We start from the raw sequence: 115,343 nt of genomic DNA on the forward strand, positions 1-115,343 counted from the left end.
TGGGCTGGAAAAGCCGCGAAACTGGCTGGCATCGGCTTTCACCACCCGCGAGCCGCGCATCAACTGGCTATCGAAAAACACACTGACACCTGCAAGGCCAGTCTGGGCGGCTGCTACCGCACCACAGACATTTTGAAAGGCGTCACTATTGAACGTCATGCCGGAAATCACCCCCGGCGTGGGGGAATGAAACAGCGGCACTTGTGAGCCGGTGAGGATCACCGGCTTGCTGAGCTGCGCCAGCACAGTGCCATCGGCACTGAAGCGCGAGAGCAGCATGGCCAGGGCTGTGCCGCTGTAATCCATGGTATCCGTGCCATGCAATACGATCCAGCCGTCCACCGTGTCGTAGCGCTCCAGGATATGGCGAGCAATCAAGCACCAGTCGGAGGGTTGCAGATTGGTGCTGTCCAACATGCCGCTTTCGCTTTCAGGAAAGGCGAGGTCGGTCACATAGTCCAGCACCAGATCGGCAAACTTCTGCTTGAGAATCGGGTCGAGATGGGACTGGCAGGCTGCCTTGAATTGCGTGCTGGTCATCGGAGCCAGTGGATTGCCGACGCAGCTGATCGTGCCGCCGGTATTGATGACGCCAATTTTCAAGACATGTCTCCTTGCAGTGCTTAGGGCCTGTCAGGTTTTCCCGGACTAACTCTAGGCGGTTTCCAATCCCTCCGGCAGATCTTCGCCCACCGGGGTCCGCTCGATCCTGCATTGAAAGCAGTTGTTGCGAGCGGACCGGACATGCACATAGGCGATTTTTTCGTCCTGGAGAAGCTCTTGCGCGCGCGCCGCTATCCGCGATGTCTCGGTAACGGCGCCGGTGCCATAGACGATACGGTCGTCATCGCCATAGCCACGCACGATATAATCGGGGCTTTCGAAGATTGGCGGCAAAGTATCGCCTTCATCGTAAGCCGCGCATTCCTCGGCATGAAGAAAGATCGGTCCGGTCTCGGCATAGGGCTGTAGATGCGGGAAGGGCCGATAGGCCAGGGTTAGATAAGGCGCACCTTCGGCAATCGGCGCCAGGCAATGGCGGCATTGATAGCTGCCACCAGGCGAGGTGCGGCGCTCCGGCACGCATCCATAGGCATCCGGCGCACCGCTCCGGTAGGCTTCGGCAAGGGTGGAGGGCATGGGGGTAAAGCGGATGGTCTGCATTGTCCGGCTCCTGTTTGACGTGAATGCGCCAAACTCTTGCCTGGACGGTGGAGCGAAGCCACCCGGTTCTTGCCAACGCGCAAAGAAACTTAAAGCGGACGTTCAATCTTGTCGTAAACGCTCTTCAATGCCTTCAACCGAGCATCATAGGCCTTGGTAATGCAGTCGTTGTCGGCATTGCAGGACTGGCGGGTTTTCAGCCAAACCGTCTGCTGGTCCTGCAATTCGCCGCGATTGCCCATTGGCAGCAGGCCGGAAATCAGCTCGAAAGTGGTGACCATCTTCACGTCGAGATCGTTCAGATCGCGATTGTCGCAAATCGCTTTTTCGTCAGCCTTCAGATCGGTTTTGGTACAATCGAAGCTCGCGGCATCGCCGTGGCGCGGCATCATGCCTGCAATCACCAGGGTGCTGAGAAACAAAATCGAGGTGGTGGCAGACGCGGTTTTCATGGTCATGGCTTTCCCGTCATTCGACGCGGCAGGCTTTTCGCCGTCAAGGCTATCAAGAATGCACTTCACCAGCAAATGTTCCCCTGGGTGGTGGGCCGGTGCGTCTTGGTTTTCATTATTGTCGTTGCGCCGAACCGTCGGCGCTTGAAATGACGATGCTTTGCCACAATTTTCACCCAAGAGCCTATTTTGCTTTGCGAAAACCTCCCATAAGACTTGGCCGTCAAGTTTTGGGAGAATGAAAAGGAAACCCGTATGCGTGGCCTGAAATCGATGTCTCCCGCTGTCATCGTCCTTGCATGTCTGGCCGGTTCGCCGGTACTGGCGCAGGACGCGAAAAGCCTGCCCCAAAGCCGGGCGGATATGCAGATGTCCTTTGCCCCTCTGGTCAAGCAGACCCATGGGGCTGTCGTAAATGTCTATGCCGAGCGGATCGTCCAGAGCCGCGTCAATCCTTTTGCCGGCGATCCATTCTTCCAGCAATTTTTTGGCCAGCGGTTTCCCAACCGCACGGAACGCCAGACCTCGCTGGGCTCCGGGGTGATTGTTGAGGCGAACGGCACGGTGATGACCAATTTTCACGTCATCGCAGGGGCAGACGATATCAAGGTGGCGCTGTCCGATGGCCGGGAATATCCGGTGAAAGTTGTTTTGAAGGATGAGCGGCTGGATCTGGCTGTCTTGAAAATCGACGCCAAGGAAAGCTTGCCGACGCTGAAAATCGCCGATTCGGATAAGATCGAGGTCGGCGATCTTGTGCTGGCAATCGGCAATCCCTTTGGTGTTGGCCAGACGGTAACCAGCGGCATTGTCTCCGGCCTGGCGCGCAACCAGGTATCGGAAGGCGATTTCGGCTTCTTCATCCAGACCGATGCGTCGATCAATCCCGGCAATTCCGGGGGCGCGCTGATGAATATGAATGGCGAGTTGATCGGCTTGAATACCGCGATCTTTTCCAAGGGCGGCGGCTCGAACGGCGTTGGTTTCGCCATTCCCGCCAATCTGGTCAAAGTGTTCCTGGAGGCGGCTGACAAGGGTGCATCATCGTTCGAGCGGCCTTACGTTGGCGCCACATTCGAGCCGGTCACGTCAGATGTCGCTGACGCACTTGGTCTGAAACAGGTTTTAGGTGCGCTGGTGACGAAGACGGTGGAAGGCGGCCCGGCCGATAAAGCTGGCATCAAGGCCGGGCAGGTGATTACGGCGGTGGATGGGGTGATTGTTGAGCATCCCGATGCCCTAAACTACCGCCTGACGACAACAGGCCTTGGTAAGTCGGTGACGTTGAACGTGATTGACAATGGCAAGCCCAAGGACATTACCTTGACGCTGGCCGGTGCGCCGGAGACCCGTCCGCGCGACGAACAGGTGATCAAGGACAACAGTCCGTTTGAAGGTGCAACGGTCGGCAATCTGTCGCCACGTCTTGCCTATGAGCTGAAACTGAACACGCAGACAAGTGGCGTGGCGATTACCGCTGTCGCTGATGGTTCGGTTGCGCAGCGGCTTGGCTTCCAGCCCGGTGACATCATCGTCTCCATCAATGGCACCGAGGTTACCTCGTCGCGGGATATGGTGAAGATCGCAGCTGGCTCGCCTGCCTATTGGCGGATTGAGATCGATCGCAATGGCCAGCGGCTGCGGCAGATGTTTCGATGAGCGATCTGTTTGCCCCGAAACTGGATGAGGACATGGCGGCCCGCAGGCCGCTGGCGGATCGGCTAAGGCCGAAAACGCTCTCCGATGTGACGGGGCAGGATCATCTGACCGGGCCAGACGGTGTTCTGGCCCGGATGATTGCGTCCGGCTCGTTGGGTTCTATGATCTTCTGGGGGCCGCCCGGCACCGGCAAAACTACTGTAGCCCGGCTGCTATCGGGGGAGGCAGATCTGGCCTTCGAGCAGATTTCGGCGATTTTTTCCGGCGTGGCGGATCTGAAACGGGTGTTTGAGGGGGCTCGCGCCCGGCGGATGTCTGGCCGCCAGACATTGCTATTTGTCGATGAAATCCATCGCTTCAACCGCGCGCAGCAGGATAGCTTCCTGCCGGTCATGGAGGATGGCACGGTTATTCTGGTGGGCGCCACCACGGAAAATCCGTCTTTCGAGCTGAATGCCGCGCTTTTGTCTCGCGCCCGCGTGCTGACCTTCAAGCCGCATGACGAAGAGAGTATTGAGACGCTACTAAAACGGGCCGAAGCGACTGAGGAAAAGCCCCTGCCGCTGGACGAGGCCGCCCGTATCAGCTTGATGCGCATGGCGGATGGCGATGGCCGGGCGGCCCTGACGCTGGCCGAGGAAGTCTGGCGGGCAGCGCGGCAGGGAGAGGTCTTCGATACCGAGGGGCTGACACGGATCGTGCAGCGGCGCGCGCCAGTCTATGACAAGGGGCAGGACGGCCACTATAATCTGATCTCGGCGCTGCATAAATCGGTGCGCGGTTCAGACCCGGATGCGGCGCTCTATTATCTTTGCCGGATGTTCGATGCAGGCGAAGACCCGCTTTATCTTGGTCGCAGGCTGGTCCGAATGGCGGTGGAAGATATCGGTCTCGCCGATCCTCAGGCGCTGGTGATCTGTAACGCCGCCAAGGATGCCTATGATTATCTCGGCTCGCCAGAGGGGGAGTTGGCGCTGGCGCAGGCCTGCGTCTATCTCGCCACCGCGCCGAAATCCAACGCCGTTTATACCGCCTATAAGTCCGCTATGCGCGCCGCCAAGGAAAATGGCTCGCTGCTGCCGCCAAAGCACATTCTCAACGCCCCAACCAAGCTGATGAAGGGCGAGGGCTATGGGGACGGCTATCGCTATGACCACGACGAGCCGGATGCTTTTTCCGGGCAGGACTACTTTCCAGAAAAAATGGGCCGCCAGACGTTTTACGATCCGCCGGAACGTGGTTTCGAGCGCGATATCCGCAAGCGGCTGGACTGGTGGGCAAAGCTGAGGCGGGAGCGCAATTGACATGATGAGGGTTGAGGCAGTCAGCCTTTCCAAAGATCACCTGTTCAGTAAGCAGGGGCGAGATGAGATCGTGCTTCTCGCGGGATTGGGTGTGGAAGGCGACGCTCATCTCGGCGTCACGGTCCAGCATCGCTCCCGGGTTGCCGCCGATCCCAGCCAGCCGAACCTGCGTCAGGTTCATCTTATTCACGCGGAACTACTGAGAGAACTTGGAGATAAGGGTTTTTCGGTGCAGCCGGGAGATCTTGGCGAGAACATCACCACAGTTGGAGTCGATCTTCTTGCGCTGCCGCAAGGAACCCGCCTGCATTTTAGCTCAGGTGCGGTGGTCGAGGTGACGGGTCTTCGCAATCCCTGCAAACAGATCAATAATTTTCAGCCGGGCTTGATGCAGGCGGTGCTGGACCGAACCTCGTACGGTAGCTTGATCCGCAAGGCAGGCGTCATGGCAGTTGTCATTGAAGGTGGCGTTGTGCATCCGGGTGATAGTATCCGTGTCGAGCAACCCGGCGCTCCGCATCGACCTCTGCTGCCGGTCTAAATTCGCCACCAACCCGCGTTACGGCTGGGGAAGAAAGCCGCTTTTTGCTGCACGGTCGTTCTTGTGCTTACCGATCCAGGTTTTCCTCGCGACGGAAGATCATGTCTCTCAGCATTATAAAACAATAAAGCGCCGAACACCCTGAAGGGAATGTTCGACGCTTTAAATGTAAATTCAAGCGATCACTTGACCGGTAGATCAGCCAGCCTTGACGGCGTGGCGGGCAACGCGACGGATGTCGTCGCGGCCAATGCCGAGGTCGTGCAATTCGCGGTCCGACATGCGGCCCAGTTCAGTAATGGTCTGACGATATTTGCGCCAGTTGTTCAGCGAGCGAGTGATGTTCATGGTCTTGCCTCTTTTCAGCGTTCGCTGGCAAATCGGCCAGCCCTTCATGTGTTGAGGAGAATATATGCGCTGCGGCATAACTTATGAAGTGCCATTCCAGCGGAGCACCTATGCTGTGATTGCATGGCGTCTCAATGATTTGTTAAGAACTGTCTATTTCTCGAGCAAATTCGGCTCACAATGGTCCCGCTGCTGAAAATCTGAGTGTGAGCGGTTTCAGTCGTTCATGAACGGTGGAGGAGAAGAGGCTGAAAACAATAACGCCCACCGGGGGAGGAGATCCGGCGGGCGTCATTTGAAATGGGCGACAACTGGGAGGAGGAGGGTTGTCAGCCCGTTCGGCGCGCATTGGGAGGAGGAGTATGCTGCACCGAAACTGAATTGCAGCTTGCGCTGCCTGCATCCGTAAACACTCATGTTCCCGTCTGCTGTTGGTATTTATCTAATCGTTTTTATGGTTTTTGTGCAGTGCGATATTGTCATGTGAGCTATGCATTTTGTGCATGTGGTGATTATCGCTGGCTGAATACCCATGCCAACCTGATAGTTCTCGCTGCTGCGACGCTGAAATCGGGTTTTCGACATTGTTGAAAAGGCGCCTATATAGAGGACTGCCGCGACGGACGGAGCTATGATGTATCGGGTGAAACTGAAGAAAGATCTTGATCGCTGGACCGGCATGGGCCTGATCAGCAAACAGGCCGCCGCGGCGATGATCGAGGATCATGATGCCCGGGCGGGCAATTTCAATATCGGCGGCGTGTTGCTCATGCTGTCGGCAGTGCTGGTCTCTGCCGCCATCCTGCTGCTTGTGGCGGCCAATTGGCAGGCCATTCCGCGCCTGGTGAAGGTGTCTGGCCTGATTCTGCTGATCTGGGGCTTTCACGGCGGTGCGGCCTTCTGCCTCGCTCAAAGGCGGCAGGCGTCGGGTCATGCCCTTCTGGTGCTGGGAGCAGCCAGTTTCGGCGCAGCACTGTCGCTGGTTGGGCAGCTGTATCACCTGTCGGGCGACCTTCTCGATCTGCTTTATCTGTGGATCGGTATGGCAAGCCTGTCCTGCCTATTGTTTCGCTCCGGTGCGATGGCGGCTTTCGTTGGTGTTCTGGCGCTGGGGTTGGCGGCTGCAACCCTTGACCAATTTGATTTCTCCTGGACGCTGGAGGCAGTTTGGACACCGCCCCTTTTGGCTGTGCTCGTTACAGGCTTGGCACTTTTCACCGGAAACATCCGGGTTCAGCATATATCCGGCCTGCTGATTCTTGGCTGGCTTGCCTGGATCTATGCGCAGATCATGCAGCCAGGTCTTGCCATGGCCTATGTGGCTTTAGGGGTTGCCGCATTCGCAGCGTCAGCTTTGCCGCTGCTCGCACGGTATATGTCCGTGCAGATTGCCGGTTTTCATGCCTTGCTGCTGGCGGCAATGGGTCTTTTCGTCCTCAATATTGAGTTTGATCACGGTTTGCCACTGGCGCTGGTGGCTGTCACTGCGGTTGGAATTTCCATTGCGGCCCTTGTGCTTCGTGGGCGTCATGATGGTGTGGTGCGGGCGCTGGCCTATCTGATTTTCGCAGGCGAGATCCTCTATCTGTCCTTTACAACAATTGATTCTCTGTTGGGGACATCGGGCTTTTTCCTGATTGCCGGTGTGATTGTCGCTTTGCTGGCCCTCGGCGTCAGCCAGATGGAAAAGCTGCTGGGCACGCGCAAGCGTCCGATGGTGGTTGAAGGACGGGAGCGGTCATGATGCAGCGCAATCATATTTTTCGTATGGTTTCCGCGGCGATTCTTCTGGCTGCGCTGCAAACGGCGGCAATCGGCTACCAGATTGGCGAGCGGGCCAATATTTTGCGCAACGGCCAGGAGGTCCTGCTGCGGACCGAGGCGGTCGACCCGCGCGATCTGCTGCGCGGCGATTTTGTCGTGCTGAATTATCCGATTTCCCGCATTCCTGAAGAAAAGATCATCGGTCCTCGGCCATCAAGCCGACAGGATGTGCGTCTGCATGTTCGTGTCGTGCCGCAGGCCGATGGCTTTGCCTCGGTCGAAGAGGCGTCGGTCGCCGATCTGTCGGCAAAGCCGGGAAGCGTCGTGCTGTTAAGCGAGCCGCTGTCCTTTCCATCGCCTCTGGCGCCCGGAGACAGTTTGACCGTGCATTACGGGATCGAGCGATTCTATGTCCCTGAAGGCGAGGGCCGCGATATTGAGGCACAGCGTAATCAAGGTGCGGTTTCAATCGCCATACGGGTGTCTCATGCGGGACGGGCGCAGATCCGGCAATTGTTCGTCGCGGGCCAGCCGGTTTATCGGGAACCGGATTTTTGACACATGCCTGTCGGGATGTGATTTCACGGTGAGGACATGTCACTGTCATTTTTCCTTTGCGTGTTGAAAAACGGGTGTTATAGAGACCGCGCTCCGGCGGGGTCATGCAAAGTGCATGACGTTCTGATGGATCGCGGGTATGGTGAAATTGGTAGACACGCCAGATTTAGGTTCTGGTGCCGCAAGGCGTGGGAGTTCAAGTCTCTCTACCCGCACCAGAACGTAAGGCAGCAAGGCAGAGGGCGGGAATGCGTGCATTCCGGCCCATTGTTTGTATGTTAGGGTCTGTGTGATGAGGCCTGCACGCGTGGCTTGTGGAGCTGCTTTGCCTGGCAAAATGCTAAATGTTTGCCACACAGCCGCCTCTGGATCAGCGGAGGGCGTGCTGGCTGCATAATTCCTTGAACCGGTATAGGTTCAAGGAATTATGCAGCGAATTTAAAGTGTTACAGCGTCCCTTGTGCGTTTTATCAAACGCACGGCACTGTGGAGAACCACCGGCTGCCTCGCAGCCGAGACGATAAGAACCGGCAGTCCGGGCACGGACGCCAACGAAACACATGGCTGTCCGAGCATGGCTGCCACGACACGAAGGTTAGAACATGCAGGTTATCGAAACGCTCGCTGAAGGGCTGAAGCGCGAACTCAAGGTCATCATTCCGGCCGCTGACATGGAAGCGCAGATGAATGAGCGCCTTGCTGACGTCAAGGACAAGGTTCGCATCAACGGTTTCCGTCCGGGCAAGGTACCGGCGGGTCACCTGAAGAAGATGTATGGCAAGTCGGTCATGGCCGAACTGGTCAACGAAATCGTCCGTGATCGTCCGTCCGCTATCCTGTCTGAACGTGGTGAAAAGTCCGCGACCCAGCCGGAAGTGGCGATGACCGAGGACGAGGCAGAAGCCGACAAGATCCTCAATGCGCAGGCCGATTTCGAATTCACGCTTGCCTATGAAGTCATTCCGGCTATCGAATTGAAGCCGGTCGACGGCATCAAGATCGTCCGCGAAGTCGTTGAAGTGTCGGAAGACGAAGTCAACGAGCAGATCATGAAGATCGCCGAAAGCGCGCGGACCTTCGCCACCAAGGACGGTGTTGCTGCAGATGGCGACCGCGTCACCATGGATTACCTTGGCAAGGTCGACGGCGTTCCCTTCGACGGTGGCAAGGACGAAGATGCAGAGCTGGTCATCGGCTCCAACCGCTTCATCCCCGGCTTTGAAGAGCAGCTGGTCGGCCTGAAGGCTGGCGACGAAAAGGTCATCAACGTGACCTTCCCGACCGAATATCCGGCTGCAAATCTTGCTGGCAAGGACGCCACCTTTGACATCACCGTCAAGGAAGTTGCGGCTCCGGCTGAAACCGAGATCAATGACGAGCTGGCCACCAAGCTCGGCCTGGAATCGGTCGATAAGCTGAAGGAAATCGTTCGCGGCCAGATCGAAAGCCAGTACGGCAATGTGACCCGCCAGAAGATCAAGCGTCAGATCCTTGATCAGTTGGACGAGATGTACAAGTTCGAAGCGCCTTCGCGTCTGGTTGATGCCGAATTCGACAATATCTGGCGCCAGATCAACACCGATCTGCAACAGTCCGGCAAGACTTTCGAAGATGAAGAGACAACGGAAGATGCAGCCCGCGAAGAATACCGCGCCCTGGCTGAACGTCGCGTTCGTCTCGGCCTGGTTCTCTCCGAAATCGGTGAAAAGGCTGCTATCGATGTGACCGAGGAAGAAATGCAGCGTGCGCTTTACGCTCAGTTGCAGCAGTTCCCGGGCCAGGAAAAGCAGATCATCGACTTCTTCCGTAACACGCCCGGCGCTTCTGCATCGCTGCGTGCTCCGATCTTTGAAGAAAAGGTCATGGACAAGCTGATCTCCGAGGTCAATGTTACGGATAAGACTGTGACCAAGGAAGAACTGCTGGCTGAAGACGAAGACGGCGACGACACCAAGCCTGCCAAGAAGTCGGCCAAGAAGAAGGCTGTCAAGGCTGAGGACGCTTCCGCTGAAGGCGAAGAATCCGCTCCAAAGAAGAAGGCTGCCGCCAAGAAGAAGGCTGCTGACGAAGGCGATGCTGAATAAGCGACCCTTCTACGACTTCGATAATGATAAAACCGCCCTTCGGGGCGGTTTTTTTATGCTGATGAGCGCTGTCTGAAAGGTAGGGTGGGGCTTGATGGGACAGGGGCGGTGCCTCCAGAGAATCAATTGTCTTTGATAGAAGGCTGTAGAAAAATCCGTGGGTGTTGGAGAGCGGCATGGAGATAGAATTGATCCGCAGTGCCACGCTGCGGTTAAAGATGGCCGGGCTAACGCTGCTGATTGACCCTTGGCTGGCGGCAAAGGGGCAGGGCCGAAGTTATCGCGGGGCCTTGACCTCGCCACTGGTCGATCTGCCAATCCCGGTCGAGCAGGTGATTCACGGCATTGACGCGGTGCTGGTTTCGCATCTTCACTCCGATCATTTCGACGATGTTGCCAAACAGCTATTGCCACCTGACATCTCATTATTCTGCCACCCACGCGATGTGGCGGCGATCCGTGCCATGGGCTTCTCACGGGTGATCGGGATTGAAAGTGCCACACAGCTTGGCGAAGTGCGTCTAGAAACGACGGATGGCCAGCATGGGCCGCCTGAGGTTCTGGCGGATATGGGAGACGTCAGTGGCTTCCTGCTGCGGGCCGCCGCTGAACCAGTGCTTTACTGGGCTGGCGACACCATCCTGTGCGATGCGGTGCGGCAGGTGCTTGTTGATCACCGCCCGGATGTGATTGTCGTTCACGCCTGCGGTGCGGAATGGAACGGCTGTGGACCGCTGGTAATGGATGCCGCCATGGTGATGGAGGTCTTGCACCTTGCGCCCCGAGCCATGGTCATCGCCACTCATCTCGACGCCGTCGACCACGCCACCGTCAGTCGCGCCGATCTTGCCGCCGCCGCACAGAGGCAAGCGCCAGAGGTGAGAGCAAGGCTCTACATTCCCGCTGATGGCGCCAGCCTGGTTTTCTAGGCGATTCCCGCAAAAGTGCGCAGCGGTTTAGCTCGGGCGAATGCCAGGTTTTCGAGCCTATTGCGCCGCATTTTTCACGGTTTTTTCGACCTTCAGTTCTCCCATCCGGTTCCAGGCGTCCAGTCCGGCGATTTTATAGGCCTCTGCCAGCGTCGGGTAATTGAAGGTGTTTTCGACGAAATATTCCACTGTTCCTTTCAGGTTCAGCACGGCCTGGCCGATATGGACCAGTTCGGTTGCGCCTTCGCCAACGATATGAACGCCGAGCAGGCGGCGGGTTTTCAGCGAGAAGATCATTTTCAACATGCCGCTATCGAGGCCCATGATATGGCCACGCGAGGTCTCGCGGAAATGGGCAATGCCACATTCATAGGGAATGGCACGTTGCTTGACCTCTTCCTCCGTCAGCCCACAGGTGGAGATCTCTGGCACGGCATAAATCCCATAGGGGAAATATTGCGGCGGTTCGCCGGAAGGGGCGCCAACGGCATGGCGGGCGGCAATACGGCCCTGTTCCATCGATGTGGAGGCCAGACTCGGAAAACCAACGACGTCTCCGGCCGCATAGATATTGGGGACATCGGTCTGGAACGTCTCCGGATTGACCTTCAACCGGCCACGGTTATCAGCTTCCAGCCCGCAGGCTGCAAGGTTCAGCGTATCGGTGGCGCCGACGCGGCCTGCGGCAAACAGCACCATTTCGGAATTCAGCACCCGGCCATTCTTCAGCGTCACCCGACATTTTCCATCTTCCTTTTCGACCTTTTCTGCCGATTGTCCGAAGATCAGCTTCATGTTGCGGTCACGGAGCTGGTAGGAAAAGTCCTCGACGATTTCCTTGTCGATAAAATCCAGCATGCTGTCGCGCGGCTCGACCACCGTCACTTGGGTATCCAGAGCGCTGAAGATCGTCGCATATTCGATGCCGATAACGCCCGCGCCGATCACCACCATGGAACGCGGCACGTCCTTGATATGAACGATATCATCGCTGTCGAGAATGCTGACGCCATCGAAGGCGATATGGGCAGGCCGGTGCGGGCGGGTGCCGACTGCCAGCAGGATTGCATTGGCGCTGACCCGCTGCACTTCGCCGTCTTCCTTGGTGACCTCAAGCGTGTGAGAATCAAGGAAGATGGCGTGACCGCGCAATTGCTGCACCCGGTTGCGGGAAAACTGATGTTCCAGCACATCGACTTCATGGTCGAGGGTGATCAGCAACCGGCGGCGAAGGTCATCGGCGCTGATTTCCTGCTTGACGCGGTAGGAGCGACCATAAAACCCGCGCTCACGCCAGCCGGTCAGGTTGAGAGCCGTTTCACGCAGCGTTTTGGAAGGGATTGTGCCGGTATGGACGGAGACCCCGCCGACATGACCGCCGCGCTCGATGACCAGAACCTTCTTGGAAAGCTTGGCGGCCTGAATGGCAGCCCGGCGTCCTGCGGGGCCGCTGCCGATTACCACGAGATCATACTGGTACATATCCGTTCTTCCTGTTTGCTACCGGCCTGCCTTGGCCGCTGCCTGGCTTGTCTCTCAACGCAATTGCCTATGCCAATGACGACAATGATAGCAGAGCATTCTAACTGTTTGGTTATCCCGCATTGCACTGCACACAAAAAATCCCCTGAAAAAAGCGGGTCTTTGAGGACTCGTACGGCACGAGGGACATCCGCGAAAGGAACGGACGGTTCATAAAACGAATCCGGAAATGGTGCTATCAGCTTGATATGTCGAGCAGATGGCGATTTTCGGGGGCTGCTTTGGAAAAATATCCAGCAAATATAGAGAGCTACAGCGAACCTTTGTGCGCCATATAGGGCGCACGGCGCTTTAGTGGCTCAGTGATTGCGCCAGCCTGTCGGGAAAGCCTATATATTTGGTGTTCCTCCCGCCAATATGGATCTGCCCATGTCTCTTGCCTCCTTCAATCCGCGTGTCGCCCGGCTTGCGACGCCGCCTATTCCCTCGGTTTTCGGTTGGGGTCGGGCTTATGACGCAGCAGCGGGACCGTTGATCGATCTGTCGCAGGCCGCACCGGGCCATCCACCGCATACCGATCTGCTGGCCTGGCTCGCACAAGCGGCGGGGTCTGCCGAAGCCTGCGGCTATGGGGCAATAGAAGGGGAACTGGTGCTCAGGAAGGCTTATTGCACGCATCTTTCCGATCTTTACGATGCAGATTTTACGCCGGAGCAGATCCATATTACCGCTGGTGCAAACCAGGCTTTCATCTGTGCTGCCATGGCGCTGGCGGGAGCAGGTGAGCGGATCGCGCTGACCGATCCCTTCTATTTCAACCATGATACGACGCTCACCATGCTGGGCATCGAAACGGTCGCCTTGCCCTGCGACAGCGGCAACGGTTTTCTGCCGGATCTTGACCGGGCTGAACAGGTGGTGAAAAGCGGCATCAAGGCGCTGGCGCTGGTAACGCCCAACAATCCGACCGGCGCGGTCTATCCGAAGGAATTGCTCGCCGATCTTTACCGGCTCTGCCGCGCCCATGGCGTCTGGCTGATTGTCGATGAAACCTACCGCGATTTTCTCGATCCTGGTTTCGGCAGGCCGCATGAGCTGTTTTCGCAGCCGGATTGGGCGGAGGGTCTGATCCAGATTTACAGTTTTTCGAAATCCTTCGCCATCCCCGGTCACCGTCTGGCGGCAATTTGCGCTGGCGGACCTGTGGTGGAGCAAATCGCCAAGATCATGGACAATTTGCAGATCTGCGCGCCGCGCGCTGCCCAGATCGCGCTAGCCAAGGCGCTGCCGGTTCTGGATGGCTGGCGGGCGGACAACGCCGCCGAGATCGCCCGGCGCACCGTGGCGCTGCGCCAGGCCTTCGACCTTCTGCCGCAATGGCATTTGGCATCGATCGGCGCTTATTTCGCCTTTGCCCGCCATCCGTTCGGGCAGGCCGCATCCATCGATGTCGCCGAACAAATGGCGCGGCGAGCGGGCATTCTGGCGGTTCCCGGCGGATTTTTCGGGTCGGGGCAGGAGGGTTATCTACGGCTTGCCTTCGCCAATGTCGATTGCCCGACCATAGCGACATTGCCGGACCGGTTGAGGACATTTACGATGGCTGGTTGAACCCTGTCAGTAAAAGGTGACGGCTATGGCCTTCGACAATGAAAAGCTCGACGCGCTGCGGCGTAAATACGGCGGCGAGACCGGCGGAGAAGTGTTTGATCCACGCTTCAAGCGGGTGGCTGAAAAAATCTTTGACAGCAAGGGGACGAGGCTTGCTCCTTATTCGGGCATTCCGACATTTCTATCGGCTCCCTATCGACAGGTCGAAGCGGAGAATCCGGATTTCGGCGGTCTGGACGTGGGGATCATCGGTGTGCCGATGGACCTTGGCGTCACCAACCGCCCTGGTTCCCGCTTCGGGCCACGGGCACTGCGCACCATCGAGCGGATCGGGCCGTATAACCATGTGCTGGATTGCGCGCCAGTGCATGACTTGAAGGTGGCGGATGTCGGTGACGTGCCATTTGCCAGCCGCTATCGGCTGGAGCAGAGCCATGTCGATATTGAAAACCGTATTGGCCAGATGGTGGCGCAAGGGGTAGTGCCGCTCAGCGTCGGTGGCGATCACTCGATTACGCATCCGATCTTGAAGGCGGTTGGAAAAGATCGTCCAGTCGGGCTTATTCATATCGATGCCCATTGCGATACCAGCGGCCAGTTTGATCAAACCAAATTTCACCATGGCGGCCCATTTCGAAATGCGGTGCTGGATGGCGTGGTGGACCCGACGCGCACGGTGCAGATCGGCATTCGTGGACCGGCGGAATATCTCTGGGAATTCAGCTATGAAAGCGGCATGACGGTTATTCATGCCGAGGAGATTTCAGCGCTTGGCATTTCAGCGGTCATCGCCAAGGCTTTGCAGGTGGTCGGGGATGGTCCAACCTATCTGTCCTTTGATATCGACAGTCTCGATCCGGCCTTTGCGCCAGGAACCGGCACGCCCGAGGTCGGTGGCTTGACCACACGTGAGGTGCTGGAACTGCTGCGTGGTCTGAAAGGTGTCAACCTTGTCGGTGGCGATGTGGTGGAAGTCGCGCCGCAATATGACAGCACCACAAATACGGCGCAGGCGGGGGCACAGGTGCTGTTCGAAATCCTCAGCCTGATGGTTTTCAGTCCGTCCATTGGCAAGGAATAGGCATTTCAAGACGTGGTAAGGGTAAAGGCGGGGCAGGGTGATTAGGTCTCCCACGCCTTTTTATGAAGGAACTAAAACTCCCCCGAAGGTGGAGGTCTATTTATTCCATAACGAAAAACCCGGCAATCTTTTAATGCCGGGTCTGGAAACTGTTACCGCCACGGAAGGCCGGTTTATTTCTTGATCGAGCCAACGGCCAACTGGTCAACCTGGCGATTGAGCCGCAAACCAATAACCGGGATCATCCGGTCTTCGACCTTGACGGAAATGGTGACGTTCATGGCCTTTTCGTCTTCGATGCTGGCGACCATGGCACCGTTCAGTTTGGCGCGGTTAATACCCATGACCACTTTATCGCCATTCACCTGGCCGGAGATGATGTCGAGGCCTTTGCCTTCGGCGCCGTCGAGGAACTGGCCGCTATAGGCGCCGCCCTTCATTGAAATCACGGCATTCATCGGTTGGGAAAACACGCCGACCCGGCACGTCCCGCCCAGCTTGATGCCAGCCTCTGCACCTTCGACAGGCTCACCCGTCAGATTGCAGTTGAATTTTGTACCCTTGTACTTTCCAGCGACGATTTCGCCCGGTCCGCTCCAGACGCCGGAAACGGATTCGAAGAACTGGCGATCCTTCTGGGCTGCATCAGCAACGCCTGCCGGAAGGGCAATGGCGCAGGCAACGGCAAAACTGCCGAGTAGCAAAGAGAAACGGTGCGGCATCGGCTTTCCTTGGCGTAATCGACGAACACTTGTTGGCTGATTTATAGTGCAAGGATGGTTAATATTTCCTTAGTCGTTATGGTCTCAATGCGGTTTGCGCTCTTTATCCCACACGAGATCTCTTGAAGGGTATTTTGCGGAATTTGTAATTTTTACAAGGCCTTGCCGTCGGGATTGATGGCGGGTTTCAGCGCTGGCATAAAGTCTCCAATGCCTGGACGTCTTAACGCTTTGAACTCCAGGGGTCGGCAGATGTCCATGGCGGCAATACCGATTCTCGCCGTCATCAACCCGTTGATCACCCCTTCACCAAGCCTTGCTGACAGCCGGGAGGCAAGGCCGTGACCCAGAACTTGCTGAGCAAGGCCATCGCCGATGGCAATCGAGCCGGTCACGGCCAGATGGGCGAAGACATCGCGCAAGAGCCGCAGCATGCCGATGGAGCCGGGGCGGCCACCGTAAAGTTCCGCCATGGCGCGCACCAGGCGCACCACTTCAAACAGCACATAGGCAAGGTCCACAAGGGCGCGCGGGCTGACGGCTGTGACCACCGAAACCCGCTTTGACGCGTTGATAATCAGGCTGCGGGCCTTGGCATCCAGAGGCGCCAGCAATTCCCGCTCGGCCAAGGCAATCAGATGTGGTGCATCGATAATGTCGTTTTCGGCGGCTTTCAGCACGCTCCTACCCCGGGCGGTTTCCGCCCGGTGCTGGGTCAGATCCTCGACGTCCTTGACCAGTTTGCGCGCTTCGCTGGCCGTACCCTGCAAGGAAAGTGTGCTGGCACGCTGTTTGATTGCCTGCACGGCATTCAGCCGGTAAATGCCAGCCAGCTCTCGGATCACCACGACTGTCAGCGCCAATAGGCCGATGCCCAGCAAGGTCAGCGCGGTGTAGCCAAGCCAATCGGCCCGGGTGAAAAGATCACGGATCAGGTCATCGATCCAGAGACCGATCGCGAAGGAGGCAAGCGCGCCGAATGCTGCACCGGCAATCTTGCCGAACGAGAAGCGGCGCTTGGCGGGTCTTGCAATTGGCACGATGGCCTCGTCTTCGCTCAAGCCTGCCAGGAACGGGTCTTCAGCATCGGGCGTGATCGTTACATTGGCGTCGAAGCTTTTCGGCGCGCGTCTTTGCGGCTCCGGCGCCTCGACAAAAGGCGGGCGGGCAGGGGAGGAAGATGGTTCCTCTAGCGAAAAGGCCGCAGGCCGGCGTGGCATCGGGCGTTGATCTTCTGGTGTCTTGCTCATGCCAGACGGTCTCCGAGGAGAAATTGAAGGGCGCGGTCGAGCCTTATATGCGGAATGGACAGCTTGATGCCGCCGCCTGTTTCGTCCAGTTCCGGCGGGCGAAACCTGATTATGTTGAGATCCGGCCCGGTGTCTTTTCCGGATTTTGGCGTTTGAAACAGGCTTTCGATATTATCCGGCAGGTCGCCAGGAAAAACCGCTGTCCTGCGGTTGCCATCGAATCGCTCACCGCCGATGGTTTCGCCCTGCATGGGCGTGCCGACCACGACCGGCAGCAAATGGCCATCCTGCTTGACGGTTGCTTCCCGCGTTGCCCGCACCGAGGCCAGGGCAACCACTTCGATGCCCGCGCCCGCCATGCCGATAGAGGTGATGGCCCCATCAACCAGCCGCCTGGTGACGGCCTGCAATTGCTCATGGCTTTCATGGTGCAGATGATCGGCCTTGGTGGCGGCCACCAGAACCTTGTCGATCCGTCGTCCAAGCAGGCCCCGCAGCCAACTGGAACTGCCGGGGCGAAAGCAGGTCAGCACATCGGCCAGCGCCCGCTCCAGGTCCTGCACCGCTTCCGGTCCGCGATTGATGGCCTGAAGCGCATCCACAAGAACGATTTGTCGATCGAGGCGGGCGAAATGTTCACGGAAGAACGGTTTGACCACCACGCTTTTATAGGATTCGTAGCGGCGCTCCATCATCGCTCGCAGCGAACCCCGGATAATCTTTGTGTCGGGCTTCAACGCCAGGGGCGCAAAGGTCAGCGCTGGCGATCCGTCAAGATCGCCCGGCATCAGGAATCGGCCAGGCGGTAGCGTCGAAAGCGACCGCTCGTCGGCCTTGCAGGCTTTCAGATAGTCGGCAAAGGCCTCCGCCAATTGGCGGGCTGTGGTTTCATCGGCGGGCGCATCCGGATCGACCCGGCTTGCCAATCCCAGCCAACGCGCCGACAATTCCTTGCGGATGCCGGTCTGGGCCAGCTCCACGGTGTTGCGGCTGAAGGTCTCGTAATCCTGAGCGAGAAGCGGCAGATCCAGCAGCCATTCACCCGGATAATCGACGATATCGATGGCCAGTTTACCGGAGGAAAATATCCGGCCCCAGCTGCTGGCGCTCTGATATTCCACCACCAGCCGCAGTTCTGAAATGGCCCGGGTAGAGCCCGGCCAGACCCGATCGCGGACCAGAGCGCGAATATGGTCTTCATATTGAAAGCGCGGTACGGCGTCATCCGGCTGTGGCTCCAAAGTGACACGGGAAATCCGGCCTGATTGCAGCGGCTCGAACAAGGGCAGGCGGCCACCATTCAGCAGATTATGGACCAGTGAGGAGATGAAGACGGTTTTGCCGGCCCGCGACAGGCCCGTGACCCCGAGACGGATCGTTGGATACAGCAGGTTCGAGGCCCGGTCGGCAAGATTGTCGAGCGCGATGCGGGTCTCGTCGGTAAAACTGGTCATGGATGGCGGCACTGGGCAATGGTCCTGTTGTTTGCCTGCATATAGGGTATGCGCCAGCGGATTGAAGGCTTGGGTCGAAGACCAATGCGTCATGATCGCTTGCGCCCCTGCTATGTGCGCCTTTGCCCCATCCGCTTTTTGTAGCCACCCCTCAGGGCTGAAGAAAGTCCACCAACTGCCACCGGCTTGGGGTGTCTGCTGCGTCGATAATCGCCAGTCCGCCCGCCGGGTAGCCCTGCGGAATGGTGCTGGCCAACGCCTGTTCGCCGATCAGCACATGCAGACATTCCTCGATTGCCGGATTATGGCCGATCAGCATGATCGACCCCTGCGGGGAAGAGGAGCGTAGGATTTCCAGATAGGTCTCGGCACCGCCATTATAAAGCGCATCGACATAGCGGATTTCCACATCCTCTGCGCACATGCTGCGGCGCACGGCATCCGCCGTCTGACGGCATCTGACAGCCGTCGAACAGATCACCAGATCGGGGCGATAACCTTTGTCGGCAGCCATATCGGTTATCATCTCGGCATGCGCGTAACCCGTATTGCTCAAGGGCCTGTCGAAATCCTTTTGCCCGGCCCCAGGCCAATCGGCGGCGGCATGCCGCATGAGATAGACCCGGAAAGGTTTGGAGACGGTGACGGTCATGCAGATGGTGTCCGTTGGATCGAAGCCTTACCTATCCCGCCAGTTCATGCGGCGTCAACAGGATGGGTTGTAGCGTCTGGAAGAGGTATGTGACCCGGCTGGAGACGCTGGGTGTAAACCTTTGTCAAGGGGTTCTGCGACAAATAAGCCACACGAAGGAAAAACGATGAAAAAATAGTCCTTTAGCTGATTTTTGTAACAGATTTAAAAATCAAGGAAAGCCTTGAGTAAGGCTTGAATGCGACCTTTTCAAAGTATATACGTCCGCCATTGAGATGTTCTTCAGGAGAATCGCGTTGAGTGAGAAGATCAATCTTAGCGACTATGTGCTCTCGGATGACGACGAGTTCATGAACGCGAACCAGCGAGCTTATTTTCGCGCCAAGTTGATTGCTTGGAAAAATGACATTCTGCGGGAGGCAAGGGAAACCCTCGGCCATCTCGCGGAAGAGAGTGCCAATCACCCTGACCTGGCGGACCGGGCGTCTTCGGAAACCGACCGCGCAATCGAGCTTCGGGCGCGTGACCGGCAGCGCAAGCTGATCTCCAAGATCGATGCTGCATTGCAACGGATCGACGATGGCACCTACGGCTATTGCGAGGAAACCGGCGAGCCAATCGGCTTGAAGCGCCTCGACGCCCGCCCGATCGCGACCCTGTCGATCGAAGCGCAGGAACGCCACGAGCGACGCGAAAAAGTCTATCGCGACGAATAGACCAAAAATAGTCAGCGCAGCGTTCGGAAGAAAAAGCACGCAGTGATTGTGCGTGCGTCTTCTGCGCAGAGAAGCATGACTAAGCGCAAGCGTACCGTAGCCGTAAGAGCGCTCTGAAACCCATAACGCCCGCCTATGCGGCTGTTTTTAGAACAGCGTCTTCCGTTTCGGTAGCCTGTTGGAGATTTTCCAGATCATCGTTAGTCGATGCAAAATCCTTTTGCATGAGCCTGTCCGCCACCGTGGTCTGTTGAGGCACACGGCAGCGGAGTCGATTATGTATGAAATGCCCCTGGGATATTATGCGTATTAATTCATATAGACGTTAGCCCCTCTTTATAGGGTGTCAGGGGCCAACTATCCTTGATGCGGTTATCTTTCGGAAAAATCTGGTTTCACCTTTCGAAAGGCGAACTCTAATTCTTGTCGTAAGGCGAACTCTAATTCTTGCGCGGAGCGCCCATTTCACCGAAAATCCGGGCGATTTCGTCCTGCAAATTGCCGTCCTTCGGTGCGGGGTCGGATGTCACTGTGGCTTGAGGATTGGCACCGGGCGGCATTCTGAGAGGCGCAATGGCGCGGGCAACCGGTGGTTCAACGGTTGGTTTTGGACGCGCCGCTGGCTGGGTCAGAATTTCGCCGTCGAGGATCTTTTCAAATTCACTTTTCAGAGTGTCGAGGTCCGGCCCGGAATCTTCCTGCGGGGTTTTCTCGGCATTAGGCTCAGGTGACAGGTCGATCTCGTCGGGCGGGGTCGGCCTCTTGTAGCGATCTGCGGAAAAAGGTTCGACCCGTGCTTTCAATACCCGTTCGCGCGCAGCATCCAGCAACACGCTGGCCTCCTGAGGGGATGTCGTCGCGGGAGCAACCCGAGGCTCGGAAACTGGCATCGACACGTCGGCGGGCTTGCTCGGCATCATGGGCGGCTCAACGTCCGGTGCGGTGTCAGCTGGTGCCTCGTTGCGACCAGCGCTCGATGGCGGGCTGATAACCGGCGCCGCAGAATGTCGCGGCGACGAAACACCGGTCACAGGCTCGGCGTTGATGGTCTCGGTTGACCGCGGCTCGGCTCTGACATTTGACGCCATCGGAATTTCCGGGGCTGCCACCGTAGACACAGGTTCCGGGGCTGCTTGCCGGTTCTCGGCCTGCGCTGCCGCCTGAGTGACTGGAGCCTTTGTTGATTGAGCCTGCGGTGTTTGAGCCTGCTCTGGCGTAATCTGGGGGGGGGCGGGTTGCGGCGGGCGTTCAACGCTCTGTGGACGCTGGATATTGTCTTCAGGTGTGGGCTTTAGCGCGGCGGGGGCCTGCACAGGTTTTTGCCCAGCAGGCTGCGGGGCAGGCGGTGCGGGCATTGCCTGGACGGCTGTGGATAGGGTCTCCTGAGTCGGAGCCGCCGCAACCGGTCTCGCAACTGGCTTCTGAGGCTGTGCAGAGACTGGTTGCGGACGCGGCTCCTGCCGTGTCGGTTGGGTTTCCAGTCGTGAGGGCGGTGTCTGCAACGCGGCTTGCGTCGCCGGTTCGGTTTGCTTGGCTTGGCGGGAGGCAAGAGCAGCCAATTCCTGAGCCTTGAGGAGCTCCTGGTTCCTGGCAAGTGCCTCATTGGCGGCAAGCTCCCCGGCCAGATAGGCCTTAGGCTCGCCAATGCCGCTTTCGACCACGATATCAGTCGGGCCGCCGATCAGGATGAGATGCTCGATATTGTCGCGGCGAATCAACACCAGTCGGCGGCGAGCATCCACGGCGGCGGCATCCAGCACCTGCAAGCGTGGTTGGCGATTGCGCCCACCACGCACGAAGGGCGACGGCGCCCGGTTTTTCAGGATCCACAATATCACGACCAGCACGGCGAGGGCGAGAAACACCCCACCGGCGGCGATCAGGAAGCGGCTGCCATAGGCGTTGAGAATATCGTCCATCATGGTGGCTGTCTCCGTCCGAGTATCGGTGGTCATTCAACGCAATTTTCGTCTTTGCCTTTGAAAAACGAGGCAAAGCTATACGGGCTCTATATGGCGCATCGCACCATGGCCAAGCAAGCTCCGGCATTTATTCCCTGCCTATTTATTGCGATTGCCCACGAAGTGAAGGGGTAAGGTGCCGAAGATCTGCGCCAGATTGCGCCTGAGAGTGTGGGATTGGCTGTGAATGGTCGGCAATGGTGGCCTTGCTGCGCTTTTTGCTGACCATTCAAGTTGGTAAAGATGTTGCTAACCGTGATTCCCGGCAATGGCGACGGGACAGGCCGTGCGAGACCAGCTATCGTGGTGGCAATGCTGCCGGCTGACAAAGCACCGGATGGATAAGGTGCCGGGTGACAAGGCGCCGGATAACAAGGCAAATGAACGCCGAGATGAGGACCGAATGACAAACCAGCAGCAGACAGACGAAAGCGTAGGCCCGCTGGTGGATCGCAGGCCGAGTAGCGGGGCCGCGTTTCGCATCGTCATCCTGGCCTTTGTTCTGCTGGCTGCCGCCGCCGCCTTCGTGGTCTTCAAAAACTCGCTGGATAACCAGATCGTGCTGGGGGTGCTCGGCGTCCTGGCCATTGTTGGTATTTTCTTCCTCGTCTCGGCGATCATCGGTTTTATCGAAGTCATGCCGCAGACGCCCTCGGACGGTCTGGGCCGCGCCTTCCTCGACAGCCAGAGTGAGGGAACGCTGGTCACCGATCCGCGTGGGCACATTATCTATGCCAATGCCGCCTATGGCCGGATGACCGGCGTACGCAGGGCAACAGATGTACAGACGCTGGAAGCGCTGTTGTCTCGCCATCGCGAGGCTGGTGAAGCACTTTACCGGCTGATCAACGGCTTGCGCGAGGACCGGGACGGGCAGGAGGAATTTCGGCTGCTGAAGCCGCTCGGACCGTTTTCAGACAATGGTTCCGGCGCGCATTGGTACCGGTTGCGGGCTCGCCGTCTGGTGGAAAAGGGGCCGCATAAAGGCCTTCAGATCTGGCAGATTGCCGATATCACCGCCGACCGTGACGACCAGGAGCGGTTTTTCAAGGAATTACAGAACGCGATCGATTACCTCGATCATGCGCCAGCCGGCTTCTTTTCGGCTGGCCGCAAGGGCGAGATCTTCTATCTGAACGCCACCCTGTCGGAATGGCTCGGCATCGATCTCACGCAATTTTCGCCAGGCGCCATCTACCTCAAGGACCTGGTTGCGGGCGAGGGCATGGCGCTTATCCAGTCGGTACAGGCCGAACCAGGCCTGTCGAAGACCGCGACTCTCGATCTCGACCTGCGCCGGGCTGATGGCCGCAGTTTTCCCGCCCGCCTTGTCCATAGGGTTCGTTCGGCCCGCGATGGCGCGCCGGGGGAGAGTCGGACGATCGTGCTGGCCCGTCAGGAAGTCATTGCTGGTGACCGTTCGGATTCCTCGGCCTCCATGCGCTTTACCCGGTTTTTCAACAATACGCCGATGGCAATTGCCTCGGTGGACGGGCAGGGGCGCATCCTGCGCACCAATGCGCCTTTCCTGAAATTCTTTTCCGATGTCGTTTCCCGTGATGATATCGACCGCAAGATCCGGCTGGATGCCGTCCTGCATGATAATGAGCGTCCGGTTTTCGCCGAGGCGCTGTCGCAGGCGCGCGACCGGCAGGTAGACATTGCACCAATTGATTCGCGCCATCCGCTGGATGACATGCGTCATTTCCGGTTCTACGTGAACGCGGTCATCGACCAGAGTGACGAGGCGCCTGAAGAGGCGGCCATCGTTTACGCGGTTGACGTCACGGACCAGAAGGCGCTGGAAACCCAGATGGCCCAGACGCAGAAGATGAATGCTGTCGGCACGCTGGCCGGGGGCATCGCCCATGACTTCAACAATGTTCTGACCGCCATTCTTCTGTCCTCCGACCATCTCCTGCTTCAGGCGCGACCTTCGGATTCGAGTTTTGCCGATCTGATGGAAATCAAGCGCAATGCCAATCGCGCCGCCGTTCTAGTGCGACAATTGCTGGCCTTTTCTCGCAAGCAGACCATGCGCCCGACGGTGCTGAACCTGACCGATGTGATCGGCGACCTGCGCATGCTGGTCGACCGGCTGATCTCAGGCACCAATGTCAAGCTGCATGTGGATTACGGACGGGATCTTTGGCCGGTCAAGGCGGATCTCTCTCAATTCGAACAGGTGCTGATCAATCTCTGCGTCAATGCTCGCGATGCCATGCCGCAAGGCGGCAATATTACCATCAGCACTCGCAATGTCACCGGTGTCGAAGCGGCCGCCTATAATCACCGCGGCCTGCCGCATGAGGATTTTGTGTTGATCGAAGTGGCCGACAGGGGCACCGGCATCGCGCCTGAGATCCTCGACAAGATCTTCGAGCCGTTCTTTACCACCAAGGATGTCGGCAAAGGGACCGGGCTTGGACTTGCCATGGTTTATGGCATCGTCAAACAGTCCGGCGGCTATATCTATCTGGAATCGGAGGTTGGCGAAGGCACGACATTCCGGATTTTCCTGCCGCGCCATATTGTCGAGCCAGTGGTGATCGATGCGACCCTTGCACCTGGCGCGCAAGCCCAGCAGGGCAATGGCCGGGTTCTGGCTGCGTCCGAGTCCGAAAACTCCAAGGAGCCAGACGACCTGACAGGCAAATCCGCCGTGGTTCTGCTGGTGGAGGACGAGGACGCCGTGCGGCGCGGCGGCAAACGCATGCTGGAAACCAGGGGCTATACGGTCCACGAGGCCTGTTCCGGCGTCGAGGCGCTGGAAATCATGGAGGAACTGGAAGGCAAGGTCGATATTGTCGTTTCCGACGTGGTGATGCCGGAAATGGATGGCCCGTCGCTGTTGAAGGAATTGCGCAAGACCTATCCGGATATGAAATTCATCTTCGTTTCTGGCTATGCCGAGGATGCATTTGCGCGAAACCTGCCTGCGGATGCCAAGTTCGGATTCCTGCCGAAGCCCTTCTCCCTCAAGCAATTGGCCATCGCCGTTCGCGAAATGCTGGATGCCTGAACCGACTGTAGATTGAAGATAGGAAGATCAATCACGCGCTCGATGAGGCGCGTGATTGTGCGCGGATCGAGAGTTGAACGGCATATTTGGTGTGCCTCTGTTGCTTTAATTAAAAACCTTTATTCATGATAATTATATTCGTGCTTGTCGCATAGAACACCGCGAAATTGCCTTGAATCGATTTCTATAGAAGGGGCCACTGACCTTGGCTTCGACATCTTTTTTGGATTTGCGAATCGATCACGACATATGGTGCCAAGGCTTGAAGAAAAGGTCGTTATTTTATGACATATATGCTTGCCTGCGCCCTTGCCCGTCGCGAGGCTAAACCTGCAAGTCGCCTGGGCTTTTCAGTGGTTTTACCTTTGGCCGTGGCTCTTGGTCTTTCCGGCTGCGGATCAGTTCCATTGACGCAATCGGGCTCGCTCAAGTCCTATGACAAGCTGGGCCCGGTCGAGGGCAAGCTCAGCAAATCGCGGGTGTTTCTGGATGAACGGAGCCTTTTGACGGCCCGCTCAATCGCCATTTCACCGACGAAATTATCGCCGCAGGCGCGCGCGAAGCTCCATGAGCAAGGCAGCGACCGGCTGGTTTCCAACGCGCTGGATCGGGCATTGTGCATTGATCTCAGCGACAGGTTTCTTGTGGTTCGCCCCGGCGAACCTGCCGATTTGACCGTGCAAGCGGAGATTACCGACATTGTTCCGACCGGCAAGGTTGCCGCTGGTGTTTCCAAGGTGACAACGCTTGGAACATCCGCCGTCCTGCCGGTCGGTATTCCCCGTCTTCCGATCGGTCTCGGCGGCCTTGCGGTGGAAGCCGAAGCGCTTACCCCGCAGGGAACACAAGTCGCGGCAATCGTCTGGTCCAGGGGTGCAAACTCGATAACCAATGGTCCCCGCGTTTCCGAAGTCGGCGATGCCTATGGTCTGGCCTCAGCCTTTGCCGGCCAGTTTTCGCAGATGCTGCAAAAAGGCCAGAAACCTTCCGGCATCAATCTATCCTTGCCATCAGGGCAAAAGCTGAAATCGGGACTGGGCGGCGCACCCAAGAATGCCGCCTGCGAAGCCTTCGGCCGCGCACCGGGCATTGGCGGAATGGTTGGAACCATGGTCGGCGCGCCGCCATCCTGGTCGGACAAAGCCGGCAAGCAGTAACGCATACTATCGAGCCTGGAAGCTGATTATCAGTTTCCAGGTTTTAGTCCACGCCATCAGCTTTTGGATGGGCTTTTGTGGCGCAATCCATCCATCAGCAATCCGATCAGCCGATGTGAACGGTCGCGCCATTCCGGGGTGTCGGGCATGGAATAGATACTGGACAAAGCGTGCAGCAGGTCAGCCTCGCCAATATCGTCGCGGATAAGCTGCTGTTCCTGCGCCTTTGTCATCAGCCGGGCTACCGCATCGCGGATTAGGCCAGACCCCTCCGCAAACAGGCTGGAATTGGAGTTCATAAGAATTTTCAAACTATTGGCCATGCCGCGTTTGGTGGCGATATAGCCCACGAAGCGCCGCATCCATTCCTCCAGCGCGATATCGGCGGGCAGCGTGGTCGCAAGCTCCGTCGCTGCTTCTGCCAGGCTTGACAATTCGCGCCGGTAAACCGCCTCAACGAGATGTTCGCGCGTTTGAAAATGGCGGTACAGCGTGCCGATGCCGACACCTGCCTGCCGGGCGATATCCTCAAGCGAGGTTTCAACGCCTTTTTCAGCAAAGGCGAGGGCGGCCACCTCGACTAATTTCTCCCGGTTTCGCTGGGCATCCGCACGCATTTTGGGTGCCTTCGGCGAAGATGTGTTCGAGGCAGCCGATGCCAAAATTCTGCTCCGGGACAATTGGGGCTTGACGAAAGACGACAAACCTCTAGTTTAAACGGAGGCTCCTCCGGTTAAGGGGGCCTTCCAAGTCATAGTCCAGAAGAGGGGAGGATGTCATGTTAAAAATAGTGCGCATCCCCCGTCCTTCAAGTCGGCATCATTTCTGACAGCCAAGGCTGTCCACCATCGCCTTTGAAAATTTTTCGTCCGAGACGGCAAGCCCAATGCGTTTAAGCAAACGCATGGTGCCTATTCACTCTTTTAAGCGACAGCACGGAGCTTATCATGTCAGGAACACTTCATCTCAGCTTGACCATCAATGGCGCTGTTCACGAATGTGACGTCGAGCCGCGCGTGACCTTGCTTGACGCGCTTCGCGAGCATTTGTCGATGACCGGCACCAAGAAGGGCTGCGACCAGGGGCAGTGCGGCGCCTGCACCTGCCATGTCGATGGCAAGCGGGTCCTGTCCTGCATGATGCTGGCAGCACAAGCGGAAGGCCATGCGATCACCACGATAGAAGGCATTGCATCGCCAAATGGCGAATTGCATCCGGTTCAAACAGCTTTTCTGGAACAGGATGCCTTTCAATGCGGTTATTGTACACCCGGCCAGATCATGTCGGCTGTGGCGTGCATCCACGAGGGTCATGCGGGATCGGATGTGGAAATCCGCGAATATATGTCTGGAAACCTCTGTCGATGCGGGGCCTATAACAGCATCGTGGCGGCGGTGCGTGACGCGGCGGAGGCCGCATGATGAAGAGCTTTTCCTATAGTCGAGCATCGTCCATACAAGCAGCTCGGGAGGCAACGCACCAACCAGAAACAGCGCTGCTGGCCGGTGGTACGAGCTTGCTTGACCTTGCCAAATCCGGTGTTGCGGAGCCGGATAATGTCCTCGATATCAGCCATCTGGCCGGACTTGGCACCATTACCGTGAACGAAACTGGAGCCACCATTGGCACCTTGGCCAGAATGTCCACCGTGGCCGATCACCCTGCCATAAAGACGCGCTATCCGGCTGTTGCGCAATCGCTGTCTCTGGCGGCGTCGCCCCAACTGCGCAACATGGCGACGGTTGGTGGCAATCTCATGCAACGCACCCGCTGTTCCTACTTTCGTGATCCAGGCACATTTGCAGCCTGCAACAAGCGCGCACCGGGTTCCGGCTGTTCAGCCATCGGCGGCGTGACCCGTAACCATGCTGTGCTTGGCACCAGCGATCTCTGCATTGCCAGCTACCCCGGCGATCTTGCTGTGGCGCTGACCGCCTTTGGTGCAACGGTGGATTTGGGGGAGCGGCAGATCGCTATCGACGACTTCTTTTTGCCCTATGGCGATGCCCCGCATCTCGAAACCCTGTTGAAGCCAGGGGAAATGATCCTCTCCATCACCATTCCGACATCCGCTGCGGCTGAAAATTCCACTTATCTGAAGATCCGCGACCGTCAGTCCTACGAATTCGCCGCAGCCAGCGCTGCCGTTGGTCTTGAGCTGGAAGAGGATGGCCGCACGATCCGGGATATTCGCATTGCGCTTGGTGGCGTGGCCAGCAAGCCTTGGCGGGTCCGCGACGTTGAGCAGGCGCTGATCGGCAAGCTGCTGGAGCCGCAAACCGTCGAGCAGGCCAGCCGGCTTTCGATGGAAGGTGCGGTGTCGCAGGGCGATAATCACTACAAGATCCAATTGGCGCCGCGCGTTATCGCCCGCGCCGTCCTCACTCTGGGAGGTCTCGCATGACGATAGTGACAGCACGCAAGCACGGCGATGCCGCCGATGGTGCGGTCGGTGGCCGTCTTTCACGGTTCGAAGGACAGAGAAAAATCACTGGGGCTGCCACCTATGCGCTGGAATATCCGGTGGAAAACCCTGCCCATGCGGTGCTGGTGCAGAGCACGATCGCGTCCGGTCGGGTGGTGTCTGTTGATACATCCGCAGCGAACGCTGCACCGGGCGTATTGATGGTGCTGACGCCGCAGGATGATCTCGGTCTGATCACTGCCTCCGATTGGTACGGAAATCGGCCCGATAACCAGCCCTATTATCCCTTGTCGAATATAGTAACCTTCAATGGTCAATCGATTGCAGCGGTCATCGCCGAAAGCCGGGAGCAGGCAGCCGAAGCAGCCAAGCTGGTTCATGTGGTGTATGAAAAATCCATTGTAATCAATGGACTAGACGATCCAAATGCTGGTTCAGGCAAGCTGATGGATAATCTGAATGTTTCGTGGGGTGATGCCGAGGCGGCGCTGGCAGCGTCCGCAGTGCGCATCGAGGCTGAATATCGGACACCGCGCGAATACCATGTCGCTATGGAACCCCATGGCCTGACCGCCCAATGGGACGAGGACCAGTTGACGCTGTGGGAGCCGAGCCAATGGACCCACGGTATGGCACGCAGCTACGCTGAATGGTTCGGCCTGCCGCTGGAGAATGTCCGTATCGTTTCACCATTCATTGGCGGCGGTTTCGGCTCCAAGGCCGGGGCGCTGGCCTATGGCGCGGTGGCAGCAGCCGCAGCGAAAAAGCTGGGCCGTCCCGTCAAACTGGCCGTCACCCGGCCCCAGAATTTCACCAGTTACGGCGGACGTGCCGCGACGCGCCAAACCATCGCCTTGGGCGCAACCCAGGACGGGATTTTACAGGCAATCCTTCATCGCGGTGCCAGTGAGACATCCACCTACATGGACTATCCTGAGCAGACCGGCGCTGCGACACCGATTCTTTACAAGGTGGAGAATTTCAGTTCCGAGCATCGCGTCGTGCCGGTTAATACAGTGACACCAGGCGCTTTGCGAGGGCCGGGCAAAAATCCCAGCGCCTTCGGCATTGAATGCGCCATGGACGAACTGGCCGCTGCCATCGGTATGGACCCCCTGGAAATCCGCCTGAAAAACTATGCCGACCGCGATTATCAATCGGGCAAGCCGTGGTCCACGCGCCAATTGCGCGAGGCCCTCACCCAGGGTGCCGAGGCTTTTGGCTGGTCACGGCGCAGTGCTCAACCCCGGACCATGCGCGACGGACGCCAACTGATCGGCTGGGGTATCGGCTGCGGCACGTTTCCAGTCATCCGCGCGCCAAGCGAAGCGATGATACGCATTCTGGCGAGCGGGCGGGTTGAGGTGGTCAGCGGCGCCATAGACATGGGGCAGGGTACCTATACAATCCTTGCGCAGACTGCTTCCGAAGCGCTTGGCGTGCCTGTCGAGCAGATTGACGTTGTGCTTGGCGATTCCAGGCTGCCGGGATCGGCTATTGCCGGTGGGTCGATGTTGGCCGGGTCGATCACTGGCGCTGTCCACAAGGCAGCATTGGCCGCCCGTGACGAAATACTGGCGCTAGCCCTTAACGACGCCAATTCGCCATTCCGCGAGACCGGCGCCAATATTTTGACATTGAGCGATGGCCGGATTGCCATGTCACGCGGCGAGGGGCCTTCGATCACCTTGCCCGAGCTGATGACAGCCCTGAACCGCGATGAGATTGAAGTGCGGCGCAATACGTTGCCCGATGATGCCCAAAGCGCCGCCGACCACAAGGGCGCCTGGACCAGCATGGCAAGAGTGCAAGGCCCGACCATGGGCGACACGTCCATGCACAGCTGGTGCGCTCACTTCGTCGAAGTTCGGGTCGATGAGGATTTCGGTACGGTCCGGGTCTCGCGCATGGTTTCCGCCTTCGATTGCGGACGGCTTTACAATCCGAAAATGGTGGAAAGCCAATGGCGCGGTGGCATCATCATGGGTATCGGCCAGGCTTTGCTGGAGGAGGGGCTGGTGGATAGCCGCAATGGGCGCGTCGTCAACAATAATATGGCGGATTATCTCGTGCCGACCAATGCTGACATTCCCGATATCCGGGTTATTTCAGTGGGCATACCTGACTACGAAGCCTCTGCGCTCGGCGGCAAAGGGGTCGGCGAAGTCGGGATTGTTGGTGTCGCGCCCGCTATCGCCAATGCTGTCTTCCATGCCACCGGCAAGCGTGTCCGCGATCTGCCGATCACTCTGGAAAAGCTCATCTGAGGAAGACTTCCCGTAAATACCGTCGGCGCTACCTGCGCCGACGGTATGGCGAAGGGAAAGAAAGTGGTGCCTGAATGAACAATACATCCCAAACAGCCTTCAGGACCTTGGTACCTGAAAGGGCATTTTCGACCGATAGTGCCGCGGATATATTACGGTTCGCGATGGACTGTCTCGACGGCGGGGCAGGCGTCGCACTCGCCACTCTTATAGAGATCCGGGGTGGATCCGCGCGTGCACTCGGCGCGCATATGGCGATCCGCGACGATGGCCGTTATTGCGGTTTCGTCTCCGGTGGCTGCGTCGAGGCAGCGGTGGCCAGTGAAGCGGTGGATGCTATTGGCGAAGGTGCGGATCGCCACGTATTGTTTGGCGAAGGATCGCCGTTTTTCGATATCGTGCTGCCCTGTGGCGGCGGCATCACCATCGCTATCCACGTTCTTCGCCACAGCGCGCCGATCCGCACCGTGCTTGATGGCCTTGAAAACAGGTCTCCAGCTGGTCTGCGCTACGAACCGTCGAAACAGGCCTTAACAGCAGTCGAAGCGCCGCAACGCGCCGGTTGGCAATGCGAAAATTTCGTCACGGTCTACCGCCCAAAGGCGCGGGTTTTTCTGTCTGGCCGATCTATCGAAGTCGATACGACAGCCAGGATCGCCGAGGCTGCGGGCTATGAAGTTTATCGTCACGATAACGCCAACCTTGAGCCGGATGTCAGCCGGATTGATGCAGATACGGCAGTGGCGCTTCTGCACCACGATATCGATTTGGAAATACCGGTTCTTCAGGCAGCACTTGGCGCTGAGCCTTTCTATCTCGGCGCGCTCGGCAGCGCCAGAACCCATGCACGGCGGATGGAACGGCTGCGAGACCTCGGATACAGTGAAACCGACTTAGCCCGCATCAAATCACCCATCGGCATCTTCAATAGAGCTCGAGATGCCCAGTCCTTGGCATTGTCGGTGCTGGCTGATCTTGCCGCCACACGAGTTGCCCGGTTCGGGTAAATCTCACTCTTTGGATAGCAATTAGTTCCATAATCTATCTTATCTAACTCTTGTATGTAGAGGGGGTGGGTTCAAGGATGAAGTGCGACTTGCAATAGATAACAAAGGTTTATCGTTTGCAAGGAAGCTGCAATGAAACGCACCTACTCCCATATCGACTTGGACGAACGCCGTAAGATCGCTCGCTGGCGTATGGCGGGCCAGAGTATTGAGATGATCGCCGAGACACTCGGTCGCCATCGCTCGACGATCTTTCGTGAAATCAAGCGGAATACGTTTATCGATGAGGTGGTCCCGGACCTCAATGGCTATTACTGCGTCACGGCGCATGACATGGCTTGCGAACGGCGGGCCAAGCTGCGGAAGCTGGCGCGCTTTGCGAATGTGAGGCAGTCTGTGATCGACCGGATCATGCATGGTTGGTCGCCCCAGCAGATCGCCGGTCGCATGCGGCTGGAACAGCATCCGATCTTTGTCAGTCACGAGACAATTTACAAGTTCGCATACTCGGCCGACGGTCATGCCATCAAGCTGTGGCGTCACCTGCCGGAGCATCGAGCTAAGCGACGACCACGACATGCAAGACGTAAGCATGGTCAAAGGTTTGGCCCGGAACTCAACATTCTGCATCGTCCGAATGTCGTTGCTGAACGCAAGCAGTTCGGACATTGGGAATGCGATCTGATTCAGTTCCGGAAGAAGTTCGGCAAGGCCAACGTGACATCGCTTGTTGAGCGGGTGAGCCGCTTTACGATCTTGCTACGTAACAATGATCGCCAGTCCCGCCCGGTCATGGATGGCATCATCCAGGCGCTGAAGAGCCTCCCTCACCTCGCCCGCCGATCGATGACATTTGACCGAGGCACCGAATTCACTGACTGGCCGTACCTTCAGGCAGGCATAGGCACGCAAACATGGTTTTGTGACCCACAATCGCCCTGGCAAAAAGGAACGGTCGAAAATACCAACCGGCGAGCGCGAAAATGGCTTTCGAGAGACGTCGATCCCTTGTCCGTAGCCGACACCGATCTGATTGAGATCTGCAATCAACTCAATCAGACACCGCGTAAATGCCTCGGCTACCGAACGCCGGCTGAGGTCTTCCGCAAGAAACTGCTCGCGCAGATGCGACATGCCAGGTAGCTTGAAAGCCACGCAGGTCGCACTTCGGCGTGAACTCACAAGGGTGGGATCTCTTTTCAAATGCAACTAAGGTCTAAAAACGGTTCCGATCGGTAACGTGGAACGCTTGGCTGCACTGCTACGCTGTAAGGTCATGAAGATCGGTCGTTATCGCCGCGCCTATTGTGAACTCTGAGAACCGAACATCCAGTCCACCTCGTTCCGGCGTACACGCAGTCAAGCCGACGAGATAACGAGAAGCCTCTGGAAACGGAGCAAGACGCAGTAGCGGCCACACACTGCCATCTGACGATGCCTGAATGCGCATCGCGCCTTCCTTCAGTGTCACCCGAATATAGAAATCTTCGAGCTCTTTGAAAGGCTGGGATACTGACCAGTCAGATTTCCCATCAGTGATGACCGTACTCAGGAAGCGTTCTCCATCGGTGAATTCCACACCTGTCTTGACCCAACGACTTTCGTCAATGCGCACCATAAGGCCAGCTTGGTCATAGAGTGACCGGAACTCCCCCTGGACGCGGACACACGCCGTGAAACCATCATCAACGGAAATACCGAGGAAATGCCCGCTGTCGCGCGTAAATCCGTAATGGGTCTTACGCCAGAAATCAGTGTTCGCATCCGTCGTTAGAGTAAGGCCCGTTTTTGTGGCCTGCCACACTGCCGGTTGATTGAGCCAGTTGGCCTCTTTGAGATTAACGTCCACGAGTTTTCCTCCTTAAATTGACCTTCGCCCTCCGGAAGCCATTGTGCTGGACGTGAGCGACCGGGAGATCCGCGCTCTGTGCGAACAGCACAAACGTCCTCTAGACATCACCCACATGCATCAGCATCCGTGCAGCAATGTTGCGCTCCGAAGGATAGCCGAAGGCGTTGTTGATATAGGTACGTCCGTCCTTGATGATACGGCGGTTGAGATGGCTGTGGCCGTAGATATGCAGGTGCGAGCCGAGAGCCGCGATCCTGTCTTCCAACCGGCTGGAGCCAAGCACTGGATAAAGGAATCGGTATTTTTCCGGCATACGCTCCGGCATCAGGTCGATGCGTGGCAGGAAATGCGAGAAAGACAGGATCGATGAAAATCCTGATGTATCTGGTTCCGCATTGCCACTGTCAAAATACCGGCTGACCTCATCATCGGAACCGCCTTCCCAATCACAGCGCCGGTAATCCATCCAGGCCTGTTTGAGGATGGAGCCGGGCGGACCGAAAGAGTAATCGTACCAGCCCAGCAGCGGGACGATCAGCGTGTTGCCGAGTGCCAGTGGTGCCATGCCGATATCCAGATCGGCGCAGGCGGCTTTCAGCCGCTGGAACTTGTCGAAGGATGAGCCCTGCCCTTCGGCATCAACCCATAGATCATGATTGCCCGGCACATATAGAACCTTGAAAAATCGCTGGGCCAGGAGCTCCATGACCGTCTGAAACAGCGCCATGCCGTTTGCCACGTCGCCGGCAACGATCAGCAGGTCCTGCCGGTAGTTGTGCGTCGAGATCTGCCGGAGCCAGTCCATGTTCTCTTGATGGTCTGCGTGAAAATCCGATCCGACAAAAATCCGCATATGCTCTCCAGCTCGATCTGCTGTTCGTTCTCATGTCATTTTTGCCCATTTGCTTCACCCACCATCCGTGAGGACGAAACCAAAAGGGCTCTCGAAATTCACAATTAAACCACGCCAGCTATTACTCTTGTCCGTCTGCCAGCAACTTTAAATAAGACAACTGTGTCAAATGCCCAACTTAGACTTGATAACTCAAAAATACTCCCTGTAAATTTCAGGTATCTCACGAAAAAATCGGACTTAACGCGCTTTTATTTTTTAGCGAATCATAAGGTTTGTTATTCTGTTTTGGCGAATGAATCGCATTGATGACGGACATGTTTCCGGGGGCAAATGATATGTCTATTGAACACTTTCTCAGCAATGATTGGCTCAACAATGATTGGGAATCCTGGGCGCTGGAGCGCGCGCACAGGATCATGGTTCAGGAAGGCGCAAACCTTGTCAACGCGGCGCAGTGGCTCGACAAGAAGCAGACGGTGAAAACATCGCATCAATTGCGCGATGCCATCCAGCAGTCCCTGATCGAGGCCCTGGCCTTTCGGGCATCGCAGACCGCGATCTCATCCGTTCATCTGTCTGCTGTTTCTGTGTCTGGCCCACAGTCTAACATGGCAGAGCACTGATCAGATCAAACCTTTACGCCGCCTCGATATCACCCCGCGCCCAGCATTCCATGGTTTCGGCCATGAAGTCTTCAAACCTGCCTTCGGCGATTGACTGGCGGATGCCCTGCATCAGTTCCTGATAATAGGATAGGTTGTTCCAGGATAACAGCATGCCGCCCAGCGCTTCGTTGGAACGCACCAGATGGTGCAGATAGGCACGCGAGTAATCTCGTGCCGCCGGGCAGGACGATTGTTCGTCCAGGGGGCGTTTATCCTCCGCGTGGCGAGCATTGCGGATATTGACCTTACCGCGCCGGGTGAAGGCGAGGCCATGACGGCCGGAGCGGGTCGGCATGACGCAATCAAACATATCGATGCCACGCGCAACGGATTTTAACATATCGTCCGGCGTTCCGACGCCCATCAGGTAGCGCGGTTTTTCTGTTGGCAGCACCGGTAGGGTGATGTCCAGCATGCTGAGCATCACCTCCTGCGGCTCTCCGACCGCCAACCCGCCGACGGCATAGCCTTTCAGGTCCAATTGCTTCAGCCCTTCGGCGGAGCGAATGCGCAAGCCTGGTTGATCGCCGCCCTGCACGATACCGAACATCGCCTTCCCGGGCTGTTCGCCAAAGGCGACACGGCAGCGCTCCGCCCAGCGCAACGACATTTCCATGGCGCGCTCGATTTCACGCGGCTCAGCGGGCAAGGCGACGCATTCGTCCAGCTGCATCTGGATGTCGCTGTCCAGCAGCCCCTGGATTTCGATGGACCGCTCCGGCGACATGTGATGCAGCGAACCGTCGATATGGCTCTTGAAGGTAACGCCCTGCTCATCCAATTTGCGAAGACCGGAGAGCGACATGACCTGAAACCCGCCGCTGTCGGTCAGAATCGGCTGCGGCCAGCGGATCAGCTCGTGCAAACCGCCCAGTCTGGCAACACGCTCGGCGCCGGGGCGCAGCATCAGGTGGTAGGTATTGCCCAGAATGATATCGGCGCCCCCTTCCCGCACCTGATCGAGATACATGGCCTTGACCGTGCCGACCGTACCGACCGGCATAAAGGCCGGGGTGCGGATCGTGCCGCGCGGCATGGTGATTTCGCCAAGCCGCGCCTTGCCGCTGGTGGCTTTCAGGGTAAACGTGAACTGCTCGCTCATTGTTATTTGTCTTTCCGGAAGAGCAGGCTGGAATCGCCGTAGGAATAGAAACGGTAGCCGGTCTCGATCGCATGGGCATAGGCAGCCCGCATGGTTTCAAGTCCGGCAAACGCCGAAACCAGCATGAACAGCGTGGATTTCGGCAGGTGAAAATTGGTCATCAGCACATCCACCGCCTTGAAGCGATAGCCCGGCGTGATGAAAATGCCCGTCGCGTCCGACCAGGGCAGGAGACGGCCATCCTCGCTGGCAGCGCTTTCCAGCAGTCGCAGCGACGTGGTGCCGACACTGACGATCCGCCCGCCCCGCGCCTTGACCGCGTTCAGGGCCTCCGCCGTCTCAGCCGAGACATGGCCGATTTCCTGATGCATCTTGTGGTAGTCGGTATCGTCGGCCTTGACCGGCAGGAAGGTGCCCGCGCCGACATGCAGCGTTACGAAATGGCGCTCGATCCCGGCTTTATCCAGCGCCTCGAACAGGGCAGGCGTGAAGTGCAGACCGGCGGTTGGTGCGGCAACCGCCCCCTCTTCCCGCGCATAGATGGTCTGATAATCGGTGCGATCCTGGCCGTCTTCCGGGCGTTTCGCGGCAATATAGGGCGGCAGCGGGATATGGCCGACATTGGCAATCGCCCGGTCGAGATCAGGACCGGAGGCGGCAAATTCAAGATCGATTTCGCCCGCCTCACCTTTTTCCGCGACGTTTGCCGAGAGGCCGTCGAAGTCGATCACGTCGCCTTGCTTGATCCGTTTGCCCGGCCTTGCAAAGGCTTTCCAGCGATTGGCGGCAACGCGCATATGCAGCGTGCAGGACACCGGCGTGCGCTCGGCCCCTTCCCGGATGCGAACACCTTCCAGCTGGGCCGGAATGACCTTGGTGTCGTTGAAGACAAGCGCATCTCCTGCCCTCAGGAAGGACGGTAATTCGAAAACCTGGTGATCTTCCAGCATTGGCACCCCAGCCGGGCGAACGACCAAAAAACGCGCCTGATCGCGCGGATTGGCCGGGCGCAGCGCGATATTTTCGTCAGGAAGGTCGAAATCGAACAGGTCTACACGCATGATACCGCAACAGGGTTTGGAAACGCGAAAACCCGCCCCGGCGCCGAAGCACCGGAGCGGGCTGACAGAAAAGCCGAAATCAGGCGTCGGCGGCGACTTTCATCGAGATGATCGAATCCGGATCGGTGACCGGTTCGCCCTTCTTGACGGCGTCGATGACATCCATGCCTTCGATGACCTGGCCCCAAACGGAATATTGCTTGTTCAGCCAAGGCGCATCGGTAAAGCAGATGAAGAACTGCGAATTGGCAGAGTTCGGGCTCTGCGAACGGGCCATGGAGCAGGTGCCGCGCACATGTGGCGTGGCCGAAAATTCAGCCTTCAGGTCCGGCTTGTCGGAGCCGCCCATGCCAGCGCGGCCAGGGTTGAAGCTTTCGCCACCCTTCTTGCCGAATTTCACGTCGCCAGTCTGGGCCATGAAATCGGGAATGACGCGGTGGAAGACGACGCCATCATAGGCGCCTTCGCGGGCCAATTCCTTGATGCGTGCGACATGGCCGGGGGCCAGATCAGGGAAAAGGCTGATAACGACCTTGCCCTTGGTGGTTTCCAGGATGACGGTATTTTCCGGATCTTTGATCTCGGCCATGTTTTTCTCCTTGGTATTCCGATTTTCTCGGACTTTTAATGGTCATGCCCTCCTCGCCTTGCCCGGACAGGCTGGCAAGAGGGGCGATGTGTGGTGGTAAATTACTTCTTTCCGAGGGTGACTTTGATCATCCGGTCGGGGTCACTGACCTCACCATTGCCGCCCTGGCCGCGCTTGATCTTATCGACAAATTCCATGCCGGAGACAACCTTGCCAACTGCGGTATATTGGCCGTTCAGGAAGCTGCCGTCACCGAACATGATGAAAAATTGCGAATTGGCAGAATTCGGATCCTGGGAACGGGCCATGCCGACTGTGCCACGAACAAAAGGTGTCTTGGAAAACTCAGCGGGAATATTCGGCAGCTTGGAAGCGCCGGTGCCTGCGCGGCTCTTGTCGAAGCCGGATTTCATATTGCCATATTGCACGTCGCCGGTCTGGGCCATGAAGCCCTCGATGACGCGGTGAAAGGCGACATTGTCATATTGACCCTGGCTCACCAGCGTCTTGATCTGCGCGACATGCTTTGGTGCGACCTCCGGCATCAGTTGTACGACGACGGGGCCGTCCTTCAGCTGGATGGTCATGGTGTTATCACCAGAGGCGGCCTGGGCCATGGCGTTGGTGGCAAGGGAGGAAAGCGCGAGCAGGCCCGCGAAAGCAAGAGACATGAGTTTCATGAAGGCTCCGTAATTTCTCGGATCGGCTCAGGTTTTGAGCCGAGATTTCAATGCCCGCGACACCTGCGGGGGGACAAAGGCGCTGACATCACCGCCCATGGTGGCGATTTGCCGGACCAATGTGGCCGTTATAGGCCGCGAAGCCGTGCCGGCTGGCAGGAAGACCGTTTGTAGATCTGGTGCCATCTGCCGGTTCATGCCCGCAAGCTGCATTTCGTAGTCGAGATCCGAGCCATCACGCAGGCCGCGAACCAGAAGTGTCGCGCCATGCTGTCGGGCGGCATCGACGGCCAGACCATCGAAGGCAATAACCGAAACATCCCCTGCCCGCTCAGGCACGGCCTCTCCTAGGCTGGTCGCAATCAGTTCTGCGCGCTCCTCGAAGCTGAACATCGGCACTTTACCAGGATGAATGCCGATTCCGACGACAACCTTGGGAACGACATTCAGCGCCTGAACCAGGACATCCAGGTGGCCATTGGTCATCGGGTCGAAAGAGCCCGGATAAAAGGCAATTGTCATCGGTCCGCCCTCATCTTTTTATGCCCGCCTTTTGTCACGGACAGACTGGAACCGCAAGCGCCTACGGCCCCGGTTTTCACGGTCATTCCGTTCATATTTGTGGCCAGACCATCCCCTGCCTGCCCCATGAATGCCTGATGAACGGCACATTCAGGCCCGCTTCAAGGCCGGGTGTTTATACAGGGATCATGTTCAACGACAAGACCAAGAGAGCAAACAATGCTTGTAGTTGTTTTGAGTATCGCAATTGCTAGCGCATTTGTTCTTGAAGCATTGGTTGCTTGGTTTGATGAACATGAAGACGACTGCTTCGCATTTCTGGCCGCTCAGATGAACGCCAGATGAACGGAGTGTTAAGGGCAGCTTCAGCACGGCTTTTGTAAAAAGAGTGCACTGCTCACAGGAACAAGACGCGGTTGCAGCCATTGTTGCTGCAACTGACCCCGTCAAAACGAAGGACGAAACCCATGCTTGATAAAGTGACGATGATTAATCTGGTTTGGACTGCCATGATCGGCGCTATGCTGGCAACGAGCATTGGTTTTCACATGAACGAAGACCGCGCCCCTTCCAATTTCCGTACGTCGATTTCGCAGCCTTACCACAGCGCCAGCCGCTGATTGGAACCTTGGCGCAGGATTTTCGTTGAGGCTGGATAAGTGATGATCAGACACAAAGGAAAACAAGATGTTCTTGATTCTCGGCGTGCTCTCGGCTGCTATCAGCGCGATGTTTGTCTACTCTGTCGTTTCGACGATCTCTGCGCTACGTCGTGAGCAAGATGATTTGCGATCCCTGTTTAAATAATTGAATTCTACCCGGATCTATGAGAAACGCCTCGCCTTTCATCTGAAAGCGAGGCGTTTCTTTTTTTGACATTATTTTATGGCAGAAATAGGCTCTTATCAGACGTGGACTGCTTGTCGCTGTTTTGCCAGTTCGGCGAGGTCCGCTGCCTTCAACTCCACCGACTCGCCGCAGCCGCAGGCAGAGGTCTGGTTCGGATTGCGGAAGGTGAAGCCGGAGCGAAGCGTCGTGGTCTCAAAATCAATTTCCGTACCCAGCAGATAGAGCACAGCAGCTGGCTCCAGCCAGACGGAGGCGCCGTCGCGGGCAATCAGATCATCTTTAGGGTTCGGCTCCGTCACCAGGTCGATGGTATATTCCATCCCTGCACAGCCACCCTTCTTGATGCCGACACGAATGCCCTTGGCATCGGGACCAGAATTCTCGACAATTTCCTTGACGCGGGCTGTTGCCGCATCGGTCATGGTCATCACCGCAAAGCCCATAGGCTTTCTCCTTTTCACAGCCGGGTTCAAGGCCCGGTGTTTTTTAAAAGTGGGTTCGGTTTTTTAACCGGAACAGTGCCGGACAAAACCGGCATGTTGGCAATGTAATAGGCGGGTCGCCTTTCAGCAAGGCGCCCTTACTCAATACCAGCCGATGGAGACCTGCGCCTCTTCAGACATCCGGTCCGGTGTCCATGGTGGATCGAAGGTCATTTCCACCTGCACGCCGGAAACACCCTCCACCGAGCCAACCGCATTTTCCACCCAGCCTGGCATTTCGCCAGCCACCGGGCAGCCGGGCGCTGTCAGCGTCATCATGATCTTCACCATACGGTCGTCTTCGATATCGACCTTGTAGATCAGGCCAAGCTCGAAAATATCCGCCGGAATTTCCGGGTCATAGACGGTTTTCAGCGCCGAAATGATGTCGTCCGACAGCCGGGCGACTTCCTCCGGCGGGATGCTGGAATGAACGATGCCTTCGCGCGCATCCGGCTTCTCGTCATTTTTACTGGTATTCATATCGCTGACGCTCATGGTTTCAATCCTCAGCCGAAGAAGGTCTTGGCATAGTCAAGCGCTTCCACCAGCGCATCGATTTCTTCACGGGTATTATATAGGCCAAAAGAGGCCCGGCAGGTAGAGGTAACACCGAAACGCGACAGCAATGGCTGGGCGCAATGCGTGCCAGCCCGAACCGCCACGCCGCGCCGGTCGATCAGCATCGATACGTCATGGGCGTGGATACCCTTGAGCTCGAAGGAAAAAATCGCGCCCTTGCCCGGCGCATTGCCGAAAATCCGCAGCGAATTGATCGCCGTCAGCCGCTCATGGGCATAGGCCGTCAAATCGGCTTCATGCGCGGCAATCGCCTCGCGGCCAAGACCCTCGATATAATCCAGCGCATGGCCAAGCCCAATGGCCTGAACAATCGGCGGCGTTCCTGCCTCAAACCGATGCGGCGGATCATTGTACGTCACCATATCCTCGGTGACATCGACAATCATTTCGCCGCCGCCCATGAAGGGCTGCATGGCGCGCAACCGGTTCATCTTGCCATAGAGCACGCCGATGCCGGACGGGCCGTAAAGCTTGTGGCCGGTCATCACATACCAGTCGCAGTCGATGTCTTGCACATCGACCGGCATATGCACCGCCGCCTGGCTACCATCAACAAGCACCGGAATGCCGCGCTCCCTGGCGATCCGGCAAATTTCCTTGACCGGAACCACCGTTCCGAGCGCATTGGACATATGGGTGACGGCAATTAGCTTGGTACGGTCAGTCAGCCGCTTTTCGAATTCCTCGATGTGGAAAGCACCATCATCATCCACCGGCACCCAGACCAGCTTTGCCCCCTTGCGTTCCCTCAGGAAATGCCAGGGAACGATATTGGAGTGATGCTCCATAATGGTCAGGAGGATTTCATCGCCCTCGCCGATCTCTTTCATGCCATGGCCATAAGCCACCGTATTGATGGCTTCGGTTGAAGACTTGGTGAAAATCACCTCGTCCACCGATCCGGCATTCAGAAAGCGCCGCACCTTTTCGCGGGCTGCCTCATAAGCATCGGTCGCGGCATTGGACAGAAAATGCAGGCCGCGATGCACATTGGCATATTCGTTGGAATAGGCATGGCTGATGGCATCGATCACCACCTGGGGTTTTTGCGCAGACGCACCGTTATCCAGGTAGACCAGCGGTTTATCGCCATGCACCAGCCGCGACAGGATCGGGAAGTCCTTTCGGACGGCCTCGACATCATAGGTCGATGGAAGTTTCGCCAGATTAAGCGTCATAGCTGATAAACTCCATGAGCGAACCATCCGGATCGCGAAAATAGAGGCTTGTTCCCTCGCCCATAGCGCCGAAACGACGAACGGGTCCCAGTTCGATGTCTATCCCTTGGGCCTCGAGATGGGCCTTGGCATCGCTGATCTTTCCACGCCAGCGGAAGCAAAGATCGCTGTTTCCCGGAGCGACAGGAATGCGGGCCACCGGCGTGCCGATTGCGCCGGGGCCATGAACATTCAACTGCTGTGCACCAAGCCGAAAAACATATCCTCCTGCCGCCGTGGCGACCGCTTCAGCCCCGATCACTTTCGTGTAGAAATCGCGCGCCCGTTCCCAATCGGAAACATGGATCACGGCGTGATCGAGATTGACGGGGAGATCAGCCATGGGTCTCCAGCCAGTCGGAGATCACCCCTTCCAGGGCCTCGACCAGTTCCTCATCTTCGAGCTCTTCCACCAATTCAGCGACGAAAGCCTTGATCAACAGCCCACGGGCCACTTTTTGCGGGATGCCGCGCGCCATCAGGTAATAGAGGTGGTTGTGGTCGATATCGGCAACCGTTGCACCATGGGCGCATTGCACGTCATCGGCAAAGATTTCCAGCTCCGGCTTTACCGAATATTCGGCATCGTCAGACATCAGCAGCGTGTTGCAGGCCATGCGTGCATCGGTCTTCTGGGCGTCGGGAGCAACCCGGATCTGGCCCTGGAAAACGCCCCGCGCCCGGTCGAACACTACATTACGGATCACTTCCGTCGAGGTGGTGTTCGGCACGTCATGACCAAGCGTCATGGTCACGTCCGTATGGCTTTCGCCACCCAGAAGGTTGACAGCGCGCAGGGTGAAATCGGAACCTTCGCCTGCCGTTCTGACATGGATTTCCTGGCGCACCAGCTTGCCGCCAGCGTTGATCACGAACAGTTTAAGCTTGGCATTGGTCCCCAGTACGACCTTGATCTGGCCCAGATGGGTATCGGCAAGACCCTGGGTCTGCACGATGATCCATGTCACCTCGGCACCCTCGCCCAAGTCCAGGTCGCTGACGCTGGAGATCAAGCCAGCGGTTTCGCCGGAATTGCGATGGCGCTCGATCACCGTTGCCTTTGAGCCAGAGCCGAAGCTTGCCACGAACCGAGAATGGCTCTGACCGCCACCCTGATAGGCTTGCAACTCGATCAGCCTGTCGACCTCGACATTGTCCTCGACGCTCAGCCGATAGCCGTCACGCACGAAACTGCCATTGATCCGGCCAATCGCATCGTCCTTGGAGAAGGCAACCAGATCCGCCGCCGCCGTTCCATCCAGCAGGCTTTCGCTATAGGCACGGACCTTCACGCCATCTGGCGCAGAAACGTCGCGGCTCAGGCCTTGGCGCAGTTCAAAAATACGAGCCGCCTCGACCAGCGGTGCCACCGCCTTTGAAGGCGTTAGCGTTGCGGCGTCGGGGATGGCCCGTAGCAGGGTTTTCAGATCCGTATAATGCCAGGCTTCAACGCGACGCGTTGGCAGGCCGGCTCGCTTCAGGTCATCAAACAGGATATCCCGCGCGCCCAATACCGTCCCATCGCCCGGCAAATCGCCGAGTTGGGCCGTATAGGCTTCGACCAACGCAGCCTCGGCCGCTGTCGACCGATTGGCAGCTTGAATGTTCATTGCAACACTCCCTCTCCCGACCAATCAGGCCGCTTCGCCGATGATATCAGCATAGCCATTGGCTTCCAGATCAAGCGCCAGGCTCTTATCGCCGGTCTTGATGATCTGGCCCTTGTAGAGAACATGGACTGTATCCGGCACGATGTAATCCAGCAGGCGCTGATAATGGGTGATGACGATGGTGGCGCGATCCGGCGACTTCAATGCATTGACGCCATCGGCGACAATCTTCAGCGCATCGATATCGAGGCCAGAGTCGGTTTCATCGAGAATGCAAAGTTGAGGTGCCAGAAGCGCCATTTGCAGGATTTCCGCACGCTTCTTCTCACCACCGGAAAAGCCGACATTCAGCGGGCGCTTCAACATGTCGGGGTTGATCTTCAATTCGCCAGCCGCTTCCTTGACCCGTCGGATGAAGTCCGGCGTCGTCAGTTCCGCTTCGCCGCGCGCCTTGCGCTGTTCGTTCATTGCCACTTTCAAAAACTGCATGGTGGCAACGCCCGGAATCTCGACGGGGTATTGGAAGGCCAGGAAAATGCCCTTGGCAGCGCGTTCCGCCGGGTCAAGCTCCAGAATGCTCTCGCCGTTATAAAGGATCTCGCCCTCGGTCACTTCATAGTCCGCGCGGCCCGAAAGAATGTAGGACAGCGTCGATTTGCCAGACCCATTCGGTCCCATAATCGCCGCCACTTCGCCAGCCTTGACGGTCAGGTTGAGACCACGAATGATCTCCGTGCCATCTTCCGCGATCCGGGCGTGAAGGTTTCTGATTTCAAGCATTTTGGTTCCTCAATCTCGATCCACAGGCTTTGCCGAAGCAAACCAATGACCGTGCATTCGTTTCAAAAAGAGAGGATCAAGAACGGGATAACCTGATTTATCACCAATCACCGCGTCTATTCCGCATTTCGGACACATAGCGGTTGTGTGTTCTTTGTCCTCAGTGAGTTCCTTAATGTATTCCCAGACATCGCTCGCGGGATATGTCTCAAGACAATAGAAGCACCCTGCTTTCGCACTCTCGTTAAGCTCCACAAGATTGCGGATGCAGTGCGAATGCGCGCCGAGCAGATCCCTGTCCATCACCCCACGCTGCCTTCAAGCGAAATCCCGATCAGCTTCTGCGCTTCGACCGCAAATTCCATCGGCAATTCCTGGATGACTTCGCGCACGAAACCATTGACGATCAGGGCGATGGCGGCTTCCTGGGGAATGCCGCGTTGCAGGCAGTAGAACAGCTGGTCTTCCGAGATTTTCGAAGTTGTCGCCTCATGCTCGAACTGAGCGGAGGAGTTCTTCGCCTCGATATAGGGCACGGTATGCGCCCCGCATTTGTCACCAATCAACAGGCTGTCGCACTGGGTGAAGTTACGGGCATTTTCCGCCTTACGGTGGGCTGAAACCTGACCGCGATAGGTATTGCTGGAAAAGCCCGCCGAAATCCCCTTGGAGATGATCCGGCTCGACGTATTCTTGCCGAGATGGATCATCTTGGTGCCGCTATCGACCTGCTGATAACCGTTGGAAACGGCAATCGAGTAGAATTCGCCGCGGCTGTCATCGCCGCGCAGAATGCAGGATGGATATTTCCAGGTGATCGCCGATCCGGTTTCGACCTGCGTCCACGAAATTTTCGAGCGCGCTCCACGGCAATCGCCACGCTTGGTGACGAAATTATAGATACCGCCCTTGCCGTTCTTGTCGCCCGGATACCAGTTCTGGACGGTGGAATATTTGATTTCGGCATCGTCAAGCGCGACAAGCTCAACCACGGCAGCGTGCAGCTGATTTTCATCACGCTGCGGGGCTGTGCAGCCTTCCAGATAGGAGACGTAAGCGCCTTCTTCTGCAATGATCAGCGTGCGCTCGAACTGGCCGGTGTTTTTCTCGTTGATGCGGAAATAGGTGGACAATTCCATCGGGCAACGAACGCCCTTGGGGATGAACACAAACGAACCATCGGTAAACACAGCCGAATTCAGCGTTGCATAATAATTGTCGGTGACAGGCACGACAGTGCCGAGATATTTCTTCACCAGATCAGGATATTCGCGCACAGCTTCAGAGATCGACATGAAGATCACGCCAGCCTTCATCAATTCGGCCTTGAACGTGGTGACGACCGAGACCGAATCGAAAACCGCATCCACAGCGATTTTCGAGGTCTGGACGCCTGCCAGAATTTCCTGCTCGCGCAGCGGAATGCCCAGCTTTTCGTAGACCTTCAAAAGCTCAGGATCGACATCGTCGATTGACGTCGGGCCAGCAGTGCTTTTCGGCGCGGCATAGTAATAGATATCGTTGAAGTCGATCTTCGGATAGTGGACGCGCGCCCACTCTGGCTCTTCCATCGTCAGCCAACGCTGGTAAGCGTCAAGACGCCATTGCAGCATCCAGTCCGGTTCGTTTTTCTTTGCGGAAATGAAACGGACGATGTCTTCCGACAAGCCCTTCGGGGCCTTGTCGACTTCGATCATGGTTTCAAAACCATACTTGTACTGATCGACGTCGATCTGGCGGACCTGATCGATCGTTTCTTGTACGGCAGCCATTAGCGTTCTCCAATCTCGCCGGGTCCAAGGTCCGGCAGCTTGTCAACGTTTCAGCGGGGGATCCGCTCTCATATAGGGAATGGAGATGAGTTTTCATCCCCAAACCTGGGTTTATTCCGCCTTTTCAGGCACTCTTTTCGCGCCTTAAGCCGCGTGACCGGCAAGCTGGCGCCGCCCGGCAATCCTGGCGAAAACCGAGACGACCCTCTCGATATCCTCCGCCGTGGTGGCGGGACCGATCGACAGCCGCAAGCCGCCAATGCCAGCATCCAGCCCCATCGCCGTCAAAACATGGCTCTGTCCAACCTTGCCAGACGAACAGGCCGCTCCGGCAGACAGCGCCACGCCTTCCAGATCAAAGGCGATCTGCCCGGTTTCAGCTTTCAGACCCGGCAGCGTGAAGAAACTCGTATTGCCGATACGTGTCTGACCCGCGCCGTGGATCACCAGATCGGGAGCCATGCTGCGCATGCCTGTTTCCAAAGCATCTCGCAAGGCCGCAATCTGTAAATTGCGATTTATCAAGTCTTTTGTAGCATGGTCCGCCGCAGCACCGAAGCCCGCAATTGCGGCAGGGTTTTCTGTGCCGCCGCGATGGCCCTTTTCCTGCCCGCCGCCGCGCACCAGCGGCTCCGGCATCAGCGCCTCGCCGCGAGCAACCACCGCACCGGCGCCTTTGGGGCCGCCAAGCTTGTGGGCAGAGAGAATCAAGAAATCCGCATCCAGAGCCGTAATATCCACCGGGATACGCCCGACAGCCTGGACCGCGTCCACCAGCAGCAATCCGCCCCTGGCGTGAACCAGTTGCCCCACCGCGTCGATCGGCTGGATAACGCCGGTTTCATTATTGGCCAGCATGACGGCGACCAGCGGCATGCCCTGATCGGCAGGATGGTCGGCCAGCGCCCGTTCCAGGGCATCGAGATTGATCACGCCCTGCCGGGTCACCGGGATTTCGGTCACACAGTCAGGCGAAAACCGTCCGCCTTGCCGTACGGCAGGATGTTCGATGGCCGAGACATAGGCTCGTCCGACAGCCAGCAGTGAACGGCCCATTCTATAGCGTGGCGACAGAACAAAATTTGCCGCTTCCGTTGCCGTCGATGTGAAGATGACATTGGCAGGCGCGGCTCCGACAAGTTCCGCCACCTGGCGGCGCGCCTTTTCCACCAGGGTGCGGGCAGCACGGCCTTCGGCGTGAACAGAGGATGGATTGCCCGGCATGGCCAAAGCAGCCAGCATGGCATCACGCGCTTCATTCAGAAGCGGCGCGGTGGCATTCCAGTCCATGTAAATGCGTTCAGCCATGTTTTCTCTGATATGGTCCACTTTGTTGTGCCGCGATCTTGACCCGGAGGGCGCAAAACCTGCGTATTGTCTTAAATCATGCCCTGTTTTCGGAGAAAATCATGCATCAGCCTTAGAAGATGCATTTTTCTTGAAATTTTCACCCCGACTGTCCTATGACACATTCAATAACACAGCGACCCATAATTTCGAATGGTTCTAAACTGGGTTTTAGAAAAGCTGAGTGCCCCCGTCAAGTCATCTTCCGACCTGCCAAGGGTGCGAAGGCAAAAAAACACGCCAAGACCGGAGTATCCATGCCCGAAGTCATTTTCAACGGACCCGCAGGACGTCTAGAGGGCCGCTACCAGCCCTCCAAGGAAAAGAGCGCCCCGATTGCGATCATCCTGCATCCGCATCCGCAATTTGGCGGCACGATGAACAATCAGATCGTTTATCAGTTGTTCTACATGTTCCAGAAGCGTGGTTTTACCACCCTGCGCTTCAACTTCCGCAGCATTGGCCGCAGCCAGGGTGAATTCGACCACGGCGCCGGCGAGTTGTCCGACGCGGCCTCGGCGCTGGATTGGGTGCAGAGCCTGCATCCCGATTCGAAGAGCTGTTGGGTTGCCGGCTATTCCTTCGGCTCGTGGATCGGCATGCAGCTGTTGATGCGCCGCCCGGAAATTGAAGGCTTTATCTCGGTTGCGCCGCAGCCGAATACCTATGATTTCTCCTTCCTCGCCCCCTGCCCTTCGTCGGGCCTGATCATCCATGGCGACGCCGACAAGGTTGCGCCGGAAAAGGACGTTCAAGGACTGGTAGACAAGCTGAAGACCCAGAAGGGTATTCTGATCACCCAGAAGACCTTGCCCGGCGCCAACCATTTCTTCAATGGTCAGGTCGAAACGCTGATGGGCGAATGCGAGAATTATCTCGACCGCCGCCTTGAAGGCGAATTGGTGCCGGAACCGGCTGCCAAGCGGCTGCGCTGATCAGCACATCTTTCCTTTCCAAATAAAAACGCCGGTTGTTTCAACCGGCGTTTTTTGTGGCATAGTCTATGCGTCAAAATTTGCTTCCAGAAGCTCTGGGCCAGAAGCTCTGGGAAGGAAAAGGGGATTGTCATGGACCTGCATTCAATGCTCACCTTTGCGCTGGCCTTTCTGGTGTTTGCTGCCAGTCCCGGTCCTGATAATGTGACGATTATGGCCCGCACCCTTTCCCATGGGCCAGCGTCGGGTCTTGCTTATGGCCTGGGTACGGTGACCGGCATCCTGATTTATTTGACGCTTGCGTTTTTCGGCCTGTCGGTGCTGGCGCAGGATATGGGCTGGCTGATGGAGATTTTGCGCTATGGCGGTGCGGTTTATCTCATCTGGATGGGTGTACGCCTCTGGATGGCAAAGCCGGTCCTGCCGCAGATGGTGCCTATGGAGCGCCGTGGATCACTGTTTCCCGTGTACCTGACAGGTTTTGCGCTCAATCTCGGCAATCCGAAAATGCCGCTTTTCTATCTGGCGCTGCTGCCGAATTTCGTACCCGCATCCTTCAATGCGTCGGCGCTGATCGATATTATCGCGATCATTCTTGCGGTCGAGACCGTGGTGATCGGTGGCCATATCTTTCTGGCGGAACGGGCCAGACGCCTCCTGAAAACACCCCGTAGCGTGGCGCTGATCAACCGCACGACCGGAGGTTTTTTGGGTGCTGCCGGGCTGGCTATTCTCGCATCGGGCCGCGGAAATTGAAGTTTCGTTAAGCTTTATGGCGCAGCGAAGGGCGTATTCCTTGACTTTGAGGCGTTTTCGGCCTATCCCGCGCTGGCGTTAACGCCTGTTCGCGGGCGATTCATCTTTAGTTCGCAAGAACGGAACGGAAAACATTTCCCTTTGACCACATTCGCTGACCTTGGCCTGAGCCAAAAAGTTCTTTCCGCTGTAACTGATGCCGGCTACACCGTGCCGACACCAATCCAGGCTGGCGCCATTCCGCCGGCCCTGATGCGCCGCGACATTTGCGGCATTGCCCAGACGGGCACAGGCAAGACGGCGTCCTTCGTACTGCCGATGCTGACATTGCTCGAAAAAGGCCGCGCACGCGCACGCATGCCGCGCACGCTGATTATGGAGCCGACGCGCGAACTTGCAGCCCAGGTGGCCGAGAATTTCGAAAAATACGGCAAGAATCACAAGCTCAACATTGCCCTGCTGATCGGCGGCGTTTCGTTCGATGAACAGGACCGCAAGCTGGAACGTGGCGCCGATGTGCTGATCTGCACGCCTGGCCGCCTGCTGGACCATTGCGAGCGCGGCAAGCTGCTGATGACCGGCGTGGAAATTCTCGTCATCGACGAAGCCGACCGCATGCTGGACATGGGCTTCATTCCCGATATCGAGCGTATCGCCAAGCTCATTCCCTTTACCCGTCAGACGCTGTTCTTCTCGGCTACCATGCCGCCGGAAATCCAGAAGCTGGCCGACAAGTTCCTGCAAAATCCGGAACGGATCGAGGTGGCTCCACCATCTTCGACCGCCAAGACCGTGACGCAGCGGCTGGTTGCCTGCCAGAACAAGGATTATGAAAAGCGCTCCACCCTGCGCGACATTATCCGCGCCCAGGACGATCTGAAGAACGCCATCATCTTCTGTAACAGGAAGAAGGATGTGGCCGATCTGTTCCGCTCGCTGGAGCGTCATGGTTTCTCGGTCGGCGCCCTGCATGGCGACATGGACCAGCGTTCGCGCACAAATATGCTCGCCGGTTTCAAGGACAATCAGATTACCCTTCTGGTCGCCTCCGACGTTGCGGCCCGTGGCCTTGATATTCCTGATGTCAGCCATGTGTTTAATTTCGACGTGCCGATCCATGCGGAAGACTATGTTCACCGCATCGGCCGTACCGGCCGTGCCGGTCGCTCCGGCCGTGCGTTCACGCTGGTGACCAAGTCCGACGCGAAATATCTCGACGCGATTGAAAAACTGATCGGCGAAAAGCCAGAATGGCTGGACGGCGACGTCGCCTCTCTGCCGCCTATGGCTGAAGGTGATCGTGATGAGCGCCGTGGCCGTGGCGGCAAGAATGCTCGTGACAAGAGCGGTAGTGACAGAAACGGTAGTGACCGGGGCCGTGGCCGGGAGCGCTCCAGAGACGGTGCGCGTGACGGTGACCGTGAACATCGCAGCAGTCACAAGCCTGACACGACAGAAGAGCAGATTAGCACCGAAGCGGCTGTAGAAGTCGTCGCAACCAAGGTGGATAGCGTGAAGCAAGAGCGCAAGACAGACAGACGGCCAAGCCAGGGCAATCGCGATTATCGCAATAATCAGGCGCCCAACCCGGCCAATGACGACCAGCGCGAACGCCGCCGCCAGCATTACCGCGACCATGATGACGGCCCGACTCCTGTTGGCTTCGGCGATGATATTCCTGCTTTCATGCTGATCGTTGCCAGCGCCAAAGCCTGATATGGTTCCCGGATTAGATTTTCCGGGCGTCGGCGTTGGCCTTGCCATTGTCAGGGATGGCAAGCTCTTGCTCTATAAGCGAATGCGCCCACCCGAAGCCGGTTTTTGGAGTATTGTCGGCGGCAAGGTCGATGTGCTTGAACCTGCGGAACAGGCAGCGCGGCGTGAGGCCGAAGAAGAAACCGGCCTGACCATCGGCTCCGTGGAATTTGTCAGCGTCAGCGAACAGATCATCGCAGCCGACCGCCAGCATTGGGTCTCTCTTCTCTATAAGACCAGCGACATCTCCGGCGAAGCGACGCTGACAGAGCCTGATAAGCTTTCGGACTTCGGCTGGTTTGCGTTAGATGATCTGCCGCAGCCTTTATCGGCCTTCACCAAGGCTATACTGCCGTTTTTACGCTGATTTTTCCGCGTGCTGTGACGGATCGCAACCATCAAAGCATCCTGGAATACTCTTGGTTGTGCGGCGTAACCGCTTAAGCGCTCCTTGATACACAAGGCCCGCTGGTCCTGCTATAGTCCAGCGAGCTGGACGTCCGGGACGCAGCCTCTCCGAGACCATGATTACCGATGTGGCAGCCATGAACAGAAGATGGTAGTCATACTCGGCGAATGGTAACACCATCAGCGCCCAGCAGGTACCAACACAAAGTCCGCCCTCGCGCAGGCCGTAGCGCAGACAATCGCGGTCTGCGGCCCGGCCAAAAGCGCTCAATCGCGGCGTCCAGTGACACTGGTTCAAGATACGTTGTTTCCAGGGTGTGATTTGCCAGAAGCCGACGAGGCCTAACGCCAGCAGCAGGACTGGTAGATCAACAAGGCTGGCAGTCACCCGCAGCAGCATGCCGAGGACCACAAGCAGTGGTGCGCAAACAGCCCAGAGACCGCAATAACTGACAAAGAACATGCCCAGTGAGCGTACTCGCCGCCTCTTGAGGCTACGGTTCCAGATATGTTTGATCGGGTCCCGCAAAATCAATGACATCATTGCCGTCAGCATAATTATCAAAGACAAAGCAACGCCGGTCACGGACATCATCCATATTTGCACCTGGAAGGCACGCCAGCCCCGGTCCAGAAGAGCGCCAGAGGCCGAAATGCAAAGATCCAGAGCATCATTGCCATGGCTTGTGAAAGCCATGGCTAGCCAGCCGATAAGGCTGAAGGTAAGCAAGGTGGGCCATGGCGGCTCCTTCAACAAGGAGACCACAGCCTTGATCCGAGACACGATAAGAGCCATGTCCGCTTAGCCGGGTTGACGATAAAGGCTGATGCGTTCAACAGTCACCTTTGCATCGTCTCCCAGCGCTATCCGGGGTACGAGATGCACGTTCAAGCCACTCTTGGCGATATCGCCACTATGGATCAAGCCGGACAGGAGGGTGGTAATGTCAAGAACTTGCGTCACGCCCTTTCCGCCATGGGAGCTGTTGGCTTTTGATGCATTGCTAACGCCGAACAAGCTGATAGAGCCAGCGTGAAGGTCCAGACGGGGTTGATGATCGGCATCATCAGGCAGATTGAGATAGACATCGATCACGAAGCCATCCTGCTGCGCACGAATGTTTTCCAGGTTGAGGAAATAATTGTAACGCGGGGCATCGCCTCCCCGGAGTCCCAAAGCCAGCGTCTTCGGTGCAGCGAAAAGCGCCAATGATGCATCGTCCAAACGGACTACTGATGACGTTCTTTCTCCAGATAGCGCAAGAACATTTGCATTCGCCCCGGCCAGTTCGGCAGCCTTGGGTTCCGTCACCGCTTTTACTCCTACTGTAGCAGTCGCCGTCAGAGCCGGCGCTTGAGCGACAATGAACTGGTCATAGGTATAATCCAGTTTCGGGCTGGTGGTCTCCAGCATATCTGAGGGCTTATAGTAGTACGGCGTTCCATCCGGGTTCGGCACCACGAATTGCCGGTCCTGAGGCCCATTTAACCAGGCAGGATCGATCGGGTTCTTGTGCAACGGAGACGCGGCATTCCACTGTGCCCAAAGCCGGTCTATATTGGCATGATGCAGCCAGAAAATCGGATCGAGTCCCGCCGTGTCGGGCTTGCTCATAAGACCCGGTAGCGCCACATTGTTTTTGTAGTGGCCACCGACATCAATATGAACCGCGTTGTGTGGCAAGCTTTCCAACAGGCCGTATGTAGAACCCTCATGGGAGAAGCCCGTCTTGACCCCACCAAATCCGGGGCTGCCACCAGAGGAAACGCCCTTAAATAAAGGCCAGTTCAGCGCGTCCAGATTCACATCCTCAGGAGTGATGACGATCGGTGCCGTTCCTGATCCGTAACGCTGCTTGATGTAGAGCGGATTAGGAACGCCCTCAAACTCTTCCTGTGCGAAGGCAGGTGGCATGATCCGAGCTTTAGGATTGGTTGTATCGCTGTAGTTCCAATAGGGCATGGCCCAGTCTGCTGGCCCTCCCATAGCCACGATCTGCGCCCGCACAAGCGCTTCTATCGACCAAATATAACCGCGATGCCAGGGTAGAAAATACCAGCTGCCATGCTGGCACTGCTTCCAATAAAGCTTCTGGTCCGCTTGGGATGGCAGGGGCTCTCCAGCCGTGTAATACCCATATTTTGTCCAGAGACTAAGTTGATCCGGCTTATCGATATCAATCCCGTGGATCGCAGCCATGAAATTCCAGCTGGTGTTATCGGCCAATGCCTTTTGGCGCAGCTTGCCGACACCCTTGGCATACCAATAGAGAATTGGATCGCTGAAATCGCCGCCATTTGCCCACACACTTTTACGAATGTAAACCATGTTATCCCCCGGATATTTAAAGAAAAAACGATCAGAAATTATGGATTTTCCTCCCATAGGCCAAAGCTTCGCCCCTCCCGATATCTCTCCATTGGAGAGGGAAGTGACGTCTTGCGGTTGGTGAGGAAAAGGGCTTCAGCCGAATGGCTTGCCCTTATGAATTCGCAGAAAATGGCCTGGCCATTGAATGCGGACCCTTTGGCACATCGTCGGAAATCAGCATCATCATGATGCTTTGGTCTTAAGGTTGTCTGTTGAATTTGGGGAAAATCGAGCTCGATTTTCCCTGACAAAAACATTGGTGAGTGAAATTATATGAATGATTCTTGCCTTCAAAACCCCCTGGATTTCAAAGAGCGATCGAGTAAATCCTCACACAGTTAAATGCTTCTTTTGGTTGAATATAATAAAATTGCTACTATTGATTTAGATATCCGTCAAGTCGCCTAGCCTTCGCGAATAGCCCTTTTTTGGGTGCTTTTTTTGTGGCGACGCGATGGCGCGAGCGCCAATCTCCTGGCTACGGCGTCCAGGCCGTTTTAAGCGACTGTTGCCGCGCCGAGGTTCACCTGCGGCGCGTTGAGGCTGAAGGCTTTTGTGCCCTGATACCCGCCTCATAGGCCAAGTTTGCCCAGCGCGCCATTTCGTCGGGATCGTCGAACGCGTCTTCCGGCACAGACCAATAGGGCATGGCGACAGGGTTCTTGCCCGGACGCTGATAGACCCATTGCCGGGCGCCAGCGGCGGCAAACTCTGGTGCCGTCTGCGCGTCGGCTTTCAGCATCATCTCGTCGAAGAGATAAAGCGCGAAGATTATGCCGTGGTGATAGATACCCTTGCCACCGAACATGCGTCGGATACTAACCGGACCCAGCGATTGAAACATCTCTTCAATATCGGCATTGTCCATGATTTGGATCCATGATCTGGCCTATTCGACGGTATGGAAACCTCTTTGCAGATAAAGAAGCGTTGCAGCCCTTTCACCAAGCTTCAGCCCCACCACTTCGCCGAACAGGACAGTGTGCGTGGCGGTGATTTTCCGGTCTACGACCCGGCAATCATAGGCGGCGATGGCGCCGGTCAGCAGTGGCGCGCCGGTAATCATCTGTTCCCAGGTGCCAAGCGCAAATCGTTCTTCGCTCGACAGCTTACCAAAGCCAGCAAATGCTCCGGCCAGATCCTGATGATGAGCGGCAAGCGTGTTGAGGGCAAAACAATCGCTTTCGAAGAAGGGTTTGTTGCCTTCGTTCTGATTGTTGATGCAGGCCAGCACCATCGGTGGCTGATCGGAAACCGAGCAGGCGGCAGTGATGGTCGTGCCCCTGGCGACGCCTTGAAATTCCGTGGTGACGATCTGCACATGACCTGCGTAGCGGCTCATCGCTTCACGATAGTCCAAAGGATCGATAGCCACGCCTGCACTCCTTGCCAATTTGTCTGTCAAGAATGGCTATAGAGCATGATGCGTAAAAGTGTGAAGCGGTTTTACGAAACCATCATGCTCCAGCAAGAACTCATGATGCGTAAAAGTGTGAAGCGGTTTTACGAGACCATCATGCTCCATCAGCATCTTACGGCTACGACCTGGACATTTTCATTCCCTTGCTGTTGCTGTGCCGCTAAGGTAACTGAAAATTCATGATGATCCGGATTGAAATGATATTACGCGTTTTTTCACTGCTGTTCGGCATAGGCTATGCGTTAGCAGCGCCGGGTGCATTTGCCCTTACCATCGGGTTGGTTGCGCCGCAGGGCGGGCCTTATGCCGTTCTTGGTCAGCAGATGCGGGCGGGGGCAGACGCTGCGGCAAAACAAAGCGGTGATACGCTGGTGGTGATTGACGAGCCATGCGCTATAGGCACTGGCGCGGCGATTGCCGACAAGCTTGTGACAGCGAAGGTCGATGCGGCGATCGGATTTCTGTGCAGCGAAAGCCTTGATGGTTTGCTGGCCAAGCTTGGCCCGGCTGGTATTCCGGCATTAACGCTCTCTGTGCGCTGGCCCACAATTATGGAAGATGCCTTGAAGAACCAATGGCCGCTCTTTCGGCTGGCCCCCAGCACCAAAGCGGAAAGCGAAAAGCTGGTTGATGTGATCGTCAGCCAATGGGCGGGAACGGCTTTCGCGCTTCTCGATGACGGCACGATCCGCAGCCGTGAACTGGTGGAAGCCATCCGCGTGTGGCTGGAACAGCGCGGCATGAAACCAGTTTTCACCGATACTTACCGCCCGGCTCAGGAGCAACAGATTGCCCTGGTTCGGCGCTTGAAGAAGACGGGCGCGACCAATGTCTTCATCGGCGGTGACCGCAGCGATGTCTCGATCATCGCCCGCGATGCCAAGGCCGAAAATATTCCCCTGACGCTGATGGGTGGCGAGGCGATGAGGGCGGTAGACCGGCCCGTTCCACTGCAAGATGGCGTATTGGCTGTGATAACGCCTGATTATGCCAGAATGCCGAGTGCGCAGAAGGCGGTTGATGCGCTACGAACACAGGGCAGCGCAGCGGATGGCTATGCCCTGCCCGCTTTTGCCAGCGTCCAGTTTCTGCATGCGGCGGCGGCATTGAACGAACCGTCATTGGCTGAGGCGATCAGCAAGACCAAGGCTGAGACCGTCATCGGCTCGCTGTCCTTTACCGACGGCCATGAACTCAGCGACAATCCGTTTCAATTGCAGGAATGGCGTGACGGTGGTTTTCAGCCGCCGCGTCCACTCAGCGAATAACGCCCAGCGGCTATTCGTAAGGCCAGACTGGCCGTGTAAACAGGCCGCCATCGACCCAGAGCGTCTGACCGGTCACGAAGCCAGCCGCGTCACTGGCGAGATAGAGCACGGGGCCGGCAATATCCTGCGGTGTCCCCACCCTACGCAGCGGCGTGACCTTGCCCCAGACTTCGCCATAATCAGGCGCTTCCTCATAGGTTCGTTCCGTGGCAATGGCACCGGGGGCAACGCAATTCACCCGGATACCATGCGGCCCCAATTCCACAGCCGCAACCTTGGTGAATTGCTCAACCCCGCCCTTGGAAGCGGTGTAATCAACCAGGTTCGGGAAGGCGAGCTTGTTGCAGCCCGAGCCGATATTGACGATGGCACCACCGTTACCAGCTGCCACCATCCGGCTTGCAGCCGCCTTGGTGTTGAGAAATGTCCCGGTCAGATTGGTGCGGATCACCCGGTTCCAGTCTTTTTCGGAGAGATCGAGCAGGCTGGACCAGGTCTGCACACCGGCATTGTTGACGAGGACCGCCGGGCTTGTATTGGCCCAGGCGCAGGCCTGATTGAAGAATTGCTCGACAGCATCTCCGTCTCCGACATCGGCGGAAAGCGCCAGCACGTTGCGGCCCTGTTGCTCCATCAGGGATACCAGGCCTTTGGCCGGTGCATCGTCGCCGAGATAGCTGAAGGCCACCGTATCGCCCAGACCGGCAAAAGCCTGGACCAGTTGGCGCCCTATGCCCGTGCTGCCGCCGGTGATGATCACAAACCTGCCCATATTTCCTCCCATAGGTCATGTCAAAGCATTCATAACCCGGCTGTCGCACCTGTCCAAGGCCGGATCATGATCGCCCGCAAAGCGGCTGTAAAATCAACCGACTTTCGCAATCCGGGCCACAGGAAAGGTTGTCGCGCTAATGCGGGAATGCTATGAGCGGCACGACATCCGCTATTTCGAAAGAATGAGATAAATGACACCTCCGCTACTGATCGCCCCTTCGATCCTCGCCGCCAATTTTTCACGGCTGGGCGCTGAAGTGGCCGATGTGGTGGAGGCAGGCGCCGACTGGATTCATCTCGATGTGATGGATGGCCATTTCGTGCCGAATATCTCTTTCGGCCCGGCGGTTATCAAGGCTTTGCGGCCCCATACCAAAGCCGTGTTCGACTGCCATCTGATGATTGCCCCTGCCGATCCGTTCCTGGCCGCCTTTGCCGATGCCGGATGTGATTACATCACCGTCCACGCTGAAGCCGGGCCGCATCTGCATCGTTCGCTGCAAACCATTCGCGCCCTCGGCAAGAAAGCCGGCGTGTCAATCAATCCGGCCACGCCGGTCTCCATGCTGGAAAACGTCATCGATGATGTTGACCTGATCCTGATCATGAGTGTCAATCCCGGCTTTGGCGGGCAAAGCTTCATTCCGGCTGCGGCGGACAAGATCGCCCAGGCGCGGGCGCTGATTGGCGACAGGCCGATTGCGCTGGAAGTGGATGGCGGCATTACCGTGGAAACGGCGCCGATTGCCACAAAGGCCGGTGCCAATGTGCTGGTGGCAGGATCTGCCATCTACAAGGGCCAGGGTGTCGATGCCTATCGCGAAACGGTGACGGCATTGCGCCGTGCCGCTGAAGGAGGCCGGTCTTGAAACTCCACTGGCTTTCCGCAGCAATGGTTGCCGTGGGCAGCCTTGCCACTGCCCTGCCCGCTGCAGCAGGCGATATAGCCGCTGTTCGCCCCATCGGTTTTTCCGCCGACGGTTCCGTCTTCGCCTTCGAGGAATATGGCGTGCAGAGCGGCGTCAACACGCCCTATTCGAATATTTTTGCCATCGACCTGAACAACAATACGTTCCTGCCGGATACACCGGTGCGCCTGCGCGGTGATGACGACAAGGCCAGTATGGCCGCGATCCGCAAGCAGAGCATGGATCAGGTAGCAAAAACCGTTCAGGACCGAGGCCTGCTGGATCATCCCGGTGAAGTGGTTGCCTTCAATCCCCTAAGTGAGATTGGCACCGATCCGCATGTGCTCAGCTACCGTGTTCACGCCTCTCAGCCGACGGTGGGTGAGCCGAACACACTGACGCTGGAAGAGCTGGACGAAGGCGCCCCCGCCGCCTGCAAGGACCAGGTGCAGACCATCAAGGGCTTTCGCCTGAAGATGACGCAGATCAACGGCGCCAAGCAGGATAAGGTCGTCTATGAAGACGGCCATGTGCCCGCTAGCCGCCGCTGTCCGACCGGCTACAGGCTGGGCGGCGTCGTCACCTATCAGGTTCCCGGTGGCAATGTGGTGCAGATCGCCCTTGTCCTGGTCATGAACCCCTCCTCCGAAGGCTCCGACGGGCGCTGGCTCGCCGTGCCAATCAAGCCCTGACACCACCTTTCGCGCCGTTGCCGTTGAGATCGGCTGCCATGTTTGCTATGGGGCGGCATAGGTTATTCATGCAAGAAAGATCAAGCCGATGATCCCGCGTTATTCCCGGCCAGAAATGGTCGCCATCTGGTCGCCTGAAACCAAATTCCGCATCTGGTTCGAGATCGAGGCCCATGCCTGCGACGCGCTGGCTGAGCTGGGTGTGATCCCGAAGGATGCCGCCAAAACCATCTGGGAAAAGGGCGGCGCTGCCGAATTCAATGTAGCCCGCATCGACGAGATCGAAGCCGTCACCAAGCATGATGTCATCGCCTTCCTCACCCATCTGGCAGAGTTTATCGGCCCCGATAGCCGCTTTGTGCATCAGGGCATGACCTCCTCGGATGTGCTGGACACCACCTTCAACATTCAGCTGGTCCGCGCTGCCGATCTGCTGCTGGCTGACATGGACCGCGTGCTGGCCGCGCTGAAAACCCGCGCCTTTGAGCACAAGGATTCGGTTCGCATTGGCCGCAGCCATGGCATTCACGCCGAACCCACCACCATGGGGCTGACCTTTGCCCGGTTCTACGCCGAAATGGAGCGCAACCGCGCCCGTCTCGTCAATGCCCGCGCTGAAATTGCCACGGGTGCTATTTCCGGTGCGGTTGGCACCTTTGCCAATATCGACCCCAGCGTCGAGGAACATGTCTGCGAAAAGCTCGGCCTCGTGCCAGAGCCGGTCTCGACACAGGTCATCCCCCGCGACCGCCACGCCATGTTCTTCGCCACTTTGGGCGTGATTGCCTCATCGATTGAAAACGTCGCCATCGAAATCCGCCACATGCAGCGCACCGAGGTGCTGGAAGCCGAAGAGTTCTTCTCTCCGGGCCAGAAGGGCTCATCAGCCATGCCGCACAAGCGCAACCCGGTGCTGACCGAAAACCTCACCGGCCTCGCCCGCCTCGTGCGCATGTCGGTCGTCCCCGCCATGGAAAACGTAGCCCTTTGGCATGAACGCGACATCAGCCATTCCAGCGTTGAACGCGCCATTGGCCCCGACACCACCATCACGCTCGATTTCGCCCTGAACCGCTTGGCAGGCGTTGTCGAAAAGCTGGTCATCTACCCGGAAAACATGTTGAAAAACATGAACAAATTCCGCGGCCTCGTCATGAGCCAGCGCGTGCTGCTGGCGCTCACCCAAGCCGGCGTCTCCCGCGAAGACAGCTACCGCCTCGTGCAACGCAATGCCATGAAGGTCTGGGAACAGGGCAAGGACTTTTTGGAAGAACTGCTGGGTGATGCCGAGGTGCGGGCAGCCCTCACGGAAGAGCAGATTCGTGAGAAGTTTGACCTTGGGTATCACACCAAGCATGTGGACACGATTTTCAAGCGGGTTTTTGGGTGAAAGAGACCTGAACAGCGCTGAATTTTAGTAGGATTATTTTGGATCGTGTCACCCTCGGGCTTATCTTGAGGGTGACGCTTTCAATAGCATTTCGACGTTATCAGCGGCTCGGCGCACGGCGGAGCATGATCTATAAGATGATTGAGGCCTTAACCTCAAAAACGGATTGCATTCAACGTCGCGGATGATAATCAAGAATTCCGGCTCCATTATATCGAGGGAATGTCATGCCGGATTTTTCTACATTCATGCTTTTTGCCGCGGCCTCATTGGTTCTCACAGCAACTCCCGGCCCGGATATGCTGCTCATTGCCTCGCGCAGTGTTAGTCAAGGCCGGTCGGCTGGATTTCTAACATATGCGGGCATTGCTTTTGGCTGCTATTGTCACGCAACGGCCGCTGCCCTTGGACTATCGCAACTTTTCCTCACTGTTCCCGCCGCCTATGAGATCGTGCGTTGGGCAGGCTGCATCTATTTGCTGTACCTTGCCTATAAGACGATACGGTCACAAGGAGCAGCCTTCTCTCCTCAATCGTCACTCAAGCGCCTGTCTGGCAAACGCATTTTTACAGAAGGTCTTGCGACCAATCTTCTCAATCCCAAAATGGCGCTTTTCGTTCTTGCCCTGTTTCCGCAATTCGTAAATCCGGAACAAGGCTCTCTGCTCGTTCAAATGCTGCTGCTTGCCACAGTCTTGAATGTCATCGGAATGTTCGTGAATGGCGTGGTCATCCTCCTCGGCAGCCGGATACGCAACCATCTTTCATCAGTGCGTCGCTTTCCAAAACTGCCTCAATATCTTCTTGCGACGGTCTTTACTGGTTTGGCCTGCCGTTTAGCTCTGGGCACGAGAAACTGAAATTGGCAAGGTCCGTTGATGCATTCTGAACCAGACGGACTCTAGAAACACCGTTCTTTACGACTTGGATCCCGCCCATTCATCCTCCCGCTGATCATTGTTAAACCGCACTTACTCGCTATATTCTTGACCATTATCAGTCAGGTACGCGGATAAGCGCCGTGGAAAAATGGAATGCGGCATGAAACTTCTTCTTCGTTTTATCAGTGTGATCCTGCTTTCTCTTCTGGTTCTGGCAGCACTCGTTGCCACAGGCTGGATTGCTCTGGCGCTCTGGTATCGCATTCCCGGGCCAGAATATGTTCGGGGAGCGGCAGCTGGGCTTTGGCTGGTATTTGTACTCGCCATCATCTCGTTGGGCCGAAAGTCACTGCTCGCATCGGTCGGCCTTTTTGTGCTGAGCCTGGTCGTCGTCGGTATCTGGTGGCACTCGATCAAACCGAGTCTTGATCGCGATTGGGCAACGGATGTGTCGAGGACTGTCACCGGGAGCGTTGAGAACAGCATTGTCACGCTCCAGAATGTGCGAAACTTCAACTGGACAAGCGACACGGTTGCCGATGCAAAATGGGAGACGCGGCAATATGATCTCAACAAGCTGAATGAGGCCGATATGGTCCTGTCCTATTGGGGCATGGATGCCATTTCCCATACGCTCATCAGCTTCGGGTTTGAGGATGGTCAGCGCGTGGTGTTCTCGGTGGAAACGCGGCGCGAAAAGACCGAATCCTATTCATCGATTGCAGGCTTTTTCAAAACCTATGAGCTGGCTTTTCTCGCCGCGGATGAGCGGGATATTCTCTATCTTCGCACCAATATGCGCAAAGAAGACACCTATCTTTATCCGCTGGATATTCCCAAACAGGCGATGCGCGCCTTGTTTTTGAATTACGTGAACTCGGCAGATCAGCTCGCCAAACAGCCCAAATTTTACGACACAATCACCACCAATTGCACCACAGTGGTGTTTGATCTTGCCCGCCAGATTGAGCCAGGCATTCCGACGGATTACCGCGTTTTGCTGTCGGGCTACCTGCCCGGCTATCTTGCAGAGCATGGAGCCTCGGTCTGGAAGCTGCCGGAACCGGAATTGCGCGCCCGCGCCGCCATCAGCGCCAAAGCGCAGGCTGCGGGGAATTCACCGCCTGATTATTCCGGTGTGATCAGGCAGTAAAATTCACCGTGCAGGTCATTCGCTTTTTTTGCCTTCAAAATGCGCGCGCACCAGCTCCTTTGCCTGTTCCCAGAGAATTGGTGATCCACCTTCAATGGCGGGGCCATAGCGCTCCATGACCTGCTGTTCAGAAACGCCGTTTTCGGCCCATGTCCCGCCATCGGTCGGCGTATTCAGAAGCAACGGCTGAAGGCGATCCAACGCTTTGGCAAAACACGCATTGGGCGTTTTGCCTTCTTCAAACTCCAACCAAAGAGCAAGCATCTCTTGCCCCTGAACATCGGGCAAAAGACCAAAGATCCGCTCGGCGGCGGCGAATTCTTGCTCGGCCAACGCTGCACGGTCTACCTGCTGATTGTGTATGGGGGCATCGCCTGCGTCGATTTCAACCACATCATGCAGTAACAGCAGTTTTACGACGTGCAGGGGATCAACGCCCTCAGCGTGCTCGGGAAGCGTTAGGGCAAATAAGGCCAAGTGCCATGAATGTTCAGCAGAGTTTTCGCGCCGGGATTTGTTGATCAGCGGTGATTGGCGCACAATGGATTTGAGTCTGTCCAGCTCAATCAAGAAAGCGAGCTGTTGGCGAAGGACATCAAATTTGGTTTTCTGCATAAATTACACTCTGCCGAGCAGTGACCACAGGGGTAAAAAGCTCCGGCGCAAAACAAAATTTTGTGCCGGAGTTTTGTCCAATCGTTACTCAGGCAATTTCCGCACAGCACCCAAATCAGCCGACGTCGCAAACGCCGCATAGGCCTTCAGCGCCGTTGTCACCTTGCGCTTGCGGTGCTCCGCAGGCTTCCAGCCAGCGGCGTCCTGTGAGACGCGGCGGGCGGCGAGTTCGCCTTCGGACAGCATCAGCTCAATCGTGCGGTTCGGGATGTCGATGGCGATGGTGTCGCCGTTGCGCACCAGGCCGATGGTGCCGCCATTGGCGGCTTCTGGCGAGACGTGGCCGATGGACAGGCCCGATGTGCCGCCGGAGAAACGACCGTCGGTGATCAAGGCGCAGGCCTTGCCGAGGCCCTTGGATTTCAGGTAGCTGGTCGGGTACAGCATTTCCTGCATGCCCGGGCCGCCCTTCGGTCCTTCATAGCGGATGACCACGACATCGCCTGCCACGACCTCATTGCTGAGAATGGCCTTGACCGCCGAATCCTGGCTTTCATAGACCTTGGCCGGGCCGGTGAATTTCAGGATGCTTTCATCGACACCAGCGGTTTTGACGATGCAGCCATCCAAGGCGATATTGCCCTTCAACACCGCCAGACCGCCATCCTTGGAGAATGGCTTTTCAACCGAGCGGATAACGCCATTTTCGCGGTCCATGTCCAGCTCATCCCAGCGAGACGACTGCGAAAACGCCACCTGCGTTGGTACTCCGCCAGGGGCGGCGCGGAAGAACTCGCGCACACTCTCGGAAGTGGTGCGGGTAATGTCCCAGCGGTCGATGGCATCGCCCAGCGTTGGGGCGTGAACGGTTGGGCAGTCGCGGTTGATCAAGCCGCCACGATCCAATTCGCCGAGAATGCGCATGATGCCGCCAGCGCGGTGTACGTCTTCCATATGCACATCCTGCTTGGCAGGTGCGACCTTGGACAGGCACGGCACGCGGCGCGACAGCTGGTCAATGTCATCGAGATTAAAGTCAATCTCGCCTTCATAGGCGGCAGCCAGAATATGCAGCACGGTATTGGTGGAGCCGCCCATGGCAATGTCCAGCGCCATGGCATTTTCAAACGCCTGCTTGGAGGCGATGTTGCGCGGCAGCACGTTTTCATCATCCTGTTCATAGTAGCGGCGGGTGATGTCAACGATCAGATGACCCGCTTCCACAAACAGCCGCTTGCGGTCGGAGTGGGTTGCCAGCGTTGAGCCATTGCCGGGCAAGGACAGGCCGAGGGCTTCCGTGAGACAGTTCATGGAATTGGCGGTGAACATGCCAGAGCATGAGCCGCATGTCGGACAGGCAGAACGCTCGATGGTCGCTACATCTTCATCCGAAATCTTGTCGTCAGCAGCGGCAACCATGGCATCCACGAGGTCAAGTGCGACCTTCTTGCCATGCATGACGACCTTGCCTGCTTCCATGGGACCGCCAGACACGAACACGGTTGGAATGTTCAGGCGCAAGGATGCCATCAACATGCCGGGGGTGATCTTGTCGCAGTTGGAAATGCAGACCATGGCGTCGGCGCAATGGGCATTGACCATATATTCCACCGAGTCCGCGATAATTTCGCGCGATGGCAGCGAATAAAGCATGCCGTCATGGCCCATGGCGATGCCGTCATCCACGGCAATAGTGTTGAATTCCTTGGCAACGCCGCCAGCCGCTTCAATTTCGCGGGCCACGAGCTGGCCCAGATCCTTGAGATGCACATGGCCGGGCACGAATTGCGTGAAGGAGTTGACCACGGCAATGATCGGCTTGCCGAAATCGCCATCCTTCATGCCGGTGGCGCGCCAAAGGCCGCGCGCGCCTGCCATGTTGCGGCCATGGGTCGTGGTTCTTGAGCGATAGGCTGGCATGGATGTCACCTCGATACTATTTTATTGCGCCGGAAACGCGCCGAATTTTCCAATTTATCTACGGCAGTCGGGCCTTTGTGTCACTATCAGCATGGTCGAAAACGGTACGCTCGCGGATAGCTGAATGAGCGAGATGGCAGCGGCGCACAAGATTGTGAAGTTAACTGCTCATCAAATCGATCTGTCCTTGTAACTTTTTCGATCTATTTGCCGTATTCAATCGTAGACTGATGATAATCGACAGGGAGCACGATGAACATGGCCGCGTTTCGCCCACCGCATATTCCAGCGTCCGAGATTACACCGCAGAGCATCTACTTGTCACGCCGCAGCCTGATCGGCGGTGCAGCGGGAACCTTGGCGCTGGCGGCTGGTGACGTGCTGGCCGCGCCCCTTACCGCCAAGCCGTCAGATTATAAGGTGGATGACAAGCTGACGCCGAAAAAAGACGTCACCACCTATAATAATTTCTATGAATTTGGCACGGACAAGTCCGATCCCGCCGCCAATTCCGGCAAGTTCAAGCCGACCCCCTGGACAGTGGAGGTTGGCGGCCTGGTTTCCAAGCCGCAGAAGATAGCCATCGAGGACATCATGAAGTCCTTCACCATGGAAGAGCGGATCTACCGGATGCGCTGCGTTGAGGCCTGGTCCATGGTCATCCCCTGGGATGGTTTTCCGTTGTCGGCGCTTCTGGACCGGGTCGAGCCGCTGGCCAGCGCCAAGTATGTCGCCTTTGAAACCGTGGTACGGCCGGAAGAAATGCCGGGCCAGAGCGGCTTTTTCCAGTCGATCAATTGGCCCTATGTCGATGGCCTGCGGCTGGATGAAGCGCGTCATCCACTGACCATCCTTGCCACCGGTCTTTATGGCGAAACGCTGCCAAACCAGAACGGCGCTCCTTTGCGGCTTGTCGTGCCATGGAAATACGGCTTCAAGGGCATTAAATCCATCGTCAAGATTACCCTCACAGAAAAGCAGCCGCCCTGCACCTGGAACATTCTGGCCGCCAATGAATATGGCTTCTATGCCAATGTGAACCCCAAGGTCGATCACCCCCGCTGGAGCCAAGCGACAGAGCGGCGCATCGGTGAAGGTGGTGGTCTGTTCGGCGGCTCACGCAAGGATACCCTGCCCTTCAACGGTTATGGGGAACAGGTCGCCAGCCTTTACGCTGGCATGGACCTGACCAAGAATTTCTGATCATGGCCTCTTTCACTCTTTCCGCGCGGCAAAAATCGCTCTCCATCTGGGCGCTCTATGCGTTTGGCCTCATGCCCGGCCTCTACGCTTTCTATCTCGGCATTTTCGGCGATCTCGGTGCCGATCCCGTGCGCGAATTCGAGCATCGTCTCGGGCTCTGGGCCTTGCGTTTCCTCTGTCTGGGGCTCGCGATAACCCCGCTGCGTGATCTGGCAAAATACAATTTCATCGCCTATCGCCGGGCGCTGGGACTTCTGGTGTTCTACTATGTTCTGGCCCATTTTGCCGTCTATCTGACGCTGGACAGGGGCCTGATTCTCTCGTCCATTCTCGGGGACATCCTGAAACGGCCCTATATCATGCTTGGCATGTTGGGTCTCATCCTGCTTATTCCGCTAGCGCTGACCTCCAATCGCTGGTCGATCCGCAAGCTCGGCAGCCGCTGGAACACGTTGCATAAGGCGAGCTATATCATTCTTGCCGCAGGGCTTTTGCACTTCGTCCTGTCGCGCAAGTCCTTCACGCTGGAGCCCGCAATCTATACCGGCATCGTTATCCTGTTGCTCGGCTACCGGCTGGTGCGTCCAAGGCTGATGGCCGCGAAGCGGAAAAAGGCGGCGCTGGCCAAAGCGGCAACCCGGACTGCTTAAGGTTTAGGTTCAGGCAAGCCAGACTTCCTAGGGTTTTCCGAGAAGACAAACGGAAACGTGAATGTCTGGGGTCTGGCGGGTTTGCTTTGAACCTGCCGGACTTTCGCATCGGTTTTCGGCCATGCAGGGAGACCAGAATACCGTGTTGAATGTTGCCCACCCTCTCCAAGAGGCGAAACGCCTTTATGACAGTGGCCAGTATCAGGCGGCATTGGAGGCAGTCTCCGGCTTGGTTGCCAGCCATCCTGGCCCCGATGCGCCTGGCCTGCTTGGGGACATCCTGCTGAAACTGGGTTCGGTGGAGGGCGCGGTTGAAGCTTTCGAGTTTGCCGCAAGCCGTATGCCGGAGCCGGACGCAACGGGGCGTCGCGCCCATGCCGCGTTTCTGGCGCTGGATACAGAGGCGACCTACCCGCCGGAGCGCATGAATGCGTTGCTCTCCACCTTGGTCGCCAGCGACCGACCGGAGCATTGGCAAAAGGCCGGTGAAATTCTCTCGGCAGACAGCCGCAATCCGCTGACGCTGACTGTGTTGCAGAAACTGCGTCGCCTGAGACCGCAAGACGATAACGTGCTGATGCTGCTGCTGCGGGTGGCGCGTGAACAATGCCATTATCCGGTTCTGTTGGAAGAAGAGCCGCTGCTGCGTGAAAAACTGGCACGTGGCGAGATTGCTTGCCTTACCCAGGAGCCACCCCATGCCAGCCTGATGTGGGAAGACGATGAACGGCTGAACCGTCTGGCCTCGATGATCAGCGGCTTCCCGCCCGTCACTCCGGCCATGCAGGCCTTGCGGCATAGCCAGCCACATAGCTGGGGCGAAAAGATCCGCATTGGCTATCTGAGCTGCGATTACTGGGACGATCACGCCACCATGCGGCTGCTGCGCTCGGTGCTGACAGCCCATGATGCGTCGCGCTTCGATGTCACGCTGTTTTGCTACACGCCCGACCAGTTTCTGGCCTATGACAATGGCGGGCGTCAGCAATGGGGCAGGATCGTTTCGATCACCGATATGAGCGATGATCAGGCTGCGGCCAGGGTCCGGGCGCACAACATTGATATTCTCGTTGACCTAAAGGGCCATACGCGCGGCAGTCGCTCTGCCCTGATGAACAGGCCGCTGGCGCCGGTGCATGTCCAATGGCTGGGCTTTCCCGGCACCTGTATCGAGATCGATTGCGATTATGCGATTGGCGACCGGTTCGTGCTGCCCGACAGTTCAAAGCCCTATTACCATGAGAAATTCTGCCGTCTGCCGGAATGCTACCAGCCGAACGACCCCATCTATCGTCCGCTGGCCGATGCCGCCAGCCGCATGGCGCTTGGCCTGCCGGCTGACCGCGTGGTGATTGGCGCGTTCAACAGCCAGCGCAAGAACTCGCTGCTCACCATGCGGCTTTGGGCCGAGGTGCTCAAGGCCAATCCCAAGGCACTGCTCTGGCTGATGGTGGACGGTAATGGTGCGCGTCAGGCAACCGCCGCCCATTTTAAGACGCTGGGCGTCAAGCAATCGCAATTGTTGTTTGCGCCGAAAATGGCCTATGCGGCGCATCTGGCCCGGGCGCAGGCGGCTGATTTCGCCATCGATACGTTCCCCTGCAATGGACACACGACGACATCCGACATGCTGTGGGCCGGGTTACCAGTGCTAACCATGCAAGGCCGTAATTTTGCGTCCCGCGTGTCGGAAAGCCTGTTGAACGCTATCGGCCTGCCGCAACTGGTGGCAAGCAACGAACAGGATTTTGTGGCATTGGCAACCGCGCTCATCAACGATCCGGAAAAGCTGCGCGCCCTGAAACAACATTTGGTCGATCAACGCTTCAAGACGCCGTTGTTTGATGCAAAGCGCTTTTGCCGCCACCTTGAAACCTCCTATAAAATGATGGCGGAGCGTGCCAAAGCGGGATTGCCACCAGACCATTTCGATGTTCCCCATACAAAAGAAAGCCACATGCCATGACGGTTCTGGTGGATGAGATGGGTTCGCAAGCCTCGGATTTCGACCTCCGTATTCTTGCGGCCAAAACTCTGGAATCGGCAGGCAAAATCATTGATGCCGCACAAGCCTTCGTTGATCTCGCAGAGAGTGCCGCATCGTTTGATCCCTCCGCCCATGCGGGGTTTCTCGGCCATGCGGCGCGTCTCTATCTAACGGCCATGCAGCAGGAAAAGGCCGTCGCTCTTGCCTTGAACAGCCTCGCAATTGGCCCCGCGACCTTGGACGCTGCCTATGTGGTGTTGAAAACCGGAACTGTTCCACTCTCCCACGCGGCAAAAGACGCCTTGATCGCCACGCTGGGGACAAGCACTGATATTGATGATCTGGTGCTTGCTGCCCTGTCTGTCGGCAATGACATCCATCATCCGCTTTGCCTGCCGATTTATACAAGACTGCGGCAATTGCGTCCGGACCTGCCGAAAGTGCGCATGGCGCTGGTGCAGATTGCCCGGATGCAATGCAATTACGACATCCTGACAGCAGAGGAGGCTCTGCTGCATCGCGATATTGCGGCTGGCAAAGTCGATTTTCTCGCCATGGAATCACCCCATGCCAATCTGATGTGGCAGGCGGATGAGCGCCTGAACAGACACGCCCGCTATTATACGACGATGACCCAGGTGATGACAGCGGCCTCACAGACGACACGGCGCAGTCTGCCGCATGTCTGGGGCAAAAAGCTGCGGATAGGCTATCTTTCCGGCGATTTCTGGGACAATCACGCCACGATGCGTTTGCTGCGCAGCGTGCTGACCAGCCATGATGCCAGCCGTTTCGAGATCTTCCTATTTTGCCATACGCCTCGCAACCTCGTCGATATCGACACGGGCAGCCGTCAGCTATGGGGCGCGATCACCTCGATTGCCGATCAGACCGACGATGAGGCAGAAGCGACAATCCGGGCGATGAAGATCGACATCATGGTCGATCTGAAAGGCCATACACGCGACAGCCGCTCCGGGCTGATGAACAGGCCTCTTGCACCGGTTCATGTCGCGTGGCTCGGCTTTCCCGGCAGTTGCTGCGATGTCGATTGCGATTACGTCATTGGCGATCATGTCGTACTACCTGATAGTGCCAAGCCTCATTATCATGAGAAATTCTGCCGACTGCCGGAGAGCTATCAGCCGAACGATCCGGTTCATCGCCCCTTGCCGCCCGCCTCGTCCCGCATGGCGCTCGGCCTTCCCGCGGACAGAGTGGTGATCGGTGCCTTCAATAGCCAGTCGAAAAACACGCCGGAAACCTTGCGGCTCTGGGCGCGCATCCTCAAGGCCAATCCAAAGGCCCTGCTCTGGATGATGGTCGATGGCCATAGCGCTCGCCAATCCACCGCCGCCTTCTTCAAATCGCTTGGTGTCAAGCAGTCGCAACTGCTGTTTGCCCCGAAAATGTTGTATGAAAACCATATCGCCCGCGCCCAGGCTGCTGATTTTGCCATCGATAGTTTTCCCTATAACGGCCACACGACCACCTCGGATATGCTGTGGGCGGGCCTGCCTGTTATAACGAAGCGGGGTACGAATTTCGCGTCTCGCGTCTCGGAAAGCCTGTTGAAAGCCATCGGTCTCGATAAGCTGGTGGCGCGGGACGAAGACGATTTTGTCGAGCTTGCCACGGCATTGATCAATGATCCCGCCAGGATTGCTCGATTGAAGGCGCATATCGCCGAACAACGGTTCATAGCGCCTTTGTTTGATGCGACGCGGTTTTGCCACCATCTGGAGGGTGCTTATGTCACCATGGCAGACCGCGCCAAGGCGGGCCTTGCACCGGATCATTTCGATGTCGTAACCCTGCCCCGTGATGGTGCCAGTTTTCAGCGCGCCTCGTAGAGGAAACCGGAGAAATCGGCCAGTCTCGCCTGCCCCGTCAGATCGAAGGCGAACAGGCCGGTAAAGGCGCCGGTGAAGGAGGCGTCGAAGCCGCGTCCGCCCTCATCGGAAATGACGCCTGCGTCGAGGATTGGGCCGACCGATTGCCATGCCCCCTCTGAACCATCAAGGCTTGCGACCGCTGGACGCCAGAGGAATTGCAGATCGTTATCCGTGACCTCCATCGCCAGATCAATGTCGCCATCCGGCAGAGCCAATCCGGCTTCGATAGGAAAGACCAGCTTGCCGCCCGGATAGTCACCGGGGCAGGACAGGATGGTCAGCGCCCGGCCCAGCGTCTCGTGCCAGGTCACAGTCAGGGCGTAAAACTTGTAGCGGTTATAGTAATGGGTCAGGCCCGCCGCCTGTTGATAGGTTTGCGGCGCAAACGTGATACGGGTCTGCGCCCGGAAGCTATGGTGTTGGTGACGACGGGCGACAAGCGCTTGCTCGAACCAACTGCCAATGCTTTGCCGACCATAAAGCCGCAGAAAGCTGGGCCGCGCCGAGAGGCTGAAAATCCGCTCCGGCTCTGGCGTCCGCAACCATTGAAAATCCATCGGCAGGCCGGATGGATCGAAACGGTACTCTGTAATCGCGGGCTTTTCCAAACGCTCTGCCGGTAAAGGCGGCTTCACGTAGACCGCAGGCACCTGACCGCCCTGCTCCAGATAGAGCCAATCATCCTTCCAGACGCATTTTTGCAAGGATGTTTCACGCCCCAGCGTGCAACGGCGATAGGGTGCCAGCGGACGTCCGCATAAATGGGTGTGATAGGCCTGTCCGTCGGGCGTTTCCACATATTGCCCGTGGCCAGCCTTTTGCAACTCTGCCTTGGAATCGTCTTTGGAGGTGATCAGATGCCGGTCAGGGTGGGTCTCATAAGGGCCTTCAATGTTACGCGACCGCGCCATGGTGACCGCATGGTCATAGCCTGTGCCACCTTCGGCAACCGTCAGGTAGTACCAGCCATTGCGTTTGAACAGATGCGGCCCCTCGACCAGTCCAAGCTCGGTTCCGGGATAGATATTGCGTACCGGTCCCGTCAGGGCTTTCGTCACCGGGTCCCATTCCTGCAACAGGATGCCGTCAAAGGCCGGATGCGGGCCGATGGTGTTAAAAGCCTCAACTCGATGGTTCCATTGCATGTTGACGAACCATTTGCGGCCATCGTCATCGTGAAACAGCGAGGGGTCAAAGCCTGACGCATTGACATAAACAGGATCAGACCATTCGCCCTCGATACTTGGCGAGGTCACGATGTAATTGGGGGCATCCTTGAAGCTGCCGTCAAGGCGCTTCACATCGGTATAAACCAGCCAGAACAGCCCATCGGCATAGGACAGGCAAGGCGCCCAGATGCCGCAGCTATCTGGATTGCCGCGCATGTCTAGCTGGCTTTGGCGCTCCAGCGGGCGGCGGATCAGCGTCCAGTTGACCAGATCGCGCGAATGATGGATCTGCACGCCCGGATACCATTCGAAAGTTGAGGTGGCGATATAGTAATCCTCCCCCACCCGGCAGATGGACGGGTCCGGGTTGAAGCCCGGCAGGATTGGGTTGATGATCATGCTTTCTCCTCCACGAGAAACCCTCCTCGCCTTGAAAGGCGAAGAGAATTGGATCAATCAATCGCGTTCGGCGGATTTCGCCCAGAGATTGATATCGGCTTCCTTGGCATAGACGTTGATCTCGGCCAGTTCCGCCTCGGTAAAATCAGGCGTGTCCAGCGCCTTGACGCAATCCTCAATCTGCGACACGCGGCTGGCGCCGATCAAGGCAGACGTGACGCGACCACCGCGCAGCACCCAGGAAATCGCCATCTGCGCCAGCGTTTGGCCGCGCTTTTCGGCAATCGCGTTCAGCTTGCGGATGTTGTCGATGATCTCAGGACGGATGAACTCGCGCTTCAGGAAGTGGTTCTGGGCTGCGCGGCTGTCCTGCGGAATGCCCTGGAGATATTTGGTGGTCAGCATGCCCTGCGCCAATGGCGAAAACACGATGGAGCCCATGCCGACATCCTCAAGCGTATCGAGCAGCTTGTCATCCTCCACCCAGCGATTGAGCATCGAATAGCTCGGCTGGTGGATCAGCAGCGGCGTGCCGAGGCCCTTCATGATCTCGACGGCTTCGCGGGTTCGCTGCGAATTATAGGAGGAAATGCCGACATAGAGCGCCCGGCCTGAACGGACGATATGATCCAGCGCGCCGCAGGTTTCTTCCAGCGGTGTGTCAGGGTCGAAACGGTGCGAATAGAAAATATCCACATAGTCCAGACCCATGCGCTTGAGGCTCTGGTCGCAGGATGAGATCAGATATTTGCGGCTGCCCCATTCGCCGTAAGGACCGGGCCACATAGTGTAGCCAGCCTTTGACGAGACGATCAGCTCGTCACGAAGCCCATGAAAATCCGTCTTGAGGATTTCGCCGAAGGCCAGTTCGGCAGCACCCGGCAGAGGCCCGTAATTGTTGGCAAGGTCAAAATGGGTAATGCCGAGATCAAAGGCGCGGCGGCACATGTCCCGCTTCAACTGATGCGGCGTGTCATCGCCAAAATTATGCCAGAGACCAAGCGAGATCGCCGGCAATTTCAGCCCGCTCTTGCCGCAACGATTATAGGTCATCCGCTCATAGCGGTTTTCAGCCGGTTGCCAGGTCATGATATGCTCCTTGAAATGGGCGACGGCATTACGCCGCCGCCTTTGTCTAGAGCATTTCCGCGTTTCGTTGAATCGCGGAGATGCTCTAGCTCTTTGTTTTTACGCATTTCCGAACGCCAAACCGCGATACACTTTGGCTGGAAATGCTCTCGTGCGCCTTACCGAAGCAAGGCCCTTGCCTCTTCTACGCCAAGAGCCGCCGGTTGGGTACAGGTGGTGGAGAGGGAGACAAATTCGCCTGTCTCTCCGGATTTCAGAATGGCTGTCATCACATCCACCCCATGCAAAACCCGGTCCAGCGAGCAACGCGCATCACGTCCCTCAATGATCGCCAAGGCCATGTCGGCAAGCCCGGCGGTGCGATAATTGGCGCGCGGTCCCTGCGCACTTTCCTGGTTGTTGATGCCGAACGGATGGTCCCATTCCTCCAGCGGCTTGACCTCCTTATTACGGCCCGTGGCTTCCACCACGCCACCGAAGAAATTCGGGTCCGGCACGAATAGCGAACCTTCCGTACCGTATAGCTCCATATTGGCATGGCGATGACACCAGACATCCCAACTCGCCGACAGCGTGATGGTCGCGCCATTGGCGAATTCCAACAGGGCGTGAATGTTGGTTGGTGTCTTGACCGGGATCACCTCGCCATTGCGCGGCTCGCTGGTAATGGTGCGGGTCTCACTGGCCATCGAGGTCAAGGCCCCAACCCGTTTGACCGGGCCGATCAGGTTGATCAGGTTGGCGATGTAATAAGGCCCGAGATCGAGGACCGGACCGCCACCCGGCAGGAAGAAAAAATCCGGGTTCGGGTGCCACATTTCCATGCCGGGGCCCATCACATGGCAGGTGCCGGATGTAACGCGGCCAATACCGCCTTCATCGATATGCTTGCGCGCCAGCTGATGCGCGCCGCCCAGAAAGGTATCAGGGGCGCAGCCGACCGACAGACCCTTGTCTTTGGCGATCCGCCGCAGGCTTTCCCCCTCTTCCAGGCTGAGCACCAGCGGCTTTTCCGAATAGACATGCTTGCCCGCTTCGAGGATCTGTTTGGAAACGGCATAATGCACCGCCGGAATGGTGAGGTTGACCACCACATCCACATCCGGATTGGCCAGCAGCTCGTCCACCGTCTGGGCCTTGACGCCGAATTCCTCGGCGCGCAGCTCCGCTGCATTCATGTTGATATCGGCGCAGGCCACCACCGTGATGCCTTTGAACAGCGGGGCAAGGGTGAAATAGGCCGAGGAAATATTGCCGCATCCGATGATGCCGACATTAAGTTCACGTGTCATCTGACATTATCCTGACAAGTAACTGATTTAAAATGAATTGAAGGAGGCAATAGACCGAGTGATCAATCTGTCGATATCGTTCGGATTGTCATGCTCGACCACGTAATATTGGACGTTATAGCGCTCCAGAGCGGCCACCAGACCCTTCCAATCGACCGTGCCGTGGCCAACATCAGCCCAGCCGTCTTCATCCTTGTTTTCGCCTGCGGGCGCGATATCCTTGACATGCACGGCGGTGATCCGCTTGCCGTAGCTCTCGATCCAGCTGAAGGGATCGGCATGGCCACGCACTACCCAGGCCAGATCGGCTTCCCAGGTCAGGCTCGGACCACCGGCAAAAATCTGCTCCTGCGGTGTTGAACCGTCGGGAAGTACCGCAAATTCGAAATCATGATTGTGCCAGCCGAACAGCAGCCCGGCATCGACGAAAGGCTTGCCTGCCTTTTCCAGCCTTTGACCAAAAGCAAACCAACCCGCTGCATCCGTTGGACGCAGATCCGCAACGAGATGAGGGCAATAGACCGCTTTGACGCCCAAGGTCTTGGCAATAGAGAGAGCCTTGGCCGGTTCGCTTTCCAACAGGTCCAGGCCGAAATGGCCGGTCGGCATGGTCAGGTCATTGGCGTCGAGATCGTCACGAAGCGCCTTCAGCGCCGCCTCATCGGCACTGGCATACATGGCGCCGTAGCCTTCGACATGGGTATAGCCTGCCGCCTTCAACTTCGGAAGGATGGCGGAAAATGGTTGGAAATTGCGGGCGCTGTAAAGCTGAAAGCCGAGATCGGTCATGGTCATTTCCTCCTGAATGAATGCGCCGCGCCTCCCATGACGCGGGCTGTCGATATGTGTCGGATGACTGGTTTGTGTGGGACTATTGGGTAGTCTGGCAGGAATAGAGATCGTAAAGGGTGAAATCAGGCACTTCGCCCGGCGGTAGCGGCGTGGCTGGCGTGAAGGTCACACGGCGGCTTTCACCGGCGGTCAGGTCGAAGGCATTGTCGCTGTAACTCCCATCAATGCGGCTTTCGATCATCACGAACAGCGCAAGACCAGACGCCGTGACCGTCAATTCGAAAGAGCCATCGGCCTGTGGCATGGCCTTTAGCTCAAGACCCGATGGTTCCAGTTCCAGGCTTTTGTAAGCGCCGCCTGACACAAAATGGCCCTCGCCTTCCATGCCATTGGATGCCTTGAAATCCCATATTATCAGTCCATTACCTGGGACATCTGATAGTTCAATGGAAGTCAAAATCTCCGCTCGATCTGGTGAACATGATCCACTTGCCGTCATCAGTGTCCGGCGCTCACCAGACAATGTCAGCGCAAACACGGTCAAATCGATATCGACACTGTCAGCCGTGTCATTGACCATGGAGAACTGCACCCGCTTGCCCGTTTCATCCGGGATGGCGGCAATGGCCACGGGCTGGAAGAAGCGCTTGACCATATAATGCATGGCCTTCCACCGCCCGCCATAATCCAGGCTCGCCCAGGAGGCGACAGGCCAGGTATCGTTGAGCTGCCAATACAGCGTACCCATGCAATGCGGTTTCAGCGAGCGCCAATAGTCCACTGCGGTCTTGATCGCCAAGCCCTGCTGGATCTGGCTGAGATAGACGAAATTGGCGAAATCCTTCGGGAAGCGGAAATAGCGGAACATCGTGCCTGCAATCCGCTCATTGCCGCCAGCATTCTTCTGGTGCAACTCGATGACCGGCGAGGCGATATTCATGTCCTTTGCCTCGGCAAAGCTCTCGATGACAGGCAGTGACGTATAGGACTGGAAACCGAATTCCGAGCAGAAGCGCGGCTTGACGCTGCGGTAATTGTCGAAGCTCTTGTTCTCGTGCCAGACGGACCAATAATGCATGTCACCTGAGCCATCGGCATGCCAGGCATCGCCATAGTCGAGATAGCCGGAGGCGGGGCTGGAGGGCCACCAGATGGCTTGCGGAAAGGTCTTTTTGACCCCCTGCTCGATCACCCGGTTCAGCCGGTCATAGGCAACCAGATAGCGGTCACGATTATCGCGGCTTTCGTCAAACCAGGTCAGCGCCCCCATCAATTCGTTGTCGCCACACCAGAGCGCAATGGACGGATGCGATTGCAGGCGGCGAACCTGATAATCGACCTCGGCTGCGACATTGTCGAGGAAGTCATCGGTGCAGGGATAGAGATTGCAGGCAAACATGAAGTCCTGCCAAACCAGCAGGCCCAAACGGTCACACAGATCATAGAACCAGTCGGCCTCGTAAAAACCGCCACCCCAGACACGGATCATGTTCATATGGGCCGCGACCGCCGAGTCCAGCAAGCCCTTGGTTTTTTCAAGCGACGAACGCGAAAACAGCGCATCGGCGGGAATCCAGTTGGCGCCCCGGCAGAAGATCTCCCGCCCATTGACCTTGAACGCGAAGCGGCTGCCCGCCTCATCCGCATCAGTAAGCAGTTCGATGACCCGCAGGCCGATCAGCTTTTCGACTGTATCGCCCGGCACGTCTACGCTTAAGGTGTAAAGCGCCTGTTCGCCGCTGCCCGCTGGCCACCACAGCTGCGGCTGTTCAATCTCAAACACATGGGTAATGACCGTTTCCCCGGCATTGACGCCGCAGTCCAGCCGCAGCCGCTCGTCCTCCAGCTGGAAATGCACCGGCACCACCGATGGGGTCTTGGCAAAGATCGTTGCCTTGACCGTCAGCTCCACCCGGCCATCGGCATGATGCAACTGGCTGGTTTCGACATGCTCGATTCGCGCCGGGTCCAGTTTGCGGATGGCAATAGTGCCATAGACGCCAAGCGGCGCGATGGCGATATTCCAATCCCAGCCGAAATGGCATTGCGGCTTGCGCAGCATGTTACCGTGCGGGATCGGCGAATTGCCGGGATGGTAAGGCACGTAGAAGGGCTGGCGCGCCTGCCGCTCAGCCCCTGCCTTGATGCTGGAATGGATGACGATGCGAATGGTATTTTCGCCCGGCTGCAAGGCGGCGCTGACGTCTGGACGGTAGCGCCGGAAGCAATTGTCGGCAGACAGTACCGGGATGTCATTGATGAACACCATGGCGACGGTATCGAGATTGTCGATATCCAGATACCAGTCCGCATCGGCCACATCGAGATGGAAGCTGCGCACCAGCACCCAATCGCTTTCGGCCACCCATTGCACCTGTTCCTCATTCCTGGCGAAATAAGGATCGGCAATCATGCCTGCCGCATGAAGCGCGCTATGCACGTCGCCGGGCAAGGTGATGGTGCAGGCGTGTTCACCGTTTACGGTGGAAAGCTGCCAGGGGCCGGCAAGATCGTGGATATCGGTCATGGTCACCTCGATAACTGCGGAGCGGATGATACCGCTCCTCTGGATAGGGGTGTCAGAGACGCATTTCCGTCTCGGCGTCGAAAATCGATGCGACGGACATGTCGAAGGCAAGTTTGACCTCGCTGCCGGGCCGGTAGCGCCTCGTCCCGGCAATGCGCACCGACAGCACCTGTCCCGCCAGCTTCAGCCAGAGGAGGTTATCGGCGCCCATTGGCTCTTCAATGTCAACGAGAGCTGGATGCGCCTCCTCGCCCGGACCGATATCGCCGTCCACGGCGATGTGTTCGGGACGAGCACCGAGCACGACCTTTCGTCCGGGCAGGAGCGTGCTATCGGCCTGATAGCCGGTCAGGCCGAAATCGACGCCGCCGGAATGAAACACCACAGCACCATTGTTTTCGCGCAATTCGCCCTTGAAGAAATTCATCGACGGCGAGCCGATAAAGCCAGCCACGAACAGGTTCTTTGGCCGGTTATAGATGGTCATCGGATCATCCAGCTGCTGGATGACACCGCTTTTCATGATGGCGATCCGGTCAGCCAGCGTCAGCGCCTCGATCTGGTCATGGGTAACGTAGATCATCGTGTTTTTCAGAGATTGATGCAGCCGCTTGATCTCAACGCGGAGTTCGGCGCGCAGCTTGGCATCGAGATTGGACAGCGGTTCGTCAAACAGGAAGACATCGACATCGCGCACCAGCGCCCGGCCAATGGCCACACGCTGGCGCTGGCCCCCAGAAAGCTCGGCTGGCTTGCGCTTCAGCAGCGGACCGATTTGCAGGATCTCGGCGGCGCGCGCCACCCGCTTGTCGATTTCGGTCTTCGGCATTTTCGCCACCTGCAAGCCAAAGGACAGGTTTTTCTCCACAGTCATCTGCGGATACAGCGCATAAGACTGAAACACCATGCCGATGCCGCGATCCTTGGGTTCTTCCCAGGTGACGTTCTTGTCCTTGATGAAGATCTGCCCTTCGGAGACATCGAGAAGCCCGGCTATGCAGTTGAGCAGCGTGGACTTGCCGCAGCCGGACGATCCCAGCAGCACCAGAAATTCGCCATCGGCAATATCGAGATTGAGATCCTTCAGCACCGTGACGGCGCCGAAATTGAGCGAGAGATCACGTATGGAAACACTTGTATTCATCGGCATTATCCCTTCACGGCGCCCGCGGCGATACCGCGCACGAACAGGCGTCCGGAGACAAAATAGATAAACAGCGGCACAGCGCCGGTTAAAATCGTTGCGGCCATGTTGACGTTGTATTCCTTCACGCCCTGAACCGAATTGACGATATTGTTGAGCTGCACCGTCATCGGGTAATATTCCGGGCGGGTGAATACGACGCCGAACAGGAAGTCGTTCCAGATACCGGTCACTTGCAGGATCATCGCCACCACGAAGATCGGCAGCGACATCGGCAGCATGATCCGCAGATAGATCTGCCAGAACCCTGCCCCATCGATCCGGGCTGCCTTGAACAATTCCTCCGGCAGCGAGGCGAAGTAATTGCGAAACAGCAGCGTCAGGATCGGCATGCCGAAAATCGTATGGACGATGATCAGGCCGGTCAGGCTGCCATAGAGACCGATTTCGCGCAGCACGATGACAATCGGATAGATCATCACCTGATAGGGAATGAAGGCGCCGATCACCAGAATCGAGAAGAACAGTTCCGCCCCCTTGAAGCGCCAATTGGCCAGCGCATAGCCGCTGACAGAGGCAATAGCGATCGACACCACGGTCGAAGGCACCATGATGCGCACGGAGTTCCAGAACCCCCGCGACAGGCCATCGCAATTCAGCCCGGTACAGGCTTGGCTCCAGGCTTTCACCCAGGGCTCGAAGGTAATTTCCATCGGCGGCGAGAAGATATTGCCCATCCGAATTTCGGGCATGCCCTTCAGCGAGGTGACGACCATTACGTAAAGCGGCAGCAGGTAATAGGCGGCGGCCACGAACAGGATGCCGTAGAGCATGATATTGCGGCGCGAGAGCATGGGCTTCGGCTTGGCACCCATAGGGCCTTCGCCGAGCCGTGATGTCAGAGGGCGCATGACGGAATCTTGCGTGTTGAGAGCGGAATGGTCAGCCACGTTTGCGCCCTCCAAATTCGAGATAGGCCCAGGGAATAATGATGATGGCAACGGTCACCAGCATCATCGTTGAAGCGGCAAAGCCCTGCCCCAAGTTCTGCGCCTGGAACATATAGTCATAGACATATTTGGCAGGCACTTCCGAAGCGATGCCGGGGCCGCCGCTGGTTTGCGCCACCACGAGGTCATAGACCTTGACGATACCGCTGGTGATAATCACCAATGTTGTGATGAAAACCGGTCGCATCATCGGAATGATGATCAGCAGATAGGTTTTCCAGGTCGGGATGCCATCAACCCGTGATGCCTTCCAGATATCTTCATCTATACCGCGCAAGCCAGCCAGCATCAGGCACATCACCAGCCCGGTGCCTTGCCACAGACCCGCGATCAGAATGCCATAGATCACCAGTTGCGGATTATAGAGCGGATCGAAGGTGAAGCTGGTAAAGCCCATGCTGCGCACCACCGACTGCACGCCGAATTCCGGGTTCAGCACCCATTGCCATACAAGACCGGTGACGATGAAGGACAGCGCAAAGGGATAGAGAAAAATCGTGCGAAACAGGTTTTCGAAACGGATTTTCTGATCCATCAGCGCTGCCAGCAGAAAGCCGATCACCAGGCTGAAAATCAGCGAGAAAAAGCCGTAGACGGCCAGATTCTGGATCGAGATCAGCCAGCGTGCCGAAGACCACAGTCGGTCATACTGATCGAGACCGACGAAATTCAGCCGGGGCAGAAGCTTGGAATTGGTAAAGGAATAGACCACCGTCCAGATGCTGCCGCCGAGAAAAATAACGACAGCAACCAGAATCATGGGAATAGAGGCAATCTTGGCGTTCAGATTGCGAAACAATCGAACCGGTCTTTTAGTTTGGCCCGTGGCCATCATTGAAATACCCTCCTCTGGTCACGCCCGTCCTCTCGACAGCTGGAAAACGCCAGTTGGCGGGGCCTTGGAACCGGAAGCCATGGCGAAGGGTGATCCGCCATGGCTTTGCGCCAGAAAATCCATAAAAAAGTGATGGAGCGGAAAGGCTTAGTCCGCGTCGCTTATGATATCGGCGAAGCGTTTCTGTGCCGCTTCAGGTGTCATCGATGGATTGGCAAAGAATTCGGAGAACAGATCCTCCTTCTGCTTTTGCGTATCGGCGGACATCAGCTGGTCGGTACTGGCCAGAACATTGCCCTTGGCAAGAATTTCCAGACCCTTTTTCATGCAGTCATTGGCTGTTCCCAGATCAACATCGCCGCGGATCGGCAGCGAGCCTTTCTTCAGGTTGAAAGCCACCTGGGTTTTCGGATCGACAATGGTCGATGCCAGGACTTCCTGCGCCTTGGACTTATCCTTGTCTTTCAGCAGCGGGAAATAGAAAGCGTCGCCGCCCGCTGTCAGATAGCCGTTAAGGCCAAGACCCGGCAGGCAGCTATAATCCTTGCCCGCCACCTGTCCGGCCAGCTGGAATTCACCCTGCGCCCAATCGCCCATGATCTGGCCGCCAGCCTTACCGGTAATCACCATATTGGTGGCCTGGTTCCAATCCTGGACATTGGTGCCCTTCGACATTTTACGGGCATCATCCGCCGCCTTGAAAATAGCTGCGAATTCAGGACTGCTGATCGTCGCTTCGTCCTTGTCCTGGTAGACCTTGAGATAAAGATCCTTGCCACCAAGCGAAATCAGCAGGGTATCGAACAACCCGCTGGTCTGCCACGGCTGACCACCGAGTGCCAGCGGTTGAATGCCAGCCTTCTGCAGGGCAGGTGCTGCGGCAACAAACTCATTCCAGTTTTTCGGGGTCTCGACACCGGCCTTCTTAAAGGCGGCATTGGATAGCCAGAGCCATTGCCAGGAATGAATATTGACCGGCGCGCAATAGATCTTGCCGTCAATGGTGCAGCTATCCAGCAGGCTTGCGGGCTTGATCACGTCCTTCCAGTGGCCCTTGGTGGCCACATCCGTCAAATCACGCATTAAACCGGCCTCCACCAGCTCCTGCGCCTGACGTCCATGGTTGAATTGGGTCGCCCCCATCGGATCACCACCGGTGATGCGGCTGATCATGATTGGCCGGGCGGTGCCGCCCGATCCGGCGATAGCGCCGTCGATCCATTTGTTGCCGGTCGCGTCAAAAGCCTTTGCCAGCTCCTTGACCGCAGCCGCCTCTCCCCCCGAAGTCCACCAATGGGTCACTTCCAGATCGGTCGCGCTGGCCATGCCAAGCGGCAAGGCCACAGTGGCTGCCAATGCAGCCGCAATGCACCGAATTATCATTGAGTCTCCTCCCTCACTGAAACGTTGCCGGAAAAACCTAAGTCAATCTTCTTGAGGACGCAACCGGGAATTAGAAATTTTTTATTCAACCTTTTTTGCACCTGAAATTGCGCCCACCATAAATCGGAAAAACATCCCGAAAATCAGGATTTATCGCAGTGCAGCCTGATATTTTAGGCTGTTTTTCCTCAATAAATAGATTTTCCTTCGCAAATGCGAAATAGGTTGAGCTGACTTAGCACCTGCAATGATTGTAATTCATCTGAAAAAATATCCCGAATTAGCGCTCGACATTTTTACTGTATCGTTTCAGAATTTAGAACGCATCGACATTTCGTCCGGTGACGGTTCCCGTCACAGACCTCCTTGCCGAAACTGAGTATTGGAGTGTAGAAATAGACTTTACTGGCGGACATTTCATGAATGATGAGCGAAGACCAGGCCTGAAAACGGCCTTACATGCAGGGGCCGTACATGAGGGGAAGGGCGAACGCCCTACCCTCAAGACCATTGCCTTCCTGACCGGGCTCGGCATTACCACGGTATCGCGCGCGTTGAAGGACGCGCCGGATATCGGCGCCGATACCAAGGAGCGGGTGCGCATGGTGGCGCGGCAATTGGGCTATCAGCCCAACCGTGCGGGGGTGCGCCTTCGCACCGGCAAGACCAATGTCATCGCCCTGGTGCTCAGCATCGATGAGGAAATCATGGGCTTCAGCAGCCAGATGGTTTTCGGCATTTCCGAAGTCTTGTCAGGCACGCCTTACCATATCGTCGTCACCCCCCATTCCCATAGCAAAGACCCGATGCAGCCGGTGCGCTATATTCTCGATACCGGTTCGGCGGATGGGGTGATCATTTCACGCACCGAACCCGACGATGCCCGCATCAAGCTGCTGACAGAGCGTGGCATGCCGTTCGCCGCCCATGGCCGCACGGCATCCGGCCTGATACATCCCTTTCACGATTTCGACAATGAGGCATTCGCCAGCCAAGCAGTCGCGCGACTGGCCGAGCGTGGCCGCAAGCGGATCGCCTTGTTGCCGCCGACCGACAAGCTGACCTATTACCGCCATACCCGCGATGGCTTTTTGGCCGGCATCCTTAAGGCCGGTGCCGAAGAAGTGCCGGTGTCCGTCAATATCGATGGATCGCTCGAAGAGATCCGCAACGCGATAGAAGCACTGATGCGCTCACCAGAGGCTCCAGACGGCATCATCTGCTCTTCCAGCAGCGCCGCGATCGCTGTCAACGCCGGGATTGATGCCGCGAACAAGAGGCTGGGCCTGGATGTTGATCTCGTATCCAAGCAATCGGTGCCGATCCTCAAATGGATACGTCCTGAAATCATCACCGCCAATGAGGATGCGTTGATGGCCGGACGCGAACTTGCAAAGGCCGTAATTGCCAGCATCGATGGTGTGGAGCCGCATCTGCTGCAAAGCATCAGCCAGCCTGTGTGGTCCTGAATCATTCACAGGCCAAAAGGAGCCTTGGCCGTTGATCAGAACGGGATACAAACCCCGTCACGGGCGATGACCAATGGTCCATGCCAGACGGTAGAAAGCGCACGGCACCAATCCGCCTCGCCAAACGCCGGATCATCGGCAGGAATGAGATGATTGAGCACGAGCTTTTTCACACCCGCAGCATTCGCCAACCGTCCGGCATCTTCCGCAAGCGTGTGCGACGCGTAGAGATGCTCTCGCAGGCGAGCGCCATTGCCGGTTCGGGCAACGATGTTGTCCACACCCTCCGGCAACATGGCCTCATGAACGAGAATGTCGGCCCCAGCCGCAAACTGTGCCAACGGCGGAAAATAGGCAGTATCGGACGACAGTACGACTGTCTTTTCGCCGTAGGAAAACCGCAGGGCAAAGCATTCCGTCACGGGTGGATGGTCAACGCGCAATGCCGATACCGTCAAGCCGTTTTCGACAAAAATCGGCCCTTCGCCATATTCGATGATGGTAATCAACTCCGCCGGATCAGGCCTGCCCTCATCTTCGATTCGCGTTCGGATGTCATAGTCAAGCGCGGCGAGAAACCCCTGCCATAGCTGTTGTGTGCCCAACGGCCCATAGACGAGCACCGGCTTTGCAAGCCCCGTCGTCCAGGCTGTATGGAGAAGCCCACCAAGCTCCAATACATGATCGGAATGGAGGTGGGTAATGAATACAAGATCCAGTTCTTTCAACGACATGCCCGTCTCCACCACCCCGCGTGTCACGCCAAGGCCGCAATCGACGACAATGCGGCGTCCACCGAGTGTCACCAGCATCGATGTGGGATTGGGGCCGCCGGGGCGGATCGCCGGGCCGCCCTTGCTGCCCAGAATGACAAGATGATCGTTCATCGAAACAACGCCCTCAAAAAAGCCCCGCTGCGGTGAAGCAGCGAGGCGTTGATTTCCTTGCAAAACCGTTGGGATCAGTAGATCGCCGCGCCGCTGCCCCAGGGGCCGTGCGGATAATCCTTGCCGTCCACCCGCGCAAAACCGTGGGCGCCGAAGAAGTCGCGCTGCGCCTGGATGAGGTTGGCGGTGCCGCGACCGCGACGGTAGCTGTCAAAATAGGACAGTGCCGAGGAGAGCGCCGGAACCGGCAGGCCGGAAAGGGCTGCATAGGAGACGACGCGGCGAAGTGCTGCATCGCTATCCTTGACCATTTTCGAGAAGGCGGGCGTGACGATCAGGTTTGCCACGTCCGGGTCCTTGGTAAAGGCCGAGGTGATCTCGTCGAGGAATTGCGAGCGAATGATGCAGCCTTCGCGCCAGATTTTCGCAATCGTCGGCATCGGCAGCGACCAGCCGAATTCCTTGGAGGCCGCAGCCATCACCGCAAAGCCCTGGGCATAGGCAGCGATTTTTGCCGCCAGCAACGCGCTTTCCAGATCGGCCAGGAAAGCCATGCCGTCATGGGGCTTTTCGGTTGGCTTCGGCAGGCCGAAAATCGCTTCCGCCGCAACGCGCTCCTGCTTTTGCGAAGACAGCACACGTCCCGCCACAGCAGCCTCGATGCCCGTTGCCGCAATGCCGAGATTCTGCGCTTCGATCACCGACCATTTGCCGGTGCCTTTCTGGCCTGCGGCATCGACGATGACGTCTACCATCGAATTGCCTGTAATCGGGTCCTTGGCCTTCAGCACCTTTTCTGAAATTTCGATCAGGTAGGAATTCAGGCGGCCCTTGTTCCACTGGCCGAATACATCGCCGATTTCGCTGGCCGACATGCCAAGTCCATCACGCAGGATGCCGTAGATTTCGGCAATCATCTGCATATCGGCATATTCGATACCATTATGGATGGTCTTGACGAAATGACCGGCCCCATCGTTGCCGAGCCAGGCCACGCAGGGGTCAACATTGAACTTGGCGGAAATCGAAGTGAGAACCTTTTCGACCCGCTTCCAGCTTTCTTCCAGGCCACCGACCATGATCGAAGGGCCGTGACGCGCGCCTTCCTCACCACCGGAAACGCCCATGCCGATAAAGGTCAGGCCACTGTCTTTCAGATTGTCAAACCGGCGGATCGTGTCGCGGAAATTGGCATTGCCCGCATCGATCATGATGTCATTGGCCGACAGATGCGGCTTGAGCAATTCCATCTGCTGATCGACTGCGTCACCGGCCTTGATCATGATGATGATCGGGCGTGGCGGGCGAATGGCGGCGACAAATTCCTCGATTGTATCGCAGCCGATGATATTGCCGGCAAGGTCGCCCGCCTCGCCAATGAATTCATGCGTGCGCGCCGGTGTCCGGTTGAAGACCGCGATACGGTTGCCTTTCTCGGCAATATTGAGCGCCAGGTTCGATCCCATAACGCCAAGGCCGATCAGTCCGATTTCCGCCTGCTGCATAACCATGCTCCATTTCATTCAACCAAAAACGACAGCGCTGTTTTGGCACTCCTTTGGCAGGGGAGCAAGATGCAACATGAAATGGCATGGACAAGGATGCGTCACGGCAGATGCATAAATGTTTGGCAGATCAATCTTCAGGGGTGGTCGTCGTCATCAGTGATCACCCGCCATGCCGCACCATCCATATCCTCATACTGGCCGCTTTTCAGCGACCAGAGAAAGGCTGCAAGGCCGATACCACCCATCAACAAAGCAATGGGAATGAGATAGATCAGCATGTTCATGCGGCTATTTCCAGCGGTTTGCGGTTCGATGCCGGTTGAAGGGCATGAGCGTCGGCCTTGCGGGTAAATCCGCCCAAACCGTTCAGCCGCAGCGCATTGGCCACCACGATGATCGAGGAGGTCGACATGGCGACGGCGGCAATCAGCGGCGTGGCATAGCCCAGCAGTGCGACCGGTACGGCCAGCACATTATAGCCGATTGCCAACACGAAATTCTCGCGGATCAACTTTCCGGCCCGGCGGGAGACGTTTATGGCGAAAGGCACGGCATCGAGCCCATCATGCATGAAGACAAAGTCGGCGGCTTGGCGCCCGACATCGGCGGCGGTGGCCGGTGCCATGGAGACATAGGCTGCCGATAGCGCTGGCGCGTCATTGATGCCATCGCCCACCATCAGCAGATGCCTCCCAGCCTCGTCTGCTGACGCGCAGAATTTTGCCTTGCCGGATGGCGAGAGTTCGGCCTCTGCCGCGTCGACGCCAAGCCGTGCAGCGAGCGCCTTCACCACGGGCGTTCTGTCTCCCGACAGGATCGTGACCCTCATGCCCTCGGCTTGTAGCCCGGCAATAACTTCCGCTGCGCTGGGACGAAGGCTGTCTTCGAAGCGGAAACAGCCGAGACTGTAACTATTCAGCGAAAGAATGACTTCCGACAGAGCCGGACCATCGGCCTCACCCTCGCCAGAGCCGAGGGCAAAGCGGCGGTTTCCGAGCCGGTAGCGCCCTTCCGGCGCGTCTGCCTCGACGCCGCTGCCGGGAATTTCCGTCACACCGGAGAAATTACGAATTGCCCCGGCCCCGTAATTGGATGAGGCGCTGCGCCACAGGGACTGTGACAGCGGATGACGGGAATGAGCGGCGAGCCCGGCGGCGATGGAGATCATGCCGGGGCTGGCCCTGTTGATATCGACGGGCATGGGGCGGCCAAGCGTCAGCGTGCCTGTTTTGTCGAAGGCGACGGCATCCACCTTTGCCAGACGCTCCATGGCCGAGCCGTCCTTGACCATGATGCCGCGCTGGAACAGTTTTCCGGCTGCTACCACCTGCACGACCGGCACGGCCAGACCCAATGCGCAAGGGCAGGTAATGATCAGCACGGCAATCGCCACCATCAGCGCATGTTTCCAGTCGCCGTCATAAAGCCCCCAGACGATGAAGGAGGTGAGAGCCAGCAGATGAACGACAGGCGCATAGAGCTGCGAGGCCCGGTCGGCGATGCGGCGATAATGCGCCTTGCCACCCTCCGCCGCCTCCATCAGCCGGATGATTTCCGAGAGGAAAGAATCGCGTGCCTGTGCCGTCGCCTTGACCGTCAGCGATCCGGTGAGGCTCAGCGTTCCCGCCTGCACGGCATCGCCGGGTCCGACGGTTTGCGGCGCACTTTCACCATTGACGATGGAGACATCGAGATCGCTGGTCCCGGCGATGACGGTGCCATCAAGCGCGATACGCTCGCCAGCGGAGATGGCGACATGTTCGCCGACCTTGATATCATCCACCAGCCGGTATTCCCGGCTGCCGTCTGCGCCGACAACGGTGGCACCGCGCGGATTGAGCCGCGCCAGACCGCTGATCGCCGAACGGGCGCGGTCGCGCATCATATGGTCCAGCGCTCGGCCGATCAGCAGGAAGAACAGCAGCGACGCTGTCGCATCGAAATAGGCGTGTTCGCCGTGATGAATGGTTTCCCACAGCGACGAGAAATAAGAAAGCGAGATGCCGATGGCAATCGGCACATCCATATTGGTGCGCCGGTGCCGAAGTGCCGTCCAGGCCGATTGATAGAAGAACCGCCCGCCATAGATCAGCGCCGGTGCGGCAATCAGTGCCGAAATCCAGTGAAACAGATCCCGCGTCGATGCATCCGCACCGGACCAGACGGAGACCGACAGCAGCATGATATTGGTGGCAGCAAAGCCGGTAACGGCGACGGCCCGGATCAATTGTTTCAAGAGCAGATCGGAGGCCAGATCCTGAGGTGTGAACAGGTGGCAGCTATAGCCGGTAGACGCAATGGCGCGCGCAAGCTCCGCCGGATCGAACCCGCTATCGTGCGTAAATGGGCCTGCTTCCCGGTCGATGAACGGCCCTTCCTCTGCAACCCTTGTCCGCCAGACCACGCCGACGCGCCGAGTGGAGAGGTTGACGCGGGCTCGCTCGACGGCAGGCAGACGTTTTAAGGCCGTCTCGATTTTGGTGATGCAGGCGCCGCAATAGACGCCGGGTACGCTGAAATCCACCTGGGTCAACCCCTCGCCCAGATCCCGGCTTGCCAGCCGGATTTCCTCGGAGGATGGCAGCAGCGCCCCTGAGCGTTCCAGGTCGAGGGCCGCTTCCGAGCCCGCCGCGCAGCAACTCATTTTTCACCCCCGATGACAGCCATACGGTTGGCTTCATGCATGACCAGTTGCCCATCACGGGTTGCAATGGTTTCGACAATCCAATGGCCGTCATCAACAGGATGATCGCCGGTGAAATGTCCGGGACCGGCTGGCTTCAGCATGACAGTGAAATCCTGATGCTCACCAACCGGGCGCTTGAAATTGGCGACCACCTGATCGGCAATCACAGGGCCCTTGCCGGGAATGGCGAGATCATAGGCAATCGCCCCCTGCTTTATCGTCATCGTTCCCTGGATGCCGGTATCCAGCAGCTTGCGGATTTGCGCTGTCGTGTCGTTGAATTGCTGACTGGCGACATAGGTGTTTTGCACCACCATGCCGCTCCAGCTATGGCCCGCATACCAGGCCATGGTCAGGTTGACGGTAATGATCACCCCAAAGAAAGAGCAGATCGATGCCAGCATATGCCAGCCGGTGAAAACAAAGGTCTTTGGGCTGTCAGCACTCATTTTTTCTCTCCAGATCCGTTGCCGGGACCGTTAAATGTAGCCTTGTAGATGGCCTGCTCGCTGGAATTCGGATCACTGACAATAAAGCGGAATGGCTCGGAAGCCTCCGTCACGTCACGACCGGCAAGCGTGACGTAGATCTTCAGCGTGGTCGCCTCATCCGGTTCCGCCGTGACGATGATCGACCGACCGGGCTGGTCCTGCATGCCGTTGACCTTCATGGTGGCGTCAGGAAGGCCGTCCAGCGTCACCGTCAGGTCGCGTGGTTGCGGGATCATGTTGAGCAGCCGCACCGTATAGCCGTTTCGGATAGCGCCACTCGATTCGAGCACATATTGCGGATTGCGATCATGCAGCACGTTGATGTCCAGCCTGTCGCGGGTCATCAGCGCAAACAACAGGCCGCCGCCGACGGCGGACCAGACGGCTGTATACAGCAAGGTCCGGGGCCGGAAAATCACCCGCCAGTCGAAATGCCTGATGGAATCGACAAAGCTGCCATCGGCCTTGCGGACCCGGTCGGGATCGATCGACTGGGTGCCGTTATCGGTCGCCAGCGCCATATTGGATTGATATTCCTCCAATGTCGCATAGGCGATCAGCCCACGCGGCTTGGCAAGCTTATCCATAACCCCATCGCAGGCATCGATACAAAGCGCGCAGGTGATGCATTCCAGTTGCTGGCCTTCGCGGATGTCGATGCCCATCGGACAGACCACCACGCAGGCATTGCAATCGACACAGTCCCCGACAGTCTCACCGGCTGCGGCGACTTTCTTGGCGTGACGGGTCCGTGGCTCGCCGCGCCAATCATTATAGGTCACGACCAGCGACTTTTCGTCCAGCATGGCGCCCTGAATGCGCGGCCATGGACACATATAGATGCAGACCTGCTCGCGCATCAGCCCGCCAAACACATAGGTTGTGGCGGTGAGGATGGCGACGGTGACATAGGCAACGCCGGCGGCCTGACCGGTGACGAACTCCTTCAGCAAGCTCGGAGCATCGGCGAAATAGAAGATCCACGCACCGCCAGTCAGCACGCCGATGATGATCCAGGTGACATGCTTGGCACCGCGTTTCCAGATCTTGGACGGGCTCCACGGCGCGCTGTCCAGCTTGATGCGAGCATTGCGGTCGCCTTCCAAAAAGCGCTCGACCACCAGAAACAAATCGACCCAGACCGTTTGCGGACAGGTATAGCCGCACCAGGCGCGCCCGACCGCGGATGTGACCAGGAACAGGCCAAACCCCGCCATAACCAGCAGGCCCGCGACAAAGAAAAACTCCTGCGGCCAGATCTCGATAAAAAAGAAGTAGAATCGCCGATGCGCCAGGTCGATCAGCACTGCCTGATCCGGGGCATAGGCACCGCGATCCCAGCGCAGCCAGGGCGTGAGATAGTAGATCCCAAGAGTAATGGCCATGATCAGCCATTTAAACTGCCGGAACCGGCCCGAAGCGCGCTTTGGAAAGATCTTCTTGCGCGCTTCATAGAGCGGCCTGCGAATTTTTGCGGAATTCACTGGCTCGGCGGTGAAACGCTCAACATCCGGTCGTGTTTCTATCCCATTGCTATTCATAACGGCACCTCTCGTTATCAGAGGTTTTTCACGTCCCGCCCTTTGTAACCTTGACTTAAGTCAAGCTGCGGCGATGCGCCTCAAACAGCAGCCCTCGCTACGGTAAGATTTCTCCAGTTCACGCCTTGACCTTCCCATGGTGGGAAGCCTTATCTATGGCTGGCAGCCGGATAGGAACCAGACCGATGAATGCCACCAACACCCTTGAAACCACCATCGCCATCGATGGCATGAATTGCGCCTCTTGCGTGCGGCGGGTCGAAAAGGCGATTGCCGCCGTGCCGGGCGTATCGTCTGCCTCGGTCAATTTGGCCAGTGAAAAGGCCAGCGTGCAGTTTTCGCAGCAGCCGGATCTCGCCGCCGTGCTGGCAGCCATTCAACAGGCCGGTTATGCGCCGCGTATCGAGACCCAGGAATTAGACATAGATGGCATGAACTGCGCCTCCTGTGTGCGGCGCGTGGAAAAGGCATTGGCTGCTGTGCCGGGCGTCAGTTTAGCGGCGGTCAATCTGGCAACCGAACGCGCCACCGTGACCGTCACCGCAGAGACGGATAGACAGACCCTCGTCGCTGCTGTGGAACAGGCCGGTTATCACATTCGCAAACCCGCCAGCTCGGAAGGACCATCCGCCCCCGAACCCCTGCCCGACCGGCGCGCCGATGAGACGCATCGCTTGACGCGGATGACTGCGATTGCCTTTCTTCTGACCCTTCCGGTCTTCATCATCGAAATGGGTTCCCACCTCATTCCCGCCCTGCATTTCTGGGTGATGAACACGCTTGGCATGCAGACCAGCTGGGTGTTTCAGGCCTTGCTGGCCGGGCTGGTGCTGTTTGGTCCCGGCCTCACATTCTTTCGCCGTGGCGTGCCAAACCTGATAGGCCTTCATCCAGATATGAACTCGCTGGTGGTGCTGGGCGCATCTGCGGCCTATGGCTATTCGCTGGTTGCCACGTTCATGTCGGGGCTGATGCCGCAAGGCACCGTCAATGTCTATTATGAGGCGGCAGCCGTTATCGTCACGCTGGTGCTGCTGGGCCGAACGCTGGAAAGCCGTGCCAAAGGCCGGACCAGCGATGCCATCAAACGGCTGATCGGCCTTAGCCCCAAAACCGCGCGGGTGATCCGGGAGGGCAAGCCTGTTGATATCGACATTGCCGCCGTTATCGTCGGTGATGTCTTGGACATCCGCCCCGGCGAAAGACTTCCTGTCGATGGCGTGGTGATCGAAGGCCGCTCCTTTATCGACGAATCAATGATCTCAGGCGAGCCGGTACCGGTGGAAAAGGCAGACGGCGACACGGTAACCGGCGGTACGATCAACAAAAACGGTGCCTTCCGGTTTCGCGCCACTAAGGTCGGAGCCGACACGCTTCTTTCCCAGATCATCCGCATGGTGGAAACCGCACAAGGCTCGAAACTACCGGTCCAGGGCATGGTGGACCGGATAACCGGCTGGTTCGTTCCAGCTGTGATCGCGGCGGCTCTGCTCACCTTCATTGTCTGGCTGTTGTTCGGCCCTGCGCCTGCACTTAGCTATGCGCTGGTCAATGCGGTTGCGGTGCTGATCATCGCCTGCCCCTGCGCCATGGGGCTGGCAACTCCGACCTCGATCATGGTTGGCACCGGCCGTGCCGCCGAGTTGGGTGTGCTGTTTCGCAAGGGCGAAGCCTTGCAAAGCCTCCGCGATGTCACAATCGTCGCTCTCGACAAGACCGGCACGCTAACAGAAGGCAGGCCGGAACTGACCGATCTGGTGGCGGCAGACGGCTTTTCCCGTGCCGACATCCTGTCCTTTGCAGCCAGCCTTGAGGCGCGCTCCGAACACCCGATTGCCAAAGCCATCCTGGCCGCTTCCGAGGCTGAACAAGCGCCTCGCCAGATCGCAACCGATGTTGTCGCAGAACCAGGCTACGGTATCAGCGGCATCGTCTCCGGCCATCAGGTGCTTGTTGGTGCCGACCGGGCGCTGACCCGGCATGGCATTGATCTCTCCGCATTTGCCGAGGACGCCGAACGGCTGGGTATGGAAGCAAAAACCCCGCTCTATCTGGCAGTCGATGGAAAACCCGCCGCTCTGATGGCCGTCGCCGATCCGATCAAGGCAAGCACACCGGCGGCAATCCGCGCCTTGCACGACCTTGGCCTCAAGGTGGCGATGATCAGCGGCGATAACCGGCGCACCGCCGAGGCCATCGCCGCCCGCCTCGGCATTGATACAGTAATTGCCGAAGTTCTGCCCGACGGTAAGGTGACGGCGATTGCTAGCCTTCGCAAGGATGGAAGCAAGCTCGCCTTCGTTGGCGATGGTATAAACGATGCCCCGGCCCTATCCGCCGCCGATATCGGCATCGCAGTGGGCACCGGCTCCGATATCGCCATCGAAAGCGCTGATGTCGTTCTGATGTCCGGCGACCTGCAAGGCGTGGCACGGGCGATCTCCATCAGCAAGGCGGTGATCCGCAATATCAGCCAGAACCTGTTCTGGGCCTTTGCCTACAATGTCCTGCTGATCCCGCTGGCGGCTGGTCTGCTCTACCCCGTCAATGGAACACTGCTATCGCCGATTTTCGCCGCCGGTGCGATGGGACTGTCCAGTGTCTTTGTGCTGACCAACGCGCTCCGACTGCGCAAGTTACGCCCGGCGTAAAGGCACGTTCCGCATCTGACTAACGAGAGCGGGGCAGATGCTTGTTACACATATTATCAGAATGCAAAAGGGCCATGGCGCGGGTAGCGCCATGGCCCTTCTGGTTTTTAACCTGAACGATATTTTTTAGGTCGCGCTCTCATCCGGTGTTGCCGGATCAGTGGAGACACCCTCGTCGGCACTGGTCTCTGCACCGATCTCGCCATCTTCTTCGCCTTCCGGCTCATTGATGCGCTCGACCGAGACGACCTTTTCATCCTTGGCGGTATTGAAGATCGTCACGCCCTTGGTAGCGCGGCTGGCAATGCGGATGCCATCGACCGGCACGCGGATCAACTGACCGCCGTCTGAGACCAGCATGATCTGGTCCTTGTCTTCAACCGGGAAGGCAGCGACCAATTGGCCGATTTCCAATGTCTTCGACGTGTCGGTGGCACGAATGCCCTTGCCGCCACGGCCAGAGGTGCGGAAATCGTAGGACGACGATCGCTTACCAATACCGCGTTCGGAAATCGTCAGCACGAATTGTTCGCGTGCCTTCAGCTCCTGATAACGCTCTTCGGTCAGATCGCCGATTTCACCCACCTCTTCACCAACCAATGCGATGTCGTCCTCATCCACACCACTGGCGCGGCGCTCGGTAGCCGAACGCTTCAGATAGGCCGCACGCTGCCATGGCTCGGCATCGACATGGCTCAAGATGGTCATCGAGATGATTCGGTCATTCAGCTGCAAGGAAATGCCGCGAACACCGATGGAATTGCGACCGGCAAACACTCTGACTTCATCGACAGGGAAGCGGATCGCCTGCCCCAAGGCCGTGGTCAGCAGCACATCGTCGTCAATCGTGCAGGTTTCGACGGAGAGGATCTCATCGCCCTCTTCCTCAAGCTTCATGGCGATCTTGCCATTGCGGTTGACCTGGACGAAATCGCTCAACTTGTTACGGCGCACGGTGCCCCGTGTTGTCGAGAACATTACGTCGAGATTATCCCAGCTTGCCTCATCCTCGGGCAGCGGCATGATCGTGGTGATCCGCTCGCCTGGCTCTAGAGGCAACATATTGATCAGTGCCTTGCCGCGTGACTGCGGCGTACCGATCGGCAGACGCCAGACCTTCTCCTTGTAGACGATTCCGCGCGACGAGAAGAACAGAACCGGCGTATGGGTATTGGCAACAAATAGCCGGGTAACGAAATCCTCGTCCCGTGTCGCCATGCCGGAGCGGCCCTTGCCGCCGCGGCGCTGGGCGCGATAGGTGACCAGCGGCACACGCTTGATATAGCCGAGATGCGAAACCGTCACCACCATGTCTTCACGGGCGATGAGATCCTCATCGTCCATGTCAGGGCCGCCCTCCATGATCTGGCTGCGGCGTGGCGTGCCGAATTCATCGCGCACAGCGACAAGCTCATCGACAACGATGGTTTGAATCCGCGTGCGAGACGACAGAATATCGAGATAATCGGAGATTTCCGCCCCGATCTTGTTCAATTCCTCGTCGATTTCATCGCGGCCAAGGGCTGTCAGGCGAGCAAGACGTAATTCGAGAATGGCACGTGCCTGCTCTTCCGACAGGTTGTAGGTATTGTCCTCGTTGATGCGGTGACGCGGATCATCGATCAGCCGGATCAGACTTTCGACATCAGCTGCCGGCCAGCGCCGCTCCATCAACTGCTCGCGCGCCGTCTGCGGGTCCGGTGCCTGGCGGATCAGCCGGATGACTTCGTCGATATTGGCAACGGCAATGGCAAGACCAACCAACACATGGGCGCGGTCACGCGCCTTGCGCAACAGGTACTTCGTTCGCCGGCTAATAACTTCTTCGCGGAAGCTGACGAAAGCGCGCAGCATGTCGAGCAGCGTCAACTGTTCCGGCTTGCCGCCATTCAGCGCCACCATGTTGCAGCCGAACGAGCTTTGCAGCGGCGTATAGCGGTAGAGCTGGTTGAGGATCACGTCCGCATTGGCATCGCGCTTCAGCTCCACCACAACGCGGTAGCCCTGACGGTCAGATTCGTCGCGTAGGTCGGAAATGCCCTCGATGCGCTTGTCACGCACCAATTCGGCCATTTTCTCGATCATCGTCGACTTGTTCACCTGATAGGGAATCTCGGTGATGATGATCTGCTCACGGTCACCGCGCATCGGCTCGATCCGTGCCACGCCGCGCATAATCACCGAACCGCGTCCGGTCTCGTAGGCTGAACGAATACCGCTACGGCCCAGAATCAGCGCGCCGGTCGGAAAATCAGGGCCGGGAATAATCTGCATCAGTTCCGGCAAGTCGATAGCCGGGTTTTCAATCAGCGCGATACAGCCATTGATGACTTCGACCAGATTGTGCGGCGGAATATTCGTCGCCATGCCGACCGCGATACCGCCGGCGCCATTGACGAGTAGGTTGGGGAATTTCGCTGGCACGACGACAGGCTCAGACAGCGTGCCATCATAGTTGTCACGAAAATCGACGGTGTCCTTGTCGAGATCGTCCAGGAGCGAATGTGCGGCTTTTTGCAGGCGGCACTCGGTATAGCGTTCCGCCGCTGGCGGATCGCCGTCGATGGAGCCGAAATTGCCCTGACCGTCGATCAGCGGCAGCCTAAGCGACCAATCCTGCGCCATACGGGCCAGCGCATCATAGATCGCCGAGTTGCCGTGTGGATGGAATTTACCCATCACGTCCCCGGTCACACGGGCGCATTTCACATATTTTTTGTTCCAGTCGATACCCAGCTCGGACATGCCAAACAGAATGCGACGATGAACGGGCTTCAAACCATCGCGGACATCGGGAAGTGCGCGGCTGACGATAACGCTCATCGCGTAATCGAGATACGACCGCTGCATCTCCGTTATAATCGAAATGGGTTCGATATCGGACGGCATTTTGCCGCCGGGTGTGCTTTGCTCAGTCAAAACGGGTCACGCCTGTTAGAATCACTAGGGATTTTATAGCGGAAAGCCCCTTTCCGCGCCAATTAGCTGGGAGGTTTTGAACAGGCTTTTGCGGCTATGACAAGGCATTTCTTGAACCCTGAGGCGCTATCTGCCCGAATGACCGTCACTGGTGGCTTGACGTTGCCTCCACGCGCCGGAAATCACTCTCCAACGGCCCGGATATGGTAGAAGAAACCACAGCGCCCCAGTTTCGCGCAATCTGTGGCCTTTATCCAAACCGAAACAGGAGAACATCCATGACCAATGTCGAACTTCTCCTCAATGCCTTCACCACCCTGTTGGTGACGCTGGACCCGCCGGGCCTGGCACCGCTGTTTCTTGGCCTGACACGCGGCATGACTCGCCAGCAACGCAAGCAGGTGGCGCTACGCGGCACGGCTATCGCCTTCAGCATTCTGGCAGTCTTTGCAGTTTTTGGTGCTAGCCTTCTTGAAGGGCTCGGCATTTCGATGGGCGCGTTCCGCATCGCCGGTGGTCTTTTGCTATTTGCTATCGCCTTCGAGATGATTTTCGAGAAACGCCAGGAGCGCAAGGAAAAGACGTCGGAAGACGCGATTACCCGCGATCACATGCACCATATCGCGGTTTTCCCGCTTGCCCTGCCGCTGATTGCTGGCCCTGGGGCCATTTCTGCCACCATCCTGCTGGCCAGCTCCCTGCCGAGCCCGGTCGAGCGCACAGAACTGATCCTGGTTCTCGCACTCTGCATCGGCATCGTGCTGTTGGCGCTCGTGATCGCAGATCGGCTTGACCGGTTTTTAGGGGTGACGGGTCGGGCGATCCTGACACGCCTGCTCGGCGTCATACTGGCCGCGCTCTCCGTGCAATTCGTCGTTGACGGCATCAAGTCGGCATTTCACCTCTGAGGTCTTCAATCATAAAGAAAAAGGCGCATCCCAATGAGGATGCGCCTGAACCGAAGAACTCCGGCTGAACGTCGCAAATCAGAACGGAATATCGTCATCCATATCGCGCGAGAATCCGCCCGACGGCGCACTGGCACCGCGACCGCCGGACGACGCACCGCCGCTGCGGGCCGGGGCCGAGCCGTAGTCGTCGTAGCCACCGCCGCCGCCGCCGAAATCGCTGCCGCCACGGGCAGCACCGCCGCCTGCCCCATCGCCACGACCGCCAAGCATGGTCAGGGTCGAATTGAAGCCCTGGAGGACGATTTCCGTCGAGTAACGGTCATTGCCGTTCTGGTCCTGCCATTTACGGGTCTGAAGCTGGCCCTCGATATAAACAGTTGCGCCCTTCTTCAGATATTGTTCGGCCACCTTGCAGAGACCTTCGTTGAAGATCACCACGCTATGCCATTCAGTCTTTTCCTTGCGCTCGCCGGAATTACGGTCGCGCCAGGATTCGGACGTGGCGATGCGCAGGTTGGCAATCGGCTTACCGTCCTGGGTACGGCGGATTTCCGGGTCGGCGCCCAGATTGCCGATCAAAATAACCTTGTTGACGCTTCCAGCCATGATACTCACCTCGCTGCCACCATGGGGCGGCTTACAAATCCAATCAATTTTAACCTTATCCTATCCCTGTCGATTAAGGGCAGGCAGATCACCTGTAATCCACAGCGAAGAATCCAGACCAAAAAATGTTCTTTCTTTGTTCTAATAAATTTGTATGATGCAGTCAACTCTACCGGAATCGAACGCAGAATCGACCTACCCGTCTCGACAGGACGGCAGCAGTGACTAAATAAGGAGCGGCATTCCTGCCTGCGGCTCTCTCCCAAACCGAGTTTTGTTATGAGCGAATTGAAGACGATTTCCATCCGTGGTGCGCGCGAGCACAATCTCAAGGGCATCGACCTTGACCTGCCGCGCAACAGCCTGATCGTGATGACCGGCCTTTCCGGCTCGGGAAAGTCGTCGCTGGCCTTCGATACGATCTATGCCGAGGGTCAGCGCCGCTACGTCGAAAGCTTGTCGGCCTATGCCCGGCAGTTCCTGGAGATGATGCAGAAGCCCGATGTGGACCTGATCGAAGGCCTGTCGCCTGCAATCTCCATCGAGCAAAAGACCACCTCGCGCAATCCGCGCTCGACGGTCGGGACAGTCACCGAAATCTACGACTACATGCGCCTGCTGTTTGCCCGCGTTGGCGTGCCCTATTCGCCAGCCACCGGCCTGCCGATCGAGAGCCAGACCGTTAGCCAGATGGTTGACCGTGTTCTGGCCTTTGAGGAAGGGACGCGGCTTTATATTCTTGCGCCTCTGATCCGGGGCCGCAAGGGCGAGTATAAGAAAGAACTCGCCGAGCTGATGAAGAAGGGCTTCCAGCGCGTCAAGATCGATGGCGATTTCTACGAAATCGCCGAGGCGCCAACCCTCGACAAGAAATACAAGCACGATATCGACATCGTCGTTGACCGCGTCGTGGTGCGGGCCGACATGGCCTCTCGGCTGGCCGACAGCCTAGAAACCTGCCTTCGCCTTGCCGACGGGTTGGCGGTCGCCGAATTTGCTGACAAGCCGTTGCCGGCCAATGAAACCTCGGCTGGCGGTTCCGCCAACAAGTCGTTGAACGAGACCCATGAGCGGGTGCTGTTTTCGGAAAAATTCGCCTGCCCCGTCTCCGGCTTTACCATTCCGGAAATCGAGCCCCGGCTGTTTTCCTTCAACAATCCATTCGGTGCCTGCCCGACCTGCGACGGCCTTGGTTTCCAGCAGAAGATTGATGAAGCGCTGATCATTCCCGAAGCCGACAAGCGGTTGAAGGACGGTGCAATTGCCCCCTGGGCAAAATCCAGCTCTCCTTATTACGACCAGACCCTTGAAGGCCTCGGCAAAGCTTTTGGCTTCAAGCTGACCAGCAAATGGTCGGATCTGAGCGCCGAGGCACAGAAATCCATCCTGCACGGCACGGAAGAAAAGATCGAGTTTCACTACGCCGACGGCGCCCGCTCCTATAGCGCGACAAAAACCTTCGAAGGCATCGTCCCGAACCTGGAGCGGCGCTGGAAGGAAACCGACAGCGCCTGGGCGCGGGAAGAAATCGAGCGCTACATGTCCGCCGCGCCCTGCCCTGCCTGCAAGGGTTTCAGGCTGAAGCCGGAAGCACTGGCGGTGAAAATCAACGGCCTGCATATCGGCCAGGTCACGGAAATGTCGATCCGGGTTGCAGGCGGCTGGTTTGAGACCCTGCCTGGTCTGTTGACCGACAAGCAGAACGAAATTGCCGTTCGTATTCTCAAGGAAATCCGCGAGCGGCTAAGCTTCCTCAATGATGTCGGGTTGGACTATCTCAGCCTGTCGCGCAATTCCGGCACTCTGTCAGGCGGAGAAAGCCAGCGCATCCGGCTTGCCTCACAGATCGGCTCAGGCCTAACCGGTGTGCTTTATGTGCTTGATGAGCCGTCGATTGGCCTGCATCAGCGCGATAACGCCCGGCTGCTTGATACGCTCAAGCACCTGCGCGATATTGGCAATACAGTGATCGTTGTCGAGCATGACGAGGATGCCATTCTGGCCGCCGATTATGTGGTCGATATCGGGCCTGCGGCAGGCATTCATGGCGGCCAGGTGATCGCCAAGGGCAGTCCGCAAGACATCATGGCCAATGACAAGTCACTGACCGGCAAATACCTGACCGGTGAGCTTGGCGTTAAAGTGCCACCGGCGCGGCGCAAGCCCAAGAAGGGCCAGCAGATCAAGGTGATCGGCGCGCGGGGCAACAATCTGAAGAATGTCACGGCGGCCATTCCGCTTGGTGTGTTTACCGCCGTTACCGGCGTTTCCGGCGGTGGCAAATCGACCTTCCTGATCGAGACATTATATAAGGCCGCAGCACGACGGGTGATGGGCGCACGCGAAAACCCGGCCGATCACGATCGGATCGATGGTTTCGAATTCATCGATAAGGTGATTGATATCGACCAGTCGCCGATTGGCCGCACGCCGCGCTCCAACCCCGCCACCTATACCGGCGCGTTTACCCCGATCCGCGACTGGTTTTCTGGACTTCCGGAGGCCAAGGCGCGCGGTTATCAGCCCGGCCGCTTTTCCTTCAACGTCAAGGGCGGACGTTGTGAAGCCTGCCAGGGCGATGGCGTCATCAAGATTGAAATGCACTTCCTGCCGGATGTCTATGTCACTTGCGACGTCTGCCATGGCAAACGCTATAATCGCGAAACGCTTGATGTGACCTTCAAAACCAAATCGATCGCCGATGTGCTGGACATGACGGTCGAGGAGGGTGTGGAATTCTTCTCGGCTGTCCCTGCGGTGCGCGACAAGCTGCAAGCGCTGTTCGATGTCGGCCTCGGCTATATCAAGGTCGGGCAACAGGCCAATACGCTGTCAGGCGGCGAAGCCCAACGCATAAAGCTTGCCAAGGAACTCTCGAAGAAATCGACGGGTCGCACGCTTTATATACTAGATGAGCCGACCACCGGCCTGCATTTCCATGACGTTGCCAAACTCTTGGAAATGCTTCAGGAGCTGGTCGATCAGGGCAACTCCGTCGTGGTCATCGAGCACAATCTCGAAGTCATCAAGACAGCCGATCACATCATCGATTTCGGCCCCGAAGGTGGCGATGGCGGCGGCCAGATCGTCGCCCAAGGCACGCCGGAAGAGATCGTCAAAGTAGAGGCTTCCTATACCGGCCACTTCCTCAGGGAGTTGCTGGAGCGCCGTCCGATGAAGAAGCCGCAAGCCGCAGAATAGCGATCAACAAGGAGTGGGCAGATGACCGCAGGCACAATCCGCACCGGCATCGGCGGCTGGACTTTCGAGCCTTGGGAAGGCACGTTCTATCCTGAAAAGCTGCCGAAGAAACGGCAGCTGGAACACGCCAGTCGCCAGCTCACGGCTATTGAGGTCAACGGCACCTATTATTCCAGCCAGAAGCCAGAGACCTTTGCCAAATGGGCCTCTGACGTGCCTGACGATTTCGTCTTTTCGCTGAAAGCCAGTCGTTATTGCACCAATCGTAAGATATTGGCGGAGGCCGGCCCGTCTATTGAGAAATTCCTGAACCAGGGTATTGCCGAACTTGGCAGCCACCTTGGCCCAATTCTCTGGCAATTCATGGCAACGAAGAAGTTCGAACCTGAGGATTTCGAGGCGTTTCTGTCGCTCCTGCCGAAAACCCTCAATGGTTTGAAGCTGTGGCATGTGGTCGAGCCACGCCATCCCTCGTTCCAGACACCTGATTTCATCACCATGCTGGAGCGTCATGGCGTGGCCGCAGTCTGTGCCGATCATCAGGATTACCCGATGTTTGCCGATGTCACCGCGGATTTTGTCTATGCCCGGCTGCAAAAGGGAACAGATGAGATAAAGACCTGCTATCCTGAAACCCAGGTGAAGGACTGGGCAAAACGGTTTTCCGCCTATGCCGAAGGCGGGGTGCCGCAGGATTTGCCGCTGATCGCGCCGCAACGGATAGTGGATAAAAAACCACGCGATGTGTTTGCGTTTTTCATCACGGGCGGCAAGGTCAATGCGCCGAATGGCGCGCAATTGCTTCAGAAAGCTCTATCGAACTGAAGGTCTCATGACGAAGACACCAGTCAGTGACACTCTTGATACGATCCATGTCGGTCCCGCTACGGCTTACCATTTTTGCAATTTGCGAAATGTGGAATTGGCTTCGTTCGAAACCCTTCGGGCTGCTGGGGCCGTGACAGGCGACCCTGCTGCAAGCAGCGACGAGGAATTGCAAGTGTATCTCGATGCCGGTCTGCTTCTGGCGGCTTTCGATGGAACGGAGAGTCCGGTCGGATATGCTGGGGGCTATATAAGCGAGGGATGGCTGCACATAGGAGAAGTGGATGTTCATCCTGAATGGCAGCGACAAGGAATTGGGCGTCGTCTCATAAACGCTCTGCTTACTGAAGGACGGACCAGACATCTCGTGGGTGCGACGCTGACGACGGACCGTTTCGCGCCTTTCAACGCGCCCTTTTATTCTTCTCTTGGGTTTCAAGCCATTGAGGGGGACGCCTGTCCCGCCCGGCTGAAAGAGATTCTTGCCGCAGAAGTGGCGAAGGGCCTCAATCCACTTCGCCGTGTCGCCATGATGCTGATGTTTTAGCCTTGGCGAAAGGGCCGCACAGCCGTAGCCAGATCTTCTGCTGTCAATCCCTCGCCGAGCCTTGCGCCCGTTTCAGCATGAAGCCAGACACCTGTCGCCGCAGCCTCAAAGGCCGGAACGCCTTGCGCTAGTAATCCGCCAATGATCCCGGCCAACACATCGCCGGAACCGGCTGTGGCAAGCCACGGCGGCGCATTTTCGTTGATCAGCGCCCGGCCATCGGGAGCGGCAATCACTGTATCTGCACCTTTGTAGACCACCGCCGCATTGGCTTTTCTGGCGGCAGCCTGGGCCTTTTCAACTTTGCCCAACGTCTTCTCACCGGCAATATCGGCAAACAGGCGAGAAAACTCGCCCTCATGCGGCGTCAGAACCAAGCGGGTTTCATTGCCGGAAAATGCGTCGAAAAGCTCGTCTGGTTGATCCCTAAAAGAAGAAATACCGTCGGCATCGAGAACCAGCCTGCGTTTGGACAGCGAAAGGGTGAATTCCCGCGCCTTTTCGCCAATCCCAAATCCGGGTCCGAGCACGAAGGCGCTCATCCGCTGGTCAGTCAGATAGTCCTCAAGGTCATCAAGATCATCGATGGCCTTCACCATCACGGCAGTGGTCTGCGTGGCATTGACAAGAACGGCACTGGCCGGTGAGGCCAGCGTCACCAGCCCGGCCCCGGCCTTCAATCCTGCCATGGTGGACAGCCGTGCGGCGCCTGTCGCACTTGTGCGCCCGGAAAACACCGTGAGATGGCCCCGGGTGAATTTATGGCTGACACCAGAGACTTTTGGCAGGAGATGCGCCCAAAAATCGGGATGATTGACAGAAACCTCGCCTCGATGTCGATCAACGATGCGACGCGGAATTCCGATATCGTAGATCTCCACCGTGCCGCAGAGCGAACGTCCCGGTAACAGCACATGTCCCGGCTTTCTTGCCATGAATGTCACCGTATGGGCTGCCTGAAACGCCACCGGGCGGGGCTGGCCCGTGCGGCCATCGACACCGGAAGGCAGATCGACCGCGACAACGGCAATACCGACCCGATTGACCCGCTCGATCAGTTCTGTCGCCGGCAAAGGCAAGTCGCGCGCGAGGCCTGCTCCGAACAAAGCGTCTACCACCAGATCCCCCTGCTGGGGATCATAAAGCGCCAGCGGTTCGGTCTTGCCCCGATAATCCGCAAACGCGAGAGCAGCATCTCCATTCAACTTTTCCGGCTCGCCCAGGTAAAAGACCTGCACCAAAACCCCGGATTGACGCAGCGCTTCAGCCGCAACATAGCCGTCACCGCCATTGTTTCCCGGCCCACACAGCACCGCCACCCTCAGCGCCTGGGGGAAAAGCCGGAGTGCCGCCGCCGCAACGCCAGAACCGGCCTTGCGCATCAGGCCATAACTATCAATGCCCGAGTTGGCCGCATCACGGTCCACCAGCGCCATGGAAGAGGGAGAAATCAAGTGATGAAAAGATGTTTGCATCATGCAAATATCAAATCGAAAGCCGAACCAAACGGCAATGGCGTTGAGGAAATTAATATTGGATATTTATTGTGCATTTGCCTGTTGAACTAGCATGAATTTATGCAAAAAATCTGCGCAATTCATAAAATCAGCAAAAAATTCAATCTGACTAATTCTCACAAAAAATAGGCACTTAGCTCTGGTGTTTTGCCCGGGTTTAGGCAAAACTGTTTCGGCAATGCGGGTGATTTTCTGTTTTTTTCGCAATTCGCGGACCAAATTGGCACGGTAAGTGCATCAACGCAGGGCAAACAGGTGTTACCTGCATCAATGAGGGAAGCGGAGAGAAATTTTCTCATGAAAAAGATCGAAGCGATCATAAAGCCTTTCAAGCTGGACGAAGTGAAGGAAGCCCTTCAGGAAGTAGGATTGCAAGGCATAACGGTCACGGAAGCCAAGGGATTTGGGCGGCAAAAGGGCCATACGGAGCTGTATCGCGGCGCCGAATACGTGGTCGACTTCCTGCCTAAAGTGAAGGTTGAAGTCGTGCTAGCCGATGAAAACGTCGAGGCCGTCATCGACGCTATCCGCAATGCCGCGCAAACGGGGCGTATTGGCGATGGAAAGATTTTCGTTTCCAACGTCGAGGAAGTCGTCCGGATCAGAACCGGCGAAACCGGCGTCGACGCCATTTGAATGCGGCCCGGCTGAGGGAGGTCGGGTCTTATAATCGTCATCAAATCGAGGAACAAACCTAATGACGACCGCACAGGATATTCTTAAACAAATCAAAGACAACGACGTAAAATTTGTCGATCTCAGGTTCACCGACCCCAAGGGCAAGTTGCAGCACGTCACCATGGACATCGTCTGTGTCGATGAAGACATGTTCGCCGATGGCGTCATGTTCGACGGCTCCTCCATCGCAGGCTGGAAGGCGATCAACGAATCCGACATGGTGCTGATGCCAGACGTGGAAACGGTGCATATGGACCCGTTCTTCGCCCAGTCGACCATGGTCATTCTCTGCGATATTCTCGATCCGGTTTCCGGTGAAGCCTATAACCGCGATCCGCGCGGCACGGCCAAGAAGGCGGAAGCCTATCTCAAGGCGTCGGGTATCGGCGACACGGCATTTTTTGGCCCGGAAGCTGAATTCTTCATTTTCGATGACGTGAAATACAAGGCCGATCCTTACAATACCGGCTTCAAGCTCGATTCCACCGAATTGCCGTCCAACGACGATACCGACTATGAAACCGGCAATCTCGGCCACCGTCCGCGCGTCAAGGGCGGCTATTTCCCGGTTCCGCCGATCGACAGCTGCCAGGACATGCGCTCGGAAATGCTGACGGTTCTGTCCGAAATGGGCGTGACCGTCGAAAAGCACCACCACGAAGTCGCCGCCGCCCAGCACGAGCTTGGCATCAAGTTCGATACGCTGGTGCGCAACGCCGACAAGATGCAGATCTATAAATATGTCGTGCATCAGGTTGCCAATGCCTATGGCAAGACCGCAACCTTCATGCCGAAGCCGATCTTTGGCGACAATGGCTCGGGCATGCATGTGCATCAGTCGATCTGGAAGGATGGCAAGCCAACCTTCGCCGGTGATGAATATGCCGGTCTGTCGGAAAGCTGCCTCTACTACATTGGCGGCATCATCAAGCATGCCAAGGCACTGAATGCCTTCACCAACCCCTCGACCAACTCCTACAAGCGTCTGGTGCCTGGCTATGAAGCACCGGTTCTGCTGGCCTATTCCGCCCGCAACCGTTCTGCTTCCTGCCGCATTCCGTTCGGCTCCAATCCGAAGGCAAAGCGCGTCGAAGTCCGCTTCCCTGACCCGACCGCCAACCCCTATCTCGGTTTTGCCGCCATGCTGATGGCTGGTCTCGATGGTATCAAGAACAAGATCCATCCTGGCAAGGCCATGGACAAGGATCTCTACGACCTGCCGCCGAAGGAATTGAAGAAGATCCCGACGGTTTGCGCCTCGTTGCGCGAAGCGCTGGAAAGCCTCGACAAGGATCGCAAGTTCCTGACCGCCGGCGGCGTCTTCGACGACGACCAGATCGACGCCTTCATCGACATCAAGATGCAGGAAGTCATGCGTTACGATATGACACCTCATCCGGTGGAATACGACATGTACTACTCGGTCTGATCCGATCGACACCAAAGCCGGCAGCAACCCTGCCGGCTTTTTTATTGCAGTATCATTGGTATTTTTTGCAATTGCACATCTCGTTAAACCGGGCGGCCATGCCTCAGCCGTTTTGTGACAAAACCATGTCGAGACCCTTGATGTTCGTTGTCCCGTTTCCCAAATATTTGACGAAAGGAAACAAAGCCATGAAACAACGCAACGCAAAGTTTGGAATCGGTGACATTGTTCGTCACAAGGTATTTCCGTTTCGCGGCGTCGTTTTCGACGTCGATCCGGAATTCGCCAATACGGAAGAATGGTGGAACGCGATCCCCGCAGAATTGCGGCCCAGCAAGGATCAGCCCTTCTATCACCTGTTGGCTGAAAATGCCGAGACGGAATACGTCGCCTACGTCTCCGAACAAAATCTGGAGACAGACGAAAGCGGCGAACCGCTGCGCAATCCGCATATCAACCAGATCTTCGTGGAAGAGCAGGCCGGTCATTACAAGCCGCGGATGAATTTGGCTCACTGATCAGTTGATAATTATATCCTATAAAAAAAAGCCCCGGTTTAACGACCGGGGCTTTTTTTTCAATGAAGCAAGGGAATAACCGATTATTTGGTTTCCTTGGCGGCCTTCTGGGCGTCTTCCAGGGCCTTCTGCGATTCTTCATTCTTCTTCTGCATGGCTTCTTCCAACAGACGTTGGCGCTCCTGTGCCTGGGACTGGGTGATAGCCGGACCATCGTAGGAACCGGTAAAGCCATCCAGCGAAATCTTGATCGGGTTTGGAACGCGGCGGAAGTTCATCGATGTGAACACCACGTCATGGCCCTTCTTCAGGCTGGCAATCATCGCGTCCGTCAGCGGAATTTCAGCTGTGCAACGGTCCGGGAAGCAGACGGCGTAATCGATCTTCTGGCCCTTGCCGCCATCGATCTGCAAAACGACGCCCGGAGGGACGAGCCGTGCGGAAGGCACGGAAACCTGCATCAGCTTGCGGTTCATCTTGCCTTCGATGGAGATGATCGCCACGGCGATAATCATCTGGCGGTTCTGCGCGACCTGAATGTTCTGCACCGTGCAGATATCGTTGTCTTCCTGCTTGGCGCAGGTCTTGAACCAACCCTGCGGCGGCAAGCCGGCATCGCCAGCGGGCTGCTGCTGGGCAAAAGATGCGCCAGCAAAGCCAGTGGAGAGAACGAGAGCGGAGAGTGCCGCACGCGCGGTTTTGGCTGCTGTAAACGTCATAACGAGATCCGTCTCCTGAAAACTTTTGTCGAACCGAAGTTCTCACCCGATTAGATCGGCCTATTCGTTCATCCCCTGGGTTTTAAATGAGGCAAATAGATGACCCGATGTGTGTGGTGATCCTGTTACAGCGCATCGCCGCGAATATCCAGTGCTTCTTTGGTGTTTGGCAGAGATGCATCCAATTTGTGGAACGATTGAGCGCGCGCGACATTTGTTTTACTGGACAATTCCACCCAGTCACTTACATGGCGCTTCCATGGCAGGAATTGTGCCATAGCGGTTGGCTTTCCGGCAGTTCGTGATAATTTGCCGCGAAATTTAAAATACTGATCTCGAGAGGAAATGGTTTGCGGCGTCTTTTGTCGACCCTGCTGGTCTTGGTCCTGCCGTTCTGCGGCGTGTTTGCCGCATCGGCTACCTTGGCCGAGCCCGTCAATGCCATATCCATGTATGGCAAGCCCACCCTGCCCGCCGATTACAAGCACCTGCCTTACGTCAACCCTGACGTGAAAAAGGGTGGCCGGATTTCCTACGGCGTGGTTGGCACGTTCGACAGCTTCAACCCCTTTGTCATCAAGGGCATGCGCACAACGGCGCGCGGCATCTGGGACCCGGAATACGGCAACCTGTTCTACGAAACGCTGATGACGCGCTCGGCCGGCGAACCCTACACGCTCTACGGTCTTCTGGCGCAAAGCGTCGAGTGGGATGATGCCCGCAGCTTCATCCAGTTCAACCTCAACCCCAAGGCCCGCTGGCACGATGGCCAGCCCGTGACGCCGGATGACGTGATTTTCACGCTCCAGATCCTCCAGCAGAAAGGCCGTGCGCCTTTCGACAAGCGGTTGAATGGCGTCGCCAAGATGGAAAAGGTTGGCGAGCATAGTGTCCGCTTCACCTTCAACGACAAGGCCGACCGGGAAATTCCGCTGCTTCTGGCCTATGCAACACCGATCCTGCCGAAGCATGCCATCGACCCGGACCTTTTCGAACAGTCGTCGCTGAATGTGCCTGTTGGCTCCGGCCCCTATAAGATCAAGGATATCCGCCCCGGCGAGCGGATTACCTATCAGCGCGACCCGAATTATTGGGGCAAGGATCTTCCCTCGAAGGTGGGTTTCGATAATTACGACGAAGTCAGCGTAACCTATTTTTTGCAGGACAGCACCCTGTTCGAAGCCTTCAAGAAGGGTGAGATCGATCTTTACCCTGATGGTGATTCGGCCCATTGGCTGCGGGCTTATAATTTCCCCGCAGCCGTGAATGGCGATGTTGTGCGCGAGACCTTTACCCCGCAAAAACCGACGGGCATGCTGGGATTCGTGTTCAACACCCGCCGCCCGATCTTTGCCGATGTGAAGGTGCGCGAGGCGCTGACGCTCGCCTTCGACTTCGAGTGGGTCAACAAAAACATCTACGGCAATGCGTTCAAGCGAATCCAGAGTTACTGGCAGAATTCGCCGCTCGGCGCCTTTGGCCATGCCGCCGACGACCGCGAACTGGCAATCCTTGGCAATGCGCGCAACACGATTGCCCCGGAAATCCTGGCGGGCACCTATACATTGCCGATTTCCGATGGTTCGGGCGCCGACCGTAATATTCTGCGCCAGGCCGTCGCGTTGCTCAGCCAGGCTGGATATTCGATCAATGATGGAAAAATGGTCGATGCCCAGGGCAAGCCACTGTCCTTCGAGGTCATGACCCAGAATGCCGGCCAGGAGAAAATGGCGCTTGCCTATCAGCGCACCCTAAGGCTGATCGGCATCGGCATGACCATCCGGACGGTGGATGATGCGCAATATCAGGCGCGCTCCAACAGCTTCGATTATGACATGGTCGTCATGGCCTATCCTTCGACGCTGGCTCCCGGTATTGAACAATTCAACCGCTGGGGTTCCGTTGCCCGAGATCGGCAGAGCAGTTTCAATTATGCCGGGGTGGCCAATCCGGATATCGACCGGGTGCTGAACACCATGGTCAATGCCAGAAGCCTGGAGGACTATCAGGCCAGCGTGCGGGCCCTCGATCGCCTTCTGGTGGCGGGGCATTATGTGGTGCCACTCTATTATAATGGCGAGCAATGGCTGGCGCGCTGGAAGCGAATCGCAAGGCCTGACCAAGTGCCGATGCTGGGCTATCAGCTCCCCACGTGGTGGGACGCCAGGGCGCAATGAATTCAACCACCGTGCGCTGACTGCGCACGGATCTGCGGCGTGTCATCGCTGCCACATACCGATGGAGACCCTTTCATGCAACGCATTACCATCGATCTCGTGTCCGATGTCGTCTGCCCGTGGTGCTATCTGGGCAAGGCCCGGCTGGACCTGGCCATTGCCGAGGTGCAGGACACTGTTAGTATCGACGTCAACTGGCGCCCTTACCGGCTCAATCCGGACTATCCGCCCGAAGGCGTTGATCAGCAAGCGGAACTCACCAAGAAGTTTGGCGGCAAGGAAAACATGGACCGCAGCCTTCAGAAATTGGCCGAGCTTGGCCGCGAGGTTGGCATTGCCTTCAATTTCGATGCGGTTAAGATCGGTCCCAATACGCTGGACGCGCATCGGCTGATCCATTGGGCAGGACTGGAAAGCCGTGAAGCGCAGGGTGCCGTGGTCTCAGGCCTGTTCAAGGCATTTTTCGAGGATGGTCGCAATCTCGGCGACCATGCCGTCCTGCTGGATATTGTCCAGGAGGCTGGGCTGGACCGCAAGGTGATGCAGGCCCTGCTGGCAGGCGATGCCGATAAGGACATGGTCATCGATGAAATCGACGCCGCCCAGAAGATGGGCGTCAATGGCGTGCCTTTCTTCATCATCGACCAGAAATATGCCGTGAGTGGCGCCCAGCCGACAGACGTTCTGGCCAATGCCCTGCGCGACATCGCCGCTGAAAAGGCAGTCGAACAGTCGAAACTGAATTGACGCAACGCAATATCGGCCATACTCACGAGAGGCCCCTGCCGGTGGAAACCTGATGACGGATTTCCCCGGCCAAACTCCAGGACGACCCGCTCGTGACCTCCGATACGACACCTCGCGGCCTTGCGCTCGCTTTTGCGGCCTTTGCCGCCTTCGCCATCAGCGATGCATCGGTCAAACTCGTTGATGGACGAATCAGTCCGTTCGAATCGGCCTTCTTCGGATCGCTGTTCGGTCTGGCTGCCCTGCCATTTCTGCTGAAGCGCGGCGATTCGCTGACGGATGTGTTCAGGACCTCAAACCTGAAGCTCTGGCTGCTGCGGTTCGTCGCGTCAGGCACCAGTGCCATTGGGGCGGTGACAGCCTTCACGCATCTGTCGATGGCCGAGGCCTTCTGTCTGATTTTCCTTTTGCCCTGCTTCGTCACCATCATGTCGGTGGTGTTCCTCAAGGAACAGGTCGGCATGCGCCGCTGGAGCGCCGTCATCATCGGTTTTATCGGCGTGCTAGTGGTGCTGCGTCCGGGTTTCAGGGAATTGTCGATCGGCCATCTCGGCGCTGTCATCGGCGGGTTGGGTGGGGCGATTTCCATCGTCGTCTACCGCGCCATCGGCCCGCGTGAAAAATCCACATCGCTTTACGGTGCTGGCGCCTTCGGCACCATCATCATTTCCGGCATCGCCATGCTGCCCGCTTTCTCCTGGCCGCAAGGAACGGACTGGCTGCTCTTGCTCAGCTACGGCCTGTTTGCTGCCCTTGCCACTGTGCTGATGATGCTGGCAACCCGCTTTGCGCCTGCGGCCGTGCTGGGACCTGCACAATATAGCCAGATGCTCTGGGCCATTCTGTTTGGCTACCTGATCTTCGGCGACCATGTCGATCTACCCATGCTGGTCGGCATCACCCTGATCATCGGCTCCGGCCTGATTACCCTGATGCGGGAAAGAACCAAGGGCGTCCCCCTCCCACCCGCCGTCGCCTCCGGCCCGCAGGCCAGCCTAGCGGTGGAAGACGAGTAATGCTGCATTGCTCTCGTTCTACCGCTTTTCTGCTGGCCACGACTGTTTTTTGTCTGGCTTTCATCTCTTGCACCCCGTCACGGGCAAACGCCCGTCAAACGGTAATAGTCAAGACCACGCAGGGCGACATCGCAATAGAGACGTTCGAAAGGCGCGCACCTCAGAAGCGCCCAGCCGCTATCATCCTGAGCGGTAGCAAAGGCTTCCGATCAGCAGCCTATGACGATCTTGCTCAAAGTCTCGATAAGGCAGGGCTTGATGCCTATCTGGTTCATGCCGTTTCAGACGCAGATTTGACTGCCATTGGCCATGCGAAGGGTGCGGCAGGCCGCATCCAATATTACACAAGCCACATAGCCCGATGGAGCGCTGCTGTCCGGGATGTTCTACTGTTTCTCAAGAGACAATCTCCAGAGAACCGGAAAATCGGCGTTCTCGGAATTTCGCTGGGCGCGCAAATCGCCATCACCGCAACGGTAAACCGGCAAGCTGCCAATGCCCTGGTGCTCGTGGACGGTGGCTTTCCCGCTGGTTATTCTCAATCCGTTCGCACGGCTCCTCCCCTCCTGGTCGTCTGGGGGAGCGAAGACCGTGTATTTCCTGTCTCGATGGCAAGAGCATTATCAGAACAGGCCAAATCCCTAGGAACCGAGACTGAACTCTCAATATTTGATGGCGGAAGCCATGACTTTTTTCTGAAACCAGAAACATCCCTGGCGAAACAAGCCCACGAACGGGCTGCCCGTTTTCTTGCCGAGCGGTTGAAATAGACTCTGCCAGGGAAAGTAGTCTGGAGGCGGTCGATGGACCGCCTCTGCTCTCACTTAACCTTGGCCAGTTCCGCCAATTGCGCCATGATGGTCGCCGCACCCGCCAGCCGTTTCTCCGGCGTTGGCAGATCGCGGGTCAGGAACACACTGTGGTCGGGACGGATCTTGGCCATGCTGCCCTGTTTGGCGATGAAGCCAACCAAGGCTGCCGGGTTGGGGAACAGTTTGTTGCGGAACTGGACCACCACGCCCTTCGGTCCGGCTTCCAGCTTTTCAACATTAGCCTTGCGGCACAGCGCCTTGACGTAAACGACCTTCAACAGATTCTGCACTTCTGCGGGCAGCGGTCCGAATCGGTCGATCAACTCGGCGCCGAAGCCATCGATATCGGTCAATTCGGTCAAGTCGCCCAGACGGCGATACAGGCCAAGACGCAGATGCAGGTCCGGCACGTATTCGTCGGGGATCATCACCGAAGTGCCGACCTGGATTTGCGGCGACCAGCCGCTATCGACGACCTCGTCCTCGCCCTTCACCTCGGCCACGGCCTCCTCCAGCATTTGCTGGTAAAGCTCGAAGCCGACTTCCTTGATGTGGCCGGATTGTTCCTCGCCCAGCAAATTGCCAGCGCCGCGAATGTCGAGATCGTGGCTGGCGAGCTGGAAGCCCGCGCCCAGCGTATCCAGCGATTGCAGCACTTTCAGCCGCCGTTCGGCGCTGGTCGTCAGTACCTTGTTGACCGGCAGGGTCAGCAGCGCGAAGGCCCGCACCTTGGAGCGGCCGACCCGGCCCCGGATCTGGTAGAGCTGGGCAAGGCCGAACATATCGGCGCGGTGGACAATGAGAGTATTCGCGGTCGGCACATCCAGCCCGGATTCGACGATGGTGGTGGAAAGCAGAACATCGTATCGGCCCTCATAGAAGGCGTTCATGATGTCTTCCAGCTCGCCCGCCGCCATCTGGCCATGGGCAATCGCCACTTTCAGCTCAGGCACATCCGACTCCAGAAATGCCTTGATATCGGCAAGATCCGCCAGACGGGGGCAAACATAGAAGCTCTGGCCGCCGCGATAATGTTCGCGCATCAGCGTTTCACGGATCACCAGCGGATCGAAGGGCGAAATGAAGGTGCGAACCGCCATACGGTCCACTGGCGGCGTGGTGATCAGCGACAATTCGCGGACCCCGGTCATCGCCAGTTGCAAGGTGCGCGGAATGGGCGTCGCCGACAGCGTCAGCACATGCACATCGCTCTTCAACTCTTTCAGCCGTTCCTTGTGTTTGACTCCGAAATGCTGCTCTTCATCGATCACCAGCAGGCCAAGATTGGCGAATTTGATGCCCGACCCCAGAAGAGCATGGGTGCCGACGACAATATCCGTCTTGCCCTCGGCCACTTCCTTCTTGACCAGGTTCAGCTCCTTGGTACCGACCAGCCGCGAGGCCTGCTGGATGCGGATTGGCAGACCGCGAAACCGTTCGGAAAATGTTTTGAAATGCTGGCGGGCAAGCAGCGTGGTCGGAACCACGACCGCCACCTGAATACCGTTCATCGCTGCCACGAAGGCGGCGCGCAGCGCCACTTCCGTCTTGCCGAAGCCGACATCACCGCAGATCAGCCGGTCCATTGGACGTCCGGCAGCCAGATCGCCGCGCACCGCCTCGATGGCATTCATCTGGTCCTCGGTTTCCTCATAAGGGAACCGCGCGGCAAATTCGTCGTAGAAGCCTTCAGTCGTGGCCAGCACCGGTGCGGACCGCATCATCCGCTCGGCGGCGATGCGGATCAGCCCGCCTGCCATATCCAGCAGGCGTTTCTTCAGCTTGGCCTTGCGCATCTGCCAGGCGCCGCCGCCCAGCTTGTCCAGTTGCGCTTCGCTGCCTTCCGAGCCGTAGCGCGACAGAAGCTCGATATTTTCGACCGGCAGGAACAGCTTGGCCTCATCGGCATATTGCAGTTCCAGGCAGGCATGCTGACTGCCTGCCGCCTGAATGGTGCGCAATCCGATAAACCGGCCAATGCCATGCTCTGCATGAACAACGATAGAGCCTTCATCCAGCCCGGCCACTTCCGAAATAAAATCGGCTGCCCGCTTGCGACGCTTGGACCGGCGCACCATGCGGTCGCCGAGGATATCCTGCTCGCCGACCACCACGAGTTCGCCCGCCTCGAACCCGCCCTCAAGCGCCAGGACGGCGGTTGCCGCATGACCCTTGCCAAGCTGATCGAGATCCTTCAGGGCAGTAAGAGGCTTTAGCCGCTCCAGCCCGTGCTCGTTCAACACCTGCAACAGCCGGTCGAGTGAACCTTCCGACCAGCCGGTAATCAGCACCTTGGAGCCGGAAGCCCGCTTGTCGGAAATATATTTTACTGCCTGGGTAAAGACATTGACCCGTTGCGCCTCGCCATCAGCCTTGGTCTCGCTGCTTTCCTGCGCAGCCAGCTTCGCCCAGCGCGGGCCGGAGCGGGCGGAGAGTTCGACAATCTTGCGGCCTTCGCTATCCGGTTCGGCAAACGGCGTCAGCCGGATCGGGTTGAGCGCTTCAAGCTTCTTGGCAAATTCCGCCGCCCCCAGATAGAGATATTCCGGCGGTATCGGTTTATAAGGCGTGCCCTGGGCCAGATGACCCTTGCCGGGTGTCGCGCTGTTCAAACGCGCCTCATAATAGTCGCGGATCAGCTTGCCGCGTTCCTCGGCGGATTCGCGCACCGTATGGTCGAGCACCACGCGGAAATCGGTGAGATAATCGAACACCGTCTCCAGCTTTTCATGAAACAGCGGCATCCAGTGTTCCATGCCTGCATAACGGCGTCCTTCGGACACGGCGGTGTACAGCGCATCGTCGCGGGTGGCCGCGCCAAACAGCGACAGGTAATTCTTGCGAAACCGGCTGATGCTTTCCGGCGTCAACGTCACTTCGCTCATCGGGTTGAGGTCCAGTGAGCGGACCTGACCGATGGTGCGCTGGCTGGCCGGATCGAAACTGCGGATGCTTTCCAGCGTATCGCCAAAGAAATCCAGCCGCACCGGCTCCTCAGAGCCCGGCACGAACACGTCAAGAATACCGCCACGCACCGCAAATTCACCAACTTCGCGCACCGTATCGACGCGCTCAAAACCATTACGCGACAAGCGGGCGGCAATGTCGTCCATCTTCACCTGATTGCCGGGACGGGCCGAAAAGGACAGGCTTTCAATAACATCAGCCGGTGCCAGCTTTTGCAACATCGCATTGGCGGTAACGAGGACGATGCCCGGATGCGGCTTTCGCGCATGGGCAATCAGCCCCGAAAGCGCCGAAAGCCTGCGGGCGGAAATATCGGCGCTGGGC

The 115,343-nt window shown here is 57.5% G+C and carries 102 protein-coding genes and 1 tRNA gene (2 of these 103 only partly in view); 48 read left to right on the forward strand and 55 right to left on the reverse strand.

From position 1 onward, the window contains the following. From IEI95_RS17030 to IEI95_RS17040, 3 genes are all read right to left on the reverse strand, one after another. A protein-coding gene (locus IEI95_RS17030; protein ID WP_156536152.1) for an asparaginase domain-containing protein crosses the window boundary here: on the reverse strand, positions 1-603 show its start. Its footprint begins 1,002 nt before the window's first position; the window shows 603 of its 1,605 coding nt (coding positions 1-603); its start codon is at positions 601-603; its stop codon lies beyond the left edge, outside the window. A gap of 51 nt (positions 604-654) precedes the next feature. Then, positions 655-1,164, reverse strand: coding sequence for a DUF1203 domain-containing protein (locus IEI95_RS17035; protein ID WP_156536153.1), 510 nt, complete (start codon positions 1,162-1,164; stop codon positions 655-657). A gap of 89 nt (positions 1,165-1,253) precedes the next feature. Beyond that, the gene (locus IEI95_RS17040; protein ID WP_041696660.1) at positions 1,254-1,616 is read right to left on the reverse strand and encodes a lysozyme inhibitor LprI family protein; all 363 of its coding nucleotides are present in this window, start codon (positions 1,614-1,616) and stop codon (positions 1,254-1,256) included. Positions 1,617-1,871: 255 nt separating this feature from the next. On the opposite strand from IEI95_RS17040, the gene IEI95_RS17045 reads away from it, so the two are divergent. Genes IEI95_RS17045 through IEI95_RS17055 form a run of 3 tightly spaced genes read left to right on the forward strand, consistent with a single transcriptional unit; the run spans position 1,872 to position 5,120 of the window. Next, positions 1,872-3,275, forward strand: coding sequence for a DegQ family serine endoprotease (locus IEI95_RS17045; RefSeq protein WP_015916197.1), 1,404 nt, complete (start codon positions 1,872-1,874; stop codon positions 3,273-3,275). Next, positions 3,272-4,579, forward strand: coding sequence for a replication-associated recombination protein A (locus IEI95_RS17050; protein ID WP_156536154.1), 1,308 nt, complete (start codon positions 3,272-3,274; stop codon positions 4,577-4,579). Before IEI95_RS17045 ends, IEI95_RS17050 begins: the two co-directional genes overlap by 4 nt. A gap of 1 nt (position 4,580) precedes the next feature. Beyond that, positions 4,581-5,120 carry an MOSC domain-containing protein gene (locus IEI95_RS17055; RefSeq protein ID WP_156536155.1) on the forward strand — a complete coding sequence of 180 codons (540 nt, stop codon included), beginning with the start codon at positions 4,581-4,583 and terminating at the stop codon, positions 5,118-5,120. A gap of 198 nt (positions 5,121-5,318) precedes the next feature. Here the strand turns inward: IEI95_RS17055 and IEI95_RS17060 are convergent, their stop codons facing one another. Beyond that, positions 5,319-5,468: a DUF1127 domain-containing protein gene (locus IEI95_RS17060; RefSeq protein WP_015916194.1), complete on the reverse strand. Its 150-nt coding sequence runs from the start codon at positions 5,466-5,468 to the stop codon at positions 5,319-5,321. 643 nt (positions 5,469-6,111) lie between these two features. Here IEI95_RS17060 and IEI95_RS17065 point away from each other — a divergent pair. From IEI95_RS17065 to IEI95_RS17085, 5 genes are all read left to right on the forward strand, one after another. Beyond that, on the forward strand, positions 6,112-7,212 hold the full coding sequence (locus IEI95_RS17065; protein WP_194416810.1) for a DUF2157 domain-containing protein: 1,101 nt from the start codon (positions 6,112-6,114) through the stop codon (positions 7,210-7,212). After that, complete coding sequence (locus tag IEI95_RS17070) at positions 7,209-7,790, forward strand: GDYXXLXY domain-containing protein (protein WP_156536157.1); 582 nt, start codon at positions 7,209-7,211, stop codon at positions 7,788-7,790. The genes IEI95_RS17065 and IEI95_RS17070 overlap by 4 nt, the downstream gene beginning before the upstream one ends. Before the next feature lie 133 nt (positions 7,791-7,923). Continuing rightward, a tRNA-Leu gene (locus tag IEI95_RS17075) sits at positions 7,924-8,008 on the forward strand. A 384-nt stretch (positions 8,009-8,392) separates the two neighbouring features. Beyond that, a complete protein-coding gene (gene tig, locus IEI95_RS17080) occupies positions 8,393-9,874 on the forward strand; it encodes a trigger factor (protein WP_194416811.1) in 1,482 nt (493 codons plus the stop codon). Positions 9,875-10,050: 176 nt separating this feature from the next. Further along, the gene (locus IEI95_RS17085) at positions 10,051-10,803 is read left to right on the forward strand and encodes an MBL fold metallo-hydrolase (protein WP_156536159.1); all 753 of its coding nucleotides are present in this window, start codon (positions 10,051-10,053) and stop codon (positions 10,801-10,803) included. Between the two features lie 57 nt (positions 10,804-10,860). Here the strand turns inward: IEI95_RS17085 and sthA are convergent, their stop codons facing one another. Continuing rightward, complete coding sequence (gene sthA, locus IEI95_RS17090) at positions 10,861-12,285, reverse strand: Si-specific NAD(P)(+) transhydrogenase (RefSeq protein ID WP_194416812.1); 1,425 nt, start codon at positions 12,283-12,285, stop codon at positions 10,861-10,863. Between the two features lie 429 nt (positions 12,286-12,714). On the opposite strand from sthA, the gene IEI95_RS17095 reads away from it, so the two are divergent. Beyond that, the gene (locus tag IEI95_RS17095) at positions 12,715-13,896 is read left to right on the forward strand and encodes an aminotransferase (protein ID WP_194416813.1); all 1,182 of its coding nucleotides are present in this window, start codon (positions 12,715-12,717) and stop codon (positions 13,894-13,896) included. Positions 13,897-13,921: 25 nt separating this feature from the next. Then, on the forward strand, positions 13,922-14,977 hold the full coding sequence (gene speB, locus IEI95_RS17100; RefSeq protein ID WP_194416814.1) for an agmatinase: 1,056 nt from the start codon (positions 13,922-13,924) through the stop codon (positions 14,975-14,977). 173 nt (positions 14,978-15,150) lie between these two features. On the opposite strand, the gene IEI95_RS17105 is transcribed toward speB, so the two are convergent. The 4 genes from IEI95_RS17105 to IEI95_RS17120 all read right to left on the reverse strand — a co-directional run bounded on the left by IEI95_RS17105 (position 15,151) and on the right by IEI95_RS17120 (position 19,055). Continuing rightward, positions 15,151-15,699 (reverse strand): hypothetical protein, encoded by a 549-nt coding sequence (locus tag IEI95_RS17105; protein WP_015916186.1) that lies wholly within the window; start codon positions 15,697-15,699, stop codon positions 15,151-15,153. A gap of 152 nt (positions 15,700-15,851) precedes the next feature. Beyond that, the gene (locus tag IEI95_RS17110) at positions 15,852-16,949 is read right to left on the reverse strand and encodes a TIGR01620 family protein (RefSeq protein WP_194416815.1); all 1,098 of its coding nucleotides are present in this window, start codon (positions 16,947-16,949) and stop codon (positions 15,852-15,854) included. Beyond that, positions 16,946-18,415 (reverse strand): YcjX family GTP-binding protein, encoded by a 1,470-nt coding sequence (locus IEI95_RS17115; protein WP_194417318.1) that lies wholly within the window; start codon positions 18,413-18,415, stop codon positions 16,946-16,948. The genes IEI95_RS17110 and IEI95_RS17115 overlap by 4 nt, the downstream gene beginning before the upstream one ends. A 139-nt stretch (positions 18,416-18,554) precedes the next feature. Next, positions 18,555-19,055 (reverse strand): SixA phosphatase family protein, encoded by a 501-nt coding sequence (locus IEI95_RS17120; protein WP_156536163.1) that lies wholly within the window; start codon positions 19,053-19,055, stop codon positions 18,555-18,557. Positions 19,056-19,351: 296 nt separating this feature from the next. Here IEI95_RS17120 and dksA point away from each other — a divergent pair, with 296 nt between their 5' ends. Beyond that, the gene (dksA, locus tag IEI95_RS17125) at positions 19,352-19,771 is read left to right on the forward strand and encodes an RNA polymerase-binding protein DksA (protein ID WP_041696655.1); all 420 of its coding nucleotides are present in this window, start codon (positions 19,352-19,354) and stop codon (positions 19,769-19,771) included. 440 nt (positions 19,772-20,211) lie between these two features. On the opposite strand, the gene IEI95_RS17130 is transcribed toward dksA, so the two are convergent. After that, positions 20,212-21,726, reverse strand: a complete 1,515-nt coding sequence (locus IEI95_RS17130) for a flagellar biosynthetic protein FliO (protein WP_156536164.1) — start codon at positions 21,724-21,726, stop codon at positions 20,212-20,214. 409 nt (positions 21,727-22,135) lie between these two features. Between IEI95_RS17130 and cckA the strand changes: the two genes are divergently transcribed. After that, on the forward strand, positions 22,136-24,754 hold the full coding sequence (gene cckA / locus IEI95_RS17135) for a cell cycle histidine kinase CckA (protein WP_015916180.1): 2,619 nt from the start codon (positions 22,136-22,138) through the stop codon (positions 24,752-24,754). 284 nt (positions 24,755-25,038) lie between these two features. Next, positions 25,039-25,911 (forward strand): DUF3313 domain-containing protein, encoded by an 873-nt coding sequence (locus IEI95_RS17140; protein WP_139191471.1) that lies wholly within the window; start codon positions 25,039-25,041, stop codon positions 25,909-25,911. Between the two features lie 56 nt (positions 25,912-25,967). Here the strand turns inward: IEI95_RS17140 and IEI95_RS17145 are convergent, their stop codons facing one another. After that, positions 25,968-26,528, reverse strand: coding sequence for a TetR/AcrR family transcriptional regulator (locus tag IEI95_RS17145; RefSeq protein ID WP_156536165.1), 561 nt, complete (start codon positions 26,526-26,528; stop codon positions 25,968-25,970). A 330-nt stretch (positions 26,529-26,858) separates the two neighbouring features. Here IEI95_RS17145 and IEI95_RS17150 point away from each other — a divergent pair, with 330 nt between their 5' ends. The 5 genes from IEI95_RS17150 (at position 26,859) to IEI95_RS17170 (ending at position 32,753) form a co-directional block, all read left to right on the forward strand. Next, positions 26,859-27,332, forward strand: coding sequence for a (2Fe-2S)-binding protein (locus IEI95_RS17150; RefSeq protein WP_194416816.1), 474 nt, complete (start codon positions 26,859-26,861; stop codon positions 27,330-27,332). Beyond that, positions 27,332-28,315 (forward strand): FAD binding domain-containing protein, encoded by a 984-nt coding sequence (locus IEI95_RS17155; RefSeq protein ID WP_156538130.1) that lies wholly within the window; start codon positions 27,332-27,334, stop codon positions 28,313-28,315. Before IEI95_RS17150 ends, IEI95_RS17155 begins: the two co-directional genes overlap by 1 nt. After that, positions 28,312-30,603: a xanthine dehydrogenase family protein molybdopterin-binding subunit gene (locus tag IEI95_RS17160; protein WP_156536167.1), complete on the forward strand. Its 2,292-nt coding sequence runs from the start codon at positions 28,312-28,314 to the stop codon at positions 30,601-30,603. Before IEI95_RS17155 ends, IEI95_RS17160 begins: the two co-directional genes overlap by 4 nt. A gap of 74 nt (positions 30,604-30,677) precedes the next feature. After that, positions 30,678-31,610: an XdhC family protein gene (locus tag IEI95_RS17165; RefSeq protein WP_156536168.1), complete on the forward strand. Its 933-nt coding sequence runs from the start codon at positions 30,678-30,680 to the stop codon at positions 31,608-31,610. A 132-nt stretch (positions 31,611-31,742) separates the two neighbouring features. Further along, on the forward strand, positions 31,743-32,753 hold the full coding sequence (locus IEI95_RS17170; RefSeq protein WP_194416817.1) for an IS30 family transposase: 1,011 nt from the start codon (positions 31,743-31,745) through the stop codon (positions 32,751-32,753). Between the two features lie 118 nt (positions 32,754-32,871). Here the strand turns inward: IEI95_RS17170 and IEI95_RS17175 are convergent, their stop codons facing one another. Then, positions 32,872-33,459, reverse strand: coding sequence for a DUF1349 domain-containing protein (locus IEI95_RS17175; RefSeq protein ID WP_180605777.1), 588 nt, complete (start codon positions 33,457-33,459; stop codon positions 32,872-32,874). A gap of 100 nt (positions 33,460-33,559) precedes the next feature. After that, the gene (locus tag IEI95_RS17180; protein WP_156536471.1) at positions 33,560-34,315 is read right to left on the reverse strand and encodes a metallophosphoesterase; all 756 of its coding nucleotides are present in this window, start codon (positions 34,313-34,315) and stop codon (positions 33,560-33,562) included. Between the two features lie 338 nt (positions 34,316-34,653). Between IEI95_RS17180 and IEI95_RS17185 the strand changes: the two genes are divergently transcribed. Next, the gene (locus IEI95_RS17185) at positions 34,654-34,941 is read left to right on the forward strand and encodes a hypothetical protein (RefSeq protein WP_234891182.1); all 288 of its coding nucleotides are present in this window, start codon (positions 34,654-34,656) and stop codon (positions 34,939-34,941) included. 13 nt (positions 34,942-34,954) lie between these two features. Here the strand turns inward: IEI95_RS17185 and tgt are convergent, their stop codons facing one another. The 5 genes from tgt to coaD all read right to left on the reverse strand — a co-directional run bounded on the left by tgt (position 34,955) and on the right by coaD (position 38,937). Beyond that, positions 34,955-36,085, reverse strand: coding sequence for a tRNA guanosine(34) transglycosylase Tgt (gene tgt, locus IEI95_RS17190; protein WP_070164716.1), 1,131 nt, complete (start codon positions 36,083-36,085; stop codon positions 34,955-34,957). A gap of 2 nt (positions 36,086-36,087) precedes the next feature. Beyond that, positions 36,088-37,146 carry a tRNA preQ1(34) S-adenosylmethionine ribosyltransferase-isomerase QueA gene (gene queA / locus IEI95_RS17195; protein ID WP_194416818.1) on the reverse strand — a complete coding sequence of 353 codons (1,059 nt, stop codon included), beginning with the start codon at positions 37,144-37,146 and terminating at the stop codon, positions 36,088-36,090. A gap of 79 nt (positions 37,147-37,225) precedes the next feature. Then, positions 37,226-37,735, reverse strand: coding sequence for a peptidylprolyl isomerase (locus IEI95_RS17200; protein ID WP_041696653.1), 510 nt, complete (start codon positions 37,733-37,735; stop codon positions 37,226-37,228). Positions 37,736-37,836: 101 nt separating this feature from the next. Further along, entirely contained in the window at positions 37,837-38,415 is a 579-nt protein-coding gene (locus IEI95_RS17205) for a peptidylprolyl isomerase (RefSeq protein ID WP_015916167.1), read from the reverse strand. 27 nt (positions 38,416-38,442) lie between these two features. Beyond that, a complete protein-coding gene (gene coaD / locus IEI95_RS17210) occupies positions 38,443-38,937 on the reverse strand; it encodes a pantetheine-phosphate adenylyltransferase (RefSeq protein WP_087728323.1) in 495 nt (164 codons plus the stop codon). 219 nt (positions 38,938-39,156) lie between these two features. On the opposite strand from coaD, the gene IEI95_RS29630 reads away from it, so the two are divergent. Both IEI95_RS29630 and IEI95_RS17215 read left to right on the forward strand, forming a co-directional pair. Then, complete coding sequence (locus IEI95_RS29630) at positions 39,157-39,282, forward strand: hypothetical protein (protein WP_267889559.1); 126 nt, start codon at positions 39,157-39,159, stop codon at positions 39,280-39,282. Positions 39,283-39,404: 122 nt separating this feature from the next. Further along, positions 39,405-39,557, forward strand: coding sequence for a hypothetical protein (locus tag IEI95_RS17215; RefSeq protein ID WP_156536474.1), 153 nt, complete (start codon positions 39,405-39,407; stop codon positions 39,555-39,557). A gap of 285 nt (positions 39,558-39,842) precedes the next feature. Here the strand turns inward: IEI95_RS17215 and sufA are convergent, their stop codons facing one another. The 9 genes from sufA to IEI95_RS17260 form a co-directional block, all read right to left on the reverse strand. Next, the gene (gene sufA / locus IEI95_RS17220; RefSeq protein WP_194416819.1) at positions 39,843-40,229 is read right to left on the reverse strand and encodes a Fe-S cluster assembly scaffold SufA; all 387 of its coding nucleotides are present in this window, start codon (positions 40,227-40,229) and stop codon (positions 39,843-39,845) included. Between the two features lie 141 nt (positions 40,230-40,370). After that, complete coding sequence (locus IEI95_RS17225; protein WP_015916164.1) at positions 40,371-40,751, reverse strand: SUF system Fe-S cluster assembly protein; 381 nt, start codon at positions 40,749-40,751, stop codon at positions 40,371-40,373. 26 nt (positions 40,752-40,777) lie between these two features. Next, positions 40,778-42,028, reverse strand: a complete 1,251-nt coding sequence (locus tag IEI95_RS17230; RefSeq protein WP_156536476.1) for a cysteine desulfurase — start codon at positions 42,026-42,028, stop codon at positions 40,778-40,780. Further along, complete coding sequence (locus IEI95_RS17235; protein ID WP_194416820.1) at positions 42,018-42,410, reverse strand: VOC family protein; 393 nt, start codon at positions 42,408-42,410, stop codon at positions 42,018-42,020. Before IEI95_RS17235 ends, IEI95_RS17230 begins: the two co-directional genes overlap by 11 nt. Then, complete coding sequence (gene sufD, locus IEI95_RS17240) at positions 42,403-43,677, reverse strand: Fe-S cluster assembly protein SufD (RefSeq protein WP_194416821.1); 1,275 nt, start codon at positions 43,675-43,677, stop codon at positions 42,403-42,405. Before sufD ends, IEI95_RS17235 begins: the two co-directional genes overlap by 8 nt. 24 nt (positions 43,678-43,701) lie before the next feature. Continuing rightward, positions 43,702-44,457 (reverse strand): Fe-S cluster assembly ATPase SufC, encoded by a 756-nt coding sequence (gene sufC / locus IEI95_RS17245; protein ID WP_156536479.1) that lies wholly within the window; start codon positions 44,455-44,457, stop codon positions 43,702-43,704. Between the two features lie 9 nt (positions 44,458-44,466). Further along, entirely contained in the window at positions 44,467-44,760 is a 294-nt protein-coding gene (locus tag IEI95_RS17250; RefSeq protein WP_194416822.1) for a cytoplasmic protein, read from the reverse strand. Further along, a complete protein-coding gene (gene sufB, locus IEI95_RS17255) occupies positions 44,760-46,229 on the reverse strand; it encodes a Fe-S cluster assembly protein SufB (RefSeq protein ID WP_194416823.1) in 1,470 nt (489 codons plus the stop codon). Before sufB ends, IEI95_RS17250 begins: the two co-directional genes overlap by 1 nt. Before the next feature lie 144 nt (positions 46,230-46,373). After that, positions 46,374-47,537: a cysteine desulfurase family protein gene (locus IEI95_RS17260; RefSeq protein WP_194416824.1), complete on the reverse strand. Its 1,164-nt coding sequence runs from the start codon at positions 47,535-47,537 to the stop codon at positions 46,374-46,376. A 296-nt stretch (positions 47,538-47,833) separates the two neighbouring features. On the opposite strand from IEI95_RS17260, the gene IEI95_RS17265 reads away from it, so the two are divergent. The 4 genes from IEI95_RS17265 (at position 47,834) to IEI95_RS17280 (ending at position 51,389) form a co-directional block, all read left to right on the forward strand. Continuing rightward, complete coding sequence (locus IEI95_RS17265; RefSeq protein WP_156536482.1) at positions 47,834-48,511, forward strand: alpha/beta hydrolase; 678 nt, start codon at positions 47,834-47,836, stop codon at positions 48,509-48,511. Positions 48,512-48,643: 132 nt separating this feature from the next. After that, entirely contained in the window at positions 48,644-49,267 is a 624-nt protein-coding gene (locus IEI95_RS17270) for a LysE family translocator (RefSeq protein ID WP_156536483.1), read from the forward strand. 141 nt (positions 49,268-49,408) lie between these two features. Further along, on the forward strand, positions 49,409-50,983 hold the full coding sequence (locus tag IEI95_RS17275; RefSeq protein WP_041696649.1) for a DEAD/DEAH box helicase: 1,575 nt from the start codon (positions 49,409-49,411) through the stop codon (positions 50,981-50,983). A gap of 1 nt (position 50,984) precedes the next feature. Then, complete coding sequence (locus tag IEI95_RS17280) at positions 50,985-51,389, forward strand: NUDIX domain-containing protein (protein ID WP_156536484.1); 405 nt, start codon at positions 50,985-50,987, stop codon at positions 51,387-51,389. On the opposite strand, the gene IEI95_RS17285 is transcribed toward IEI95_RS17280, so the two are convergent. From IEI95_RS17285 to IEI95_RS17300, 4 genes are all read right to left on the reverse strand, one after another. After that, complete coding sequence (locus IEI95_RS17285; protein ID WP_156536485.1) at positions 51,381-52,226, reverse strand: copper chaperone; 846 nt, start codon at positions 52,224-52,226, stop codon at positions 51,381-51,383. The two genes, IEI95_RS17280 and IEI95_RS17285, sit on opposite strands and share 9 nt — an antisense overlap. A 6-nt stretch (positions 52,227-52,232) precedes the next feature. Then, positions 52,233-53,759, reverse strand: coding sequence for a tyrosinase family protein (locus IEI95_RS17290; RefSeq protein WP_194416825.1), 1,527 nt, complete (start codon positions 53,757-53,759; stop codon positions 52,233-52,235). A gap of 565 nt (positions 53,760-54,324) precedes the next feature. Then, a complete protein-coding gene (locus tag IEI95_RS17295) occupies positions 54,325-54,669 on the reverse strand; it encodes a TfoX/Sxy family protein (RefSeq protein ID WP_156536487.1) in 345 nt (114 codons plus the stop codon). Positions 54,670-54,690: 21 nt separating this feature from the next. Further along, positions 54,691-55,143, reverse strand: a complete 453-nt coding sequence (locus IEI95_RS17300) for a flavin reductase family protein (protein ID WP_071205318.1) — start codon at positions 55,141-55,143, stop codon at positions 54,691-54,693. A gap of 275 nt (positions 55,144-55,418) precedes the next feature. Between IEI95_RS17300 and IEI95_RS17305 the strand changes: the two genes are divergently transcribed. After that, positions 55,419-56,489, forward strand: a complete 1,071-nt coding sequence (locus tag IEI95_RS17305; RefSeq protein ID WP_234891183.1) for a branched-chain amino acid ABC transporter substrate-binding protein — start codon at positions 55,419-55,421, stop codon at positions 56,487-56,489. 10 nt (positions 56,490-56,499) lie between these two features. Here IEI95_RS17305 and IEI95_RS17310 read toward each other — a convergent pair whose 3' ends face one another. Further along, the gene (locus tag IEI95_RS17310; protein WP_156536488.1) at positions 56,500-57,261 is read right to left on the reverse strand and encodes an SDR family NAD(P)-dependent oxidoreductase; all 762 of its coding nucleotides are present in this window, start codon (positions 57,259-57,261) and stop codon (positions 56,500-56,502) included. Between the two features lie 193 nt (positions 57,262-57,454). On the opposite strand from IEI95_RS17310, the gene rpe reads away from it, so the two are divergent. The 5 genes from rpe to IEI95_RS17335 all read left to right on the forward strand — a co-directional run bounded on the left by rpe (position 57,455) and on the right by IEI95_RS17335 (position 62,287). Further along, a complete protein-coding gene (gene rpe / locus IEI95_RS17315) occupies positions 57,455-58,132 on the forward strand; it encodes a ribulose-phosphate 3-epimerase (protein ID WP_087728297.1) in 678 nt (225 codons plus the stop codon). Then, a complete protein-coding gene (locus IEI95_RS17320) occupies positions 58,129-58,863 on the forward strand; it encodes a DUF2259 domain-containing protein (RefSeq protein WP_156536489.1) in 735 nt (244 codons plus the stop codon). The genes rpe and IEI95_RS17320 overlap by 4 nt, the downstream gene beginning before the upstream one ends. A gap of 88 nt (positions 58,864-58,951) precedes the next feature. After that, entirely contained in the window at positions 58,952-60,253 is a 1,302-nt protein-coding gene (purB, locus tag IEI95_RS17325; RefSeq protein ID WP_156536490.1) for an adenylosuccinate lyase, read from the forward strand. Positions 60,254-60,480: 227 nt separating this feature from the next. After that, positions 60,481-61,113, forward strand: a complete 633-nt coding sequence (locus tag IEI95_RS17330; RefSeq protein WP_156536491.1) for a LysE family translocator — start codon at positions 60,481-60,483, stop codon at positions 61,111-61,113. A 181-nt stretch (positions 61,114-61,294) separates the two neighbouring features. After that, positions 61,295-62,287, forward strand: a complete 993-nt coding sequence (locus IEI95_RS17335) for an Lnb N-terminal periplasmic domain-containing protein (protein WP_234891184.1) — start codon at positions 61,295-61,297, stop codon at positions 62,285-62,287. A gap of 15 nt (positions 62,288-62,302) precedes the next feature. On the opposite strand, the gene IEI95_RS17340 is transcribed toward IEI95_RS17335, so the two are convergent. Both IEI95_RS17340 and ilvD read right to left on the reverse strand, forming a co-directional pair. Beyond that, on the reverse strand, positions 62,303-62,902 hold the full coding sequence (locus tag IEI95_RS17340; protein ID WP_156536493.1) for an HD domain-containing protein: 600 nt from the start codon (positions 62,900-62,902) through the stop codon (positions 62,303-62,305). 84 nt (positions 62,903-62,986) lie between these two features. Then, on the reverse strand, positions 62,987-64,822 hold the full coding sequence (ilvD, locus tag IEI95_RS17345) for a dihydroxy-acid dehydratase (RefSeq protein ID WP_156536494.1): 1,836 nt from the start codon (positions 64,820-64,822) through the stop codon (positions 62,987-62,989). A 258-nt stretch (positions 64,823-65,080) separates the two neighbouring features. Here ilvD and msrP point away from each other — a divergent pair, with 258 nt between their 5' ends. The 4 genes from msrP to IEI95_RS17365 all read left to right on the forward strand — a co-directional run bounded on the left by msrP (position 65,081) and on the right by IEI95_RS17365 (position 70,515). Beyond that, positions 65,081-66,025: a protein-methionine-sulfoxide reductase catalytic subunit MsrP gene (gene msrP, locus IEI95_RS17350; RefSeq protein ID WP_156536495.1), complete on the forward strand. Its 945-nt coding sequence runs from the start codon at positions 65,081-65,083 to the stop codon at positions 66,023-66,025. A 2-nt stretch (positions 66,026-66,027) separates the two neighbouring features. Continuing rightward, positions 66,028-66,675 carry a protein-methionine-sulfoxide reductase heme-binding subunit MsrQ gene (msrQ, locus tag IEI95_RS17355; RefSeq protein ID WP_156536496.1) on the forward strand — a complete coding sequence of 216 codons (648 nt, stop codon included), beginning with the start codon at positions 66,028-66,030 and terminating at the stop codon, positions 66,673-66,675. Between the two features lie 61 nt (positions 66,676-66,736). Next, positions 66,737-68,641 carry an O-linked N-acetylglucosamine transferase, SPINDLY family protein gene (locus tag IEI95_RS17360; RefSeq protein WP_234894806.1) on the forward strand — a complete coding sequence of 635 codons (1,905 nt, stop codon included), beginning with the start codon at positions 66,737-66,739 and terminating at the stop codon, positions 68,639-68,641. Then, on the forward strand, positions 68,638-70,515 hold the full coding sequence (locus tag IEI95_RS17365; protein ID WP_194416826.1) for an O-linked N-acetylglucosamine transferase, SPINDLY family protein: 1,878 nt from the start codon (positions 68,638-68,640) through the stop codon (positions 70,513-70,515). Before IEI95_RS17360 ends, IEI95_RS17365 begins: the two co-directional genes overlap by 4 nt. Here IEI95_RS17365 and IEI95_RS17370 read toward each other — a convergent pair. The 9 genes from IEI95_RS17370 to IEI95_RS17410 form a co-directional block, all read right to left on the reverse strand. After that, positions 70,500-72,125, reverse strand: coding sequence for a glycoside hydrolase family 43 protein (locus IEI95_RS17370; protein WP_194416827.1), 1,626 nt, complete (start codon positions 72,123-72,125; stop codon positions 70,500-70,502). The genes IEI95_RS17365 and IEI95_RS17370 overlap by 16 nt on opposite strands. Positions 72,126-72,182: 57 nt before the next feature. Then, the gene (gene mgrA / locus IEI95_RS17375) at positions 72,183-73,214 is read right to left on the reverse strand and encodes an L-glyceraldehyde 3-phosphate reductase (RefSeq protein ID WP_194416828.1); all 1,032 of its coding nucleotides are present in this window, start codon (positions 73,212-73,214) and stop codon (positions 72,183-72,185) included. A gap of 158 nt (positions 73,215-73,372) precedes the next feature. Continuing rightward, complete coding sequence (locus IEI95_RS17380) at positions 73,373-74,506, reverse strand: Gfo/Idh/MocA family protein (RefSeq protein ID WP_156536367.1); 1,134 nt, start codon at positions 74,504-74,506, stop codon at positions 73,373-73,375. Positions 74,507-74,533: 27 nt separating this feature from the next. Next, positions 74,534-75,295 carry a sugar phosphate isomerase/epimerase family protein gene (locus IEI95_RS17385; RefSeq protein ID WP_194416829.1) on the reverse strand — a complete coding sequence of 254 codons (762 nt, stop codon included), beginning with the start codon at positions 75,293-75,295 and terminating at the stop codon, positions 74,534-74,536. Positions 75,296-75,377: 82 nt separating this feature from the next. Beyond that, positions 75,378-77,825 (reverse strand): beta-mannosidase, encoded by a 2,448-nt coding sequence (locus IEI95_RS17390; RefSeq protein WP_194416830.1) that lies wholly within the window; start codon positions 77,823-77,825, stop codon positions 75,378-75,380. A 52-nt stretch (positions 77,826-77,877) separates the two neighbouring features. Next, entirely contained in the window at positions 77,878-78,975 is a 1,098-nt protein-coding gene (locus IEI95_RS17395; RefSeq protein ID WP_272950904.1) for an ABC transporter ATP-binding protein, read from the reverse strand. Then, the gene (locus IEI95_RS17400) at positions 78,975-79,919 is read right to left on the reverse strand and encodes a carbohydrate ABC transporter permease (protein ID WP_420360085.1); all 945 of its coding nucleotides are present in this window, start codon (positions 79,917-79,919) and stop codon (positions 78,975-78,977) included. Before IEI95_RS17400 ends, IEI95_RS17395 begins: the two co-directional genes overlap by 1 nt. Continuing rightward, positions 79,912-80,814 (reverse strand): carbohydrate ABC transporter permease, encoded by a 903-nt coding sequence (locus tag IEI95_RS17405; RefSeq protein ID WP_156536371.1) that lies wholly within the window; start codon positions 80,812-80,814, stop codon positions 79,912-79,914. Before IEI95_RS17405 ends, IEI95_RS17400 begins: the two co-directional genes overlap by 8 nt. A 147-nt stretch (positions 80,815-80,961) precedes the next feature. Beyond that, positions 80,962-82,197: an ABC transporter substrate-binding protein gene (locus IEI95_RS17410; RefSeq protein ID WP_156536372.1), complete on the reverse strand. Its 1,236-nt coding sequence runs from the start codon at positions 82,195-82,197 to the stop codon at positions 80,962-80,964. Between the two features lie 419 nt (positions 82,198-82,616). Between IEI95_RS17410 and IEI95_RS17415 the strand changes: the two genes are divergently transcribed. After that, the gene (locus IEI95_RS17415) at positions 82,617-83,666 is read left to right on the forward strand and encodes a LacI family transcriptional regulator (protein ID WP_234891171.1); all 1,050 of its coding nucleotides are present in this window, start codon (positions 82,617-82,619) and stop codon (positions 83,664-83,666) included. Between the two features lie 35 nt (positions 83,667-83,701). Here the strand turns inward: IEI95_RS17415 and IEI95_RS17420 are convergent, their stop codons facing one another. The 6 genes from IEI95_RS17420 to ccoG form a co-directional block, all read right to left on the reverse strand. Next, complete coding sequence (locus IEI95_RS17420; protein WP_156536373.1) at positions 83,702-84,553, reverse strand: MBL fold metallo-hydrolase; 852 nt, start codon at positions 84,551-84,553, stop codon at positions 83,702-83,704. A gap of 74 nt (positions 84,554-84,627) precedes the next feature. Continuing rightward, the gene (gene gnd / locus IEI95_RS17425; RefSeq protein ID WP_194416831.1) at positions 84,628-86,058 is read right to left on the reverse strand and encodes an NADP-dependent phosphogluconate dehydrogenase; all 1,431 of its coding nucleotides are present in this window, start codon (positions 86,056-86,058) and stop codon (positions 84,628-84,630) included. 137 nt (positions 86,059-86,195) lie between these two features. Next, positions 86,196-86,345, reverse strand: a complete 150-nt coding sequence (gene ccoS / locus IEI95_RS17430; protein ID WP_015916125.1) for a cbb3-type cytochrome oxidase assembly protein CcoS — start codon at positions 86,343-86,345, stop codon at positions 86,196-86,198. After that, positions 86,342-88,705 (reverse strand): cation-translocating P-type ATPase, encoded by a 2,364-nt coding sequence (locus IEI95_RS17435; RefSeq protein ID WP_156536374.1) that lies wholly within the window; start codon positions 88,703-88,705, stop codon positions 86,342-86,344. The genes ccoS and IEI95_RS17435 overlap by 4 nt, the downstream gene beginning before the upstream one ends. Then, positions 88,702-89,196: a FixH family protein gene (locus tag IEI95_RS17440; RefSeq protein WP_156536375.1), complete on the reverse strand. Its 495-nt coding sequence runs from the start codon at positions 89,194-89,196 to the stop codon at positions 88,702-88,704. Before IEI95_RS17440 ends, IEI95_RS17435 begins: the two co-directional genes overlap by 4 nt. Next, positions 89,193-90,779: a cytochrome c oxidase accessory protein CcoG gene (gene ccoG, locus IEI95_RS17445; protein ID WP_156536376.1), complete on the reverse strand. Its 1,587-nt coding sequence runs from the start codon at positions 90,777-90,779 to the stop codon at positions 89,193-89,195. Before ccoG ends, IEI95_RS17440 begins: the two co-directional genes overlap by 4 nt. 185 nt (positions 90,780-90,964) lie before the next feature. On the opposite strand from ccoG, the gene IEI95_RS17450 reads away from it, so the two are divergent. Then, positions 90,965-93,430 carry a heavy metal translocating P-type ATPase gene (locus tag IEI95_RS17450; protein WP_156536377.1) on the forward strand — a complete coding sequence of 822 codons (2,466 nt, stop codon included), beginning with the start codon at positions 90,965-90,967 and terminating at the stop codon, positions 93,428-93,430. A gap of 126 nt (positions 93,431-93,556) precedes the next feature. On the opposite strand, the gene gyrA is transcribed toward IEI95_RS17450, so the two are convergent. Continuing rightward, positions 93,557-96,349, reverse strand: a complete 2,793-nt coding sequence (gene gyrA, locus IEI95_RS17455) for a DNA gyrase subunit A (protein ID WP_156536378.1) — start codon at positions 96,347-96,349, stop codon at positions 93,557-93,559. A gap of 278 nt (positions 96,350-96,627) precedes the next feature. Between gyrA and IEI95_RS17460 the strand changes: the two genes are divergently transcribed. After that, complete coding sequence (locus IEI95_RS17460) at positions 96,628-97,257, forward strand: MarC family protein (RefSeq protein WP_156536379.1); 630 nt, start codon at positions 96,628-96,630, stop codon at positions 97,255-97,257. A 78-nt stretch (positions 97,258-97,335) separates the two neighbouring features. On the opposite strand, the gene IEI95_RS17465 is transcribed toward IEI95_RS17460, so the two are convergent. Next, positions 97,336-97,866: a single-stranded DNA-binding protein gene (locus IEI95_RS17465; protein WP_015916118.1), complete on the reverse strand. Its 531-nt coding sequence runs from the start codon at positions 97,864-97,866 to the stop codon at positions 97,336-97,338. Positions 97,867-98,145: 279 nt separating this feature from the next. Here IEI95_RS17465 and uvrA point away from each other — a divergent pair, with 279 nt between their 5' ends. From uvrA to IEI95_RS17480, 3 genes are read left to right on the forward strand one after another with little or no spacing between them, the layout of a single operon-like run. After that, positions 98,146-101,067, forward strand: coding sequence for an excinuclease ABC subunit UvrA (gene uvrA / locus IEI95_RS17470; RefSeq protein WP_156538075.1), 2,922 nt, complete (start codon positions 98,146-98,148; stop codon positions 101,065-101,067). A 21-nt stretch (positions 101,068-101,088) separates the two neighbouring features. Further along, on the forward strand, positions 101,089-101,892 hold the full coding sequence (locus IEI95_RS17475; protein ID WP_156536381.1) for a DUF72 domain-containing protein: 804 nt from the start codon (positions 101,089-101,091) through the stop codon (positions 101,890-101,892). Between the two features lie 7 nt (positions 101,893-101,899). Continuing rightward, the gene (locus IEI95_RS17480; protein ID WP_194416832.1) at positions 101,900-102,439 is read left to right on the forward strand and encodes a GNAT family N-acetyltransferase; all 540 of its coding nucleotides are present in this window, start codon (positions 101,900-101,902) and stop codon (positions 102,437-102,439) included. Here IEI95_RS17480 and IEI95_RS17485 read toward each other — a convergent pair. After that, on the reverse strand, positions 102,436-103,917 hold the full coding sequence (locus IEI95_RS17485) for an NAD(P)H-hydrate dehydratase (protein WP_156536382.1): 1,482 nt from the start codon (positions 103,915-103,917) through the stop codon (positions 102,436-102,438). The genes IEI95_RS17480 and IEI95_RS17485 overlap by 4 nt on opposite strands. 336 nt (positions 103,918-104,253) lie before the next feature. Between IEI95_RS17485 and IEI95_RS17490 the strand changes: the two genes are divergently transcribed. From IEI95_RS17490 to hspQ, 3 genes are all read left to right on the forward strand, one after another. Then, a complete protein-coding gene (locus IEI95_RS17490) occupies positions 104,254-104,592 on the forward strand; it encodes a P-II family nitrogen regulator (RefSeq protein WP_015916113.1) in 339 nt (112 codons plus the stop codon). A gap of 61 nt (positions 104,593-104,653) precedes the next feature. After that, positions 104,654-106,063 carry a type I glutamate--ammonia ligase gene (gene glnA, locus IEI95_RS17495; protein ID WP_070164765.1) on the forward strand — a complete coding sequence of 470 codons (1,410 nt, stop codon included), beginning with the start codon at positions 104,654-104,656 and terminating at the stop codon, positions 106,061-106,063. A 188-nt stretch (positions 106,064-106,251) separates the two neighbouring features. Beyond that, entirely contained in the window at positions 106,252-106,581 is a 330-nt protein-coding gene (gene hspQ / locus IEI95_RS17500) for a heat shock protein HspQ (protein WP_041697996.1), read from the forward strand. A gap of 83 nt (positions 106,582-106,664) precedes the next feature. Here the strand turns inward: hspQ and IEI95_RS17505 are convergent, their stop codons facing one another. Then, entirely contained in the window at positions 106,665-107,300 is a 636-nt protein-coding gene (locus IEI95_RS17505; protein ID WP_015916110.1) for an invasion associated locus B family protein, read from the reverse strand. A 125-nt stretch (positions 107,301-107,425) separates the two neighbouring features. Next, positions 107,426-107,578 (reverse strand): hypothetical protein, encoded by a 153-nt coding sequence (locus tag IEI95_RS17510; protein ID WP_156536383.1) that lies wholly within the window; start codon positions 107,576-107,578, stop codon positions 107,426-107,428. 93 nt (positions 107,579-107,671) lie between these two features. Between IEI95_RS17510 and IEI95_RS17515 the strand changes: the two genes are divergently transcribed. From IEI95_RS17515 to IEI95_RS17530, 4 genes are all read left to right on the forward strand, one after another. Further along, positions 107,672-109,477 carry an extracellular solute-binding protein gene (locus IEI95_RS17515; RefSeq protein WP_194417319.1) on the forward strand — a complete coding sequence of 602 codons (1,806 nt, stop codon included), beginning with the start codon at positions 107,672-107,674 and terminating at the stop codon, positions 109,475-109,477. 75 nt (positions 109,478-109,552) lie between these two features. After that, positions 109,553-110,224: a DsbA family oxidoreductase gene (locus tag IEI95_RS17520; protein WP_156536385.1), complete on the forward strand. Its 672-nt coding sequence runs from the start codon at positions 109,553-109,555 to the stop codon at positions 110,222-110,224. A gap of 92 nt (positions 110,225-110,316) precedes the next feature. Next, entirely contained in the window at positions 110,317-111,240 is a 924-nt protein-coding gene (locus tag IEI95_RS17525; protein ID WP_194416833.1) for a DMT family transporter, read from the forward strand. Further along, entirely contained in the window at positions 111,240-112,010 is a 771-nt protein-coding gene (locus tag IEI95_RS17530) for an alpha/beta hydrolase (protein WP_194416834.1), read from the forward strand. The genes IEI95_RS17525 and IEI95_RS17530 overlap by 1 nt, the downstream gene beginning before the upstream one ends. Positions 112,011-112,060: 50 nt before the next feature. Here the strand turns inward: IEI95_RS17530 and mfd are convergent, their stop codons facing one another. Next, positions 112,061-115,343, reverse strand: partial view of a transcription-repair coupling factor gene (mfd, locus tag IEI95_RS17535; protein WP_156536387.1) — the 3' portion only. The gene runs 245 nt beyond the window's last position; 3,283 of the gene's 3,528 nt are visible here — the last part of the coding sequence; its start codon lies beyond the right edge, outside the window; it ends in the stop codon at positions 112,061-112,063.

Source organism: Agrobacterium vitis, from assembly GCF_014926405.1.
Lineage (GTDB): Bacteria > Pseudomonadota > Alphaproteobacteria > Rhizobiales > Rhizobiaceae > Allorhizobium > Allorhizobium vitis_H.

Excerpts from the sequence above, each read along its gene's own strand:
- IEI95_RS17440 (WP_156536375.1), bottom strand. The coding sequence starts at position 89,196 with ATGAGTGCTGACAGCCCAAAGACCTTTGTTTTCACCGGCTGGCATATG.
- rpe (WP_087728297.1), top strand. The coding sequence starts at position 57,455 with ATGACACCTCCGCTACTGATCGCCCCTTCGATCCTCGCCGCCAATTTT.
- IEI95_RS17300 (WP_071205318.1), bottom strand. The coding sequence starts at position 55,143 with ATGAGCCGCTACGCAGGTCATGTGCAGATCGTCACCACGGAATTTCAA.
- IEI95_RS17390 (WP_194416830.1), bottom strand. The coding sequence starts at position 77,825 with ATGACCGATATCCACGATCTTGCCGGCCCCTGGCAGCTTTCCACCGTA.
- IEI95_RS17215 (WP_156536474.1), top strand. The coding sequence starts at position 39,405 with ATGCTTGATAAAGTGACGATGATTAATCTGGTTTGGACTGCCATGATC.
- IEI95_RS29630 (WP_267889559.1), top strand. The coding sequence starts at position 39,157 with ATGCTTGTAGTTGTTTTGAGTATCGCAATTGCTAGCGCATTTGTTCTT.
- IEI95_RS17435 (WP_156536374.1), bottom strand. The coding sequence starts at position 88,705 with ATGAGTTGCTGCGCGGCGGGCTCGGAAGCGGCCCTCGACCTGGAACGC.
- IEI95_RS17460 (WP_156536379.1), top strand. The coding sequence starts at position 96,628 with ATGACCAATGTCGAACTTCTCCTCAATGCCTTCACCACCCTGTTGGTG.
- IEI95_RS17385 (WP_194416829.1), bottom strand. The coding sequence starts at position 75,295 with ATGACCGATCTCGGCTTTCAGCTTTACAGCGCCCGCAATTTCCAACCA.
- IEI95_RS17505 (WP_015916110.1), bottom strand. The coding sequence starts at position 107,300 with ATGACGTTTACAGCAGCCAAAACCGCGCGTGCGGCACTCTCCGCTCTC.
- speB (WP_194416814.1), top strand. The coding sequence starts at position 13,922 with ATGGCCTTCGACAATGAAAAGCTCGACGCGCTGCGGCGTAAATACGGC.
- IEI95_RS17260 (WP_194416824.1), bottom strand. The coding sequence starts at position 47,537 with ATGGCTGAACGCATTTACATGGACTGGAATGCCACCGCGCCGCTTCTG.
- IEI95_RS17365 (WP_194416826.1), top strand. The coding sequence starts at position 68,638 with ATGACGGTTCTGGTGGATGAGATGGGTTCGCAAGCCTCGGATTTCGAC.
- IEI95_RS17200 (WP_041696653.1), bottom strand. The coding sequence starts at position 37,735 with ATGGCCGAGATCAAAGATCCGGAAAATACCGTCATCCTGGAAACCACC.
- tig (WP_194416811.1), top strand. The coding sequence starts at position 8,393 with ATGCAGGTTATCGAAACGCTCGCTGAAGGGCTGAAGCGCGAACTCAAG.
- coaD (WP_087728323.1), bottom strand. The coding sequence starts at position 38,937 with ATGACAATTGCCTTTTATCCGGGCTCTTTCGACCCGATGACCAATGGC.
- ilvD (WP_156536494.1), bottom strand. The coding sequence starts at position 64,822 with ATGCCAGCCTATCGCTCAAGAACCACGACCCATGGCCGCAACATGGCA.
- IEI95_RS17160 (WP_156536167.1), top strand. The coding sequence starts at position 28,312 with ATGACGATAGTGACAGCACGCAAGCACGGCGATGCCGCCGATGGTGCG.
- IEI95_RS17145 (WP_156536165.1), bottom strand. The coding sequence starts at position 26,528 with ATGCGTGCGGATGCCCAGCGAAACCGGGAGAAATTAGTCGAGGTGGCC.
- sufC (WP_156536479.1), bottom strand. The coding sequence starts at position 44,457 with ATGCTTGAAATCAGAAACCTTCACGCCCGGATCGCGGAAGATGGCACG.
- IEI95_RS17250 (WP_194416822.1), bottom strand. The coding sequence starts at position 44,760 with ATGGACAGGGATCTGCTCGGCGCGCATTCGCACTGCATCCGCAATCTT.
- IEI95_RS17105 (WP_015916186.1), bottom strand. The coding sequence starts at position 15,699 with ATGCCGCACCGTTTCTCTTTGCTACTCGGCAGTTTTGCCGTTGCCTGC.
- IEI95_RS17285 (WP_156536485.1), bottom strand. The coding sequence starts at position 52,226 with ATGGCTCTTATCGTGTCTCGGATCAAGGCTGTGGTCTCCTTGTTGAAG.
- IEI95_RS17485 (WP_156536382.1), bottom strand. The coding sequence starts at position 103,917 with ATGATGCAAACATCTTTTCATCACTTGATTTCTCCCTCTTCCATGGCG.
- sufA (WP_194416819.1), bottom strand. The coding sequence starts at position 40,229 with ATGGGCTTTGCGGTGATGACCATGACCGATGCGGCAACAGCCCGCGTC.
- IEI95_RS17340 (WP_156536493.1), bottom strand. The coding sequence starts at position 62,902 with ATGCAGAAAACCAAATTTGATGTCCTTCGCCAACAGCTCGCTTTCTTG.
- IEI95_RS17205 (WP_015916167.1), bottom strand. The coding sequence starts at position 38,415 with ATGAAACTCATGTCTCTTGCTTTCGCGGGCCTGCTCGCGCTTTCCTCC.
- ccoS (WP_015916125.1), bottom strand. The coding sequence starts at position 86,345 with ATGAACATGCTGATCTATCTCATTCCCATTGCTTTGTTGATGGGTGGT.
- IEI95_RS17450 (WP_156536377.1), top strand. The coding sequence starts at position 90,965 with ATGAATGCCACCAACACCCTTGAAACCACCATCGCCATCGATGGCATG.
- IEI95_RS17170 (WP_194416817.1), top strand. The coding sequence starts at position 31,743 with ATGAAACGCACCTACTCCCATATCGACTTGGACGAACGCCGTAAGATC.
- IEI95_RS17395 (WP_272950904.1), bottom strand. The coding sequence starts at position 78,975 with ATGCCGATGAATACAAGTGTTTCCATACGTGATCTCTCGCTCAATTTC.
- IEI95_RS17415 (WP_234891171.1), top strand. The coding sequence starts at position 82,617 with ATGAATGATGAGCGAAGACCAGGCCTGAAAACGGCCTTACATGCAGGG.
- IEI95_RS17070 (WP_156536157.1), top strand. The coding sequence starts at position 7,209 with ATGATGCAGCGCAATCATATTTTTCGTATGGTTTCCGCGGCGATTCTT.
- glnA (WP_070164765.1), top strand. The coding sequence starts at position 104,654 with ATGACGACCGCACAGGATATTCTTAAACAAATCAAAGACAACGACGTA.
- msrQ (WP_156536496.1), top strand. The coding sequence starts at position 66,028 with ATGGCCTCTTTCACTCTTTCCGCGCGGCAAAAATCGCTCTCCATCTGG.
- IEI95_RS17110 (WP_194416815.1), bottom strand. The coding sequence starts at position 16,949 with ATGAGCAAGACACCAGAAGATCAACGCCCGATGCCACGCCGGCCTGCG.
- IEI95_RS17085 (WP_156536159.1), top strand. The coding sequence starts at position 10,051 with ATGGAGATAGAATTGATCCGCAGTGCCACGCTGCGGTTAAAGATGGCC.
- IEI95_RS17465 (WP_015916118.1), bottom strand. The coding sequence starts at position 97,866 with ATGGCTGGAAGCGTCAACAAGGTTATTTTGATCGGCAATCTGGGCGCC.
- IEI95_RS17530 (WP_194416834.1), top strand. The coding sequence starts at position 111,240 with ATGCTGCATTGCTCTCGTTCTACCGCTTTTCTGCTGGCCACGACTGTT.
- IEI95_RS17405 (WP_156536371.1), bottom strand. The coding sequence starts at position 80,814 with ATGATGGCCACGGGCCAAACTAAAAGACCGGTTCGATTGTTTCGCAAT.
- IEI95_RS17120 (WP_156536163.1), bottom strand. The coding sequence starts at position 19,055 with ATGACCGTCACCGTCTCCAAACCTTTCCGGGTCTATCTCATGCGGCAT.
- IEI95_RS17475 (WP_156536381.1), top strand. The coding sequence starts at position 101,089 with ATGACCGCAGGCACAATCCGCACCGGCATCGGCGGCTGGACTTTCGAG.
- msrP (WP_156536495.1), top strand. The coding sequence starts at position 65,081 with ATGGCCGCGTTTCGCCCACCGCATATTCCAGCGTCCGAGATTACACCG.
- uvrA (WP_156538075.1), top strand. The coding sequence starts at position 98,146 with ATGAGCGAATTGAAGACGATTTCCATCCGTGGTGCGCGCGAGCACAAT.
- IEI95_RS17140 (WP_139191471.1), top strand. The coding sequence starts at position 25,039 with ATGACATATATGCTTGCCTGCGCCCTTGCCCGTCGCGAGGCTAAACCT.
- hspQ (WP_041697996.1), top strand. The coding sequence starts at position 106,252 with ATGAAACAACGCAACGCAAAGTTTGGAATCGGTGACATTGTTCGTCAC.
- cckA (WP_015916180.1), top strand. The coding sequence starts at position 22,136 with ATGACAAACCAGCAGCAGACAGACGAAAGCGTAGGCCCGCTGGTGGAT.
- IEI95_RS17360 (WP_234894806.1), top strand. The coding sequence starts at position 66,737 with ATGTCTGGGGTCTGGCGGGTTTGCTTTGAACCTGCCGGACTTTCGCAT.
- IEI95_RS17040 (WP_041696660.1), bottom strand. The coding sequence starts at position 1,616 with ATGAAAACCGCGTCTGCCACCACCTCGATTTTGTTTCTCAGCACCCTG.
- gnd (WP_194416831.1), bottom strand. The coding sequence starts at position 86,058 with ATGCAGCAGGCGGAAATCGGACTGATCGGCCTTGGCGTTATGGGATCG.
- IEI95_RS17420 (WP_156536373.1), bottom strand. The coding sequence starts at position 84,553 with ATGAACGATCATCTTGTCATTCTGGGCAGCAAGGGCGGCCCGGCGATC.
- IEI95_RS17165 (WP_156536168.1), top strand. The coding sequence starts at position 30,678 with ATGAACAATACATCCCAAACAGCCTTCAGGACCTTGGTACCTGAAAGG.
- IEI95_RS17330 (WP_156536491.1), top strand. The coding sequence starts at position 60,481 with ATGCCGGATTTTTCTACATTCATGCTTTTTGCCGCGGCCTCATTGGTT.
- sufD (WP_194416821.1), bottom strand. The coding sequence starts at position 43,677 with ATGAACATTCAAGCTGCCAATCGGTCGACAGCGGCCGAGGCTGCGTTG.
- IEI95_RS17510 (WP_156536383.1), bottom strand. The coding sequence starts at position 107,578 with ATGGCACAATTCCTGCCATGGAAGCGCCATGTAAGTGACTGGGTGGAA.
- IEI95_RS17045 (WP_015916197.1), top strand. The coding sequence starts at position 1,872 with ATGCGTGGCCTGAAATCGATGTCTCCCGCTGTCATCGTCCTTGCATGT.
- mgrA (WP_194416828.1), bottom strand. The coding sequence starts at position 73,214 with ATGACCTGGCAACCGGCTGAAAACCGCTATGAGCGGATGACCTATAAT.
- IEI95_RS17055 (WP_156536155.1), top strand. The coding sequence starts at position 4,581 with ATGATGAGGGTTGAGGCAGTCAGCCTTTCCAAAGATCACCTGTTCAGT.
- IEI95_RS17305 (WP_234891183.1), top strand. The coding sequence starts at position 55,419 with ATGATATTACGCGTTTTTTCACTGCTGTTCGGCATAGGCTATGCGTTA.
- IEI95_RS17270 (WP_156536483.1), top strand. The coding sequence starts at position 48,644 with ATGGACCTGCATTCAATGCTCACCTTTGCGCTGGCCTTTCTGGTGTTT.
- IEI95_RS17295 (WP_156536487.1), bottom strand. The coding sequence starts at position 54,669 with ATGGACAATGCCGATATTGAAGAGATGTTTCAATCGCTGGGTCCGGTT.
- IEI95_RS17095 (WP_194416813.1), top strand. The coding sequence starts at position 12,715 with ATGTCTCTTGCCTCCTTCAATCCGCGTGTCGCCCGGCTTGCGACGCCG.
- IEI95_RS17310 (WP_156536488.1), bottom strand. The coding sequence starts at position 57,261 with ATGGGCAGGTTTGTGATCATCACCGGCGGCAGCACGGGCATAGGGCGC.
- queA (WP_194416818.1), bottom strand. The coding sequence starts at position 37,146 with ATGCGTGTAGACCTGTTCGATTTCGACCTTCCTGACGAAAATATCGCG.
- IEI95_RS17150 (WP_194416816.1), top strand. The coding sequence starts at position 26,859 with ATGTCAGGAACACTTCATCTCAGCTTGACCATCAATGGCGCTGTTCAC.
- sufB (WP_194416823.1), bottom strand. The coding sequence starts at position 46,229 with ATGGCTGCCGTACAAGAAACGATCGATCAGGTCCGCCAGATCGACGTC.
- IEI95_RS17380 (WP_156536367.1), bottom strand. The coding sequence starts at position 74,506 with ATGACACGTGAACTTAATGTCGGCATCATCGGATGCGGCAATATTTCC.
- IEI95_RS17060 (WP_015916194.1), bottom strand. The coding sequence starts at position 5,468 with ATGAACATCACTCGCTCGCTGAACAACTGGCGCAAATATCGTCAGACC.
- IEI95_RS17035 (WP_156536153.1), bottom strand. The coding sequence starts at position 1,164 with ATGCAGACCATCCGCTTTACCCCCATGCCCTCCACCCTTGCCGAAGCC.
- tgt (WP_070164716.1), bottom strand. The coding sequence starts at position 36,085 with ATGAGCGAGCAGTTCACGTTTACCCTGAAAGCCACCAGCGGCAAGGCG.
- IEI95_RS17290 (WP_194416825.1), bottom strand. The coding sequence starts at position 53,759 with ATGGTTTACATTCGTAAAAGTGTGTGGGCAAATGGCGGCGATTTCAGC.
- IEI95_RS17225 (WP_015916164.1), bottom strand. The coding sequence starts at position 40,751 with ATGAATACCAGTAAAAATGACGAGAAGCCGGATGCGCGCGAAGGCATC.
- IEI95_RS17235 (WP_194416820.1), bottom strand. The coding sequence starts at position 42,410 with ATGGCTGATCTCCCCGTCAATCTCGATCACGCCGTGATCCATGTTTCC.
- purB (WP_156536490.1), top strand. The coding sequence starts at position 58,952 with ATGATCCCGCGTTATTCCCGGCCAGAAATGGTCGCCATCTGGTCGCCT.
- IEI95_RS17280 (WP_156536484.1), top strand. The coding sequence starts at position 50,985 with ATGGTTCCCGGATTAGATTTTCCGGGCGTCGGCGTTGGCCTTGCCATT.
- IEI95_RS17410 (WP_156536372.1), bottom strand. The coding sequence starts at position 82,197 with ATGATAATTCGGTGCATTGCGGCTGCATTGGCAGCCACTGTGGCCTTG.
- IEI95_RS17490 (WP_015916113.1), top strand. The coding sequence starts at position 104,254 with ATGAAAAAGATCGAAGCGATCATAAAGCCTTTCAAGCTGGACGAAGTG.
- ccoG (WP_156536376.1), bottom strand. The coding sequence starts at position 90,779 with ATGAATAGCAATGGGATAGAAACACGACCGGATGTTGAGCGTTTCACC.
- IEI95_RS17130 (WP_156536164.1), bottom strand. The coding sequence starts at position 21,726 with ATGACCACCGATACTCGGACGGAGACAGCCACCATGATGGACGATATT.
- IEI95_RS17185 (WP_234891182.1), top strand. The coding sequence starts at position 34,654 with ATGTCTATTGAACACTTTCTCAGCAATGATTGGCTCAACAATGATTGG.
- IEI95_RS17265 (WP_156536482.1), top strand. The coding sequence starts at position 47,834 with ATGCCCGAAGTCATTTTCAACGGACCCGCAGGACGTCTAGAGGGCCGC.
- sthA (WP_194416812.1), bottom strand. The coding sequence starts at position 12,285 with ATGTACCAGTATGATCTCGTGGTAATCGGCAGCGGCCCCGCAGGACGC.
- IEI95_RS17180 (WP_156536471.1), bottom strand. The coding sequence starts at position 34,315 with ATGCGGATTTTTGTCGGATCGGATTTTCACGCAGACCATCAAGAGAAC.
- IEI95_RS17480 (WP_194416832.1), top strand. The coding sequence starts at position 101,900 with ATGACGAAGACACCAGTCAGTGACACTCTTGATACGATCCATGTCGGT.
- IEI95_RS17370 (WP_194416827.1), bottom strand. The coding sequence starts at position 72,125 with ATGATCATCAACCCAATCCTGCCGGGCTTCAACCCGGACCCGTCCATC.
- IEI95_RS17335 (WP_234891184.1), top strand. The coding sequence starts at position 61,295 with ATGAAACTTCTTCTTCGTTTTATCAGTGTGATCCTGCTTTCTCTTCTG.
- IEI95_RS17155 (WP_156538130.1), top strand. The coding sequence starts at position 27,332 with ATGAAGAGCTTTTCCTATAGTCGAGCATCGTCCATACAAGCAGCTCGG.
- IEI95_RS17050 (WP_156536154.1), top strand. The coding sequence starts at position 3,272 with ATGAGCGATCTGTTTGCCCCGAAACTGGATGAGGACATGGCGGCCCGC.
- IEI95_RS17520 (WP_156536385.1), top strand. The coding sequence starts at position 109,553 with ATGCAACGCATTACCATCGATCTCGTGTCCGATGTCGTCTGCCCGTGG.
- IEI95_RS17230 (WP_156536476.1), bottom strand. The coding sequence starts at position 42,028 with ATGACGCTTAATCTGGCGAAACTTCCATCGACCTATGATGTCGAGGCC.